The sequence below is a fragment of the Sunxiuqinia dokdonensis genome, assembly GCF_001270965.1.
In the GTDB taxonomy this organism is placed as follows: Bacteria; Bacteroidota; Bacteroidia; order Bacteroidales; family Prolixibacteraceae; genus Sunxiuqinia; species Sunxiuqinia dokdonensis.
Genome location: NZ_LGIA01000149.1, coordinates 1 through 115343, shown reverse-complemented (window position 1 = coordinate 115343; position 115343 = coordinate 1). Strand labels below are relative to the sequence as shown.

Below are 115343 nucleotides of genomic sequence, written 5' to 3'. Positions count from 1 at the left end.
TTGTTTAAGCAACGGCGCATCAAAGTCAACCTGATTCAGCAGTCGGCCATCGATCTTTCATTGTGCATTGACGAGCCCGAAGTTGGGCTTGAATCGCTGATTGTTGAGCTGCGCAAGGAGTTTGATGTGCTGTACAATACCGGTTTGATTTTGGCGACCATCCGGTTTTACAATGACGATGCATTGGGCAAAATGAAAGCAGGCCGACAGCTCTTTTTGGAACAGAAAAGCAGACGGACAGCGCGCTTGGTGCTGAAATAAGCCTGTGCCGGACTTTTATCCGGGATTCAGATGGTTGCTTGGGTCTTGCACGAATGAATTGAATAAAATTGAAAATCAACCGTTTTGCTTGTCATAAGTTATTAAAATAGTGTAATTTTAAGCAACCAAAAATTCGCATCAAAAATCGACCAAACAATTCCATCATGGCGAAATCAAAAAAGAATAAGCTGCTTCCGTATTTACTCATTTTTCTGGTTGTCATCATTATTTTACTAGTTGTTGGTAAAAAACAAGGATGGCTCGGTAAAGATTTTGAGGTGAAAGTGACCACGCAAACGGTTGAAAGTAAGACCATCACCGAGCTGATAACGGCCAACGGAAAGGTGCAGCCTGAAACCGAAGTGAAGATCAGCCCCGATGTTTCGGGCGAAATTATCGACATGGATATTCAGGAAGGTGATGAGGTGAAACAAGGACAGTTGCTGGTGGTCATCAAACCCGATATTTACATTCAGACCCTGAATCGGGCCGAGGCTGCCTTAAATTCATCGAAAGCCCGTTTGGCACAAACCGAGGCACAAATGATTGAGCGTGAGCTGGCATTTAATCGCACCAAAACACTGTATGAACAGCAAGCGGTTCCACAGTCTGACTTCGAAACAGCGCAGGCTAGCTATAAGGTGGCTGCAGCTGAAGTTCGGGCCGCAGAGTTTGCTGTTAAGTCGGCCGAAGCGTCGGTTGCCGAGGCCGAAGAGCAGTTGGTGAAAACCAAGATTTATGCGCCCATGAATGGAATTGTGTCGAAGTTGAATGTGGAGAAAGGCGAGCGTGTGGTTGGAACCAACATGTACGCCGGGACGGAGATGATGGTGGTGGCCAACCTCGATCGTATGGAAGTGAAAGTTGAGGTGAACGAAAATGATATTGTGAAGGTGTCAAAAGGCGATACCACCTTGGTTGAGGTTGATGCTTATTTGAAGCGGAAGTTCAAGGGGATCGTTACTGAAATTGCCAACTCAGCCAATACGGTGGGCACTTCGACAGATCAAGTAACTAATTTCGATGTGAAAGTCTTGTTGCTAAGTGACTCTTATGGCGATCTGATTGACAGTTCGTCCATGAAAATCTACCCTTTCCGCCCGGGTATGTCGGCTACGGTTGATATTCAGACAGAAACCCGCGAAGGCGTCATCGCCGTGCCGATTCAGGCGGTTACCACGAGGCTTGTTGGCGAAAACAGTGAGGCTGGCGATGAAAATTCACAGGCTGAAAAGGAAGAAGTGATTTTTGTACTGGAAAACGGACTGGCCCGAAAACGGCAGGTGCAAACCGGAATTCAGGATAACATGAGCATCGAAATTTTGAAAGGGGTCAACGATAGCGATGAAGTCATTACCGGTCCCTACAACATCGTGAGCCGAACCCTGAAAGACAGCCTGCAAGTGAAAGCCGTGGATGAAAAGGAACTGTTTGACGCCAAAGAATAGAATTCGCCGCCGACCGACACTTGCTGGCGGTTGTGTAAATAAATTGATTGTTCGACCATTCTCCTGTTGTGGCTGTCAATCGTTGTCATTTGGTAGTCATTTCTTGTGTCACGACAAGTTCATGACTGTGAAATGAACATTGAATGACTATTTTCCGATCGATTCTGCCTCGGAGCATCAAGGCTTAAGCGTCGTGTTTCCTTTCGCTCGGGGTTTATTCCGGGCGCTCAAAGCTGTTCCAAAAGCTTTCTACAAAAGCTTCGTCTTCAAAATAATCTTTTCCGCTAATTATTGCTGGACTTGTAGTAAATCCCAGTGCACTAGCCTTTCGGCTGTAGGTGGTTTGCTGGTTGCTGGCATCAACATAGGTTTTGTCGCAATCCAAGTAGCTTAGGAAATATTTGCCGTTTTGTTGCTGATACACGGCGGTATAATGGTAGCTCACCTGGCTTTGGTCTTGACGTTCCGTAGCCAGCGATCGGTTGTGCGGATGATTCCGGCTGGATTCAACCACACATTCATTCCGAAGAATTTCATAATTATTTTGACTGATATAAATCTTCCCATCCAGCTGCGTGGCGTAATAATCGCCCGTATGTGCCAGGTCGGCTTTTATGGTTTTGTAAGAAATGATCCAAACAGAATCGCCGTTAAACGGACTGATATTTTCAAGTTTTAGGTCGAAGTTGTTCAATAATTCTTCATTCAAAATGCCATTCGATAAACGGGCAATGTCCATTTCAAGTAACTCGTCAAATCCGGTTTTTGCGGATGGAATGGAGTAGGATTCAAAGTTTTTCTTCACTTCACTGAACTGATAATTCCGCTTGTTAAATGCGTCCGTAATGGACGGTGAGCCGTAGCCGGTTTCGTCATACAATTCAACAACAGCTTCTCTTCGTTGCCCGGTGGAGTCATTGTTTGGATGGCTCACTTCTTCGTAATAGAATTTCACACCCAGCGGGCCCTGGTGAAAATTGGCCGGAATATTTTTAGCAGCCGTTTTTAAAATTCGGAACAAAACCCGCGATTGCGCGGCAATGTCAACATCCTCAATATTATAAGTTTGTTCGACAAGCGCAATTTTATGAAAATCCTGCTTCAGCAAATCCGAAATGTTAAGCATCTGGTTTTGGTAGCCAACAGCCGAAAAGAAGAGCTGCTCGTTTTTATACTCATCGGGTATTTTTAGCTCGAAAAATCCCTGTGCGTCGCTGGCTGTTCCGTAGAACGTGCCCTCCACGCCAATGTTGGTGTAGGCTATACCGGCTTGCGTTGCCGAGTCAATCACCCGTCCTTTCAGGGTTTGAATTTGTGCCATTGCCGGCAAACTAAACAGAAGGATGAAAGATATTAGTAGATTTCTCATGATGTCGTTTTTTTGGCTCAGAGTTTTTCCTATTTTTAGCTTATAACGTCGGAACAAATTTAAAAGTACAAATTGAATAACATATTTATGCTGTCAGCGTTATTTATCCTGAATGACCAATCAACGAAAAAATTGTTTAAAAAGAAATAAATCTGAAGGTAAATTGGCCTGATTTTACAAACAGTTAGGATTGAATTACTTTGGATTTCTCATCAAATGAAAAAAGATTCAAAAATGAAAACAAGCAGACTTGTTATATGGATTGCCTGTGTGTCCATTTTATTTTCCTCTTGTGTGTCGAAAAAGAAATACCTCGACATGGAATCGTCTAAATTAAGAGCCGAACAACGGGTGCGCGACTTGACCGATGAAACCAATGCCAAATCGGACCGGATTGAGCGCCTGATTGCCGATTACGAGCAAACCAAAACCGAATTGATGGGCAGCAATGCCAAAAAAGATCAGCTAATCAGTGACTTGAAAGGCGAAATCAACGCACTGTCGACTAATGTGCAAGAAAAAGATGCCAACATTGAAGAAAAGATTTACGCCTTCGAGTTCGAAAAGCGGCAGTATAGCCAGCAGATGGAAAGCTACAAGCAGGAAATCGGGTCGTTGCAACAGGAAAAGCAAAGTCTTTCGGCGCAGGTAAAAAAGCTGAATGGCGATTTGACGGAGCTTCGGTTTGACCTGAACCGCCAGCGCGAAGCAAACACCACGCTCGAGTCGCAGCTGGACAAAAAGGATGCAACCATTGAGCAATTATCAGCACAATTAGCGTCGGTAAAAGCGGACGTGCAGAAGTTGAAAGTTGAAATGCAATCGAAAGATGAAACCATTGAACAATTGCGAAACAACGTCAATTTGCTGAAAAGTGAGTTGGGCAAATAGGTGGGTTCAAACACAAAAGCTTTAAAATAATGAAGAAAGTAACGTATTTGTTGGTTTTCCTGTTGTTGGCCGGAACCTTGTCGGCACAAAACGACCTGATTGAGTTGTTTAATGGCAAAAATCTGGATGGCTGGAAAATCCACGGCACGGAGAAATGGTATGTCGAAGATGGAGAATTGATTTGTGAAAGCGGACCCGACAAAGCCTATGGGTACCTGTCAACTGAAAAATGGTACGACGATTTTGAGCTGGAAGTGGAATTCAAGCAGGAAGCCAATGGCAACAGCGGCATTTTCTTCCGCTCAACTTTTGAAGGAACAAAGGTTAGTGGCTGGCAGGTTGAAGTAGCCCCGCCAAACCATGATTCAGGAGGTATTTACGAGTCGTATGGCCGTGGCTGGATCTGCCAGATTCCGGATGAAAAGGAAGGCTTTCTGAAAATGGGAGAATGGAATAAAATGAAGATTCGTCTTGAGGGTGACCATGTAATTACCTGGCTGAACGGACACGAAATGTGCGATATGACTGACGCCAAAATTGCGGAAGGCAAAGGAAGTATTGCCCTGCAAATTCATGATGGCGGCGGCATAAAAGTTCGCTGGCGAAACCTGACGCTTCGCGAGCTTTAGCCAAGCGATGGCAGGTTGATCCCTTTAATTTTTCGGAACAAATCCAAGGCATACAGATCGGTCATGCCCGATACAAAATCGATCACCGACTGAACTTTTTCATAGGTTGTTTGGTGGTCGCCGCGGTATTGGACTGGCATGAGCGAAATGAGCCGTTTGGCATACCCCTGATCGGGCGCCAGAATGGCTTCAATAAGCGATTCGAGCAATGTGCCAATAATTTGGTGGCCCGAGATTTCCACTTCGACAACCGAGCGGTGTTTGTAGATTTTTTCGATTGAAAGGGCTTCAATTTCGTTCATGGCAATTTTTGAAAGGCCCTGCACCTGGCTGATCAATGATTTTTGAAAAGTACCGTTCATAATCTCTTCCCGCTTGTCTTCAAACACCGCCATACATTCATGTACCAATTTGTTTATTACGCCTGCACGCAGATACGCAATGCGCTCATTATGATCCAGAACCTCACGAAAGGTATCTTCAATTCTGGCCAGTAGATCCGCGTCGGCTTTCGGGTCGTAAAAGTTCAGAAAAAGCGCTTTTGTTTGCTCATAAGTCAGAATTCCCAGTTTGTGTGCGTCTTCCAAATCCATGAGCTGGTAGCAAATGTCGTCGGCCGCTTCAACCAAAAAGACCAAGGGATACCTTGCAAATCTCAACGGTTCGCTGTCAAGTTGTTTGATGTTGAGTTCGAGCGCGATTTCCTGGTAGATGTTTTTCTCTGATTGAAAAAAACCAAACTTCGACTTTTTGATTCCTACCGATTCGAACGGGTATTTTACAATGCTGGCCAAAGTGGTGTATGTTAGTGCGAAACCTCCGGCTCGTCGTCCGTTAAACTGGTGACTAAGCAAGCGGAAAGCATTGGCATTGCCATCAAAAAATACAAAATCATTCCATTCTTCAGGCTGTAAAACCAGTTGCAGGTTTTGGCCTTTCCCGTTTCTGAAATAACTTGAAATCGCTTCTTCGCCAGCATGTCCAAAGGGTGGATTGCCCATGTCGTGCGCCAGACAGGCCGCCGAAACGACTGCCCCCAGCTCGGTGATCAGCGGATTGCTTTCGCCCGAATCTTGTAGTTTTTCAGAAAGAATATTTCCGAGCGATCGGCCAACGCTGGCTACTTCAAGACTGTGCGTGAGCCGGTTGTGTACAAAAATGCTTCCCGGAAGCGGAAATACCTGTGTTTTGTTTTGCATGCGCCGAAAAGGAGAGGAGAAGATCATCCGGTCGTAATCGCGCTGAAACTGCGTTCGGTTATATAGTTCTGTTTGTTTTAAGGCAGGTTTGGTGCCCAATCGTCTACTTGAAATTAATTCTGTCCAGTTCATCATTCCTTTTTAATTAAATAAGCAGTTGAGCGGTGATTCTGTTCAAAACACATCAACATGGTAGTTTTTTAGCTCTTTGTCGAGTTTCTTCGAACCCGGGCAAACCAATTCCAGCAAATCCCAGAAGCTTTTGCTGTGATTTTTCTCTTTCGTATGTGCCAGTTCATGCAGGATTACATAGTCGATTAAAGGCTCAGGTAAGCGCATGAGATGCACATTCAGGTTGATATTGTTGGTGTGTGAGCAGCTGCCCCAGCGACTTTTTACATGTTTTACAAATACTTTTTCAAATTGAAACTGGTGCTTGTCGGCCAGCTCTTTTAGGCGGAATGGCAGATATGCCTTCGCTTCGTAGCGCATGACTTCAGTGAGGGTTCTTCGTATAAATTGCTGAATAGATGGATGTTGGTGGTCGTATTTTTCAGGAATGTTGATTTGGATGATTCCATTTCCAATGAGGTTGGATACTTTGGCCTGTTTTACTTTGACGATTTTTAGCTGGTGAAACTTTGTTCGAAAAGCGCTATCTTGTCCAAAAACAGTTAAACCAGTTTTCAACTTCTGTTGTTGTTCTTGTATCCAATCCGTTTTCGATTTCACAAATTCAATCGCTTTGGATTCTGAAGCCAAAACTGGCATGGAAACATGGGCATGTCCATTCGGTTTTACCCGTAACCGAAAATAGCGGGAGCGTTCATTTCTAACTAAAATAACCTGTCCGACAGGTTCAACATCGATCACTTTTTCAGCCTTCATAAACATGGATAATTGCTGACGAAGATAATCAATCCTTCAAAATTTGAACTATGGAACAAAAAAACACGATTGAGGTATTTGGGACGATTAACAAGCGGGAGACCGTTTTTACCATCGACGATAAAGTTGAGCCGGGAACGCTCGTTTTTGAGTCGCTTGAACCGTTTCCGGGGTATTATCACGAAACTCCTTTCGACACCAAGCCGATTTACATGTACATTGCCTTGCAGGAACACTATCCGCTTGAAAGTATTATTCGCGCTACGCAAGAAGTAGAAAAAGTATTTGATGAGAAGTTTGATGCCGGGAAAGGCTTTTTGACGATGTATGACAAAACTTATTATGTGCTTCGGGTGAGACATTTAAACCGGTACGACCTGATTGGAACGCTGCAAAGGGCGTATGAGGATAACGGGATTCACTTTTTGAATAAGCAAAAGAAAAATCTGAAGGAAAAAGCCAATATCAAGGTCGTGAAGTTTTTCACGCTCGAAGAAATTGACGATGGGATTTACCTGGATCGGAAGGAACGTTTCCATGCGTACATTGAACTCCCGGTTCATTGTGGTTGGGAAGCTTTTGATGCCCTGAGCAACCGGGTAAAATACAACTGGCAAGAGAGTAAGTTTGATGCCGCAGTGGGCGCTTTCTATCATGACGGCCGATTGCATGAGTTCGTCAGAATTTACAGCAACAAATTGAGTTTGCCGTACTTGCAGCAGCTTAAAAAGTTATATCTCGAAAAAATGAAATAGCAGCTTATAGCTGATATAAAGAAAAAGCGGAACGACTGGGTTTGTTCCGCTTTTTTTATGTCGAATGGGCTGCGTTCATGTTAAATGCAAAAAGCGACATCAGCAATTTGTTTGTCGCGTAGCTTGAAATAAGGCAATGACTGGGCTATTGAACCGGGAAATACTGTTTGGCGAAGTTCCATCCTTCAATTGAGATTTCCCAGTTGGTATTGTCCGACTGAGGACACTCCAGCTCAATCGTCTTTTCGCTTCCCGGTACCAGCGAATTATAGTTGTCGTTGGCAAACACCGGTAAAACCCGTTCATGGCTTTTGGCATCGACAATCGCCAGCCGGTTAAAGAATGCAACCGGAGCACCGGAAGGATTTTTCAGATGAACCACAACTTTATTCTTGCCTGTTTTTTTGGCCGAAACCTCCAGCTTTGATTTTGAGATTGATTGCAGGCCGCTATAGTTTCCTTCGGCATTAGGAAACCAGTAAAAGTTCTCGGCTACCACTTTCTGTTGATGATTTTGCAGTTGCAACAGGAGAAATGAACCATCTTTCTCCCCACCCATCCGTTTAAGCGCCGAGTTGACCGACAGTATTTTTTTGCTTGTCGTAGGACCAATGTAAACAAATACCTGGGTGATAAGCTGCTCATTTCCTTCCATGTCATAGGCTTTGGCAACCAGCATCAAATCATTCTCTGATTCAAACCCATTATTGACAATCGAAATCATTTTCGTTGCCGGGTTGCAAACGGCCTGAAGACTTTTGCTTCCCGTACGCAGTCCAAACAAACCCGCATTTGGATCGAGGAAATAGTCGTACATCTGTCCGCGCAGTGCCGTCCATGGATTTTGGGTTTTCCAGATGATTGTTCCGGTGTACCAGTCCCACATGTGTGCGCTGAATCCCTCGATCAGTGCCCGATACTGGTTGTAGTTCACGAGCTGGGCTTTCCGGGCAAAGTCTTCCATGTTTGATGCTTCGCCATAAGCCGCAATCGAATTGCCATAGCCAATGTATTTGTGGTAAGTCCATACCGGATCGGAAACAGACTCCGTTCCACGTTTTTCTGTCGGAATCACCTGGTTTTCCTCAGGTAGAAAACGAAGCAGTGATTCGGCATCGCCCACGCCAACGGAGCCCACTTCAGAGTTGAATGGCCAGGTACGGTGCTGCCAAAAGATGGAGTCGGGCTGGATTCCGTAGGGGCCATCACCGTTTCCACCCAAAAAATTATACGACATGCTGTCCGAATTCGAATACTCGATAAACCAACGTGTGCCATCCAGCTTTTTCAAGACTGAATCTCTGAGTGTTTCCAGAATATCAACTGGTGGTTTTATCTCGTTGCCACCGCACCACATGGCCAGCGATGGGTGATTGCGAATAAGCTTGACGGCATCGGCAGCCGATTGAATGAACAAGTGATGATCGTCAGGGTATTGCCGGCGGATCCATTGGTCGTGTTTTTTCTTCGGATCCATCCAGCGCCCATTGCAGTCGCCCGACATCCAGAAGTCCTGAATCACCAGCAAGCCATATTTGTCACAAGCCTCGTAAAACTCTGGGCGTTCGGCCAGAACGCCGCCCCAAATTCGAATCAGATTCAGGTTCATGTCGCGGTGGTAGCGGACTTCGGCATCGTAACGCTCAGGAGAGAAACGAAGCATCGCATCGGAGATAATCCAGTTGCCCCCTTTGATAAACACTTTTTGACCATTGACCAGGATCTCCATGCTGCGGGTTCGGTCATTCCATTGGCGTTGAATTTCGCGGATGCCCACCGTGATCGTTTCCTCATCTGCCACCTGGTCATTTTGCAAAAACTTCATTGACAGTTTGTACAGGTTCTGGGATCCATAACCGTTGGGCCACCAAAGTTTTGGATTTTCGACAAGGAGTTCGGGCAATTTTACCAGTTGAGTTGAATTCGCCGGGAGCGAAACCGCTTGTTCAACTTTTATGCCATCCAGCTCGGCCACCAGCTTTCCGTTTACGGTTTTGTTGGTGGGGTTCACCAGTTCGGCCGATGTTTGGATTTGGGCCGGCTGCTGCTTTTTTCCTGGGAAACGAATACCTGACACACGGGTAATCGCATGCGGATTTTGCAGATTGACAAGTTGGGTAGTCTCCAGGGTAACTTGATCCCATATTCCGGTATTGCGGTCGCGAACAGGTTGAATCCAGTCCCAGCCGGCTACATATTGATGCGAAACATTGCGGGCAATCTCACCGTCGCCTCCCTGCCCGCCATTGGGGTTTCCCACCGGATCGACCGGATACACAATGACTGCCAGTCGGTTGTTGCCATTCGTTGCCAGTAATTTCGTGATGTTGTAGGTTTGGCGCAGGAACATGCCGTAGTGTCTTTCGTCGTTTACCTTTTGGCCATTCAGGAAAACATCGCAGCTGTAGTTGACGCCACGAAAATGCAACCAGACCTGTTCTTCGCCTTTCGCCTTTTTGTTGAAATCATTGACAAACCAATAAGTGTAATGGTCGCGTCCGGTTTCGTAAATGTCTTTGATTTTTTCGTTGTTCATGCCATAAAAAGGGTCGGGTACTTCACCTTGCTCCAGCAGGTTGGTGAGTACGGTTCCCGGAACGATGGCAGTTTGCCACCCGCGCAAGCGATAGCCCACTTGCGAAATTTCTTCACCAGAACTTTTCACTTGCTCCATCGAAGCCATTTTCCAGTCCGAGCTAAGTTCCTGTTCTGAGGCTTTACCGCGAAACGTTGAAGTCATTATTGCCAGCAGGATTGCGATTTCCGCGATTTTAATTTTTATTGTGCACATTGATTTTTTGTTTTTTAGCAGAATGTAAAATAAGGCTAAGCCTAATCGATACTAAATCCAACTTCTTCCTTTACTCCGGTAAAGAAGGCTTCGATCTCTTTCAAGGTGGTGGCTGTTTTTGGAACGTCTTTCACAACTTGGCCTTTCTCCAAAATGACAATCCGGCTGCAAACATCGGTGATGTTATCCAGGTTGTGGCTCGAAATCAGAAAGGTGGTCCCAAAGTCTGCTGTTTGATCTTTAATCAGTTGGCGCAGTTTGAATTGTGAACCCGGATCGAGGTTGGCAAAGGGTTCATCCAGAATCACCACTTCGGGGTTGCCCATCATGGCGGCGGCGATGCCTACTTTTTTCTGGTTTCCTTTCGAAAGGTCACGAATGAATTTCTTTTTCCCCCGAATTTCACCATTGAAAAAATCGGTATATCGGTTCAAGTGCTGATCCAAATCGGCCTGGTTCATTTCCCGAAGTTCAGCAATGAAACCTAAATATTCGTCGGCAGTCAGGTAGCCAATCGTAAAGCTTTCGTCGATAAAAGCGCCGGTAAAGGCTTTCCAGTCTTCCGATTCCTGCACTTTAATTTGGTTGCTCACCACAAAGCCTTTGCTGGGCACAATCAGGTCGAGCAGCAGGTTGAACAGCGTGGTTTTGCCAGCGCCATTGTTGCCCACCAGGCCAAATACTTCGCCTTGGTGAATTGTTAATTCAGGGATGTTCAGGACGACCTCCTTGTTGTATGCTTTTATCAGGCTGTTAATTTCTATCATGATCAGGAGTTTTTATAGTCTTTGATTAAACGGTGTTTTTGTTGCAGATAAGCTTTCGTAAAGTATTTAAACAGTTGTGGTTGAAGCATGATGCCAACCAGGCCGAGTCCGCCCAGCAGCAATAAAGCGCCATGTGCTCCCAACACCTGTTTCGAAAGCAGGTAAATCAGCATGGGCCCCAGCAGCAGCGGAAAGGTGATCAGCCATTGGGCCGCTCCCATTCCCTGGTAGTTGAACATAGACGAGCTGCTTAGGTCAAGCGCACGTTTGCTGTTTTTTCCGAATAAAAAAATCAGGTTCATGTTCACGCCAATGTGATAGAGCAACATGGCCGAATGGTAATAACCAATTCGGGTGTCAATCAGCATATAGGGCAAAGTGAGTAAGTAATATACGAACGAAAAGGCCACATTCATATAATAGAACGATTGCAGAAATTGCTTCATTTTGAAATTTTGGGTCATCAGCATGGCGAAATAGTTGCTGTGCCAGGCCGGGAAAAACTGGCCCAGCGAAATCGAAAACATGGAGATCATGAGCAAACCGCCCAGAATAAACATGAAATCCGGAATGCCGTTGCCGCTGTCTTTATAAATCAACAGGCCATAAAACAGGAAGAGGATGGTCATCAGAAAGGACGTTCGCGGCCGTTTGTTTCGCCAGATCATGCGCACTTCGAGCGAAATGAATTTGCCATATTCACCCAAGCGGCTCATCCACGAAAAGTCGCGGATGGTGCTGTCCTTTTGCTTTTTTTCAACCAAGTTGAGATAAAGGTTGCTGAGCAGATATTTGTAGTTTAATAGAATGGTGCCAATTAGCGGGATAACAGCCACCACCAGCCACATCGGATTGGCCAGTATCAAATCAAAGTAGCTTCCAAAAAGTCCGGTTAACTCAATTATTCTGAAATAATTCAGGCCGTACAGTGATAGAAAAACACACAGGAAAATGTAAAATCCATAGCCACGCTTGTTCATCCACCATTTTAGCCAAATGGTTAGGAAATGGCTGGCGAAAATCATCAGCACAATTCCCACAAACCAGGCGAAGGTGACTGCCGCTGTGTAGTTTGCCGCAACCAGCGAAAAGGTGATTGGGACCAAGAGGAAGTAGGGGAGAAAATTGAAAAAGTGAAACAGCGAACGTAGCAACAGGTAGCGGGCAATCCGGTTTCGCCTGATGTTCAGAATCAACAAGGGCTTCAGGCTGATAGTCGGCAAGCTTTGCATGACTTGTCGAAACAGCAGGTCGAAGGCAAAATACACCAGCAGGTAACTGTTGAAGATTTGCACCGGATTGGCGTCCGGAAAATTTTCAGCAATGATCTTCGGAATCAGGAAGCCGAGCGCCAAAAAATTGATGGCAAAGTAGAGGGCCAGAAAGCCAAGCATGATGGTGGTCGCCACACTTTTCCCAAAAGCCGACGATCGGGTGACTTCCTTCCACGCAATAGAGTTGAGACTGTGATTCATTGAAAATTGGGTTTTAATGATTGGTTGATTTTTGTGGGTTTATATGGAATGGTGGTCGCATTATTCCAGACGGTCGGTGATGCTGCAAGCCTTTTTGTATTGTTTGACTGTTCCATTTTGATCGTGAAGTTCAAGCAGAACGACATAAAGACCCAGGCGGCTTTTTTTGCCATCACTTTGTTCGCCGGTCCAAATCCATTCGCCTTCACTTCCGGCAGGTTCATTTTTCACAAGTTCGCAAACCGGCTGGCCATGTGAGTTGAAAATTTTGAGGTTGGCAACGTAATTTGGATTTTCAAATTGGTAGCTGATGCTCAGGTAGTCGTTGTAGCCATCGTCGTTGGGCGAAAATGATTTCGGCTCCAGGCTGATTTGGTCAGTTGTTTCGTAGTTTTCCCGGCTCATCGAATTTTCGTAGCCCGGCGTAGCAAAACGCACCGACGCACTGGCCGATGCCCAGTTGGAAGGTTCCGTGCCCGCTTCGTCCAGCGAAATCCGCTCCAGCGAAACACCTTCTTCATCAACCAATAAGGAGTGGTGCATTTTGTTGGTGTAATGCATTTCGTCCAGAATTTCCAGCGAATCATTGAGCAAAACAACCTGGCCCAAGTCATTATTAAAGGCAGGCATATCGTCCAGATTCAAAAAACATTCAGGACACCGACTTTCATAAAACACCAACACTTGTTCGTGGTTTTCGCTCAGCACCAAATAGCTTTGAGGCTCGATGAAGCTTTCCTGACTGCTTAGCGGCACCACTTTCTTAAACGAGCCATCATCGTTCCGGCTGGCCAGCAGCAAGTGGTCGAGCCTGATGGCTTTTTCTGAGCGGTTCACCAGTTCCACAAAATCGACACCACCGGGGTACGGATCGAATAATACTTCGTTAATCAGCAGATCGCCAGCTTCGGCCAGTTGATTCGGATCAATCACCTCCGGCTGGTCCGACCACAGCCTGACGGCATCCAGAATCACTTTGTCGTTGGCATAGCTGCTGTTTAAACGCACAACAATACGCAGGGAATCGCCCTCCAGCAGCATTTGGCTGGCTACAGCTTCGCCCCAGTTGCCTTCGTTCAGGCCATTCACTTCAAATAAAACTTCCTCTCGGTCGTCGAGTTGGAAATAAGCTTTCAGGTATTTATTAGCCGAATTGGCACCACTGCCGGTTTCGCGTGCTGTCAGCTCACAATTGACATCCAGGTATTTACTGATGTTGATCCAAGGTGAGTACCAAATGGCCTCGCCATCGCAGTCGAGCGCCTCAAACCGCCCACCCGAAGTGGAAACAGTTTTCACGTAGTCATTTTCGGCGGTTAAACTACAGTCATCATAATTGATGCTCCAGTTTTCTCCTTGATCCAGATTGATATGCAGGCTTTCCCCATCCTCGTCACCCCAGACACCCAGATCGGGCGTGTTGAAATTTTCCTCCCATATGATCGTGCCGCAGCTTTCATTTGTTAATAATATTGAAAGCATCAAAAGAAAAAAAGTATTTATACGCCACATTGTGTGAAAATTTAAAAGCAAACTACTAATTTTGCGGACTTTATACGACGTTTGAACGAACGTAAATGATGAATTGAAATTAACAAAATTTGTTTAATTATGAAAGTTGCAGTTGTTGGTGCAAGTGGTGCTGTAGGGCAGGAATTTTTGGAAGTTCTGGCCGAGCGTAATTTCCCACTCGATGAGTTAGTTTTATTTGGGTCGGCCCGTAGTGCCGGTAAAGTGTATGACTTTAAAGGAAAGAAACTGACCGTGAAGGAATTGAAACACAACGATGACTTCAAGGACATTGATATTGCCTTGACATCGGCTGGCGCTTCCATTTCCAAGGAGTTTGCATCGACTATTACAAAATATGGCGCGGTAATGATTGATAACTCCAGCGCATTCCGCTACGACGACGATGTGCCCTTGGTTGTTCCTGAAGTGAATCCGGAAGATTCGAAAAATCGTCCGCGTAATATTATTGCCAATCCAAACTGTTCGACCATCCAAATGGTGGTTGCCCTGAAACCGATTGAAAACTTGTCGAAAATTACCAAAATTCAGGTGGCGACTTACCAGGCAGCCAGTGGAGCCGGAGCTCAGGGAATTGCCGAACTGGAAGAGCAAACCAAGCAGATTGCCAATGGCGAAGAACCAACCATCGAGAAGTTTCAGTACCAGTTGTCGATGAATATCATTCCTCACATCGATGTTTTCCTTGAAAACGGATACACCAAAGAGGAGATGAAAATGAACTGGGAAACCAAAAAAATTATGCACACCGACGCCGAAGTGAGCGCCACTTGTGTACGTGTGCCGGTTGCCCGTTCGCACTCCGAAGCCATTTGGCTGGAAACGGAAGATGAGCTGAACCTGCAGCAGGTTCGCGAGGCCTTCGATAATTTTAAAGGCCTCACCGTGGTTGACAAACCTGAAGCCAAAGAATACCCCATGCCGCTTTTTGTTGCGGGCAAAGACGATGTATATGTTGGCCGTTTGCGTAAAGACCTGACCAACCCCAAGGGAATTACCTTTTGGTGTGTGGGCGATCAAATTAAAAAAGGTGCCGCGCTTAACGCTGTCCAAATTGCCGAATGGTTAATTGCCAACGGCGAAGTGAAATAAACGATCTACGATCAAAATAAAAAAACCCGGCTGAAATTTCAACCGGGGTTTTTTTACTGATTTGAACAACCTTCTCTGATTCATTTTTGAATTCGACCAGAAAATTTTGAGTTCTACCGGAAGATTTTGAGTTCTGCCACGAAAATTTTGAGTTCTACCACGAAATTTTCAGTTCGATGGTAAAATTCTGAGTTCTACCGGAAATTTCTCATTTCTACGGAATTTTTTTCAGTGTGTACCAATAAATTTTCGACGCTACCAAAAAACAATCAACGCTACCGAAAACTTTTCAGTTCTACCGAAATCTGTGTTCCCAAGCTAGAACTTTCGACTGCCAAGCATCAAGTTTTTGTTTGCAGGGAGAACTTATGGATAGGCTTATTCCTGTGGTTTTGTCCAGTCAATATCGTATAAAAAGTCGTTGTACGGAAAGCGGGTGATGTGTACTTTCTTCACTTCCTCATAAAGCACTTTTTTGAACTCTTCAATGTTTTCCTTTTCGGTTGCCGAAATAAAAAGCGATGGCGTGTTATTTTTACCCATCCAACTGTTTTTCAATTCTTCGAGCGAGAGATTATCCTTGGTTTTTGGACTTAAATCATCGTCGTCTTTTTTGATGTATTCAAAGGCGTCAATTTTATTGAATACGTAGATTGTCGGTTTCTCACCGGTTTTTATTTCTGAAAGGGTTTCATTCACCGTATCAATCTGCTCTTCAAATCCGGTATGCGAAATATCAACCACATGCACCAAAATGTCGGCTTCGCGCACCTCGTCAAGAGTCGATTTAAACGATTCAACCAGTCCGTGGGGCAGCTTGCGAATAAAGCCAACCGTATCGGCCAGCAAAAACGGCAGGTTGCCAATCACCATTTTGCGCACGGTGGTGTCCAGGGTGGCAAACAGTTTATTCTCGGCAAATACTTCCGATTTGGCCAGCATGTTCATAATGGTCGACTTGCCCACGTTGGTGTAGCCTACCAAGGCCACACGAACCAGCTTTCCTCGGTTTTTGCGTTGGGTGGCCTTTTGCTTGTCAATTTTTTCAAGCTGAACTTTCAGGCGGGCTATTTTGTCGAGAATAATCCGGCGGTCGGTTTCAATCTGGGTTTCACCCGGGCCACGCATGCCAATTCCACCGCGCTGACGCTCCAGGTGGGTCCACATGCGGGTCAGGCGTGGCAGCATATATTGGTACTGTGCCAGTTCGACCTGCGTTTTGGCATGGGCTGTTTGTGCCCGCTTGGCAAAAATATCCAGAATCAGGTTGGTTCGGTCCAGCACTTTGCACTCCAGGGTTCGCTCAATATTCCGGAGTTGGGTCGGGCTCAATTCATCGTCAAAAATGACGGTGTCGATCTCATGAATCTTGACGAAATTATTAATCTCCTCCAATTTTCCTGAGCCAACGAAGGTTGCCGAATTGGGGACCTCCAATCGCTGAAAGAATTGCTTTTCAACCCGTGCGCCTGCCGTTTCAGCTAAAAACTCCAACTCATCCAGGTATTCGCGGGCTTGCCTTTCGTCCTGGTCTTGGTTAATTAAGCCAACTAAAACGGCTGTTTCCTGTATTTTGGCGGTCTCTATCATTCAAATTGAAGTTTAATCCATAAAAAATCCTGGTCCCGAAATAACGGAGCCAGGATTTTTCGTTTATCTAAAATCGTTATTGTAAAACAAAGTTGATTGGAACCGTGTAAGATACTTTTACTGGTTTTCCCCTTTGTTGTCCTGGTTTCCATTTTGGAAGTGTGTTTACCACACGAAGTGCTTCTTTATCCAATGAATTGTCAACCCCGCGGGCAATTCGCGCATTGGTAATACTTCCGTCGGTATCAACAACAAAGTTCACGTAAACTTTGCCCTGAATTCCGTTTTCCTGAGCAATTACCGGATACTTAATGGAATTGGCAATAAACTTACGCAAAGCCAATTCTCCACCTGGAAATTCCGGCATGTCTTCAACGATAAAGAACACCTGACCTTCGTCGGCTTCTTCTTCTTCCTGAATAACCGGAGCTACTTCAATTGCTGTTTCTTCGTCAATATCGGTGTCTTCAATCTCAAGTTCGTCTTCGATTTCTGTTTCGTCGTCCACAATATTCAGCACCTCAACAACCTTTGGTGGCGGCGGCGGTGGTGGTGGTTTTACTTCTTCTTGACGGGTAATGGGGATGATCTCGTCTTCAACTTCCTGCTCAGCAACTGATCCTAAGGATGCAGCCTGATCTACTTTTGAGGTCCATTCAAAAGCAAGTAAGCAAAGACCTAGAGCAACCACAAAACCTATCTGAACAAAGATATTTCTTTTGTTCTCAAGATCGGCTTTTGGTGATTTCTTTGGTTCCATAATTCAGTTTTAGAAGTTTATTCTATTTTCAGAAACAATTTTTTTAATTGAGGGCTTAAAGATAAAAAATAATCTTCAAAACCAAGAGTTCAGTTCCTAAATAATTAACAGGACAATTTGGTGTTTTGTTTATTGGAGGACAAAACTAATAGGAACGTGGTAGGCAACCCGGACTGCTTTGCCAGCCTGTTTTCCTGGTCGCCACAAGGGCATGCTGTTCACGACTCGCAGCGCTTCCTTGTCCAGCGATGGATCAACGCCTCGAACAACGGTTGCATCACTCACTTGTCCATTGGTATTAACCACAAAGTTAAGGTAAACTTTCCCTTGAATGCCATTTTCCTTTGCGACCACCGGATAATCAACCGCCTTGGCGATATAACGAAGCAGAGCTTCCATGCCTCCGGGGAATTCGGGCATTTCATCAACAAAGAAGTAGACGGTTTCATCAACAAGTTCCTCCTCGCGATTTTTATCTATAAGGGCATTTACGTCAATTCCCTCGTCGGTCATTTCAGTGTCGAAAATATCAAGTTCCTGATCGTCTATTTCGGTTTCGTTGTCAACAAGCACAAATTCGGTGACGGTTTGAACCGGGGGCGCAAGCTCTTTTTTCTCTGGTTTGGTCAGCGGGATGATGACATCATCCGGAATATCCCATTGAACCTGTCCAAAGTCGTCCATTTCCTTAATCGGGGTTTTCCAGCTGAATGCCAAAAGGGTAAATGATAACGAAATAACCAGGCCAATGCTGAGTAAAAGTGGCCGTTTGTTTTCCAGATCAGCTTTCTTTGTTTTTTTTGTTTCCATAGCGTTTGATTTAATTGTTTAGAAATGAGAGGTTATTTTAAACCAGGGAAAACAAAAATCAAACCAAAATGAAATCGCGTTATGTATTTTGAAAATATTATTATATTTGCGGTGCAAAAAAAATGATGGGGGATTAGCTCAGTTGGCTAGAGCGTTTGACTGGCAGTCAAAAGGTCATCGGTTCGATTCCGATATTCTCCACTGAAAATGAAAGAGTTATAAGCAGTTGTTTGTAACTCTTTTTTATTTGTACTAATCGAAGGACTAACAAAATTCGTTGGAAAATAAAAAGGCAGTCCTCTGACTGCCTTTTCCGCCCCGATCTCTCGGGGAACTAACCTAAACCAACTAAACCTAATAAACCATGAGCAGCTGGAAATTGTGGTGTGCTGTCCCGAAAGACAGCGAATTCCCAGTTTGCTACTAACATACTTGTCACAAGCAAAAGCCTGAACAAGTACATTTCGATTTCGGCTCAAAGATATCAAAAAAAACAAAAGATGTGCAACGATATTATTGAATAATCCAATAAGAATGGTAGTTTTTAACAGCCAGTTAAAACCCGAGCAGTTAGTGGTCAGCCGTTTGGGTTTTGGTGTCCGTTGGTTTTATGGTCAGTTGAATGTGTAATGCTGGAACCCCAAAGAAATAGAAGAATAAATAGCCTGTCGAATTCGTTTAAACGAAGAGAAACGAATAAGGGAGAACCGAATTTTGGCCAGGCTCGTGAAGTTTAATTTGTTCATGAACAGCGTTTTGTGCTTGCATGCTGACAGACTACAGCCGATTGATGACGATTTCAGTATTTTAATTAGCAGAATAGCCCTAATTTTATACCTCAAACTAATCGAATTAAATTTTGACTTATGCGTTCAAAACTAGTTTTGATATTGCTTTTATTTTCGATGAACAGCTTTTCGCAGCAAAGTCCTAAACGAGAATTTAGGGCGGCGTGGGTGGCTACGGTTTCCAACATTGATTGGCCCTCGAAACCTGGGTTGAGTATTGCTAGTCAGCAGCAGGAGGCTCACGTGTTGCTTAACAAACTTCAGCAAATTGGAATGAATGCCGTCATTTTCCAGATGCGGCCTGCATCTGATGCATTTTACCCGTCCGACATAGAGCCGTGGTCCCGCTATCTGACAGGCACGCCCGGGCAGGATCCCGGCTACGATCCCTTGCAGTTCTGGATTGATGAATGTCACAAGCGAAACATGGAGTTTCATGCTTGGTTTAATCCGTTTCGTGTGGCATTGAAGTATGACGAACCTTTGGCTGCCGGACATGTCGCATTTGAGCATGAAGATTGGATCGTGAAATATGGCAATTCGCTTTATTTTGACCCGGGTTTGCCTGAAACACGCCAGTTTATTACCGATGTGGTCGTCGATGTGCTGCGGCGCTATGATATTGATGCCATTCATTTTGATGACTATTTCTACCCTTATCCGATTATTGGAGAAGCTTTTCCTGATACCCTTTCGTTTAAAAAATACCGGCGGAACTTTGCGGAGGAGCAACTGGAAGACTGGCGGCGCGAGAATGTTGATTTAACCATTGAGCAACTCAGTAAGGCGATCAAGTCGGTTAAGCCGTGGGTGAAATTTGGAATCAGCCCCTTTGGTGTTTGGCGCAACATGGCCGATGATGAGCGTGGCTCCTTGACTTCGGCCGGAAATACCAATTACGATCACCTGTACGCCGATGTGATCAAATGGATGGAGAATGGCTGGCTCGATTATTTGGTGCCCCAGCTTTATTGGCACATCGGATTTCCGGCTGCTAACTTTGAAGTCTTATCGCACTGGTGGAAAGAGCATACTTACGATCGGGCCTTGTACGTTGGTCATTCGGTTTATAAGTGTGATCCGGCATCCAGCATTTTGGAATGGCGGCAATGTAACCAGCTGCCAAATCAGGTTCGCCTGACCCGAAAGATCCCCGAGATCAAGGGGAGTGCGTTTTACAGCGCCAAGCATTTTTACCGCGATATTATTGGTTTTCAGGACACCCTGGAAACCAAGTTATATGCTCATCCTGCATTGGTTCCGGAAATGCCATGGATTGACAACCAGCCACCGGCGACACCTCGCAAAGTAAAAAAAGGGTGGGGGAAAGTGTTAAAATGGAAACCGGACAAAACAGAAAATGAGCTTGATAAAGCTGTTCGCTACATTGTTTACAAGAATAAGGTGGGTGAAGTTTTCGATCCGAATGACACCCGGTTCATCAGTCTGATTACGAAGGAAACGAAACTAAATCTGACCAAACGAACGAATAAAATAGCTTATGAATTTCGGGTGTCGGCACTTGATCGGCTTCACAACGAAAGCGAAATTTCAGAACCGGTGATAATCAAACTCTGATTTATGAAACGAGCATGTTTGGTTAACGCAAAAGAAAATGATTCAAGTGTGAGTTCCATCGGATCCATACCAAAACAAATAGTTCCATCTTATGAATCAAAAAATAGACTGCTTCATCACTTTCCACGGAAAGCAGGAAACACAGCATAGCATCAACCAGCTCAAACTTTCAAGGCAAGTGCAATCCGTATTTGTATTTTGCCAAAGCCAAGTTGAGTTGAAGGGAGCCGAAACACTGCTTGTCAGTCACCCGAATGCCACAAAAAGCATGGAGATGGTGGCCGAAAAGAGCACAGCCGGGTTTGTTTTATTGGCTTTGCAGTCAACTGCTTTGGGCCTGGGGCAATTTGCGCTGGAGCGGATGGTGCAACTGGCAGAATGCGGTGAGGCAAGTATGCTGTATGCTGATTATTTTGAATTGAAAGCTGGAGTCCGTTCCAACCATCCGGTGATTGATTACCAGATGGGAAGCCTGCGTGATGATTTTAATTTTGGGCCGGCTCAGCTTTTCCGCAGGGAGGTGCTGGAAAATTTCGTTTCTGAAAAATATCCCAACTACCAACATGCCGGTTTTTATGCATTGCGTTTGCTGGCTTCGCGAATGGGCGACCTATGGCGTGTTCCTGAGTTCTTGTTTAGCATGACGGAGACCGACACGCGCCAATCGGGCGAAAAACAATTTGACTACGTGAGTGGGCATGCCCGCGAAAAGCAGATTGAAATGGAGCAGGCCTGCACGGATCACCTGCGTAAAATTGGTGGGTTCCTGGAGCCGAATTTTCAGGCGGCTGATTTTTCGGGCGATTTCCCGGTGGAAGCGTCGGTGGTGATTCCGGTTCGTAACCGTATGAAAACTATTCGGGATGCGGTGGATTCCGTTCTGTCGCAAAAGACTGATTTTTCCTTCAACCTGATCGTTGTAGATAATTTTTCTACCGATGGAACAACCGAATTGCTGCGTGCATATTCCGACAAGCGGCTGGTTCATGTGATTCCGGAGGCTACCGATTTGGGAATTGGCGGATGCTGGAACGAAGCGGTGTTTCATGAAAAGTGCGGGCGGTTTGCCGTTCAGCTGGACAGTGACGATTTGTATTTTGATGACAGCACGCTGCAACAAATTGTCGATAAATTTTATGAAGAGCAATGCGCCATGGTCATTGGCTCGTACCAAATGTGTAATTTCAATCTGGAAGAAGTTCCACCCGGCTTGATTGACCACCGGGAATGGACACCGGAGAATGGCCCAAACAATGCGCTTCGCATTAATGGATTGGGTGCACCGCGGGCTTTTTATACACCCATCCTTCGCCAGATCCGGATTCCGAATACCAGCTATGGCGAAGATTATGCGGTAGGCTTGGCCATTTCGCGGACCTGGAAAATCGGGCGGATTTACCAGGCTGTTTATCGCTGCCGGCGTTGGGAAGATAATTCGGATGCCTCGCTCGATGTGGCGAAACAGAATGCGCACAATGCCTACAAAGATAGCTTGCGGACGTTTGAGCTGAGGGCGAGAATGAAGAAGAACCAAAGAGGATGAGTAAGAGCAAGCTTGAAATATCGGTCAGAGAAATAATTCAGCAACAAAAGCAAGTGTGGGAGCTCGCCAGAATCAACTATCTCGGGCTGGAAAAAGTGGAGACAAAAGCATTTGAGTTTGACGGATTCAAAATAGTGGCCCAATACAATCCCGAACGAATCCGTTCGTCGGCTGCCAAAACCGATGCCGAATCCATTGCCCGGCGTGCCTGCTTTTTATGTGCCGCCAATCGGCCGGCGCAGCAGCAGGGGGTTACTTTTGGCAAGCAGTACACCGTATTGGTCAATCCGTTTCCCATTTTCACTGAGCACCTGACCATTTCCTTGAATACGCATCTTGCTCAGGAAATTGCTCCCTACTTTGCTGATTTGTTGCAGTTGAGCAAACAATTGACCGATTTCACCCTGTTTTATAACGGTCCCAAATGTGGGGCTTCGGCACCCGACCATTTCCATTTTCAGGCAGGAAGCAAAAACAAGATGCCCCTTGATTCTGAAATTCGGCACGTGATTAACAAATGGGGCCAGTTGCTTTTTCAGGATGAACACACCAGCATAACTGCACTTGGGCGAAAGTACCTGCGCAACTTGATCTGTCTTATTTCTGATTCGGAACAAGAATTAATTCATCATTTTAAAATGATTCTGAATTTCTTGAATGAAGCTGAAACGGCAGACGAACCCATGATGAATATCGTGTCGCGCTTCGAAAATGGACAGTGGATCGTGGTCATTTTCCCACGCCGGCAACAGCGGCCGCAGCAGTTTTACGCCAACGGTAGTGATCAAATCCTGATCAGTCCGGCGTCGGTGGAAATGGGCGGGCTGGTTATTCTTCCGCGAAAGGAAGATTTTGACAAGCTGACACCGGATGATTTAACGGACATTTACAGGCAAGTATCTGTCGGCGACGAAGTTTTTGAGGAATTGAAAGACCAAATAAAAATGAAACGATGAGCAGACAACCAGAGATTCAGGTCGGCATTTTGGCCGAAAAAGTAATCACTTTTGAACTGGATGGACACTACAGTTTAAAAGAAGAAATGAGCGGCTCGCGTTTTCAGGCCGAGCTTTCCGGCGGGGAGATTGTGCTTAGCTCCGGCTCCGGTCAACAAATGAAAGGCAAGGAGTTTATTTTTCAGGCGAGTTCGGCAGCAGATTCTTTTTTGCTCGAGGGTGTGACCATCGGCATCGATTTTCACTGGGAACAAAAGGAGAACCAGCGGTTTCGCGGCGATTTAAAACTGACTGTTGAAGGCGAAAAAGTGCGGGCCATCAACTTGGTTTTGCTCGAAGAATATTTGCGTTCGGTGATTTCATCGGAAATGAGCGCCACCAGTTCGCCCGATTTGCTGAAAGCCCACGCGGTGATTTCGCGAAGCTGGCTGCTGGCACAAATCAAAAAGAGCGAACAACTGAAAGCCGGAACCACCAGCTACGCGTCCGTGCAGCAAATCGAGGGCGAATTGATCCGCTGGTACGATCGCGAAGATCACCAGCATTTTGATGTGTGTTCCGATGATCATTGTCAGCGCTACCAGGGAATCACCAAAATTATCAACGAGAAAGCCAGCCGGGCGATTGACGAAACCTTTGGCGAATTTTTAATGCTGGGCGATGAGACCTGCGATGCCCGTTTTTCGAAATGTTGCGGAGGCGTGTCCGAGAATTTTGAGAACGTTTGGGAGCCGGTTCAACACAGCTACCTTACCGAAGTGGTGGACTCGGAATATGGCGAAACCACCGGCATGGATTTGCGCCGGGAAGAGGAAGCCGAAGAATGGATCCGAAGCAGTCCGTATGCGTTTTGCAATACTACCGATGCGCAAGTTCTGGCGCAGGTGCTGCCGGATTTTGATCAGGCAACCACCGACTTTTATCGTTGGAAGGTCAGTTACACCCAGCAGCAACTTGCAGCCTTGCTCCTGAAGAAATCCGGCATCGACTTTGGCCAAATCATTCGCCTGGAACCTGTGGAACGTGGACATTCCGCACGCCTGATCAAGCTGAGAGTCGTTGGCGTTAAAAAGACGATGGTCATCGGCAAAGAGTTGGAAATCCGCCGGACTTTATCCGAATCACATTTATACAGTTCGGCCTTTGTGGTTGACCATCATGATGTGCAGGACGGAATTCCGCAGCGATTTGAATTGACCGGAGCGGGCTGGGGCCACGGCGTCGGCCTTTGCCAGATTGGGGCCGCGGTGATGGGCGAAAAAGGATACAGCTACGAGCAAATTTTAAAGCACTATTTTAGAGGTGCTGAGTTGAAGAAAATATACTAAACCTGATCAGATGAAAAAACCTGCCACACGCAATGCCTGGGCTTGGATTCCCTCCCTGTATTTTACCGAAGGACTGCCCTATGTGCTGGTGATGACCGTTTCGGTGATCATGTACAAACGGCTTGACATTTCGAATACCGACATTGCACTGTACACCAGTTGGCTGTATTTGCCCTGGGTGATCAAACCCATCTGGAGCCCCATTGTGGATAACCTGCGAACCAAGCGGTTTTGGATTATCAGCATGCAGCTGTTGGTTGGCGTGGCGTTGGCGTGCGTGGCATTTACCCTGCCCATGAACAACTTTTTTCAATATAGCCTGGCCTTTTTTTGGTTAATGGCTTTTAGCTCGGCCACACACGATATTGCTGCCGATGGCTTTTATATGCTTGGACTCAGCAAACACGACCAGGCTTTTTTCGTCGGAATTCGCAACACCTTTTACCGTTTTGCCATGCTGGCCGGGCAGGGTCCGCTGGTGATTCTGGCCGGGCACATGGAAACCATCGCCGAAAGTACCTCCTGGGCGTGGAGCATTACTTTTTTCATCTTTGCCGCACTTTTTGCCGCCTTTAGTTTGTGGCATCTATTTATCCTGCCCTATCCGCCAAGCGATGTGAAGCACGAGCACCAGTCGCTGGAAGAAGCCCTGGCCAAATTTTGGGAGACGTTCACTTCGTTTTTCAAGAAAAAAGGGATTGGTGTGGCACTGGTTTTCATCCTGGTTTTTCGTTTGGGAGAAGCGCAGCTGGTCAAACTGGCTTCGCCATTTTTACTCGACGAAGTTTCAGAAGGCGGGCTGGCTTTGACGACAAGCAATATCGGCTATGTGTACGGAACTGCTGGCATTATTGCGCTCACCCTGGGCGGGATTTTGGGTGGTATCGCAGTTTCGCGTCATGGCATTAAAACCTGGTTGTGGCCCATGGTCTTGGCCATGAACTTGCCCAACCTGGTGTATGTTTTCCTGGCTTTTGTACAAACCCAGCACCTGGGAATTGTAACAGCTGCCGTCGTGGTGGAGCAGTTTGGGTATGGCTTTGGTTTTACAGCCTACGTGCTGTTTATGATTTACCTGTCGGAAGGAAAACACAAGACCGCTCACTATGCGCTGTGCACCGGCTTTATGGCTTTGGGCATGATGCTGCCGGGCATGATCAGCGGCTGGATTCAGGAGCAAATTGGCTACCAGCTCTTTTTTGTTTGGGTGATGATTTGTACGATTCCTGGCTTCGTGATTATCAACTTTCTGAAGATTGATCCAAAATTTGGGGCGAAGGAAATATGATTTTTTTCACCGCAAAGGCGCAAAGACGCCAAGGGATAGTTGAAGGACAAACTTGTTGGCGGAATTTTGTTCTTGGCGACAATTCAATCCACAAAAAAAGCCCCTGAGAAACCAGGAGCTTTTTAATCTTTTATTTTCGTTCAATTAAGGTCACGGACCTATTTAATGTTTTTGGTTTCGCGTCTATCACAAATTGTTAAAGACTCGAAACATGATGCTAAATTATTCGCAGTACTTATTTGGTGTACTTGGCCTCATTTAAAAAGTCGAAGCTCTTTTCAACACTCACCAGCGGCTCGTAGTTGTAGCGTTCCACTTCAACAATGTAGTCTTTCATTCCGGCTTTTTTTGCCATTTTAAAAGCGGGTTCAAAATCCATTTTACCGCTGGCGCCTAGCTCTTCCACATCTTTCACATGGTACAACTCAAAACGACCGGGATATTTTTTGAAATAGTCCAGGGCATTCTTGCCACCTTCAGCAATCCAATACAAGTCCAACTGAAACATCACTTTTTTAGGATCGGTGTTCTGAACCAGGTAGTCGTAGAAAATATTGCCTTCCAACTCCGTCGTAAACTCTTGCGCATGGTTGTGGTACCCGAAACGAATGCCAGCTTTGTTGCACATTTCGCCTACGGTGTTGTAGTAGTCGCAATACTGTTTCAGTACAGCCAGGTCTTCGTATGATTCGCGGCCCATTGAGGGTTTTACAATCCACTTGGCGCCCGCAGCTTTGTGGGCTTCAATACAGGTTTTCCACCACTCCATCGCCTGATCCCATTCGCCCTCTTTTGGTAGGTTCATCCCACTGTGCGAACCTTTCATGGTCATGCCGTGCTTGGCCAGCAAGGCTTTAAATTCGGTGGGTTCCATGCCATAGAATTTGCCGTCGTTGTATCCGGCAGCCTCAACATAGGCGTAGCCAATTTCGCCCAGTTTAGCGATGGTTCCTGCGGCATCTTTGTTCATGTCTTCGCGGACAGACCAAAGCTGAATACCAATTTCCTTCTCTTTTTTAGGCGCTTTATTGCCAGCAAATACCGATGCTAAAAACGTCATGAGAATCAAAGCCAGCAATGTGCTTTTTGCTTTCAAATTAAAATTTGTCATGGTTATTGATTTAATATAAAATAGTTGATAAAAAATTAGTTGTCGAAGGCAAAGGTAACGAAAAGAATTTCCAGTTTGAAAATAAAGTGACAGCTTGCTAAGCATGTGAGAATCGGCCGATCGCTTGTTTTTTTTGTTTACAAACGTTAACAATAAAACACCTGCAAGTCTTTAAACCATCCCGCGGGTTTTCTGTCGTAGAACATGTAACCCACAAACACACGAACATGAATTTTGGAAAGATTCTTCTTTTTCTCTTTTTAATATTGAATCTGTCAGCGGTGGCCCAGCCACCAGAGGCGTTGGAGAATACGCCTGAGGCCAAGGCCATTATTCGAGGCCAGATTGTTGATTCGGAAACCAATCAAAGCATGGAATACGCCAATATTTCCATATTCAACCCTGAAGATTCTTCCCTGGTTTCCGGGGGAATTACTGACAGTAAAGGAGAATTTGTAATCAAGAATATCGACTTTGGGACCTACTATGTTGAGGCCAATTTTATTGGATTCAATAAAACAAGGATCAACAATATCCGCATCAATTCAAGCAATCGCCAGCTTAATTTGGGAACCATTGCCCTGGAGCCATCCACGCAGGAAATTGGGGCGGTCAATGTGGTTGCCGATCGTTCGCGCATCGAGTATAAACTCGACAAGAAAATTGTGAATGTCAGTCAGGACATCAATGCGGCTGGCGGAACGGCAGTTGACGTGCTGGAGAATACGCCGTCGGTTGAGGTGGACATTGAAGGCAACGTGAGCCTGCGCGGTTCAGGAAGTTTTACGGTGTTGATTGACGGAAAACCCAGCGTGATTGAGGGAAGCGATGCCTTGCGTCAGTTGCCGGCAGCGGTCATCGAAAATATCGAAATCATCACCAACCCGTCGGCCAAATACGACCCCGACGGAATGGCCGGGATCATCAACGTGGTCCTGAAAAAGAATGTGACCTCTGGATTCAACGGGATTATCAATGCCATGGTTGGGCGGGGAGACAAGTACCGGACCGACCTCACGTTGAACTATAAAACAAAGAAAACCAACTTGTTTTTTGGAGCTGATTTCAATGACGAAACGTATTATGGATCCGGAGATTTGTACCGCGAGACGTATCTTCAGGATACCACCAGGTACCTCCTTTCGAACGGAACAAGAGATTTTGGGCGGAATGGTCATCGCTTTAAAGGTGGACTCGATATTTATTTGACCGACCTGGCGACGCTGACCGTTTCGGGAACCTACGGGCAGTATGGCCGCACGGGGGGTGGTGAAAGTATGTTGCACGAATACACCGACCCGGCCAGTACCGATGTTTATTCGGTGGAAGTGGAGAACTCAAATCGCGAAGGGACGTATGTGAACACCAACCTCAATTTTCAGCAGAAGTTTAACGAAGAGGGGACGCACAAGCTCGATGCCCTGTTTTATTACTCCAATAGCAAAGGGGACGATTATGAGTTTGAAGATGAATTTTTTGCCAATTCAAACTTTGAACGAACCGGTGGTTACCTGACCCGGGTGCGAACCATTGAGGAAGAAGATGAAGACGAGTACCGCGTTGAGTTGGACTACACCAAGCCTGTTGGCGAAGAAGGCCGCTTCGAGGCTGGTTTTCAAAGCCGGATTGACCGCGAGTTTGAAAACTACTCGTTTAATGACTGGGACAATGAGAACAATCAATACATTGACAATCCCGATTTTTCAAGCTCGCAGCATTTCAAACGCGATATATTTTCCGGTTACAGTACCTTTGCCAGCAATTTCGGAAGTTTCAGTTACCAGCTCGGACTGCGCGGTGAGTACGTCAACCGGAGCATTGCTCATGAAAAAGCCAACGAACCAGCCGAAATCAATCGGTTCGACCTGTTTCCAACCTTGCACTTATCCTACGAGTTTTTGAATAAAACCCAGCTGATGACCAGTTACAGCCGGCGAATCGACCGCCCCGGCGGACGCGATCTGGATCCCTTCCCAAATTACTACAACCGCTACACCATTCGGTATGGTAACCCCGAATTGGATCCGGAATATACCGATTCGTACGAAGTGGGCATCATGAAAAGTTATGGTAAATCTTTTGTTTCGTTAGAAGGATTTTACCGTGTGACCAACAACCTGATTACCCAGGTGACCGAGTTGGGCGACGATGGAATATTCTATATCAACACCGAAAACCTGAACAACGATTATTCGTTGGGTTCCGAAATCATGGGAAACCTCAACATCGACGACTGGCTGGTCTTTAATGCCAGCTTTTCGATCTATCGCTACCGGATTGAAGGCGATATTTTGGGTGAATCCATCGACCGGAAAAGTACAAACTACACCGGACGGCTCAATACAACGGTGAAGTTTAGCCCTTCGTCGCGCTTGCAGCTCACCGGCTATTACCGCGGGCCTTCGGTTTCGGCACAGGGCGAAAGCTCCAGCTTCTTTTTTACCAACCTGGCCTATCGGCAGGACTTGCTGAAAGACAAGCTGACAGCAACCCTGGGCCTGCGCGATGCTTTTGGAACCATGAAATTTGAAAGGACTTCGACAGGAGTTGACTTTTACGACGTGTATAAGCGCGAACGCGAATCGCAGGTGCTGACCTTAACCTTAAGCTACAAAATCAATAACTTCAAAATGGAGCGAAATGATGGCGATGGCACCCGCGAAATGGATTTTGACGATGGTGGATTTTGAGTTTTCACATTTTAGTTAGTGAGTAATTGAATGAAGGAGGTCTGCGGGCCTCCTTTTTTATTCACCACAGATTCTAAGGATTGAAACCCCATGGCCTTGTAGCGTCATTCCGTCCGTCAGCCGCCGGATCGGAATCTCCCAGCGACTGGCTCCGTGCCCAATTCCTGGCTTGGCGGATTTCAGCCTGCTGTTTCGTGACCCACCCCGGCCCTCCCTTTGAAAAGGGAGGGAGTTTGGCCACCTACCAACGAACAAAGCGTCATTCATCGACAACGACTAACGCGTCATTCCGTCCGTCAGCCGCCGGATCGGAATCTGCCAGCGACTGGCTCCGTGCCCAATTCCTGGCTTGGCGGATTTCAACCTGCTGTTTCATGACCCACCCCGGCCCTCCCTTTGAAAAGGGAGGGAGTTCAACCACCAACCAACAGATAGCGCGTCATTCGTTGCCAACGGCTAAAGCGTCATTCATCGCCAACGACTAATGCGTCATTCATCGACAACGACTAAAGCGTCATTCCGTCCGTCAGCCGCCGGATCGGAATCTGCCGGCGACTGGCTCCGTGCCCAATTCCTGGCATAGCGGATTTCAGCCTGCTGTTTCGTGACCCACCCCGGCCCTCCCTTTGAAAAGGGAGGGAGTTCAACCACCAACCAACAGATAGCGCGTCATTCGTTGCCAACGACTAAAGCGTCATTCATCACCAACGACTAAAGCGTCATTCATCGCCAACGACTAAAGCGTCATTCCGTCCGTCAGCCGCCGGATCGGAATCTCCCAGCGAATTGCTCAATACCGATACCCGACGAAACAGATACTTGCGACTGCTCACTTTTTTCTGCTGCAGTTTCCGAAACGCGGATTATACCTGGCTTCCAAGCGGGAATCACACCGAATACATCATGTTGATTCTGTTTATTAGTTTAAATTGATTCTAAACAATGATTATCGTAACTTGATCTGATCAAATCTAAACAATAATTAAAATGAGTATTAATTACAAAGTGATCGCACGGCAAAATCCGTCCGATCGGGAAGCACCAGCCAAGTACTACGCTTCCATTAATTAGAAAGGGCTGCGTAATCATCGGTTTATCGCTCACTAAATTGCAGAACGTTCTTCGCTGAACGAAATGGATATCCTCTCGGTCATTGAAGGATTCCTCCAAATCGTACCCGAAACCCTCAACGACGGCTATACGGTCGATCTGGGAGATTTGGGTTCGATGGGCGTAATTGCCAAGAGTGAGCCAACCGAGACCGAAGAAGAGTTTAACGAAAGCCACATTGAAGGCGCTAAAGTCGTCTTTCGGCCCGGCAAACTGCTGAAAACCGCCATGAAAACTGCTGATTTTGTCAGAATAAGCGAAAACGGACATTAGGCAACCACGGAAAACATCAGGGCCATTTTAAAAAAGGTCCTGATGTTTTCAAAAAAAGTCTAGATGTTTTTCAAAAAGTCCAGATGTTTTCAAAAAAGTCTAGACTATTTTAAATTCTCTCCAGACCTTTTTTAAAAATGTCTGGATGTTTTTTTGATCGCATCCCGCTACAGCACGAATAGCTATAGCTGGACGAACTCGAGATTAACCAAGCCACCTTCATCTGACTTTGTTTGGAATGAAGACAGACCCTGAAAAACGTGAAAAATCCGCTTGATGATCTTAATTGATAAGATAAAGAATTTACATCTAACAAGCCAAATAAGGAAAAATGAAAGATAGCTTTGTTACACAGACAACAGAGTTACCACACATTTTGAAAAACCATGACAGAGCCAACAGGACAAAAATCTAACGCAGAATTCTTACAAGGAGACAAACTGTATATCCAAAGAGCAAGAATAGCATTGCCAATCTTGGTTAGACAAGCAAAAGCAAGAGAATCAATTTACTATTCAGACCTTGCTGCAGAAATGGAAATGCCAAATCCGCGGAATTTGAATTTTGTTCTTGGAGCAATTGGAAACGCATTAAGAAGTTTGGAAGAATTAAATAAAACGGGAAAAATTCCTTTAATAAACAGTATTGTAGTTAATAAATCAAATCATTTGCCAGGAGAAGGAATCGGTTGGTTCTTGGAAGCAAAAAACTTTGAGAAATTAAGTAAAAATCAAAAAAAGGAACTTGTAAACCAATTACTATCAGAGATATACTCTTATCAAAAGTGGGACTGGGTTTTAAGGCAACTTGGACTTAAACCATTAAAATCAAAAATTTCAAATGAAGTTAATTCCCTAAAAAAGTATGAGAAAAGTGGAGAAAGTGAATACCATTTGAGATTCAAAAACTATCTCGCTATGAATCCTCAGATTTTTGGATTAAAAGAAAATCAAAATGGGAAAACAGAATATCAGTTTCCTTCTGCCGACACAATTGATGTAATATTTGAATATAAATCGGAGATTATTGGAGTTGAAGCCAAATCAATAATATCCGACGAAAAAGACATTTTAAGGGGACTTTTTCAGTGCGTAAAGTACAAAGCTTTAGTAGAGGCTGAACAAAAAGTAAATGACCAGATTCCAAATTGCAGGATAGTTTTAGCTATTGAGAAAAAATTCCCTAAAAATCTATTGAGTGTAAAAAATCTATTAGGAATAGAAGTTATTGACGATATAAAAATGAATAAAAATTAAAAAACGTGTGGTAATAAATTGCAAATTGCATTGCGGGTGCAGTAGTATGCGTTGTCTCTGCTCCTTTCTTGACCGTCATGTCCTCCCGGACACCGACGCTCTTCGGAATCCGCAACGACAACTTGCAAGTGACCGTTATGGGGCATAATAAAAAACACGATAATATGGAAAAAATTAGAATTGAAAGCTTACTATTTCAGACCAATAAAGAAATAGAACATTTAGAAAATAATGAACTAAGAGCAAAAGAACTACTTAGGGTTTTAGAACTTGCATTTCAAAACAATAAAAATTTGGATTTATTAGCTTCTGCGCAGAAGGGATTGACTGAAATGATGAACGAAATGAATAAATCGGAAATGTTGACAGAAATCGAATATTCCAAAAGTCTAATCCATCATTTTTTAGACACTGGTAAATTTGATTTAATTAGTATCCCTCAGAATTCATTCAGTATAGGTTTTGCTGAAAAAATGGAAAAAATAAAGGATTTGCTAATAAGAATTATCAATAAAGCAACACAAAACTAAAAGACTATGTCAAATTTAGATTTTTTCTTTTTGACCCTCTACACTTCTGGTGTAACAATCATTTCATATAAAAACTATGCTATCCAAAGAGGGTGGCCAATGGGTTCAATGTTTGCTTCAGACAGTAGCATTTTAAAAATAATTGGATTATTGTCAATTTTTGGAAGTGCAATCACTGCTTTCTTCTTTATCAAATGGTATTTTGTTTTAGCAGGCTTAGTGGGAGGCTGGTTAATTAGTGGTCTAATCAGTGCTCTATTTACAAAAAACACACAGTATTTGTGTTTATTATTATTCTTGGTTTCTTGGATTTTTCTATTTATTAAATTCTAGAAGTCTATGAAATGGATAATTATTATACTTTTTGCTTTATTAGCAATTTACTTTTTAGTTAAAAGTGGAAACAATAAGTTCTCGCTATTAGTCAACAAAAACCAATTAGTGGCTTATGATTTCTGTATCAATAATGATTGTTGGTTTGTCATTCATCCTGGTGAAATACCTCGCTCATCTAGACCTAGCTTGTCCGAATATGTCTAAAGCTAGCTGCGGCTGGATCAATCTTGAAGCTGCCACTGAGCGGGTGACTTCGAGTCACCCGCTCAGTAAAGCCAACAAGCTGCAATTTCCCTGGCCCCGCTTCCGCGCAAATCCTGTCGTGTGGTGGGATAAAAAACAAGTACAGGCAATATCTTATATCTGGCACAAATAAGAAAAATAAATGAAAATAATACTGACGACGACCTATTTCCTGATCCTAACGGTTTCGATCTATGCACAAGCGAATGATGAGGAACTGATACGAACCTGTTTTGATCGTTATCGTCACTTTCTGCTAGCGGAGAATGGTGAGGAAGCCATTAAATTTGTTGACAGTCATTCAATCGACTACTACGGAGACTTACAGGAATTAGCGAAAAATGCTGATTCATTGACGATCGAATCCCTTCCGATTTTCGACAGAGTCATGGTATTGACAGTAAGGGTTATGGTTCCTAAAGAGGATATTCTGGAATTTGACGGTCAATCCTTGTTAACTTACGCCATAAATAATGGTATGATTGGTAAACAAAACCAAGGAAGTTTGATGATCGGGCAAGTGAATGTCGATCAAAATTCTGCGCAAGGAAAGCTGTTGCTTGACCAAATTGAATCACCCTATTCCGTGCATTTTAATAAAGAAAATGGCGAATGGAAATATGACTTGACGTCTTTGTTTCCGTTGGCGGATTCTTATATCCGGAAAATGACTGACGAATTTGGAGAAAAATGGATGATTAATGCCATCGTGAGTGCAATGGCGAAGGAAAACAATAAGAATAACCTATGGAATCCAATAAAATGAAAAGTCGATTAACCGTATTCCTTCTCGCCGTAGCAGTGTTTTGTCTGGCGAACATGACTTTGCAAGCCCAGGAAACAGCAGAAACACGTACTGTTTCGGGCATCGTAACCAACGACTCGGGCGAGCCCTTGATTGGTGTTACCGTGATGATTAAAGGCACAAGCACCGGCGTTGTGTCGGATATGGATGGGAAGTATGCCATCGACGTTCCCGAAAATGCAACTTTGCGGTTTCAGTATTTGGGTTTTGAGGATCAGGAAATGGCGGTTGAGGGCCCGCAGCTCAACTGTGTGATGGTGGAAGATGAGCTGACGAAGGGGCTTCAGCCGGCGCAGGCCATTAAGCTGACCAGCCAACAGCAAGAGAAAGCGAAGGCCGACAACCGTTTGGCCTTTCAATTCTTTCGGGAAGTGGCCAGGCAGGAGGGCGACAATGCGTTTTTCTCTCCTTTCAGCCTGAATCTGGTGCTTGGCATGCTTTACAACGGCGCGTCGGGCAGTACCCGTAACGATATGATTCAGGCACTTGGGCTGGCCGATTATTCCGAGGCGGAAATCAATGAATATTACCAGAAGATAGCCGGGGCTTTGTTGAAGGTTGACCCGACAACCGAGCTTGCCGTAGCCAATTCGATTTGGTATCGGGATCGCTTTTCGGTTAAAAAAGATTTTGTCGAGATCGGCAAAGCCTATTTTGACGCGGAGGTGCAGGCGCTTGACTTTAATGATCCCAAGGCCGCTGGCACCATTAACAACTGGGTGGCCGATCAAACGAACAATCGGATCACGCAAATCGTTGGCGCTTCCATGCCCGACGATCTGATGATGTACTTGGTCAATGCCGTCTATTTCAAAAGCAAATGGCAGCAAGACGTCAAGTTTGACGAGAAGAAAACAAAACCGGACACCTTTACCAAAACCAAGGGCCAAAAGAAAAAGGTGCATATGATGGAGCAGACTTCGTTCCTGTCTTATTTCAGCGATGAACACTTGCAACTGGTTGAACTGGATTATGGAAACCGGGCGTTCAGCATGGTGGCGGTTCTCCCTTCAAACGGCAAGGATCTCAATCAACTCATCAACGATCTGGATCAGGAAAAATGGGAGTATGCCTTGAGCCATACGCAGCGGCAGAAAGTCTGGTTGAAATTGCCACGCTTCAAACTGGAAAACGATTTCTTGCTCGATGAACCGACAAGAAAATCGGGTTTAGGGAAGATATTTTCAGGAGGCTTCAACAAGATCTCCGATGATGATTTGTTTGTTTCCAGCATCAGGCAAAAAACCTTTGTTGAAGTGAATGAAGAAGGAACCGAGGCGGCTGCCGCAACATCTGTCATCCTAATTGGATCTGCCCGCCATGCTAAGCCTGTTGAGCCGGTTCGTTTCTTTGCCAACCGCCCGTTCTTATTCCTGATTCGGGAAAAAAGCACCGGCGCCATCTTGTTTATGGGCCGCGTGGACGATCCGCTGTCCGTGAACGGAATCTGACAAACTCCCCCTCGTCTTAGCGAAGCGGCGACGAGGGGGAAGCTGTGGGTCGTTTGTAACGACGATATACGGACGTATTGCATTGAAAAACATTTGTTAATATCTTTCAATTAAAAATGTCTGCCGATAACTATTTTGTCACTGATCAAAATGCCATTTACTTTTTAACTTTTACCGTTGAAGATTGGATTGATGTGTTTACACGAAAAGAGTACAAAGTTGTTATGGCTGATTCATTAAACTACTGCATAGAAAATAAAGGGCTTGAGCTATTTGCATGGTGTCTGATGTCGAATCATATCCATCTCGTATGTCGGGCAGAAGAAAATTGCAGAATCAGTGATATCGTTCGGGATTTAAAAAAGTTTACGGCAAAAGCCATTCTGAAAATGATTGAAAGAGAGCCGGAAAGCCGAAAAGAGTGGATGTTGTACCGTTTCCGGTATGCGGGCAAGTTTGATAACCGGATCAAAACCTATAAGTTCTGGCAGGAAACAAACCACGCCATTTTGCTGGATAATACAAGGTTGATTGAGCAGAGGATTAACTATACACATGAAAATCCTGTTCGGGCGCTGATTGTTTTCAAGGCGGAAGATTATCTCTACAGTTCGGCTAGGGATTATGCCGGCGAAAAAGGAATTGTGAATGTACAGATGATGTTATGAAGATGAGTTACAAACTCAGGACAACTCACCCCTTGTTACCGCTTCGCTCAAACAAGGGGCAGGCCGGAATTGAGAATAAAGAAAATGTTGCTGCCCTGCGGATGCTGAAGCGGATCAATTTACTGGCGACTTCCACCATGATTGTATCAATATTATTCCTGCTTTGGGCGATTATGGGGCTAGCAAAAGTGAAAAGACGAATAGGAAGGGGATTACGAAGTGCAGTTTAATAATTAGTGATTATGGATTTAAAACCGATTAAAACGGAAACCGATTACCGGACAGCATTGAAAAGGTTAGAAGATATTTTTGATGCAAAACCCGGCACCATGGAAGGCGATGAACTTGAAATACTGGGGTTGATGGTTGATGATTACGAAAACCAACATTATCCAGTTGAAGCTCCCGATCCGATTGAAGCCATTAAAATCAGGATGGAAGAACTGCATCTTAAACAGGTGGATTTGATTCCCGAAATTGGAGGGAAAAGCAGGGTTTCGGAGATCCTGAATCGCAAGCGAAGATTGACGGTGGATATGGTTCGAAAATTGGCGAAACGACTGAATCTGTCGGCTAATCTTTTGATTAAAGATTATCAACTGATCCAGTAGGCGGATGCTGATAAGTCACAACGATAATAAGCAGACCGCCGAAAAATCCCCTTCGTCTACTTAAATCTGCTCCCAGCCCTGGCGGTAGTTGTGGCGAATCCATTCGTCGGCCATTTGTTTGGCGGGCAGGGTCACAAAGTCTTTGTTGAAACGCGGATCGCCGTTCACCACTTCAAACGAATCTTTGGCCAACACCCGCAGCTGGTCGTTTTGCCCAATGTTGGTAAAGCGCATGTTGGGGCCATCCCACAGTAATTTGCGTTGCAGGCTTTGCAGCCTGACGGCCAGCACGCCCATCACCACCATCTCGTTCAGAGGGCCCGAATAATCAAAGTCGGACGAAGGTTTCACCCGGTTCTGCGGCGTTTCCTTGCAGGCCCTAATCCAGTCTTGTTCGTGTCCGCCGTCCATCGCGTTTGGAATGCGCCGGATGCTTTTGGCCGGTTCTTCAAAATGCGCCATTTCGCGGGTGGGCAACAGCGTTGGGTTAGCCGAGGAGGCGCCGCACATGATTTTTCCTTTGGTGCCATAAAAAATACAGCCGCCACTTTCGTTGCCCATGGGTTCACCTTCCATCAGCTCGTCGGGGCGCGGTGGCATCAGTCCGCCATCGTACCAGGTCACGGTTACCGGTGGCATGGCCACTTTGGGTAGGTTGTCGCGTGCCGGAAACTCGTAAACCACCATTTCGGCATTGGGGCACGATTCGGTGTTGGCCGGGGTCGAACTTCCCTGTACCGAGCTTGGATATTCCAACTTGAGCGCTTTAAATACCGGGTCGAGGATATGGCAGGCCATGTCGCCCAGGGCACCGGTGCCAAAGTCCCACCACCCACGCCAGTTCCAAGGGGTATAAATTTCGTTGTAGGGGCGGTAGGCTGCCGGTCCTATAAATAAATCCCAGTCCAGCGTTTTGGGAATGCGCATGTCCTTTTCGGGTCGCTCCAGACCTTGCGGCCAGATGGGGCGGTTGGTCCAGGCATCCACTCGGGTGATGTCGCCGATTTTTCCGGCCCAGATCCATTCACAAATCTGGCGGATGCCTTCATTCGAATTGCCTTGGTTACCCATTTGGGTGGCCACGCCATAGCGGCGGGCAGTCTCGGTGAGCACCCGGCTTTCGTACACCGAATGGGTTAGCGGTTTCTGAACGTACACATGAATGCCTTTTCGCATGGCGATCAAAGCAGGCAGCGCGTGCGAGTGGTCGGGGGTCGCAATCATGACCGCGTCGATGTCGTTTTGCTTGTCGAACATTTCCCGGTAGTCTTTGTACTGCGGAGCCGTGGGCCACTCACGGAAGGAGTTCCGGTTGGCATATTTCCAGTCCACATCGCACAAGGCCACGATGTTTTCCGTTTCCATGTTTTTCAGGTTGCGGTAACCCATACCGCCCACGCCAATACCGGCAATGTTGAGTTTGTCGCTGGGGGCCTTGTGCCCCAGTCCGGCAATAACTGAACTGGGAAGGATGCTTAGCCCGGCGGCTACACTGGCGGTTGATCCTAAGAAATGGCGTCTGCTGATTGTTGTTTGCTTCGCTGTCATGGTATCAGGTTTCATTTAAAAACTGCGCGAAGCAATGTAGTAAGAAATGATTCAAAAATAAAACGGGGTAAGAAAAAAATCTTACCCCGTTGATATCATGATCCATTCGATGAATGGAAGCTTCTTTATGCCGGCATATCAGGCAAGCTCCATGGTGCACGGTAGGTGTGCTTGATCAGTTCAGCTGCAAATTCTTTGGCAGGAACCGGATCAGTCCATGTTTTCTTGAAGGTTGGGTGACCATCGTGGATGGCAAAACCGTCTTTGATCACGGTTCTGATTTCCTCGCTGTCGTTCAGGTTGGTAAACTGCATGTTTGTTCCATCCCATTCCAACTCTTTGTTCAAGCCTTGCAAACGAACAGCCAATACGCCCATCACAACCATTTCGTTGAATGGTCCGGCTTCGGCAAAGTCAGATGCAGTAGGAACGCGGTTTTCAGGCGATTCCTTACATGCACGTACCCAGTCCATTTCGTGGCTTGTTTCTACACGACGACGGAATTTGGGAGCGTTGGGCTCCCGGCCTGACAACAACCAGGGGTTCACACCGTAACATCCACAGATCAGTTTGTCTTTGGTTCCGTGGAAAATCACACCACCGCCTGAGTCATTCGGGTTTTTACCGGCTGGCCATCCGTCTGGAAGCATAGGTTTAATACCACCGTCATACCAATTCACTTCAACTTCAGGAAGTTTAATTTTCATTTTCTTCTTGGCTTTCCTTTCGGGGAAAGTCAGTTTCACCGATTGTGCCGTTGGAGCACAGTCTTGGAGCAACAAGGTTGAGTTACCCTGCGCTTTGGTTGGGTAGCCTAATTCAAGACCAACAAATACCGGGTGCAAAATGTGGCAAGCCATGTCGCCAAGAGCACCTGTACCGTAGTCCCACCAGCCACGCCAGTTCCATGGGTGATAAATTTCGTTGTATGGACGCATTTGTGCTGGTCCGACGAACAAATCCCAATCCAAACCATCAGGAACCCACTGTCCGTTTTCAGGTGTGTTCAGTCCTTGAGGCCAGATCGGACGGTCAGTAAATGCTTCTACTTTGGTGATTTCACCAATTTCGCCGTTGGCGATCCATTCGGTCGTTAGGTTAACGCCTTCACCCGATGAGCCTTGGTTACCCATCGATGTGGCTACTTTGTACTTGTCGGCCAGTTTGGTTAGCAAGCGCGATTCGTAAACCGTGTGCGTCAAAGGCTTTTGTACATAAACGTGTTTGCCCATGGTAATGGCATGAGCTGCTGTAATGGCGTGGGTGTGGTCAGCTGTTGCAATCATAACGGCGTCGAAATCGTCGCCCATTTCGTCATACATTTTACGCCAGTCTTTGTACTTTTTAGCTTTTGGAAAACGGTCGAAAACCCCGTTGCCACCTGTGTAGCGCCAGTCAACATCACAAAGTCCGATGATATTTTCCGATTCCAGGTTCTTCAAGTTAGCAAAACCCATACCGCCGACACCGACACCAACGATATTCAGTTTATCACTAGGGGCTTTGTGCCCAAGACCTGCAATAACATTGCTTGGAAGAATGGTAATTCCAGCTGCCGCAGTGGCTGCGGTGCCCAAAAATGCCCTTCTTGAAACATGCTTTGATTCTTTTGAAAGCTTTTTCATAGTCTATTATTTGAAATTGATTCAGGTAAAAAATCTTGTCTTTGGAAGCTCAAATGCTCCGAAAAAACAGTTAAAGATATAATTCTTCGGGCTTTTGCCCAAACATTTTATTTCAGGAATGAAAAGGTCAAAGAGGAATTCCCATTTTTCAGTTGAAAGGCTTAGCAGCTGGCGGATTGATAACTATTGGATTTTGACAGGCTTGCGAATAGTTTTTGTCTATTCCGAATAAAAAAAATCAATTTGATTGGTCCGCTGGCTGCCTCTATATTTGCGGCATAATTTTTTGAACAAGCAACTAAAAACAAAAAAATCATGTTAACAATAGGACAAAAATTCCCTGATTTTAAAAAGACAGCGGTCGTATCACTCGAAATGGGCAAAGAGTTTGAAACCATCACCAACGAAGATTTGAAAGGCAAATGGAGTGTGATGTTTTGGTGGCCCAAGGATTTCACCTTTGTGTGTCCAACCGAGATCACCGGATTTAACGATCATTACGAATCATTTAAAAATTTAGATGCCAACCTGATTGGTGCTTCCACCGACTCAGAGTTTGTTCACCTGGCCTGGAGAAATGACCACCCGGGACTTCGCCAACTTAAATTCCCCATGCTGGCCGATACGTCCAAGTCGTTGGCTGAAGACCTTGGAATTTTGGAAGCTGGAGAAAAAATTGCTTACCGCGCTACCTTTATTCTTGATGAAGAAGGCGTGATCCGTTGGGTAAGCGTGAACGACCTGGCCATTGGACGCAATGTGCCGGAAGTGTTGCGCGTGCTGGAAGCCCTGAAAACCGGGAAGCTCACTCCATGCGACTGGGAGCCGGGACAAGCAACTTTGGCCTAAAAAGATACGCCATAACAAGTTCAAGTTAGATCAGATTAGTAAATCAGAAAAGGATGTCGTGAGGCATCCTTTTTTTGGTTTTGGAAGGTTTGAATCGTGAATAAATGGCTTATTTATTTTCAGGAAACTGGCAGTTTTTTCCACATCGCCACAAACAGAAGAATCCATCCGGCAATGAAGCTGAGGCCGCCCAAAGGTGTAATAGCGCCCAGCCATTTGATTCCGGTAACGGACAGCACGTAAAGACTTCCGGAGAAAATAACAATGCCGGCAGTCAGGCAAATAGCCGACCAACTGATTAGGGATGATGGCATGTGGATGGACAGCACGCCAATGAGCAGCAAGCCCAAGGCATGATAAAAATGATATTCCACGCCAGTTTTATATACTTGCATCAGGTCATCGCTTAATTTCGCTTTCAGTCCGTGTGCGCCGAAAGCGCCCAACATGACGGCCAGGGCAAGCAGGGCAGCAGCAGTCAGCAATATGGTTTTACTCATGATTCGGGTTTTTAAATGAATTGATGTAAAAGTAACAGCTTTGTATCGGTTTTGTTAACGGCAATGCCCAGCCATGTTGGAAATCGTATTGTAACCCACGCACGAATTGAGAGGCTCAACAAAACGAACCGGCACCTGTTGTTTTAGTGGTTGCTTGCTTCGGTCTTCAGTTGAATTGGGACTATTATAGCATGAACCTCTTACCAAAAAAGAAAAGGCATGAGAAGAAAAATTGATCTTTTCGTATGGAAATACTTGGTGCCGGCGCTTCGGCAAGATTCGTTCCGGTACAGGATTATTCAGTTGATGGCGATGTGCTATGTGAGCTGTTTCGCTTTGCCGCGTCAATTTTTACGGCATTATTTCAATGGAAATGGTTCGGCTTTTTGGATTGACGGTGCCGAACTGATCCGTGACAATCCGCAGTTGTTGGCCCTGATCCGCGATGAAACCGGGCAGAAGCAAAAGGGGAGCATCCGGCTGTCGCAAGTGGCGCTTACTGATCCCAAGTGGAAATATTCGCTTGGCTCTTCTGTGTTGAATTTCGAAAGGCGGCCGGATGGCTTTGAACTCCGTTTGAAGAGCTGGTACCAATATCAGCAGGAAACGTCGCGACTGACCAAACATTTGCATCAATGGTTGGCTGGGCGCAAGAACGCGCAAGCTTTTCCGGTTTTCAGCAAACCTTTTTATATTGGGCATGAGCAAATGGTCCAGCCTTTTGCCTGGGCCGAAATTAGCAAGTCGGCTCCGTTCGCCTATTACCTTTTGGTTTGAAACGAAGGGGCTGAATCCGGTTCGCTTACCTTTTCATTTTGTAGAAAAGCTTTCCGGTTACCAGCAGTCCGGCGAAAACGAACACTGCAAAAACCAGGCTGCTGACAGCCAGTTGCATGCCGCCCGAAACCACATGGCCGCTTGTGCAGCCACCCGCCATGCGGGCTCCAAAAATCATCACAAAACCACCGGCAAATGCCCATATGATTCGTTTGGGTGCAGAAGTGCCTTTGTGCTTTTTCCAGTTTTCATGAATCAAGGTGAGTTTGAAATCTTTCCGCAGCAGCGAAAGAACAAGGCCGGACAGGACGGCACCGGCCAGAAAAATCAACTCCCAGCTTCCCGAACCTTGTATTTTTTCGAAATAAGCATTGGCCGTGCTTCTGGTTAACAGGTCGGCCAGGTAGGGGTAGGTGGTTGATGCTCCGATTGGCCGGTTGAAAGTCATTCCTGAAAATACGATGGCATTCAGCACCGCCAAGGCAATACCTGCCACGATCCATCTTTTGTCTGTTGTCTTCTCCAGTTTGTGAACGCCAAAGGCAGCACCAATAAAGGCGGCTCCCACAGTAAAAAGCAGTACGTAAAAGAGGACGGGTTGGTGGCCCGCCAGGGAGAACAAAGAGATGGATCCCATGTTGGGCCCTAAAATTGGTTCGATGGAAGGTACCATCAAGGTGTAAACCAATCCGCCAAGCAAACCACCGATGATCCCTGTCAAGGCGTCGAGCGATCCTTCGCCCAACGAAATCGCCAGCGTGCCAGGGCAATAACCCAAAATGGCCATGCCTGTTCCAAAGATTAATCCGCCCAGCACGATCCCGCCGAGCAAAAATGGCTTCACATGGTAGGCGGCCAGTCCAAGGCCAATTTCAAGATTGATCAAAATGACACCGACCCCGATGGCCATCGCAATGGCTTTGGCAACGGTTAAATTTTCGAGCGTGGCCATGCCACTGATCACGTTATATCGATTGAGGCTGGCGTATTGCAGCGCGGCGCCAAAAAGAAATCCCAGAATGAGAATCAGGATGGTCATGATGAAAAAATTGATTTGATTTAAGGGTGGGCAAGATAGAATTTTTCAGCCCGTGAGTAGGTGATTTATGTCACACAAAAAAAGCCCTGAAGCAGATTATTTTTCGGCTTCAGGGCAATATTGAGAACTGAGCTGCCCAATCAGTTTGTCGTTTCATCTGCTTCCTGGGCATCCACCACGGCGATGGCCACCAGGTTTACAATTTCACGAACCGAGCTTTCCATTTGCAACACGTGAACCGACTTTTTCATGCCCAGCAAAATGGGGCCAATGGCTTTTGCCGTGCCCAGTTCCTGCAACACTTTGTACAGAATGTTGCCTGAGCTCAGGTTGGGACAAATCAATACGTTGGCATCCTGATCACCTAGTTTGGTAAAAGGAAACTTGCGGTTTCGCAGGGCCCCGTTTAAGGCGTAGTTGGCTTGCATTTCGCCATCAACCAGCAAGTTGGGATAATCACGATGCAGGATTTTCACCGCTTCGCTGGCCCGCACCGGGCTGCCTTTTCCTTTAAACGCGCCAAAGTTGGAGTAACTCAGGATGGCAATTCGCGGTTCAATTTTAAACCGCCTCACTTCGTTGGCCACCAGCACGGTGGTGTCGGCAATGACTTGTGGTGCCGGATCGGAATTGACGGTCGTATCGGCCAGAAAGAGGGGGCCTTTTTGCGTGAGCAGGATGTACATGCCGGCAATGTGATTAAAATCTTCCTTGGTTCCAATCACGTGCAGGGCCGGTCGGATCGTGTCGGCATATTTTCGCGAAAAGCCCGAGATAAAGGCATCTGCTTCACCGGTTTCGACCATGATACAGCCAAAATAGTCGTTGTTGTACATTTTCTCCAGCGCCTCTTCGAAGCTCATGCCTTTGCGTTTTCTCTTTTCGTAAAGCACCTGGGCCAGTTCGTGTCGTCGCTTGTCTGAAATATCCCTGAAGATATCAATGATGGGGACATCGGACAGTTCGAGTTTATTGTCAGATAAAATTTGCTCAATGGATTTCCGGCTGCCCAGCAGAATGGGTTTGGCAATTCCCTGGTCAACCACAAAGCGTGCTGCTTTCAGCATTCTCAGGTTGTTGGCATCGCCAAAAACCACCCGTTTGGGGTCTTTTCTGGCTTTGTTGCAGATGGTCATCACCAGTTTGTTCTCCAATCCTAAGCGTGCACCCAGTTCCCGCTCGTAGGCTTCCCAGTCGGTGATAGGCTTGCCGGCAACACCCGAGTCCATGGCGGCGCGGGCTACAGCTGGCGAAACCGTAGTGATCAGTCGCGGGTCGAGTGGTTTGGGAATGATGTAGTCGCGGCCAAACACAATATTTTCCATGTTGTAAGCTTTGGTGACCAGTTCCGGCACATACTTTTTGGCCAGATCGGCTAGTGCCTTGACAGCGGCAATTTTCATTTCCTCATTGATGGTTCGGGCCCGTACATCCAAAGCGCCCCGAAAGATGAACGGAAAGCCCAGCACGTTGTTAATTTGATTGGGATAGTCGCTCCGGCCTGTGGCCATGATCACATCTTTTCGGGCGCTGGTGGCCTCTTCATAGCTGATTTCGGGCGTGGGATTGGCCATCGCAAAAACAATCGGATCTTTGGCCATCGATTGGATCATCTCAACCGACACCACTTTGCCAACCGACAAGCCTAAAAAAACATCGGCGCCTGCCAGCGATTCTTTCAGGGTGTTGAGTTTTTTTGAGGTGACAAACTGCTGTTTGGCAGCGTTCAGATCGGTGCGATTTTTATTGAGCACGCCTTTGCTATCGAGCATGACCACATGCTCCTTTCTTACGCCCAAACTGATATACAATTTGGCGCAGGAGATGGCGGCAGCTCCGGCGCCGTTGATGACCACCTTGATTTCGTCGATCTTTTTTCCGCTCATTTCCAGCGCGTTGAGCAAGCCTGCCGCCGAGATAATGGCGGTTCCATGCTGATCGTCATGAAAAACAGGAATGTTGAGTACTTCTTTCAGCTTTTCTTCAATTTCGAAACATTCGGGCGCCTTGATGTCTTCGAGGTTGATGCCGCCAAAGGTTGGGGCAATGGCTTTCACCACTTCAATCAGTTTTTGCGGGTCTTTTTCATTCACTTCAATATCAAATACATCCACATCGGCAAAAATTTTGAAGAGCATGCTTTTGCCTTCCATCACGGGTTTGCCGGCCAGTGCCCCGATGTCGCCCAAGCCCAGAACAGCGGTGCCGTTCGACACCACGGCCACCAAGTTGCCTTTGGAGGTGTACTTGTAAACGTCTTCAGGATTTTGCTCAATCTCGTGGCAGGGTTGGGCCACACCAGGCGTGTAGGCCAGCGACAAATCGTATTGCGTGTCGTGGGGTTTGGTCGGAATCACTTCGATTTTTCCGGGGCGGCCTTTTTGGTGATACCAAAGAGCATCTTCGTAAACTGAGTTTTTCATGGTCAGATGATTTTTATCTAATCAAATTACGAAAAATATAGTTGAGCATCAATAGGTTAATTTCGCACTGTTGTTGTTTTTCGATCACTCAAAAACAGGCATCAGGAGCTGGTGAGCTTGCCAATTTTACGGGCACTATTGCTTCGAACCACCGCCCTTTTTTTTACTTTGTTACTGTTAGGTTTAAACTAGCTTTTTACTACTGAGCTAACAGAAACCTAGGAGAAACCTAGGAGAAAGTACGGACTTGGTCTGAACAAAACCGAGAGGGAAATGGCTGGTGTGTCAATTTCTGCTCTTGAAATGGCTGAATCGGGTTCGGAATCTCCCCGCTGGTTCGATTTTTAAAATGGGGCATTGCCCATCGGAGTTTTTTTTGTTGTCTGAAGGAAATTCGCCGATAAAAGACCCGGCCGGCAAACGAGGGGCCACGAATCCCGGAGAGAGGTTCTGGATTTGGAGTCGAAATTCGTGCGTTTGTGATTAGAGCAACTTCTCCCAGAAATACATGCGCTCGTAGCAATCGTCGTAGCCAGCTTTTCGGTAGAGCTTTTGGGCGTTCAAGTTGTCGTGTCGCACTTCGAGGTTGATTCGACAAAAGCCTTGTTCTTTTACAAATTCGGCAATGGCATCCAGCAGAAATTTGCCGACACCTTGGCCTCGAAAGTTGGGATGAACCACAAAGTCGTGGATGTTGAGCAAGGGTTTGGCCTGAAAGGTCGAAAAGTTCTTGTTGCAATTGGCCAGGGCGGCAAACTGCCCATCGGCCAGTGCGAAGAAGCCCAGGTAGCCCGGGTAATTTTGCAACCCTTGCAGAATTTCTGGCGCGAGTTCTGTCGGCATGGGGGCGCCGTTGCCCATTTCATCCTGCATGTAAATATCCAGTAAACGGAGTAACTCACGTTGGTGCACGGCGTCGGACAAATCAATTGGAACAAATGTGTAAGTCATTTTTTTTTTCGGCTAAAATAAGGAAAATGCCCGAATTGAAATTGGGGTTCTGAAAGGTTAAAATTCTCCATTCTGAAAAAATAGGAACAGAGACTGGCTTAAAATCGCTATTTTCGCTGCAACAACTAATCTTGATGGAATAGATGAATAACCTGGTCATTATACCAACCTATAATGAAAAGGAGAATGTTGAGGAAATGATCCGCACGGTGTTTTCGCTTCAAACGCCTTTTCAGATTTTGATTATTGAAGATGGCTCGCCCGACGGAACGGCGGGAATTGTCAAACGCCTCCAAGCCGAATACCCCGAGCGCTTGCACATGATTGAGCGGCAAGGCAAACTGGGGTTGGGAACGGCTTACCTGACCGGTTTTAAATGGGCTTTGGAACGTGGCTACGATTTCATTTTTGAAATGGATTGTGACTTTTCGCATCCGCCCAAGGACCTTGAAAATCTGTATCGGGCTTGTACCGAGGGTGGTGCCGACATGGCCATTGGGTCGCGCTATATCACAGGAATCAACGTGATCAATTGGCCGTTGGGGCGGGTGCTGATGTCGTATTTCGCTTCGGTTTATGTGCGGCTGGTTACCCGCATGAAAATCATGGACACCACGGCCGGTTTTAAGTGTTACGCACGGAAAGTCCTGGAAACCATTGATCTGGATGATATTCGGTTGAAAGGCTACGGGTTTCAGATTGAAATGAAATTTACAGCCTGGAAACACGGGTTTAAACTGGTGGAAGTGCCCATTATTTTTACGGAACGGCAAGAAGGTACCTCAAAAATGAGCGGTGGTATTTTTAACGAGGCGCTGTGGGGGATTCTGAAAATGAAGATCCGCAGCTGGTTTAAAAAATATCCGGCTTATTCTCCCAGTAGCCAGTCGTAAGTGTTTGCCGCATGTTTGCCTGGCGCAACTGGCGGACGGAGGGTTTTAAGAAGGCCCTGTTTAAAGGCTTGGTGCATGTAGCCTTTTCTGTTTTTGTTTCGTAATTTAAAGTCGCAGACTTGCAACAATCCGTTCAGGACTGGGTTGATAACAGGAAGGCAACGAAGCGCGAGCAACTGTTGATTAGTGTAGCAAATTAGACAATACCAAAACCTAAGTATCATGAAAACGCTCATCCATAATGCCACCATCATCAACGAGGGCATTCAGTTTCAGGGAAGTGTGCTGATTGAAGGCGAGTTTATCAAACGAATTTTCAAGGAAGAAGTGGTTCCAGAATCACTGTTAAAGCAAGCTACCGTAATCGACGGCAGTGGAAAATTGCTTATTCCCGGCGTGATTGACGATCAGGTTCATTTTCGGGAGCCCGGCCTGACCCATAAAGGCGAAATTGCCACCGAATCGCGGGCAGCCTTGGCTGGTGGGGTGACTTCGTACATGGAAATGCCCAATACCAAACCGCAGGCTACCACGCAAGTTGAGTTGGAAAAGAAATATGCCCGTGCTGCTGAGGTGTCGGCGGTGAACTATTCGTTTTTTATGGGAGCGACCAACGACAACCTGGATGAAGTGCTGAAAACTGATCCTTCGCGGGTATGCGGCATTAAAATTTTCATGGGCTCGTCAACCGGCAATATGCTGGTGGATGATGAAGAAACTTTGTCAGAAATTTTCCGGCAGGCGCCCACTTTGGTAGCCACACATTGCGAAGATGAAGAAATCATCCGGCAGAATACCGAGATTTATCGTCAGAAGTACGGCGAGATCGTTCCCATTTCACGCCATCCCCGCATTCGGAGCGCCGAGGCTTGCTATAAATCATCGTCAAAAGCAGTGGCGCTCGCCCGGAAATATGACACCCGCCTGCACGTGCTTCACATTTCAACAGCCCGAGAAATGGAGCTTTTTGATGCCGGGCCGGTAAAAGACAAAAAGGTGACCGCCGAGGTGTGTGTGCATCATCTTTGGTTTGAAGAAAAGGACTACATCGATTATGGCACACGCATCAAGTGGAATCCGGCCGTGAAGTCGGCTGGCGACAGGGCGGCCCTTTGGGAGGCTTTGCTGGCCGACAAAATTGATGTGATTGCCACCGATCATGCACCTCACACGCTGGATGAAAAGTCACATTCCTATTTCCAGGCACCTTCCGGCGGACCACTGGTCCAGCACTCGCTGACGGCCATGCTAGAGTTTGTCAGGCAAGGAAAGCTGACCACTGAAAAGTTGGTTGAAAAGATGTGCCACGCCCCGGCTGACCTGTTCCGAATCGACCGGCGCGGCTACATTCGCGAAGGCTACTACGCCGACTTGGTGCTGGTCAATCCCAACAAAAAATGGACGGTTTGCCCGGAGAATATTTTTTATAAGTGTGGCTGGTCACCGTTTGAAGGAACCGAGTTCAGCCACCAGGTGTCTAAAACTTTTGTCAATGGACAACTGGCCTATGACCGCGGCCAAATTAAGGCAGAAGTGCGGGGAAAACGTTTGGAATTTTTGGTTTAGAATAGGAGGCCTTATTCAAAAAAATAAACACGAAGCCACAAAGATTTTTATTCTTTGTGGCTTCGTGTTTAATCGGTATTTCCTGAGTTGAAAATAGTTTCTTTTGCCATGTGTTAATTCACCACAATCACCAAATATCGGTTGGTTTCCCAAAACCGGTCAGGATTGGTAATCACCAGCTTTTCAACCAATTCGTCGCCAATCAGTTCGTAGCTGTCGGCCGGATGGGTGGTGACCACCTTGGCTTTTTTCGAGTTCAGGTTAATTTCGTCCACCGTACGAATATCGACTTTTGTAAACAGGTCGGGGTTAAAATCTTTGCGGAATCTCAGGCTACGCCCGATGCCCAAAAAGCCACCTTCTTTTTCAACAATTCCATTTTCAACCAACTCTTTGGCGGTTCCAAAAACGTAGTAGGCTGTGTTCATGGCCGAAGTTTGCTGATCAATGGTGGTCGTTTTTTCTTCCAGCAAGCGGGCTTGCTCCGCGGTTCGTTCCTGAGCAGCCATCAAATCCTGGTTCAAATCGGTAATGTTGAGTTGCAGCCGTTGAAGCTCCTCCTGTAACGCCACAATTTCAGCATCCTTGGTTTCCATTTGGGTGCTCATCATGTTCAGCATTTGCTGCATTTCTTTCATCTTGTGCGAAGAGAAATCCATTTTCTTTTGCTGCGACGCGATCAGTTCGCGGTTTATCTTAAGCAATTCGTTGATCATGGCAATGTCGCGAAGAACTTTTTGGCGAGTGGTTGATTGTGGTTCTGAATTGCTTTGCGATTCGATATCGACGATCTCCTCCAGTTTTTTGATCGAATCGAGGTTGGCCTGGATTTGATTCATCGTGCCAAGAAAATCGGTGATGGCCGAATCTTTCGTGGTTGCTACTTGCTGCAAACTATCTTGTACTTCCTGCATCCGGTCGAGTTTTTTCTGCTGACAGGAAACGACAAGTACCGTGGCTAAAATAAATAGTAGTTTTTTCATGGTCAGATTATTTTACTCAAAGTTAAAGCGTTTCATGTTCATTTTCATCATATCCTTTTTATAATACGGCTTTGCTCGGACAATTATTTTTCTTGTTGGCGTTTTTTCTTTTCTGCAATCAACTGTTCCAGGTCAATTAAATTTGAAAATTGCAGGATTCGGTTTTCTGTTTCCGTGAAACCAATGTCATAAATTTCGTCGGCTTTCGAAAAGTCAAACACGCTGAATCGCTGCATGGCGGGCGGGTCGATGACCAGGTTGCAGCGGGCAAATTTATCGTCCACATCTTTCGAGATGGCCAGTCGGAAGCTGCGTTCGGCAATGGCTTTAATGCCTGAAATCTCCTTCAACTCTTCATTGTGGTTCACATGTACTCCGATAATTACCGATGCTTGGTCAAGCAGCGGTTCGATTGGCAGGTTATTCAGTATTCCGCCGTCAACATAGGATTGGCCATCAATAATACGTGGTTCAAAAACAATGGGAATCGATGCGGAAGCCAGCACGTAATCAATCAGTTTTCCACTCGAAATCAGTTCCGATTTACCGGTGTTTAAATTGGTGACGGCACAGTAGAACCGTTTCTTCAAGGCCGAAAAATCATCTTCGGGAATATGACTGCGCAGGAGTTTTTCAATTTTAGCCAGATCGAGCAGGCCACGCGTGGGGCGACTCAGGCTGATGACCTTGTGCAGTTTACTGGCTTTAATCAGCTTGAGAATGGCTTCGGGCTGGTAGCCTGAAGCATACAACACCCCAACCAACGCACCAATGCTGGTTCCTGAAATGATTTCGGGGTAAATGCCATATTTCTCCAGCGCTGCCAAAACGCCAATGTGCGCAATGCCCCGGGCTCCGCCGCCACTCAATGCTAAACCAATTGTTAGTTTCATATAAATTTATTTTTCTTTTTCTTTCAATATGTGTAATTTGGGTGACGAAACAAAAGTTCAATAAAACGTTTCAAATACTGAATTCTTTTTCAAACTTAAACTTTAATTTATGATCGAGTGGTATCTAAGCGTACTAAAAAAGTACGCAGAATTTTCGGGACGTGCCCGACGCAGTGAGTACTGGTATTTTGTTTTGGCAAATTTTATTGTTGCCGTTGTGTTGAATTTAATTGACCTCGGTATTTTTGGTACCGGTGTACTTTCGGTGATCTACGGCCTGGGAGTACTCATCCCCGGGTTGGCTGTTGGGGTTAGACGATTACACGATACCAACCGAAGTGGCTGGTGGTTGCTATTGGCATTCATTCCTCTGATTGGAGCGATTGTGCTGATCGTGTTTCTCGTGCAGGAAGGAACAGATGGAGAGAATCAATACGGAGCAAACCCGAAATTAGGCGTCGCATAAAAAACATGTGATTTTTTTGTTGGAGAAAGTCGCAAGTGTTTTGCGACTTTTTTTTGGCTTTGTAAACAGCCGAATCTTCCTTTAGACTCAAACTAATCCCTATCTTTACGCGAAATTTTTCAGAAGTTTGGAATTGCAAAATTTTAAAAAGGTATTTGAAAAGCAAGCGGTTATTCAACCCTTGCTTAAAGACATGAATACCCCGGGTGAAAAGATTCACCTTTCGGGGCTTGTTGGTTCGTCTCAAACGGTGTTGGCTTCTCTATTGGCTGAAAAGCATAATCAGCCGCTGGTATTTGTTTTAAACGACAAGGAAGAAGCGGCCTACTTTTATGATGATTTGGTGAACCTGAAAACCGCTTCGTCCATGTTTTTTTTTCCGGGATCGTACAAAAGGGCTGGCCAGTTCGACGCGGTTGAACAGGAAAACATCATTCTTCGGACCGAAGTGTTGAATCAGCTTCATGAAAACAAGCAGATCAGCATTGTTACCTACCCCGAAGCCTTGGTTGAAAAGGTCATTTCGGGCCAGGGGCTGGAGTCGAACAGCTTTCCGGTGCATAAAAACGACAAGTTGTCGATTCAGTTTTTGAATGACGTGTTGTTTGAATACGGTTTTGAGCGGGTTGACTTTGTGGTGGAACCGGGACAATATTCCATTCGCGGAAGCCTGGTCGATATTTATTCTTTTTCGCATGAAGACCCTTACCGGCTCGACTTTTTTGGCGATGTGGTCGACAGCATTCGTAGTTTCGATATCGAAACACAGATCTCGAAAGTTCAGCTCGAAAAGGTTGTCATTATCCCTAACATTCAGGAAGGCCTGGCAGAGGAGGCGCGCGACAATTTTCTGAATTTTCTATCTCCCCAAAGCAGTATTTATATTCGGGATGTTGCCCTGGTTTCCGATATGATTGACCGCATTTACCAGCAAGCGGTCAGCGATGAGACACTGACTGAAGATATGCTCAATCGACTGATTTCGGGAGCCGATTTTTTAAACGCGATGCGTCCGTTCACCTGCCTGGAGTCAGGAAGCAGCAATTATTTTCAAACTGAGAAGCGCTTCGAATTTACCACTTCGGCCCAACCGGTTTTCAACAAAAATTTTGAGTTGCTGGCAAAAAATCTACAGGAAAATTCGGCCAAGGGTTATACCAATTTTATTTTATCATCGAACCAAAAGCAGATTGAGCGGCTGCATGCCATTTTTAAGGATCAAAATCTGGCCGTGGAATTTACGGATTTGAATTTCACCTTACACGAAGGATTTATTGATCATACGCTTCAGCTTTGTTGTTACACCGACCACCAGATTTTTGAGCGTTACCACCGCTTTCAACTGAAAACCCGAAAACCCCAAAAGGAAAGCATCACACTAAAGGAGCTAAACAAGTTGCACCAGGGTGATTATGTGGTGCATATTGATCACGGGATTGGGAAATTTGCGGGGCTGGTGAAAACCGAGGTCAACGGAAAAATGCAGGAGGCGGTTCGCTTGGTTTACCGCGATAGTGACGTGTTGTTTGTGAGCATCCAGTCGCTGCATCGCATTTCGAAATACAAAGGCAAAGAGGGCGTTGAGCCCAAGATAAACAAGCTGGGAACGGGTGCCTGGCAGAAGATGAAAGAGCGCACCAAGAAAAAGGTGAAGGATATTGCCAAAGATTTGATTGCGCTTTATGCCGAGCGCAAAAAAGAACGCGGCTTTGCTTTTTCGCCCGATTCTTACCTGCAAACCGAGCTTGAAGCCTCATTTATTTATGAAGATACACCCGACCAGGTGACCGCCACACAAGCTGTGAAAGAAGACATGGAGCGCGAAATGCCAATGGACCGCCTGGTTTGTGGCGATGTCGGTTTTGGAAAAACGGAGATTGCCATCCGCGGTGCTTTCAAAGCCGTGGCCGACAGCAAGCAAGTGGCTGTTTTGGTACCCACCACCATCTTGGCGCTTCAGCACTATAAAACGTTTTCGGAGCGGCTCAAAGATTTTCCGGTACGGATTGAGTACATCAGCCGTTTGCGGCCTGCCGGCGAGGTGAAAAAGATACTGAAGGAAGCGGAAGCAGGCACCATCGATATTCTGATTGGCACCCACCGCTTGGTTGGCAAGGATGTCAAGTTTAAAGATTTGGGTTTGCTCATTGTGGATGAAGAGCAGAAATTTGGTGTTTCGGTGAAGGAAAAACTGAAGCAGTTTAAGGTGAATGTCGATACCATGACGCTGACGGCCACACCCATTCCGCGAACCTTGCAGTTTTCGCTGATGGGTGCCCGCGATTTGTCGATTATTCAAACCCCACCACCCAATCGCTATCCCATCATTACTGAGCTGCATGGTTTTAACGAGGATATGATCCGTGAGGCCATCAATTACGAAGTTGCCCGAAACGGACAGGTTTTCTTTATTCACAACCGGGTGCAGAATATTCATGAAGTGGAGGCGGCGATCAAACGAATCGTTCCGGGTGTGAAGACTGTTGTTGGTCACGGACAGATGGATGGGCCAAAGCTTGAAAAAATCATGCTCGACTTTATTAATGGTGAACACGATGTGTTGATAGCAACCACCATTATTGAGTCGGGACTGGATATTCCGAATGCCAATACCATCATTATCAACAATGCGCAAAATTTTGGACTGAGTGATTTGCACCAGCTGCGCGGACGCGTGGGCAGGTCGAACAAAAAGGCCTTTTGTTATTTGATAGCGCCACCATTGGCCAGTCTGACGGCGGAAGCGCGGCAGCGCTTGCGTGCCATTGAGGAGTTTGCGGAGCTGGGCAGCGGGTTCAACATTGCCATGCGCGATTTGGATATACGCGGGGCCGGCAACTTGCTGGGGGCCGAACAAAGTGGTTTTATTGCCGATATCGGTTACGAAACCTATCATCGGATTCTGAATGAAGCCATGCAGGAACTGAAACAGGGCGAATACAAGGAGCTGTTTCGGGAAGAGCAGGAAGCCGCTGGAAAAGCATTTCTGCAAACCCAATTTGTCAACGATTGTCAAATTGATACCGACATGGAGTTGTTGTTCCCGGACACCTACATTCAAAGTATTTCGGAGCGGATGCTGCTTTACCGCCAACTCGACAATCTGGAAGACGAAGCGGCTTTGCAGCAGTTTGAACTCGAGTTGATTGACCGGTTTGGAAAGCTACCCCAAGCCAGCAAGGAACTGCTCGAGGTGGTTCGGCTGCGGTGGACAGCGATCGAATTGGGCATTGAGCGAATCATCCTGAATGACAAAAAAATGATTTGCTTTTTCGTGGCCGACCAGCAATCGCCTTTTTACCAAAGTGCCACTTTTACCAAGGTTCTTCACTATTTACAGCAAAATCCGGACAAGTGCCGGATGAAGGAAAAGAAGGATAAACTCAGCCTGACGTTTTCATTTGTTCCCAATGTAGAGACAGCAGGTCATATTCTGAATGAGGTTGGCTCAGGTGATTGATTGTTACATTCATTGATTTATAAAGGAACCGCCAGCTTTTGATTGCGATAAGTCAGAAACTGGCGGTTTTTAGTTTTAGTCGAGGACAACCAGATCAACCCAAAAGGGCAAATGATCTGATGCGACTTGTGAAAGTGGCGTCATCATCACTTCTTCATCCTGCAGTTTAAACAGGTTGCCCGGGTGATATAGAATATGATCAATTCTCCGATTAGGATTTTCGGTTGGGATCGTTGGTGCAAACTCCTTGCTGGCATCGGTAAATACCTGCCTTAATAAGTTCATCGGCTTTGAATCGGTCTTTGCATTAAAATCGCCACCAATAATTATCGGACCATCAAGTTGACGCACTGCTTCATTGGTCGCCTTTGCCTGCAGCTCTCTGTTTTCTTGGTGAGAAACATCCCAATGCGTGGTGCCAAAATAGATGTTTTTTTCGCTTGGCAGCTTGATCTTAAGAATTCCCAAAATGCGGTCTTCGGCATTCTTATCTGTCGCTTCGGGCAACGCAATTTTTTGAGGTTCACTTATCGGAAAGCGAGATAGAATACCCACACCGTAGGCTCCTCCCTGAAAGGGAATAGCACTGAAAAAGTGAAAGTTCATATCCAATTCGTCGGCCAGACTTTTGAGTTGAAAATTTCGCTGGCTGCGTTCAGTGACGCTATCTAGTTCTTGTATGGCCACCAAGTCAGCTTTTGACTCGCGAATTACTTCTGCAATAGATTTCAAATCAATCGTTCCTTCTTTTTCTGGCGGATTGGCGTGGTGAATGTTGTAGGTCAGTACACGGATGGTTTCAGCTGTTGGTTCCGTTTTGTTGGATGCTGATTGCTGAGACGCTTTATTTTGCCCACAGGAGGAAATTCCGATGGAAAGTATAACAGCCGAAACTAGCGAGATGTATGGAATTTTCATTGTTTATGTCGTTTGTTATTGTTTTATATTGAATGATTTGGTCATTTGAACTACAACTTACGGCAATTAAAAAATTGACTGTTTTGCAATAAAAGCAGGAGCATCGGAGTATCCAAAATGAATGCTCCGGTGCTCGCTCTTTTTATTATGGGTAAGGTATAATTGAAACGGGATTGTACTGGCTTCGGTAATCAGGGCTCGGATATTTGATGTCGAACTTAACATGTCCGATGCCATCAATCAAGCTTACTTCTTTTACAAATATGATAGCAAATTGCTCATTTTGAGCGGTACCATCCTGATAGCTTCCCCATCCGACAACCAAGCCCCGGTTAGCCTCGAGGTTACCACTGGTTCTGCGGTTGGTACCCGCTACATTGTAATTCTCGCCGCCTTCCGAGGTAGGAGCCATGATTTTTTCAAGAATAAATTTTTCCAGATCTTCATCGTACTCCAACGCAGCCAGTGATTCCGTTGTGACGCTACTCCGATTACTGGTGACCACGGAATAGGTGGCCTGAGTGAATCCTTCCATGTAAGGAGCAACTGTTGGAAGGTATGAACTTGCTTCGTAAACAGCTGCGGAATGAAAACGAAGGGCGGTACCATGAACAGTAAACACAAAATCCATCATTTCTTGGTTGGTTCGTGCTGTTTCCTGATCGAAAACATGAGGTTCGAGGTAGGCTGCAAACCAGTTTGGCTTACCGGCACCGATTTCAGTTGTAAGAACAACGTCCTGTTTATAAACCAGCGGTAGAAGTACCCTTTCAATTGGCAGTTCAAGCACCAGGGTGTTGCCATTCAGGTTCTCACCGCTCAATCGGATGGCTTGCATACTTTCAGCACCTTCAATAGTGATGGAGAAACCAAACTCATCGAGCGGAGTGCCAAGTGGAATAGCAATCTCGTCGCCGTAGGCACCATCTTGCTTGATTGCATAGCTGAAAGAGGCTACGTCAGATCCTGACGCGATCATGCCGTTAAATGTGTTTGTCTTTTCAGCATATAACCTGTCGATTTCGGTTATTCCGTTTTGCATGGTAATGGCCACAGCATCGTCAACGATGGATCCAATTCGGAAGGTATCAACAACCATTCCCTCGTAAATGTTGGTAGCCTCGATGATGATGGCCTCCAGCCCTTTAATTACTCTAACATCTGCAGAGAAAGCAATGTTGGTGGCATTGGAAAAAGGAATATTCATTTCCGAACTGTTTTCGCCGTTCACCACGGTTTTATAACTCAAAGCAGCGATGTCGTGTTCCGAAGTCACTGTCCCAGTTACCGAAATCATTTTATTCTCAAAAACAGTTTCCCGATAATCAACATTGTCAGTAAATGACATTTGTGGCAGCGAGCGAATATTGTCGAAGGAGATGTGAATTTCAGAACTGACATTTCGACTGTCGAAAGCCACGATGACCATTTCAAGCATGTTTGGAATGGCTTCAAATTGAAGATCCTTTTGTATGGATACCGGTGTGGCTGAATCGTCGAAATGGATGGCTTCGCTGGTTTCAGTTCCGTTGTCCGAGCTCATCACAAAGAAGTAAGAAATTCGTTTTACGCCATTGTCGGAATTTACTTGAACGGGAATGGTGATGGTTTCGCCGACATTTAGCCCATCAAAAGACAGGTTTTCGTCTGAAATCTGTATGTCAGGTCCATTTGCCGGACGCATGTCGTCATCTTCGCAGCTGGTAAATCCAAGGCTTAGTGCAAAGAAGAACGCGATTATACTAGTTGTTTTCATAAATTATCAAATTAAGTTGTATTATCTTTTAATTTTAAAAGTTGCCATCACAGGAAAATGATCCGAAGCGTAGTTTTCGTACCATATTTCATGTCTGGTCGTTTCAAAAGCAGCCTCCGGTTTGAAGGCCAGGTAATCAATTGTTGCGTATGGATTGGTTGTGCTGAAAGTTTTCGGGCAGTCGTTGCCTATACAGGAACGAGTAAAATTCTCGTCGAAAACCGAGAAAAACTGATCAGCACTTGGTTGTTCATTGAAGTCGCCTCCGATGATAACCGGAACTTGCGATGGTGAGAGGAGTTGAACAACATCTTGGATTTGATTAAGTCGGTTGTTCGCATCGTTGTGTTGAAGATGCGTGCAAGCGACCATAATCGAATCAATACCAGGCAAATCGACTATTGCTGTTCCCAATACTCTTTGTTCCAGTGCAGGTTCTTTAGCCAATAGGTGTTTTTTTGCATTGAGCAAGGGATACTTACTCAAGATAGCGACACCATAGTAGCCACTTAAATAGATTCTGGCAGAAAAGAACTGGTAGTTCATTTGAGTTAGTTTACCCAGTTCTTTACTTTGGTCACCACGGAAGTCATTTCTTCCGGTATTTTTGTCTACTTCCTGAAGCAAAACGATGTCGGGATTGGCTTGAACAATCGCTTCGGCAACAGCATTCAGGTCGCATATTCCCGGTTTCGACGGGGGATTTCCAGCATGAATGTTGTAAGTCATCACTTTGATTTCGGAAAGTTTGGATTTACTATCGTTGTCCAATCCGTATGTATTTTCATCTTCCTGGGTCCTGTCTTCGGCGCTATCAGGTATTGAAGGCGATTCGTTACACGAGATGAAAAGGAAAATGATCAGAATATTTGTCAGCAGACTTCGCATGGTGTTTTGATTTAGACTAGGGTTGCCCCCAGCCGGGGTTTTGTGTCAGATTTGGGTTTAAGGTTAGGTCCTCGATTGGAAGAGGCCATAAATAGTCTTTCGACTCGTCGAAAACTTTGTTCACGCCTTTGTTGGGAAGCAAGTTACCCTTGTTTTCACCAGATAAGTCAGATACCGGAATGAGATAAGCGCCAGTTGATGGAGGTTTTTCTCCCGAATAAATTTCAACATCAACTTTACCATCATTATCTACGTCGTATTCGCCAACACCCGGGAAATAGACACCTTCGAAAGGTGTTGCAATTAGGTGCCCCTCTTTCCAGCGCATAATATCATCCCAACGAAAATCCAGCTCCATGACTAATTCAATGCGTCTTTCGCGCCTGATTTCAAGGATGACACCTTGATTGGCTCCTGTCAGGTTTTTATATAGGTCGGCCTGATAGGGATCTGGATTTGCATTGGCATCGGCCAGAACCAAGTGGGGCATACTTACGCGATCTCTTAATTGATTGATTGACATGTCTAAATCGGCTTGGGTAAGGCTGCCTAGTTCCGCTTTTGCTTCAGCATAATTGAGTAACACTTCGGCATATCGAAATAGCGGGAGATCTTGAGCTGACTGACCACTAAGATCCATACTGGGATCGTTGAGGTATTTAATGGGCTGGTATCCGGTTGTCGTGTTCTCATAGTTTGGTGACACCAACTGATCAGAGCCAAGTCTTTTAAATCCCGGTGTAACAATGGTTTGCGCCAAGCGAGGATCCCGGTTCTGGATTTCATCAAAAAATTGCAAAGTATCGTAACCAGCAATATCTGTAAATCGACTTCCGTCGCTCATTAGGTAGCTGTTGACCAGTTTTTTCTCCAAGCCAGGTTTTCCTTGGGTGCGTGAGGTCAGATAGAACTGAACGCCGTGTTTTAAAGATAAGTCAGCGTCATAGCGACGAGTCAGAATAATTTCCTCACTCACATCGTCTGCCTTGAGGTGTCCGAAAACATCTTGATAAGGTTTCCCGGAGGGGCCGGAAGTTTTGTTGTAAATTGTGTATTGCCCATTATTCATCAATTCAAGTGCAGCTTCGGCAGCTTCGGCCAGAAATTTCTCTGAACCAGCAACTCCAAATTCAGGATGGTATTTTCTGAAAGTTCCTTCGTAAAGACAAATCCGCGACTTAAGCGCCAAAGCGGTCCATTTGGTTACTCGCTCAACGCTTTTTGTTTCGTCGAGGTTGGCAATGGCAAAGTCAATGTCAGCTAAGACCGAATCCATGACCAGGCTTCGTGGGTCACGCGCTTTTTTCAACAGCTCCTCATCATTTGATTGAATAACGGTGCTGTACCAAGGGACATCGCCGTAGTAACGTACTTTTTCGAAGTAGAAAAATGCGCGAAAGAATCGTGATAAGCCAACGTAATGATCTCTTACGGAAGGATCGTGAAAATTGATCACGTTTTCATTATTCAGGAAAAAATTGATGTTGCGTAATCCGCTCCATCCCCATTTCGAATCGGTGGTAGGAACCAAACGTGTTCCCATGATTTCTCGTCCAATCGAACTTTTAACAATGTTGTCGGCCGCTTCTCCATAAATTCCAGATCCTCCCTGAAACAGCGAATAATAGCTGTTGGTGTACGTTTTTAGATCATTTTCTGATGAAAAGGCTGTCTGAGGAGAAAGTTCGTCGGTGGGAAATCGCTCCAGAAAATCATCGTTGCAACTGCAGATAAGCACAGTAGCAAGAATAAGCAGGATTATATTAATATTTTTCATAGGTCAAATATTTATCGTTAGAATGTAATGTCAAATCCAAATGAATAAGTTGTGCTGAATGGATATACGCGCGCATCTCCGTTGGCCATTGCTTGTTCCGGATCAATATAATCGGAGTCCAGTTTGGTCCAGGTCAACAGGTTTTCACCGGTAGCAAAAATCCTGAACTTCTTAATTTTGAATCGATTGATCAATGAGTTTGGCAAGCTGTAGCCGATGGTCAGGCTTTTTAATCGCAAGTAAGCCAAATCTTGTAGGTACCGATTGTTGGTGGCTCTCAGTTCGTTGTTTGCGTTAAGCGCTGTGTAGGCTAGAAGATTTGGGAAATAGGCATTCGGGTTGTCTGGGCTCCAAATGAGTGACTCAAAATCTTTGGGTAAAAAGGAAAAATAAGGCCTGGAGTAAGGACCCCAGAATCGGTCGGCATTGTTACCCGGATACCAGTCTCGTTGGCCTATTCCCTGGAAGAAAATTGAGAAATCAATATTATTCCAGTTTGCAGTGGCACTCATTCCGTAGGCATATCGAGGTGTTGTGTTTCCAATTACTCTTTGATCACCCGGGTTGTCAACAGTATTCTCTCCGGAGTCGATGATGTCGTCTCCGTTTAAGTCAACCCAACGTAAATCGCCTGCACGCAGCGGGATGTTGTATTCATTGCGAATCCTGTTCAACCATTCCTGGTTTACGGGATAGGTTTTTGCCTCGGCATCAGTTAAAAAGAATCCATCAGTCACATACCCCCAAATTTCGCCTATTCGCTTCCCTTCGTAGTTTGAATAGGTCAGCTTTGTTGGGTTGTTAATCTTGGTAATGTGGGCGTAGTTATCGCTAAGAATGAACCGCGTGGAGTAGCGAAATGGTTTGTTGGCCAGATTGAATCGATTTCTCCATTCTACGGAAAGTTCAAATCCTTCGGTTTTTAAGCTTGCTATGTTTTCAAGCGGTTGGCTTGCCCCAAATACATTGGGCAGTTTTTCGCCGGCGCTTAACATCCCGGAGGTATTTCGGGTATAGCGGTCGAAGCTGGTATTGAGTCGGTTATCAAGCAAGCTGACATCAAGCCCAACGTTGAACGAAGTTACTTTCTCCCAGGTTAAATTTCCTGCAACGGGCGAAGGACTGTTCATGTAGCGTGCCTGATCGCCATCAAAAATATACGACATGGATCCGGGATTAAGCGTTGAGATATAGGGGTAAGGTGCGCTCACCGCCTGGTTTCCCAAACTGCCATATGATGCGCGCAGTTTCAGGTTGTCAACGGTATTTTTTATTGGAGAGAAAAATCCTTCTTCGCTAACTCGCCATCCGGCAGACACCGAAGGAAAAAATCCGTATCGGTCGCCTTTGGGGAAACGCGACGTTCCATCGTACCGCCCATTGGTTTCCAGTAAGTATTTTCCTTTATAGTCATAATTTACACGGTAGAAAATACCTCGCAATGCATACGCACTGGAACCCCCACCAACATAGGGATCGCCGGTAGCCAGATTTAAATCATTCAGTGTGGGTGACAAAAGGTCGTAACGGCCTGCACTGATCTTTTTTGCCTGATGTAGTTCTTGGTTGAATCCAGCTACTCCTTTGATGGAGTGGTTGTTAGCGATAATTTTGCTATAGTTGGCGTAAACGTTCATCACGTGTACCTGATTAAACTGCTGTGATTCGCTCAATCGGTCAATACTGTATTTTGTGGCAATTTCCACTTCTCCCGGATACAGCGAATAAGTGGCTGGAACCTGACGGTAATAGGTTGGATCGGTGTACAGGCTGTACGAATAGTTGGCAACAATATTCAAATCTTTCAAAGGAATAAAAGTTGCTTCCGACGTTGTTGTCAGCTCATATTTTTGTTTGGCACCTTTGGTATTTCGGCTTTGTAACATGGCAAAAATTCCATCACCAATGTCATAACGATTCAGGCCCGACACGTAGGTGGCCGTTCCATCTGGGTTTACGGGCGCATAAGCCGGCGAAGCATGCACATTAATGTGTATGAAGTTGGAGTTTCCACCGCCTTCACGCCCATAGTAATCGTAGTTGGAGTTATAAAAATTGGTGTTGTTTGATACTTTCAGCCAGGGATAAAGTTCAGCGCTTATTTTCGATCTCAACGCGTACGATTTATACTTGTCAGTAGCCACACGCATAATTCCATCCTGAAGCTTCATATTTCCGTTCAACATGAATTGAATCTTATCGGTTCCACGGCTAATATTAATGTTGTGGTTCTGCGAAGGTTGCCATTTTGTAAACATGAAGTTCCACCAGTCGAAATTGCCGTAGTAGACGTATTGGTCTTTCCCGTTTCTATTTTGAACAGTAATCCACGGTCTGTCAGGATGTTCTGTTTTGTCATTTCTGCGATCATACAATTCTTGATAATCCGCTTCGGTGTAGCCTGAATAGCCGCCGACGTGTGCTAAAGCGTCGTCGTTCAGTTTCATCCAGTCGTAGCCCGAAGTAATAAAATCAGTACTCACCGTCGGGGTTGAAAAGCCGAACGAGTTATTGTATCGAATGCTTGTTTTCCCAGATTCACCGCTTTTGGTGGTGATCAGAATTACACCATACGCTCCTCGTGCTCCATAAATGGCTGCCGAAGACGCATCTTTCAGCACCGTAATGTTCTGGACTTCTTCCGGAGTCAGACGATCCAGTGTTCCCGGGATTCCATCGATTAAAACCAGCGGTGAACCGCCGTTGAGAGAGGTCATGCCACGGATATTCAAACTGCCCATTTGCCCGGGAGCTCCACCAGCAAATGATATGTTGAGATTTGGCATGGTACCCTGAATAGCCGACGAAATGGTTGTAATGGGGCGATCTTCCAGATCTTCAGAGCTGATCTGGTTGATGGCACCTGTCAGGTTTACTTTTTTGATTGTGCCATAGCCAACTGCAACCACTTCTTCTATGCCAATGGCATCTTCCAGCATGGTTACGTCAATCATCGATTGCCCGTTAGTGGTTATTTCCTGGGTTCCCATGCCGACAAACGAATAGACCAAAACAGCGTTTTCGGGAACCGAGGCAACACTGTAATTGCCGTCGAAATCGCTTACGGTTCCTTTGGTGGTTCCTTTGATCATGATGGTGACGCCGGGCAATGGAGCTCCGGTCGAGTCAGTAACTCTGCCAACAATGGTTCTGGCCTCCGGCTGAATCGATAAGCTTCCGTTGGTGTCAGGACTGATAACAATATACTTATCCACGATTTTATACTTCAAGCCTGTATTTTTCAAGAGGCTGGATAGAATTTTGTCAATTGTTGCCTCATGGAATTGAGCATCGACTTTTTTAACGCTGTTTATTTCTTCATTCTTGAAGAAAAAGTAGAAACTGCTTTGTTGTTCGATTTCACTCAGAACATCAACTAGCTGAGCGCCTTTCATATCCAGATTAAGGCGCTGTGTTTGGGAATAGGTTGAAGATGCAATAGCTATTAACCCAGTCAACATGAAAAATAATGTTAGTTTCATTACTCGAATAAATTTAGTGCATCCACCAGCCCGGATGCCATTCCTAAGTCTTTTTTTCATAAATTTGAACTTTATTTGTTAATAATGACCTTGTTAAAGGTTGTTATGTAGTTCCTGTGAAGGGTCGAAGTTTCATAGGAACTAAAAATGTTTCGGTATTAGTTCGTAGCTAATACCGATTCTTTTTTCTGCTAGGTTCTGGTTGCTGCTTTCATTGGTATTTAGTTTAATTTCGAAAGTATGATTTCATTTTTTCCTTCGGGGTTAATTTTTGTTTCAGAGTTCACCTGAGAGGATAGTTTTATAATTTCCAGAATCTGATCTAAGGGTTTGTATTTCAGAAATGTGCCGGAAAATCGTTCTGTTTTTATTTCTTCATCCTTAAAGACGAATTCGACATTGTACCAGCGCTCCAGTTTAACCGCTATGTTTTCAAGCGTTTCGTTAAAGAATGTCATCTTCCCTTCTTTCCATGAGGAGTAAAACCGGGTATCAACCTCATGGAGAAGAATTTTCTGACTGATCGGGTCATGTTCGGCCAGCTGTCCAGGTTTAATTTCAGCAATTCTGGATCCTTGTTTATTCAATAGTTCTATTTTGCCTTCCACCAAGGTCGTTTTGGTCACGGGTGTTTCATTGTAAGCGTCAACATTGAAACTAGTGCCCAGTACTTTGATATTTAGTGTTTTGGTATTGACAATGAACGGCACTTCCCCACTTTTGTTAACCTCAAAAAATGCTTCTCCGCTTAGATGAACGGTTCGTTGATTTTTGTTGAACTGTGTGGGGTAGGAGAGCGTAGAGCCAGCGTTCAGCCAAATTTTCGTGCCGTCAGCAAGAATGACTTCAGAGATTTGACCGGCCGGGCAAATAATTTTGTTAGTTTGTTGATTTTCAGACACCATCCAATTTTGAAGCTGGTCTTTTGAAAGCCAGCTTACTCCAAAAGTGATGAGTATAATGGCAGCATATTTGACAAATTGCCGAGTGAATTTGTCGTAGCGATTGCCTGTTTTTGACTGAAATTTAAAAAATTCAAGCTCGGTATCTGTTTTTCCACTACTCTTTCGGCTTAACGCATAGGTGTTTTTGTAGGCGATGAACTCTTGTCGGTTGGCAGGGCTTGCGTTAATCCAATCGAAAATTTCTTTTTTTTCTTCATGATTGGTGATTGATCCGCTAACGTAAGCAATGAGTTTTTCTTTGTCCATAATTTGAGTGTTCTATTTCTAAAACAACCAAGTCTGTTTTTACCCTAGTTCCGAATTTGAAAAAGTTGATTTTTTTTATGGTTAGCTATGGGCCGTTCTGACAGGATAAAGAAGATCATGCTGGCGGGATAGTGTGGTTTGAGTTTGCTCTTCAGTGTTTTTAAAGCTTTTGAGATGTGACTTTCGACAGCCTTGATCGAAATATTCAGGTGGTCGGCAATTTCTTTGTTTTTCATTCCATCGAAGCGGCTCAGCTCAAATACCTCTCTGCATTTGGGCGGAAGTTCTGAGATAGCTTCAGATAAGCTATTTACTAGCTCTTGATACGACAACTCGTCGAAGTTAAGCTGACTTAGTGCTTCATGGTTTAATAGTAAATCCTGGTAGTTGTCACGCGCTCGTTTTTCGTATTTGCTTCGAATCTTTAATCGTTTCAGGTAATTCAGGCAGTTGTTTCTGGTGGCTTGGTAGAGATAAGATTTCAGGTTAATTTGTGGAGGTAATGAAGTTTTTTTTGCCCATAAATTCGCAAACACTTCTTGTGTTATATCCTTGGCAACCTCTTCATCTGCGACATATGCTTTAGCAAATACTTCCAAAGATTCAAAATAGGTCATGAAAACTACGCGAAAGTTTTTTTCTTTTGCCAAGAAGGATGACTTGGTCAGATCCATATTTAATTCCTTATTTCTCAAATTGAAAAAAGTAAAGGTTAACCCAGTGTTCGCATGCGGTGATTGAGATGTGCATACGATCTTATCAATTTCGTAAACTTATGAAATATTCTCAGATTAAGTCAGAAACAATTTAAAAACAAGATCAGATGTTTCCGCCAGTCATTTATAAACGGAAATAGCGATTGGGTTTTTATCATTCATCTGTTTCAATTGTACGACTGTGGCATCAAAGAAGGGAAAACTCTATTACAACGAGGTTAAGGTTTTGCTAAGTTAGGATTAAAATTGGTCAAGAGGAAGCAGCCTCGAATTGCTCGGCTCCGCCAGGTAAACGACCGCAAAGACTTATCGCGGCGTTCAAGAAAAGAAATTCTTAGTAACTTGCGCCGTTCGTTCAGGAATTCATGTGTTGTGGTCGAACTGCAATTGATTATTAGGTGCTGAATCGCAGATGCTAAAGGGGAATATTGGATATTAGATTCTTATTAACGAACGTTTAATATTTCGCCTTAATATTTGTCATCAGCTGCTTTAACCTTTTGATATTTTTGTAGTCAAAACAACTCAAATTAACCTAAAGTACTAGCGATTATAGCCATGGCAAACAATTCAAAACAGATCATCAGGATCTCAATTTCTATTGTATTAATAATTGTGCTTGTTGGGATTGTAATGTATCCTAAAATCAAGCCTTTGTTCAGCCCGAATGAGGGCCCCGGACCCAGAGGAATGAGCGGTGGCGGACAACAGCCGCTGTTTGCAAGTGGTTATGTTTTGGTTCCGACAAAAATGAGCGAAATGATTTACAGCACAGCCTCCCTACTGCCGGACGAGGAAGTGGATTTGGCCTTTGAAACTTCGGGCAAAGTGGTTGGTATCTTTTTTAGCGAAGGGCGAAGGGTGAAGAAAGGCGAATTGCTGGCAAAAATTAACGACCTGCCGCTACAGGCACAACTACAAAAGTTGCAAGCACAACGCAAACTGGTTGAGGAACGGGAGTACAGGCAGCGGCAGTTGTTGGACCGCGATGCCATCAGCCGCGAAAGCTACGACCAGGTGGCGACAGAGCTGGAAACACTGGAAGCTGACATCAAGCTGGTTGAGGCGCGGATTGCCGAAACCGAGTTGCGGGCGCCGTTCGACGGCATTGTGGGACTGCGAATGATTAGCGAAGGCGCTTATGCGTCGACCCAAACCAAAATCGTTCAACTGGTGAAAATCAGTCCGCTTAAGATCGAGTTTTCCATTCCTGAGCGCTATGCCGGAGAAGTGGTTGCGGGCTTTCCAATTACTTTCCAGCTTGACGGTTACCAGGATACTTTTGAAGCCGAGGTTTATGCCATTGAACCGAAAGTGGATGTCAATACGCGCACCATTGTTGCCCGGGCGCTTTATCCCAACACTAACGAAGAACTGAAACCCGGCCGTTTTGCCAGCGTGCGGGCCCGGCTGTCGCAAATTGAGAATGCCGTTTCCATACCCACCCAGGCTTTGATTCCTGAGATGGAAGGAGAAAAAGTATTCATTCTGAAAAATGGCCGTGCCAAACAAGTGCGTGTGGAAACAGGTTTGCGTACTGAATCACATATTCAAATTCAGTCAGGCCTGAATTTTGGCGACACCCTGCTGACCACGGCAACGCTTCAGCTTCGCGAAGATCTTCCGATTCAGTTGGATACCTTGGTGACCAATCAACATTTACTAAACGAGTAACATGAGTCTTTCATCTATCAGCATAAAACGGCCGGTTCTGGCCACTGTTTTTTCACTGGTGATCCTGCTTTTTGGGGCCATTGGAATGACTTACCTTGGAATCCGCGAGTTTCCCAGCGTCGACCCACCCATTATTTCGGTGAGCACATCCTATCCTGGCGCGAACTCCGATGTGATTGAAACCCAGATTACAGAACCCTTGGAGCAATCGATCAACGGAATTCCCGGGATTCGGACCCTGACCAGTAGCAGTAGCCAGGGAAGCAGCCGGATTTCAGTCGAGTTTGAATTGTCGGTTGATCTGGAAACCGCCGCTAACGACGTACGCGATAAAGTGTCGCAAGCTCAGCGGTACCTTCCGCGCGACTGCGATCCGCCGACCGTTTCGAAGGCCGATGCCGATGCCAGTCCCATTTTGATGATTGCCGTAAAAAGCCCCAAGCGGTCTTTGCTGGAGCTTTCCGAAATTGCGGAGCTGACATTTAAAGAACAGTTGCAAACTGTTTCGGGCGTTAGCTCCGTTGGAATTTGGGGCGAGAAAAGATTTGCCATGCGTATTTGGCTCGATCCGGCTAAACTTGCTGGCTATCAGATGACTCCACTCGATGTTCGGAATGCCATTTTGCGTGAGAATGTCGAACTTCCGGCAGGTAGCATTGAGGGAAATACCACTGAGCTGACCATCCGAACACTTGGGCTGATGACGACACCGGAGGAATTTAATAGTTTGATTTTGAAACAGTCCGGTGATCAGCTGATCCGGGTTCGGGATATTGGTCGGGCCGAATTGGGGCCCGAAGACCTGCGCGGAATCATGAAAATGAACGGGATTCCGATGGTGGCCACCGTAATCATTCCGCAGCCGGGTGCCAACCACATTGACATTGTGGATGCCGTTTACGAGCGGCTGGAATTCATGAAGAAAGATTTACCCGACGATGTCGAGGTTGACATTGGTTTTGACAACACCCAATACATCCGGTCATCGATTGATGAGGTGAAAACAACCATTTACGTCGCTTTTTTTCTGGTGGTCATTATCATTTTTACCTTTTTGCGCGACTGGCGAACCACCATTATCCCCATCCTGGTGATTCCCGTCTCGTTGATCGGCTCTTTTTTCATCATGTACCTGGCGGGCTTTACCATCAATGTACTGACGCTGTTGGCCATTGTGCTGTCCATTGGTTTGGTGGTTGACGATGCCATTGTGATGATGGAAAACATCTATGTAAAAATTGAAAAAGGCATGAGTCCGCGGCAAGCGGGGCTGGAGGGTGCCAATGAAATTTTCTTTGCCATCATCGCAACCACCATCACCTTGGTGGCGGTGTTCTTTCCCATCGTATTTTTGGAAGGGATGACCGGACGACTTTTCAGGGAGTTCAGCATTGTGATTGCTGGCGCTGTAGCTATTTCATCGTTCGTCGCCCTCACGTTCACCCCAATGCTTTCAACCAAATTGCTAAAAACAAGACACAAACGAAGTAAGGCCTATAATTACACCGAGAAGTTTTTTGTCAGGCTGAACGAGGCTTACCGGCGTTCACTCGAAAATTTTATCAGTCGGAAATGGATTTCGCTTGGCATTCTGGTTTTGTCCTTCGTCCTTATTTTTATTTTTTGGAAAGTGATTCCTGCGGAGATGGCTCCTTTGGAAGACCGCTCACAAATGAACGTGAATGTCTCGTCGCCCGAAGGTGCTACTTATGAGTTTAACTACGAATATGTAGAGGATATTGCGAAATTGGTTGAAGATGTGATTCCGGAGCGGGAGAAGGTGACCACTTTGGTGCGCGGAAGTTGGGCTTTTGTTCGGGTGGTACTCAATCACCCGTCAGAGCGCGAACGTTCGCAGCAAGAGATAGCCAGCGAGCTGACCGGCGAGCTCAGGAAGAAAACCAAGGCCCGTGCCAATGTCATTCAGCAATCGACCTTTGGCGGAAGGCGCGCCCGGCAGCCCATTCAATATGTGCTTCAGGCGCCAACCATCGATAAATTGCGCGAGGTTTTGCCGGAATTTATGGCCGAAGTGCAAGACAATCCGACATTTGTAATGGCCGATGTCAACCTGAAGTTTACAAAGCCGGAGTTGCAAATCGAAATTAACCGCGACAAAGCCAACCTGTTGGGCGTTTCAACACAAAATATTGGGCAAACCTTGCAACTGGCGCTTAGCGGACAGCGTTTTGGATATTTTATTATGAATGGCAAGCAGTACCAGATTTTGGGCGAACTTGACCGGCAGGACCGGAACAAACCCTTGGATCTGAAATCGCTGTATGTTCGAAATGACAAAGGGCACATGGTGCAGCTGGATAATTTCGTTAGCCTTAAAGAAGCTACGGCACCGCCACAGCTCTACCGTTACAACCGGTTTGTATCGGCGACGATTTCGTCGAGTTTGGCTGATGGAAGAACCATTAGCCAGGGCATTGAGGAAATGGATAACATTGCCGACCGGGTGCTCGACGATACGTTTCGTACCGCACTCGACGGCGACTCGAAAGATTTCATGGAAAGCTCGTCGAGTTTGATGTTTGCCTTTTTGCTGGCCATCGTTTTAATTTTCCTCGTGCTTTCGGCCCAGTTCGAAAGTTTCAAAGATCCGATCATTGTGATGATGACCGTTCCTTTGGCGCTAACCGGCGCGTTGTTATTCATGTGGTATTTTGGCATCACCATGAATATCTTCAGCCAAATTGGGATTATCATGCTGATCGGGCTGGTGTCGAAAAACGGCATCCTGATTGTGGAATTTGCCAACCAACGCAAAGAAGCCGGCATGAACAAGCTCGACGCCATTAAGTTTGCCTCGGCAGCACGTTTCCGGCCCATTCTCATGACGAGTTTATCAACCATATTGGGGATTTTACCACTGGCCCTGGGTTTTGGCGAAGGTGCTCAAAGCCGCGTCGCAATGGGGGTTGCCGTTGTTGGTGGCCTAACGATTGCTACCGTCCTGACCCTGTATGTTGTGCCCGGCATCTACCTGTTAATTTCAAGTGAATCAAAAAATATAAACAATGAAGCGACCAGCCTCAAAACTAATTAGAACCCGAATTACCAAAAGCCTTTTGCCTGCTTTTTTCCTGTTTTTTCTTTCCGGAATGTTGCAGGCTCAGGAAGTTTACGATTTGAGTCGCTGTGTACTGACGGGATTGGAGCAAAATTTCGCCATCAAGGTGGCACGTAACCAGGAGGAAATCTCGGCCAACAATTTTTCGCGCGGCAATGCGGGTTTCCTGCCCACCGTGACAACGACCAATCGGTTTGGTGGCAATGTTACTTCCACGACCCAGAATATGAACAACGACACAAAAAATACGTCAACGGGCATTCACAACACCACCGGGTCGGCGGCAATAAACCTGGATATGACCTTGTTTCGTGGATTCAACGTGCAAACCACCTGGCAAAAGCTGAATGAACTGAACCAGGTGGGCGAGATCAATACCCAAATGGCCATGGAAAACCTGGTAGCCCAAATCGTTGCTGAGTACTATTACTACATTCAGCAATTGAATTATTTCAACAACATGGAGTATGCAGTTTCGCTGTCAAAAGAAAGGGCACGGATTGATGAAGAACGTTATTTGCTGGGAGCTTCTTCGAAGTTGGAACTGCTACAGTCCATTGTTTATCTGAATGAAGACAGCTCGCGGCTGGCACGTCAGCATGAGCAAATTCTGGAATCGCAAGTGCGGCTAAAAAAGCTGATGGCCTTTGAAGACCTGGCAGCCCAAATTGAGTTGGAAGACACGTCGATTCTATTCAATCCGGATTTGGAATATGAAGATTTGCACGAAGCGACTTTGGAACTGAATACCAGCCTGCAAATTGCCCGGAAGAATCAGCTGATTTCTGAACTCGACTACAAAATCATCGCGTCGCGCTCGTATCCTTATTTAAATCTGACCTCGGGATACAATTATGCTTACCGCGGATATGGCAGCGGTACCATTAGCGACTATGGGGCGTTAACAATCAACAACCAGCAGAGCAAAACCTTTAATTACGGTATCGTTTTGGGCATGGATATTTTTGACGGTAACAATCGTCGTAGAGAAAAATCGAATGCGCTGATTGAAATTGAAAACCGGAGCTATCGGTTGCAGGAAGTGGAGCAGGACATTAAAGCAGAATTGCTGACGGTGTATTATGCCTACGAAAATAACCTGCGGCTGGTGAAAATGGAAGAGCAAAACCTGGAAGTTGCCCGAGAAAACCTGGAAATTGCACTGGAACGCTACCGGCTCGGTGCATTGTCTGGTTTGGAACTGCGTGAAGTGCAAAAAAGCTTGCTTGATGCCGAAGAACGCCTGATCTCCGTCAAGTTTCAAACCAAATTGGCCGAAATTTCCTTGCTCCAAATCTCCGGAAAAATCATGGATTACGTCTAGTTACAGTACCTGGATGGTGCTGTTATTGTGGAGAGAAGTAGGCTTATTCAGTGAACTTCTTTCACTTAAACGAACTGTGTTTTGACTTAATTAATACATATTCAGTTTGTTGTGATTTTATTTACTATTCTTGTAGAAATATTACTATAAAAATAGTTTGTTTTTGATTTTGTGTTACTATATTTGTAGTAGTAAAATATAAAAAGGAATCTGATGAATCTGATGCAACTGACAAAAGCCGAAGAGCAAGTGATGCATTTTGTATGGAAACTAAATGAAGCCGTGGTAAAAGATGTGGTGGAGCAGTTTGACGAGCCCAAGCCGGCTTACACCACCGTTGCCACCGTCCTGTCGGTATTGGAGAAGAAAGGGTTCGTCAATCGGAAGAAGATTGGCAATACGAATCTGTTTTCGCCGGTGGTTAGCAAAAAGGACTACACCAAGTTTCAATTCTCATCTTTGTTGAAAAACTACTTCAATGGATCGTTCCCCAAAATGGCTACTTTTTTTGCCAAAGAAAACAACCTCAGTATCGACGAACTCGAAGAGATGCTGAAAATTACGGAAAGTGAGCTCAATAAAACGGATAACAAGCTTTAAACGATGGAAACGCTGTTTACTTTTTTGATGCATGCGTCGCTGGGAATCATTCTTTTCTATGCGGTCTATTGGATATTTTTGCGCCATGAGACCTTTTACCCGGCCAATCGGTGGTATCTTTTAGCAGCCTTGATTTTGGCGGTATGCCTCCCGCTTTTTCCGCTTCGCTATACCGTTTTGGTTGAAACGGCCAATGATAGCAACCTATTTCATGCTTTGGCTGACACATTCAAAAATGGGCAGGTTAATCCCGAAATCGCAACCACAAACCAGGCTGTTGGTTGGGCGCAGATCGTATTGATTGCGTATTTTACAGGAGCGCTTCTGTTTTTAATCCGGCTACTCATTCAAACACTTACACTTGTCGTTTTGGTTTTCCGCAACGGTGTTCAATCGCGTGGAGAACATCGGCTTGTTGAGAATGACAAGTATGGGCTGCCGTTTTCTTTTCTCCACCTAATTTTTATCAATCCGAAATTTCACAAACAGGCCGACCTGCCCGAAATTCTGGCTCACGAACAAGTGCACATTCGCGAGAAACACTGGTTCGACCTGCTTTTCATAGAACTGTTAACAGTCATCTTTTGGTTCAACCCATTTATTTGGTTCTTTGAACGATCTATTAAACAAAACCATGAGTACCTGGCCGATCGGGGTGTGCTTAAGCAAGGACATAGCGTTGGCCGGTACCAGGCGATTCTCTTAAACCAGTTAATGGGCATGCAGATTATTGGAATGACAAATAATTTGAACTTCGCCCTTAACACAAACCGATTAAAAATGATGACAAAAAGAAAGACTCCGAAGATTAAGAAGTACAAATTGATGTGGGCCGTGCCAATCGTGGCTTTACTGCTGTTTGCTTTTGCCAGACCAGACTATCAGGTGAAGGAACAGTCGCCAGATAAGGAAATAAAAATTTATGGCTTTGATGCGATGAAAGTAGATCAGAATAAAACGATTTCGGGCATTGTGGTTGACGAAAATGGGGATCCTCTGCCCGGCACATCAATTGTGATTAAAGGAACCACCACCGGAACAGTTGCTGATCAGGAAGGTAAATTTCAGCTGGAAGTTCCGGCGGGCGTCGAATTTGCCTTGGTGGCTTCGTTTGTGGGCTATCAAACCAAAGTAAACGAAGTGAATATCGATGAACAGGATGATACGGCAACCTACAAATTTGTGATGGAAAAAGCCTTGTTTGGCATTGATCTTAGCGAAGAGCTTGCGCCACCTCTACCACCACCTCCCACACCTTCGGTGAGCAGCGATGAAAAGAAAGAAGTATTTTTTGTGGTGGAAGAATTGCCTCATTACCCCGATGGCAATTATGGATTGAGGCAGTATGTGAAAGGGAAACAGGCCGAGTTGAAGGCACTTTCGTTTTTCGAGGGTGAGAAATTGACAGGGGAAGCGACAATTGGTTTTACAGTGAATGCTGCAGGCAAAGTAACGAATGTGCAGGTATTGAAAAAAACAACGGACGTTGCGGCGAAAGCGGGAACAGCCATTGTTGCCGGCATGAAAGATTGGTCGCCCGGGAAACAGCGTGGAAAAGCAGTGCCCGTGAATTACGCGATTGAGTTGGATTTTTAACGGAAAGATTATATGTTTGGCTGTGGTTTGCAGGGCGGTTTCCACTCCGCACACGAAAAAATCGGGCGGGCTAAAAAACTAAAATTAGCGCTGAAACCACAGCCAGACATAAATGTTAGCAGGACGTACTTGTCTAATTTTTATCTCTTTTGCCAAAATTAATCGGATGTGTCCACAAACTGAATACTTTCCCATGTCGATAAATAACGGGCCAATCTGGAATTGATTTCACAACTCTAATTGCTTCTCTGTCATATGATGTATTCACACCTTTTACAATCCTAACGCTATCAATTTTCCCAAGACTGTCAGCAGACAGAACCTGAACATAAACCTTCCTTTTTATGGAATCAGATTTTGGCAGATTCTCCCAATTAATATTATTTTGAATGAGTACTTGTAAATGCCTGTCATCTTTTAAAGGTTTAGTTTTTGTATTGTCACATTTCTCAACTGAAAGAACTTCTCCTTTGGAAATTTTAAATGCTAATTCATATTCAAATGTGGATTCAAAAAGTGAAACACCCCAACTACAAAGCATTTTTCCATAAGGTGCATAAAGTATAGTGTCTATCCAATCGGCAAGTACCAGCCCATTATCAAAATTTTCTGAAAATATAGCTTGTAGGTCTACCGCTGCGTTTTTGCCACGAATTGATTGAAGGTATAAGTGATTATTTTGAACGATCCAAGTACAGTTATATGGCACTGCATCAAACGCGGCAAACACTTTATCATTTGCATCTTCACCAAAAATCGGTTTGATCTTCCATCCTGTAAATCTTGAATTAAATTGTAGCGGGTACCCATACAGTTCGTACGTGACGCCATTGTGTATAATCTTGTCAGCTCGAGAAGTGTTGCCCAAACCGAATAATAAAATCATCAATATTAAAAGGGTACGTATTTTCATTTTGATGTCGTCTTTTATAATGTTCGCTAAAATCCTTTTCTACTGACAAAAGGTATTCCAATTCTAGCTTGGATTGACAGATTTGCGGTCGATTTTCCCATTGAGCGTGCGCGGAAGCTTCGAAATGAACCTGATCTTCCGGGGACGCTCGAACTTGTCGAGTTGCTGCTGAAAAATATGCTGAAGCTGTTGATTTGTTTCTGCTGATTGATTTCCTTCAACAAGCAAAATCAGCTGCTGCCCCAGCATTTCGTGTGGAAGCCACGATATCATAAACGGCTGTTTGATGTAGGGTTCCAGCTTTTTCTCCAACTGTTCAGGCGAAAATTTGATTCCTCCGGAAATAATGACATTGTCGGCGCGGCCAAGGACTTGAAAGGTTTTTTTATCTTGAAGTTCAGCCAGATCATTGGTTTGAAGCGGTTTTTCCAGGCCAGGCACCTTGATTCGCAGGCAGCCTGCTTTCGAAAGCTCCACCTCAATGTCGTCCAGGCAATGGTAAAACTCGCTGGCACCGGGTCCGTTCAGTTTGCGCAAAGCAATGTGGGTCGCGGTTTCGGTCATCGCGTAGCTCGAATAGCAAGCGGTTGAAATGGCCTGTAATTTTTTGACTAAGTTTTGCGGAATGGCAGAGCCGCCCAGTAGCAGAAATTCCAAGCGACCGAAGGGAGTCCCGGCAAAGTCGGGATTCCAATCTGCCGGTTGGCGGACAAATTCCAACAATTTCCCGACTTGGTTGGGAACCATCGCTGCAAATTTGAATGATTCCTGCGTAAGAAAGGAAAAATCGGTGGAGGGATCGACTACATGCAGATCCAGTTTTCCGATCAACGCCCGGACAATCATTAATTTACCTGCGATGTAGTTTGAAGGCAGGCAATGCAGTACACGATCATTTTCTTTCAAGTTAAAAAAGCGAATGGTTCGCCGGGCACTGGCTGCCACAAACGTCTTGTTCAGGCGAATGGTTTTTGGCGCTCCGGTGCTTCCCGATGTTTGCACTTCAATAAAATCCTGAACGTTGTACCATTCCGCTAAGAAATCGAGCCAGGATTTTTCCCAATCGTATGATCCGGATGTTTTCCGAAGCAAAGTTTCGACTTCAATGTGCTTGCCGTCCAAGGTGATATGTGTCGGATGAAGTGCCAATTTTTAGATTGAATTTTCGGGATTGCGATTGATCAGATCTTCAGGAAAAGCAAACTTTTTTTCAGGACTGAACCACAATTGTTCTCCACGGATTTCCAATGGCGAATCGAAATTGTTGGTGAAAAGCTGGCCGGTTCCCAATCCCTGGTGCATGCTCACATTTTTGGTGAATGCCCACTGTGCAATGGCATTGAGCCCAATATTCGATTCAAGATACGAAGTGATCCACCAGCCAATTTTTCGACTGTTTGCCAATTCAATCCATTCGTCGCATCCCGAAAGGCCCCCGTGCAAGCTGGGTTTCAGAATGAGAAACTGCGGCTGAATCATCTCAATAAGTTGCTCTTTTTCAATCCTGCTGTTGATTCCGATCAGCTCTTCGTCCAGCGCGATGGACAGCGGTGTTTGGGTGCATAGTCCGGCCATTTCATCCAATTGGCCGGCAGCGATGGGTTGCTCAATGGAGTGGATGTCCAGCTTGGCGAGCTCTTGTAATTTTTCCAGGGCCTCGTCTGGTCGAAAAGCGCCGTTGGCATCAACCCGCAGGGTGATTTCACGGGCAGCATATTTTTCACGAATGGCCTGCAACAATTCCAACTCTTTTTCAAAATTGAGGGCGCCGATTTTCAGTTTGAGGCAATGGTAGCCAGCTTCCAACTTTTCATCAATCTGGCTTTTCATAAAGTCAGGCTCGCCCATCCAAATCAGCCCGTTTATGGGGATGCCGCTTTTTCCTTCAGTAAATGCGGACGGAAATAGTTCCTGCTTTCCGCCGTTTTGAAAATCCAACCAAGCGGTTTCCAGTCCAAACTGAACGGAGGGAGTATCTTTTAGCCTCGACCAATCATCTACAAACGATTCCGGATTGGCACAAATTTCGGTTAAAGCTTGTTCCACCTGCGCGGGAGTTTCTGTACTCAGCCCGGGTAGCGGTGCACATTCGCCAATACCAGTCCGCCCATTTTCTGTCAAAAATAAAAACCAAACAGGGCGAGTGTTGTACACGCCACGCGATGTTCCGGCTGGCCGCTTAAAGTGAAGCTCGTATTTCTGAAAGCGGGCTTTCATGAAATCGCAAGAATTAATCCCAGACAAAATAACAAGGTAAAGGCCAGGGTTGACAGGGATAAGCGTTTCAGGAATGGATCGAGCGAGCGGGCATCTTTTGTTCGCTGAATTTTTTTCAGGTCAATCAGAAAGAGCGGAAGCGTCAGCATAAACAACCATTGCCAGGCCGATTCCTGTTGGTGAAAGGTGAAAAGCACGGTGGCAACCCAACCCCACAGAATCATGGCGGTGTGATAAATCCGGCTGTTACGTGCGCCCATTCGTACCGGCAGGGTAATCTTTCCCGACTGTTGGTCATTTTCAATGTCGCGCATATTGTTGAGGTTCAGCACGCCGGTGCTGAAAAAACCCACGCTGATGGCTGGTAGAATCACGGCGGTTTCCCAATAGTTGGCATTCAAATAGAAAACGCCAATCACCGGCAGCAAGCCAAAAAACAGGAAAACGGCCAGATCGCCGAGGCCAACATAGCCATAGGACTTTTTGCCGGCTGTATAAAAAAACGCCGCCAGCAGCGACAAAATACCGAGCGCAACAAAACCAAAAAAGGCGGAATGGGAAAAGTGCCAGGTTCCGGCGTACACCAGGCCAATGCCAAAAATGAAGCTCAAACCACCAACGATGGTCATCCCTTTTTTCATTTCTGAATGGCTGATTTCGCCGCTCTGCATGGTGCGGGTTGGCCCCAGCCGGAATTCATTGTCGGTGCCTTTTTGGCTGTCGCCATAGTCGTTGGCAAAGTTGGAAAACACCTGAATCAGGGTTGCCGTGATGATGGCCAAAACGCTCACCAGCGCATCAATTGCCCCGTAAAACCAGGCCAGTCCGCATCCCATAATAATACCCGACAAGGCCAGTGGCAGGGTGCGTGGCCGGGCTGCTTTAATCCAACTTTTTGTTGTCGCCATACGTTTTTCGATACTTGATTCTCGATCGTTAGATGCTTGATGTTTGTTGAACTGATTTACGGAAATTTTGGAAATTTCTTAAAGTCCGGCTTCCGTTTTTCGAGAAAAGCATGTTTCCCTTCTTGTGCTTCTTCGGTTAAATAGTAAAGCAGTGTGGCATTTCCGGCGAATTCCTGAATTCCGATTTGTCCATCGAGTTCGGCGTTGAGGCCGAGTTTCAGCATGCGAAGTGCCAGCGGACTGTGTTCCTGCATTTTTTGCGCCCAGGCCACGGTTTCGTCTTCCAGTTGGTCGAATGGCACCACTTTATTGACCAAGCCCATTTCCAGTGCTTCGGCGGCCGAATACTGTCGGCACATGAACCAGATTTCGCGGGCTTTCTTTTGCCCCACAATGCTGGCCAAATAGGATGAACCCAGCCCGGCATCGAAGCTACCCACTTTGGGGCCGGTTTGTCCGAAGATGGCATTTTCGCTGGCAATGCTGATGTCGCAAACCACGTGCAGCACGTGCCCGCCACCAATGGCAAAACCATTGACCATGGCAATTACCGGTTTGGGCATGCTGCGAATTTGTTTCTGAACTTCCAGAATGTTGAGGCGTGGAATACCATCTTTGTCGATGTAGCCGCCTTTACCTTTCACGGTTTGGTCGCCACCGGCACAAAAAGCTTTGTCACCGGCTCCGGTCAGCACCACCACATTGATATCCTGATGCTCGCGGCAGATGCGCAGGGCTTCGCTGATTTCGTTCACTGTGGTTGGGCGAAACGCATTGCGGTAGCGCTCGCGGTTGATGGTAATTTTTCCAATTCCGTCGAAATAGTCGAAGAAAATATCTTCGTATTCTTTAATGGTTTCCCAGTTTCGTGTTGTGTTCATCGTATCCTATTTTTTTTGTTTGACTTTACCTGTTTAAACAACTCCCGAAACACCTTCGTGTTCACCTCGGCGTTGGTAAAAACTTCCAATATTGCCGCTTGCTGTTGTTTGGGTGAAGAAAAATCGGCTAAGGCTGATTCCAGTTCTTGTCCATTTTCAGCTTTGAAATAGTCCAGCTCAAAAGCCCGGGCCAGCGCTTCGGCTTTGAATCTATTTTCGGTGAAAAAGTGTTCGTGAAAAGCGGGTGACTCCCTTGGGCCCTTGATCAAGCTAAATATATTGCCGCCCCGGTTGTTGATGACAATAATACGCAGGTTGCTGCCAATGTATTTGTTCCACAGGGCGTTGGAGTCGTAAAAAAACGACAGGTCGCCCAAAATGATGGTGTTGAGCTTTTCCGATTCGGACGCAAAGCCCACGGCTGTTGACAGGCAGCCATCAATACCGGCAGTGCCCCGGTTCCCGAAGTAGTGCGTGTTGTTTACCGCATCGCAAATGAGTGCATACCTCACGGGGGAGCTGTTTCCCAAATGAACGACCGAGTTTTGTGGCATCGCTTTTCGGATGGCATCGAATACCGTCAAGTCTGAAAATTCTGTCTGCGCAATAAATTGATCACGCTGCTGGTTCACTTGTTGTTCTTTGTCTTTCCAGCGTTTGAGGAAGTTTTTTTCTTTTGTTTCGAGTCTGGGTGTTAGTTGCTCGAAAAAGTCGCCTGCTTCCTGTCGAATAACGTTGGTCAGCGACTGGTAGGTGTCGAAATGTTGGCCTGACAAACTCAGGTGCCAGTGGTTGGCGGGTTTGTGTTTCCGCAGAAATTGTTTCAGCGATTTCGATACAAATTGTCCTCCAAAACTGATCAGCAAATCCGGTTGAAAGTCATCCATCTGATCTTCGAGCAGGGCAGCCATCAGCGTATCGATGCTGCTGCAAAAGCCGGGATCGTAAAGGTTGGCCAGGTGTTCTTTTAAAATCACGGCCCCTGTTCTTTCAACCAGTTCGCTCAACAGGTTTTCCAGGCCCGGATTAGGGATTTGCTGACCAGCCAGTATCAATACTTTTTCAGCTTCGTTGAACATCGAAGACAGTTGCGTCAACTCTGATTCAGCCAGATTCATTTGTGGTTGTGCTTGCTGAATCACTTTTACAGCGGACAGCTTTTCATCCAGCAATTCATGCAGGGGTTCCTCCAACGGAACGTTGATGTGCACCGGTGCCGGCGTTTCGGACACGGCCAGGTTCAGGCAGGTGTTGATTTCGCGGGCGGCAAACCACAGTTCGTTTTCGGACTCGCCCAAAGGCAGGCTGATTTCTTTCCGGATGAAGTTCGTGTAAATATTTTCCTGGCGGATGCACTGGCTTTCGGCTTGGTCAATCCAATAATCGGGACGATCGGCGGTGAGCACGATCAGTGGGATGTTGAGGTAAAACGCTTCGGCTACTGCGGGCGCGTAATTTAGCGTGGCCGTGCCTGAGCTGCAAACGATGGCCACCGGCTTTTGTTTGGCTTGCGCCAGGCCCAGCGCAAAATAGGCAGCGCTGCGCTCATCGACAATGCTCCGGCAGTTGAACAAACCGCTGCCGGCAAAGGTGTGGGTGAGCGGGCCATTGCGCGATCCCGGCGAAATGATGATGTCGTCAATGCCTTTGGCCAGTAAAATGCTCGCCAGTTGCTGGATGTGTTTTTTTGTTGAAATCATGTGTTTTGAACAGCTTCAATGGCCGATAACAAGGTACCTGCTTTTTTGTTGGTTTCTTCCCATTCTTCTTCCGGTACTGAACGAGCCGTAATGCCGCCGCCCGAATAAAGAATGTATTGGTCGGGCATAATTTCCATGCAGCGTAAATTTACAAATAAACTTATGGAATCATTCATTCGCCAAGGGCCTAAATATCCGGTGTAATATCGGCGGTCGTGCTTTTCGATTTTAGTGATAAATTTGGCAGCTTTCGACTTTGGATATCCACAAACTGCCGGTGTCGGATGTAATTCGGCCAAAAAATCGCCCAGCTTGTGTGCCAGTTTTTTTGTCGAGAAGCGGAAGCTGGTCATCAGGTGTGCCACTTTGCCACTTTCAAGCGTTTCGGGCCCTTGTGTGGTGTAAGGATGAATATTGAAGTGATAAAAGACATCAAGCAGGTAGCGTGACACAAATGCTTGTTCCTCAATTTCCTTGGTGTGCCAGCTGTAATCCGAATCGGTTCGGCGTGTTTGGGTGCCGGCCAGCGACACGGTTTCGAGCGTTTTGCCTTCCGATTTGAGCAATACCTCGGGGGTTGCGCCCATCCATAAGCCTGCTTTGGGCAAATTCACCAGGTAGACAAACGCATTGGGCGTTTGTTGAAACAGTTGCAGGTAGAGTTTGCCGATTGACTCGGATTTTCGGGCCTGCGGGATTAATCGCGAAACAATGACTTTCGAAAGCTTGCTTGTTTTAATCTCGGTAATGGTTTTCTCAACATCCGATAAATAGGCTTCTTTTTCTATGATCAGGCGTTGCGTTTCCGACGGTCTGCGCTGTTGGCTGTGTTCAATTTCATTCAGGTCGATTTGGAGGATTTCTTCGAAGCCTTTTTTTACGATGCCGGGTTTGAGTAACACCAGCGGAGTTTCTGCATGAATTTGGTAAGGCGCAAAAACAAAACCTTCCTGTCCATTCAGTTTGTTGAATTGATCAGGGTAGATCAAATCTTTCTTATCGGTGATTAGTATTTCCGGCGTTTGGCTTCCGGGCATGGACCATACCGCAAACGAACAATTTTTTTCGATCAGCTTATCCAGAAATAAGGCAAGGTTTTCAGTCTCTGTCATTCCGTTTCACAATCATATTGGTTACCCGAATGGTTGAAATCAGGCGTCCATCTTCATTTCTAACATCAACATTCCAAATGTGGGTCTGGTTTCCGGGATGCAAAATTTTTGCAACCGCCAGGGCCTTCCCGCTCCTGAGCACACCGGTGTGGCTTCCGTTTACCTGGATTCCCAGAACGTCAAATTCGTTCATGTCGACCATCAGCATGCTGCCCAGTCCGGCAAGGCTTTCGGCCAGAGCCAGGTTGGCCCCGCCATGCAAAATGCCATCGGGGCGGCAATTCTTTTCCGACAGTTCCATACTGCCTTCAACGGTTCCGTCACCAATTTTAGTGATTTCGATTCCGAGACTTCCAATTAATCCGGCTTGGGTGGCTTGGTTAATAATTTCAAGCGGTGTGTTGATATTCAGTTTGCTAAGATCCATAATTGTTCATTCAAAAATAAGCCTCTAAAATAAGGTTTAGTTTCGAATAAAAACAGGTTCTTTTCCCATGAAAGGTTCCGGGCGTCAGCATCATTTTCCTGATCGCTTTTGACTCAGCCGGTTAAAATTATCCGGCTTGGAAGCTGGAAATTGTCTTAACGGTAAACTTTTTTCAGTCGAAGCCCGCTAATCGTTAAATCTTCGGATGGGGCATCGTTCCCGTTGGTCAGATAAAACAATTTTGATTCGTGTTTCTGAAGGGTCAAAGTAATTTGACTGAGGTTGCCCAAATCAACGCTTTCGCCCAGTTTCCATTCATAAACCCAGTTGTTGTTCTCTTCGTTGATTTCTGAAAAAACAAAGGTTTCCGTTACCGTTTGCTCGGTATCGTTTAAAATCAGCAGTCCCCAACCACGTGGCGACCGGTAACGCCGAAGCACAAGCTTGCACTGGTGATTGTCGCCCCACAGCGGGAGTGTGGCGCTTTGCGGACGCTCCTGTGGTATTAGCAATCGCCAGAGGTCCAGTTGCTCGTCGGTGAGGGTCGAAAAACGATCCGAGGTGCTCACTACGCCCCCCATGATACCAATCCAGTTGGCCAAGCTGGTTTTTTCGGTCGCGGTCAGTTGGCAATTTTCGTTGCGTAACGAGATAACATCCAGGTCATTTTGCCAAAATACATTGTTGAAATATTGGGTGTTGTAACTTTCCTGCAGCATGTTACCGACACCTTGTTCGGTCCATTGGCAGTTGAGGCTATTGGCTACACGCATGGCGTCAACATAGCCAATCATATGAGCATACGGTGCAGTTCCGGTGATCCAGAAACTTCCGGCGCCAATCTCTTCGCGGATAATGTTGAGCACTTCGGTAAATATCTGAACTGATGATTTTGTTTTGTCATATCGGTCGATGCCGACGGTGGGTTTTAAGCCCCAATCCATAAAGTCGGTTTTGTAGAAAGTGAACCCCATTTTTCGGTAGGCCCGAAATACTTTTTGAATATAGCGCTGAACGTCGGGGTGACTGCCGTCCAAAGCGTAGTGTTTTCCCTCCGGAAACTCCCACTCTAGAATGGGTTCGCCATTCAGATCGCGTATCAGCCAGTTTTTGTGTCGTTTGAAGATTTTACTTTCCTCGCTGACCATAAACGGGGCTATCCAAACGCCGGCCCGGTACTGCCGCTGAAAGATGTCGCGTGCAGCGGGTTCCAGTCCTCTGGGCCAGTTGTCGGTATAATCGAGCCAGTCGCCGTGAACGCAATAGCCGTCGTTGATCAGAATGGTATCCAGCATGATGGGTGGGTCAATGGTGTCCAGGGTGGTCAACAGTTCGGTCAACTTCTCGTGGCTGAAATCGTGTTCAAATTCGTTAAATGAGTCCCAGTGATAGCTGGTCTTCGTATCTTTTCGTGCACCCATTTGCTCCGAAATATTCCAGGCCAGGTGTTGCAGGGTTTCGTAAGGTTTATTTCCAAAGAAAATATAAATATCCGGAAGCTTGATGAAGTCGTCTTTTAACGGAATATTTTCGGTGACAAAGCCGGTTTCAAACAAAATCTGCTCAACATCGGGGTAGCGGTCCGACAGTCCCCGGCGATGTGGGCGGTTGTAGAAGGTGCTTTTCTGAATAAAATCGCTGTGTTCGTATGTTCCAATGGCCAGCGTTTCTTGTTCGGCCGAGATGAGGCCGGTTACCAAATAGGAATCGTACGCCCAGGCCTGTTCGCCGGGTTGATTGCCAAACTCCTGAGCCGATGGCTCTTGAAACTCGTATAAGCCGGATGGGCCTCCAAAACCTTGACCTTGTTTGAAATACTGTTTTACTCCGTTGACAACTGCTTCGCCCAACGGACAAAACCAATAAGGCGCCCGCGACATGCCACTGAGTTCGGCACCGATGGAAATGGAGCCGGAGTTTATTTTCAGGTCCAGCATCACAAAACCACGGTCGAGCTCATAAATAATACGCTTGCCTTTTGGCGAATCGCCCATGAACGTGTTGCGAACAAAAATGCTTTGTCCGTCAATGGTGGGGCGGCAGTTTCTTAGGTGCATACTTCCGGCAATCAAATCAAATGTGCCGTCATTGTGCAGGATCCATTGGGGTTTTCCTATTTTAAACCGATTACGATTTACTGTGCTGGTTTCCCCCAATGCGCTTGAGTAATAGGGGAGGGTTAATAATGAGCCAATTCCAGTACCTACCAATTTTAGAAAATTTCTTCTTTCAATGGTGTTCTTGGTCATACACGTCGTTCTTGATTCGTTAGATTGGATGTAAATTTAACAACTTTTAACAGTACTCCTACACATTACACCAAAACTTCAATCGCTTTGAATCTCTTTGCATACGAGCGATTTATATGGAAAGATGTTGTATAAAATGTTTCGAAATTCCTGTATACGATGTTTTGATTTCCTAGTAAAGCGTTTGTGAAATCATTTTGTTGTGAGTTTGAGTGGTTTTTTTTGTGCGAATGTAAAGAAACCATTAAGTCTTCTTGTTGTTATTTAGAATGATTTCAAATAATCAAGAACAAAAAGATATGTTTGTCCGAAACTAGTTCTGCCGCATTTTAACAGCGGTATTTGAGGAAAGGAAAGTGGATATGAAGAATTTATTTTGCCCCATTTCAAACGAGCGAATCAACGAACAAGTGCCAAGGATTACAGCCCTGCTGGTGATTGTTGCGGTGGTCTTGGCTTTTGCATTGGATTCGTTAGTGGTGATGGCTTTTGTGGCCGCCGATTTTTTTATCCGGGCCTTCACCAAAATCAAATTTAGTCCGCTGAGCTGTGTGGCCTATTGGATGACCCAGATGCTCAACTTGCCTGCAAAACCAATTGATAAGGCGCCAAAGATTTTTGCAGCGCGGATGGGATTTGTCATGTCGCTGGCTTTTGCGGTTTTATTTGCTGCCCAGCTGAACACCGCCGCTGTGGTAATCGCTGGGGTTCTTGTGTTTTTCGCAGGATTGGAATTTGCGTTTGCCTTTTGTGCAGGCTGTACCATCTACAGTTATTTGGTGCTTCCATTCTATAAGAATTAATATTCAACCCAACATTGAATAGTTTTATCTCGGAAACCGGCTTATGCCGGTTTTTTTTTTGCTCATATATCCAATAGATGTTAAATAATATTAAACTGGCTGGAGAATTATGAAGCTTTCGTCTAAATGTCATAAATTGTTTCAAAATTGAATTTTTGTAAACCATTATCAACCTTTAAAACATTTTTGATGAAACGAATCTTCCTCCTGGCCTTTTCCCTGGTCATGGGTGTTTTTACTTTCGCCCAAACTATTGTCGAGAATCCCAAAATCGGGATGAGCACTGCTTCCAATGTAAAACTTAATAAAGTTGAAGTCCTTGATAGCGAGACGATACTCTGGTTTCATGTTCGCTACACTCCAGGAAACTGGATTTCTATCCCTGACCAATCTTTTATTCAGCCGGTTGGATCAAAAGAAAAATTGTTTATCGTTTCTGCCGATGGCATTCCGGTGAACGAGCAGTTCACCATGCCCGAATCGGGCGAAGTGAGCTACAAACTGGTGTTTCCCAAGATTGATGAGTCAGTTGCCAAAATCGACTATGGTGAGGGAAACGAAGGCGGTACCTGGTTTATCTATGACATCCAGCTCAAGCCCGAATTATTCCAGTCTATTCTTCCCGAAAAGCTGAGTGGAAGCTGGTTTCGGAGCGAAAATGCGCAGTGGGAAATCAGCCTGTTTGACTCGGTTGCCATTTACAATAGCCAGGTGTGGAAGTATGGTTCTTATTCAGAAAAAGATGGAATAGCTAAAATTGAGCTGAAAAGAGACGCAATGAAGAAGGATGTTTACGCCCGGCTGGTTAGCGACTCAATTTGCATGATCGGTGAATCGCCGTCTTCAATGACAGCTTATTCAAACCGGCCGGATGAATCAGCCATTCCGGCTGATGAGGACTTGTTTGAATCATCAGTTTTTCAAGTGGATACAGTCACTTATCGTGGTTACATTCGGAACTTTAGCCCTCGGTATGCACAGCGCACCGGTATGGTTTATGTGAATAATGCGGTTGTGGGCCAACAGATTTCCCACCTAATCAGGATTGCGGATGACGGTAGTTTTGAGGCGAAATTCCCAAATTGCAATGCACAGAATGTCCTGGTTCGCTTGCCATTTTTTTATGGTACCATTTTTCTTGAGCCGGGTAAAACAACTTTTCAGCTTTTTGACAACAACTCGCAAAATCCAGTCTTGTTTATGGGCGATTGTGCCCGGATCAATACGGATTTACATCGGCTGAAGGACATCCGAAGTTTTAATTACGATGAAATGCGGGCAAGAATACTGGATTTTTCACCCCAAGAATATAAGGCGTGGTGTGACGATCTGCAACAACGCGACTATGAAGAGTTGGCCAAACACGGAAAAGAATATCCGTTGAGTGCCAGAGCAAAACAGGTTAAAAGTCTGGAGTTCGACTACCGGAATGCGGAAAGACTTTTAAGCTATACGATGCAGAAGGTTTCAGCCTGGAGGCAGGAAAACAAGATCCCAAACGATCAATGGCAAATTGACTTTAAACCCGAAAAGCCGGATAGTAGTTACTACGACTTTTTAACCAACGATTTTGCCAATAATCCATTGGGGGTGATGACTGCGGAGTACTATTTTTTCATCAACCGGCTGATGTATTCAGATGTTTTGAGAGACGATGGATCAAACGTTGGGTTGACGACACTCGATATTATTAAGGAGTTGAGAAAGACAGGTTATCAGTTTACCGCCGACGAGGAAAAATTAGCCTTGCTACAGGAAGAAGTCAGTTCCACAGAATATGATGAACTTCAAAAAGAGTTCCAGGAAAAATACAAGGAGCAAGCTCAAGCTTTCCGGGAAAATCATGAGGACACGCTGAAGCATTTCTATCAGGAGAATCGTGGCAAACGGGTAACTCCAGAGATGATGGAAGCCTATTTGGCAGAACAGCATATTGAGTTGACTGAGGAGGATCAGGCCTATCTTGTTGCATTAAAAGCCTTCAACAAAGAACCATTGATGGCTAAGGTGCATCGACTACAATCGGAAGTCGGCGGTTCAGTAAGGACCTTTCACGATGATCATCGTGCTTTTGTCAATGAGCTCTTCGCAAAAAGAAGGATTGAAACCCGCAATAAACAGATCCAAACTGTTTTGGGTATTCAGCCGGGCTTAGCAACCGATATCATGCTTTCTCAGGATTACTGCCGTCCGATCGTTTCTGAAATGACGCCTGTTTCTGATGAAAAGTTAAAAGAAATGCAAGCGCAAATCAACACACCGTTTATTGCCAGTTATATTGCTTTGATGAATGATGCTACGAAGGCGAAAATTGAGGAGAACAAGAAGCTAGCAGTAGCACAAATCAATGACGTTCCTGAAAACGAGGGTGACGATATTTTTGAGTCCATCATGAAGAAATACAAAGGAAAAGTGGTTTATGTTGATTTTTGGGCAACCTGGTGTGGTCCCTGCCGGTCGGGTATCGAACGAATTAAGCCGCTGAAAGAGGAGATGAAAGATGAAAATGTGGCTTTTGTTTACATTACCAATCAAAGTTCGCCAAAAGGAACGTACGATAACATGATTCCAAGTATCAGTGGCGAACATTACCGGGTGTCGGAAGATGAATGGAATATTTTGAGTGACAAATTCAAAATATCCGGGATTCCGCATTATACCTTGGTCGGCAAAAACGGGAATGTGATCAATCCACATTTGCCTCACCTTCAAAATTCGGAATTGAAGGCGATGCTGATGAAGCATGTGAATGAATAGCTTTTGATCTATATAATTAAGGAACCGGCTTTGGCCGGTTTTTTTATGCCTATGTGTTTTCCGGATAAGCTGAAGAACTAGCCGTTTCTACTCTTGCTTCGATATGGCGATGGAGTCATCAGAAAAAAAAAGCGCCCCCGGCCTAATGCCGGAGACGCTTGATTTATTAGTTGTTCGTTGGTTGTCTGTTGTTACAATTCCTTTACACGGATGTTGCGGAATTTCAAGTCTGATCCGTGCCCCAGAAAGCCGATTCGGCCGGTATTCCGATCCAGGCCCGGGTGGTCTTTTTTATCGGCTGTTCCATTCTTGCTGGCTTCTTTCATGTTCCCTTCCAGAATGACTTCGCCGTTCAACGTAATTTTAATGTCATCGCCGTTGACCATCACTTCCTGTGAGTTCCATTCGCCAACGGGCTTCAGGAATCCACGTTTGGCGGCAATAATACCGTAAACCGAACCATGATATTGGTAGGGCTTCAGATTGGCATAAATGGGCGCGGTATTATCCAGAATTTGCAACTCTTTTCCGACATAGGCGGCGTCACCTTCCAGCGGCGCGTGAATCCCCAGCCCGTTGTTGGCGCCTGGTGTCAGTTGAAATTCAAAGCGGAAAATAAAGTTCGAATAGTCTTTTTCGGTGTAGAGGTTTCCGTGGCCTCCTTCAGCCGGACGAACAACCAATACACCATCTTCGGCCCGGTAGTCGGTTTTATTGCCGACCCAGTTGTCCAGGTTTTTGCCGTTGAACAGCGACACAAATCCTTCGGCTTTTTCGGCCTCGCTCAGGCTTGGAACTTCGACATTCAACTCCCGGACGTACAGGTTGCGGAAGGCCAAATCGTTGCCGTGCGCCTGCAATTCGATGGCTTCTTTCGGGAAAATGGGCATGGAGCGGTCCCAATAATTTTCCATGGTCACATGATCCACAACCAAAACGCCATTCAGGTGAACGGTTACCTTGTCACCCACCATTTTAATACGGAAGGTGTTCCATTCGCCAACAGGATTATCGGCGACCACCAGCGGTTTGCTTTCGTGTTTCTGATTGTTGTACAAACCACCTGAGCCGACTTGTGCACCCACCTGAACCAGGGACGTGTCCCAGATTTGAACTTGCGGCGTTCCGCGAAGGTAAATTCCGGAGTCACCTTCTTTGGTGATTCGCCAGTCAACCAGCATCTCAAAATCGCCGTACATTTTCTTTGTGCATAGGTTGTCGCCTTTTCCATCAAAAACAATCATTCCATTTTGTACCGACCAGTTTTCGTGCATTTTTTTGTCAGCTTTGGCTTGTTCGGCAGCCAGCTTTTTGTCCGACATTTTTGCACGGGCAATCGGGTTTTGCACCAGCCCTTGCCAGCCGGTCAGGTCTTTTCCGTTGAACATAGAAACATAACCTGCTTCCTGCGGCATGTTGTCCAGGTATTCCTGAATATCAATTTTGAAATACTGGCTGTCGGCACCCGAAATTTTGGCTTTCACCTGGTGCAGGGTTTCGCGGACAAAAGTTCCGGTCAATCCATCCTGCTCACCAGGAGTCGGCAGCGCAATTTTCATGGCCGATTGAGCTGCAACGGCGCTTAAGGCTTCCTCGTTTAAGTAGTTGGCAACAAATACCAGCGACAGGAAGGTCTTCACGTTTCCTGCTGCACGAATGACTTGTTGCTTTTCGCTGTCGGTGGTGCATTCACTCATGATCTTATCAAGCCACAGCAATTTTTGGTCGGCCGGGGCATTCGCCTGCTGGCTTAACTTCAGGTAGGCAGCCAGGGCTTTTTGTTTGAATTCGGATTTCGACGGGGCGCTGTAAACTTCGAACAAAGCGGGCAGTGCCGATGCGTCAGACCAGTTGGTCAGGGCCGTAAAAGCGGCTTGCTGCTCCGATGGGTTCCCGTCATTCAGCAGTAAAACTACGCTTTCCAGGGCATCCTGATCGTTGAGGTAGGGCAGAATCGGAACCAGTTTTTCGGTCTGATCGCCTTTTTTCATTGCTGTCAAAACCAAGCTAGCTGCCGGAGCATCTGCCTGGCGATACAGTTCGATGAGTGCTTGTTGAACGGCTTGTGTTTCGTTTGCTGATGAGCTCTTTTGCAACAATTCCAGCAGAGCCGCGGTGTTTTCGGTTTGGGCCACACGCGAAAGCGCTTGATAGGCCGCCTGGCTGACCTGATTGCTGGAACTGGAGCAAAGCGCTTCAATTTGGCTAAAGTAAGTCTGAGCGCGGCGAGCAGCCAGGATTTCGATCAGAACCACTTGTACTTCGGATTCGGCACCATCCAGTTGCGCTGCCACTTGGTCGCGAGCATCCTGAGATGTTGCGGTGAGCAGGGCTTGTTTAACTACGGACAGATCGGTTTCGCTGGTGGCTTCTTTCAATTGTTCGAGCAATCCGGGGATGGCTTTTTCCTGTTGATTGATGGCCAGCGCGCGGATGGCTTCCTGACGAACGGCAGGATTGGCCGATTTCAGTGCGGGCTGAATCACCTGGGTGTACACGGCTGCCTCGGGGCGGTGCGCCAAAAAGTAAAGCAATTCGGCTTGTTGTTCTGCCGAATACTTGGGGAATTGTTTCACCCAGTGATTGACTTCTTGTTCATTCAGTCCATTTTTTGCCAAACGAAGGACAGCCATGCGGTAGGTTTTATCGGCATGGTCAAATTCTTTCGACAGGAGTTTCAGTGCATCTTGGCCTTGGTTGGCCCGCAAAATTTGCAGTGCTGCCGAGCGGTAATGCAGTTGGTCACTGCTGGTGAATTTCTTCAGCGCAGTAGCTGCCAGTTTGTTGCTTAACTTGCTGTTTCCGTTTTGTCCCAGGTTTTCGGCGTATGCCAGGTACGAAAGCATGGTTTCGGCTTCATCGGCAGCAAAGGAAACCTGCTTGGCAGCCTTGCTGAATGTTTTGGCGGAAGCTTCGCCACCGATGCGCGCCAAAGCAGCATAAGTCTGCTTGAGCGCTTCTCCGTCAGCAGATTCGGCCAACGAAAGCAAATAGGACTCAGCGGGCTGGTAGCTTAATGTGCCCAAGGCTTTGATGAACGCAACTTGCTGGTTGCCAGTTTTTGTTTTTGCAGCCTGAAGGATGGCTTCGGCGGCTTCGTTGGAGCCGATGCTCGTCAGCGTGGCGATGGCCGGAGTAGCCAGTGTTTCGTCGTCCAGATAGCTGGCCGCGGCTTGAACGGTGGCTGTTTGTCCGAAGTAAGCGAGTTGCCGCAGGAAAAAAGCTTTTACTTCGCTGTCCGAAGCTTTGTCAAGCGCCTTGATCAGGCTTTGCTCGATCAAGGCCTTATCGTTCGAGCCCGGCCATTTAGCCAGACTGGTGATGGCATAACGCGCCTGGGTGTCGTCACCCGCTCCGGGAGGTACAATCAGGTCGCAAAAGTTGGCGATTCCCTCGGCTCCCAGCTCAATGATTTGCTGACTTAATTTGGTTGTTTCCTGGCTGTTTTCGGCCGGGAAGCGCGCCAAAATATCGGCGACTTTGGTTTCCAGCGTCCGCCTGTCCTGCGCAAAAGCAGGAAGAAGCAACAAGCTGATCAGAAGCGTTGTCAGTATATTCTTGAAGTGATTCATTTCTTTTTGAAATTTCGTTTGAAAACTAAATGATTGCTATTGAATTGACTTTGGTATGATTTGCTTTTCCACTCAAATCTGCCATTCACCACGCATGGGCTGGTTGATTAAGCGGTTGGCTTCATCATCGTTAATAAATACCTGATTGACCGGATCAAATTCGAGGGTTCGGCCCAGGCGAAGCGCGACGATACCCATGTTGACAATGGTTGCTGAGCGGTGCCCGTTTTCTTCGTTTAGCGCGAATTTTTTGCGTGTACGAACCGACTCGCTGAAGGTGGTGATTTGTGGTTCCGGATCGGGCATGGTGTCAATCAGTGCCTGCAAGTTTGGAATATCAGATTTGAATCCGTTGAAGATTTTTCCGTTGGGACCTTCAATGTAGGCGGCGTTTTTATCCTTGTTCTCACCATCCAAAATGATTTGGCAACCATCGTCGTAGGTGTAGGTAATTTTGCGCCAGGTGCCAATGGCATCGTCGTGTTGCTGTGGTGCGTCCACTTCTACTTTCACCGGGCTGGTGTTGTCTTTCCCCAGAAAATATTGAACCGGGTCAATGTAGTGCTGTCCCATGTCGCCCAGGCCGCCGCCATCGTAATCCCAGTATCCGCGGAAGGTTTGATGTACCCGGTGCGCGTTGTAAGGTTTTTCGGGTGCTGGTCCCAACCACAGATCGTAGTCCAGTTGTTCCGGCACAGGCTGCGGTTGCAGGTTTGTTTTCCCTACCCAATAGAATTTCCAGTTGAAGCCGGTGACTCCGCTGATGGTGACTTTCAAGGGCCAACCCAATACGCCACTTTCAACAGCCTTCTTCAACGGTTTTACAGGTGTTCCCAATCCGTAGAAATTGTCTTTGAAACGGAACCAGGTGTTTAGGCGGAACATTTTTCCGGTGGCGTTGATGGCCTCTACCACCCGCTTACCTTCTCCAATGGTACGGGTCATGGGTTTTTCGCACCAAACATCTTTGCCAGCCTGCGCTGCCATGACCGACATGATGCCGTGCCAATGGGGTGGTGTGGCAATGTGTACGATGTCGATGTCGGGACGTTGCAGCACTTCACGAAAATCGTGGTAACCCTGCACTTCAGAATTGACCATGCTGAGCGTGTCTTTCAAGTGATTTTTGTCGACATCACAAACGGCGAGCAATCGGGTGCCTTCGTAGTTGATGTGTCCTTTACCCATTCCTCCAACCCCAATAATGGCTTTGGTCAGTTGGTCACTTGGCGCAAGAAAACCGTTTCCGCCCATCACATGCCTCGGGATAATCGTAACCCCGGCAGCCGCAATCAATGATTTTTTCAGGAAGTCGCGGCGTGGATTCATTTTGTTGTTCATTGTATCAATTGATTTAAGTCGTGCGAATTATTTAGTGTCATGTTTCGAGTCTTTAACAATTTGTGATAGAAGCGAAACCGAAAATATCAAACAGGTCCGTGACCTTAGTCGTGTTCAATTTACTCAATTGTTTAGACAAAGAAACAACTTGCGGTATAATAGCAGGGGTAATAAAGGGGGTAATAGGGGAAAAAAATACAGATGCATCAGGTTTAAATTGTATTTGATCTTGCTTTTTCTCAGGCAGCTGCAGCTTGATCCCAGAGAAAACGTTTCGATTCTTTGCCGTCTGATCCCATTCCGTTCGCGACGGCCCGGGATTGAAACTTCGATATGGAATGATCTGCTTCGCTCGTTTGACTGTTGCGAGCCTGTTCCGGAATAGGAGAAAACCACTCAGAAATGGAAGAAACTCGGTCTTCTCGTAAATCCGGGCGGTAGCTTCCAATTCCTGATGGTCTTGTTCCAAATCTGGGCGGTAGCTTCCAATTCCGGGTGGTCTTGTTGCAATTCCAGGCGGTAGCTTGCGATTCTGGATGGTCTTGTTGCAAAACCAGGTGGTAGCTTCCAGTTCTGGACGGTATGGAGCAATTCCAGGCGGAAGCTTCCAATTCCGGATGGTATGGAGCAATTCCAGGCGGTAGCTTGCAATTCTGGATGGTATGGAGCAGTTCCAGGCGGTAGCTTCCAATTCTTAGTGGTATGGAGCAGTTCCAGGCGGTAGCTGGTTCTTCCTCTTGTTTTCCAAAACCAAAACTTCGTAGGCCTACTAAGCTCGCTAACAGACGAGTCTTCCTGAACTTGTTTCAGGATCTGCCAGAGCGTTTCGCGGTTTTGGAGTGCGAACCGCAAATCCCAAAGTTCGTTTCAACTATTGCTCCGCCGTCAGGCTTTTAAAGTCATGGGGATAGCTTTCCTGGTACATTTCGCGGTACACTTTGGCAAACTGGTCGTAAACGGTGTGGGCCAGGCTCAGTTTTCCCTGGAGGGTGAGCAGTTGTAGCTTCTTGCGCAGGGCGGGTTCATTCAGCGGATCATGCAGGCTGACCACTTCGGCCAGCTTGAAGAGCTGATGGGCATGTTTGGTTTCATCCAGGCTTTCAAAAAGCTTCATGCCCATTTCAATGATCCGGTCGCTCATTTTGCTGATGTACGGGTCGAGCCACGATTCGGACATGTTGGGGAAAAGCGTTCCGCGGCTCAGGATGTCCAGCAGCTTGTGCAGTCCCTCTTCGGAAGGGATTCCGGCTGACTTTTCCAGCTCGTTCAGTTGGCTTTCCACTTGCACGTAATCGAAGTAGCAGTGCTCGCTCAGTTCCATAAACCAGAGTTTTTCGCGGTACAACAGCTTGATGCCCGGGCAGGACGCCAAGGCTGCTTTCAGGTTTTGAATGTTTGTTCCACGCGTGTTTTTGGCGTTCTGGGTGCTCATGCCGGGCCAAAGAATGCCCGACAGCTTACTGGTGGAAATCCCTTTTTGGCCATTCACGCTATTCAGAAGAATCAAAATAAACAGTTGTTTGATCTTGGGCGAAAACTTCTGACTGACCTCCACCCCTTCAGGATTGATGACCTTGAGTCCGCCAAAGCAGTAGATTTTTTCCTGATGTTGAGCTGGCTTAGTGAGCTTTTCAGCGGGTTTGGCTTGTTTGGGAGGTGCTTTGGCTTTTCTTCTTCGGAGGTAGAAATAGGACCCAATCAGCAGAAACACTGCCAGCAGAATCGCGCCCCAAAATGTCCCCAGTTGGTTCGCTTGCTGGTCGCTGTTTTCCTGAAACTGTAGCCGGATTTCGTCGTCGTTCAGTTCGCGGTTCCAGATTTTGATGTCATCCATATACCCAACAAAAAACTCTTCCCACAAATTGCTGCCAATGAGTAAAGTGTAGTCCGATTCGCTGTAGGGCGTAATCAGGTCGATTTGATCGGTTAGCTTGCCATTCAGGTAAAATCGAATCTGGTTTTCATAGGCCGAATGCACCAGCGAAACAAAGGTCCATTCGTTGATGGGCACCTGCGATGTAACTGACCGGTAATCTTTAATACCCTGCATGGTGTAGGTGAGCTGCCCGTTGTGCAGTTTCAGCACAAAGTCGCGGCCTTTGCCCAGGATGCTGTTGTTGGCGTCCGTTTGTGTTGGTTTGATCCAGGCGGTCACGCTGAAGTTGGGTTGCAAGCTTTCCTTGCTCTGGATACCGGCGTCGAGGTAGGCCCGGCCCGGAAACCAGGCGCAATCGCCACGCAGCGGATCGTTGGTCATTTCAACAGCGTTGTTGATCATTTCCTGTTCGTTGTTTCTTCGGATGTTACGCGCTTTTTTGTCGAACACAAAATGATCGGTCAGACCAAAGTCGGGACTCAGGCCGACGGCTTTGAATTCCTTTAAATAGCTCCGGTTCGCAGGCGAATCGTGCATAATATCGGGCGAAAATCGATAGCCTGCTTTGTAGGGGATGAATGGTTCGGGATTTCCGGTGAGCAACGGAAAGCAGAAGTAACCGTTGCTGGTGCGCCGCGGATAGGATTTCCACGACACCGCAGCCAGCAAGGCATTGTTTGACAGGGTGACGCCATAGAACTTGTCTCTGGCGTTGAGCTGTGCCACCAGGCTGGCCGATTGGTGAAGCGTAGATTCGTTTGCCGAAATGAAATTGGGCAGTTTTCCGCACTGGCTCCAGAGGGTCAGGTAGAGGTCGGCGTTGGTTGGGGTGGGGGCCGTGTTCACCCAAAGCAGCTCTTTGGTGCTAAATAGAGTTTTGCTGAAGAGGCTGTCGCCGGATCGCTGTTCGAGCGTCACCTGGTCGAACGCATCGGGGGTGATCAGCACCAGCTTGTTGTTTTCGAACGCGAACTGTTCCTGATCCGCGCTGCTGATGACCGGAATGAGGTTCTGCCGCCTGGAGAGCAGGTCGAACGTCGTGTTTGGGCCCGACGGGTCCAGTTCTTCGGCAAAGAAGGCAAACGGAATGTTCGCCTGCTGAAGGCTCTCGACCGCTGATGCGCTGAGCTCATCCAAGTGAATTAGCAGGTGCGTCTTCAACCGGATGGTGGTTCGCAGACTGTCCGGCAAGTCCTGATACCATGCCGATTTTGCCTGAACTAAACCGCATGCCAGGATTAGCCAAACAAACAAGATCAGAGCATATGGACGGGCGTTTGTTTTCAAAAAAATACTGGATTGATTGGTCGTTCCTGCAAATCTATAAAAAGCTGACTGATGTTTCCTTGGAAAATAAGGAAAACCGCTTCGGAATGAAAAAAAGTGGTGCTGTTTTGCACCCACCCCGTCCCTCCCTACACGTAGGGAGGGAGGAGCAGAACTTCGTTCTGCGGAGGGAGGGTCAAGGTTTTTGTCTCCACCAACCCTCACTCCGAAGGAGTAAAATGTTCATCACCCCGTGCGAAGCTCGGGGTCTGCGGACACGCAAGGACTAACAACCCCGTAGTGGGTTGAATTTATTTTCAGTAAGCATTTCTGGGTGTTCAACCCGCTACTGGGTTGGGCCGATGTTCGTTAGCTTTTAACCCCCAAATTCATTGGGGGTGATGAATATTAAACCCTTCGGGTTTCTGATTTCCTCTTGATAATCCGGCTCCTCCGGTTTTCGTGTACCCACCCCGTCCCTCCCTACGTGTAGGGCGGGAGGAGCAGAACTTCGTTCTGCGGAGGGAGGGTTTGGAGCTTATCGAATCGATCCAGTACAATCTACTATTCTTTGCAGAACATTTTGCATGTTTTCCAGCTCTTCATTTCTGATTCGTAAAACGTGCAAGCCCAGGCTTTCCATAATCTCATCACGGGCGGTATCTTCTTGTTTTTGAAAATCATGGATTTTCCCATCCAATTCGATCACCAGTTTTTTTTCGGCACAATAAAAATCAGCAATAAAATAAAGAGGTCGGTTGTTGTGGACTTGATAAATGATCGGATGTTGACGTAAAAATTTAAACCCGTCTAACTTTCTTTTTCGAATATTGGCCCAGAGAATTTTCTCGCAAGGAGTCATGTTTTTGCGGAGCAGACGTGCCCGGTTAATTGGCGTAGGATCGCTCATTCGATTGGTATTTTCATGCAAGTTATAAAAAAGAAGGCAATTGAGCTGCTCTGTTCTCCGGCTCTCTCGCACCCACCCCGGCCCTCCCTACACGTAGGGAAGGAGGAGCAGAACTTCGTTCTGCGGAGGGAGGGTCAAGGTTTTTGCCTCCACCAACCCTCACTCCGAAGGAGTGAAAAGTTCATCACCCCGTGCGCAGCTCGGGGGTCAGCGGAAACGCCAGGACTAACAACCCCTATAGAGGGTTGAATTTACGTGTAGCAAGTCTTTCGGAGATGTTCAACCCACTTCGGGCTTGGGCCGGTGTTCGGACCTTTTTAACCCCCAAATTCGTTGGGGGTGATGAATATTGAACCCTGCGGGTTCTGTTTTTGTCCGGCTTTCGGAGAGGAAATTTTATTCAGCCTGCGTAGCCTTGCCAAATCCCGATGAGCGGGATATACTTTCTGTTCTTTAAATGCCCCAGATTCTACAAATCTTGAATTTCACGCTTCAAAGCACGTTTTACCAACTGGTTCAACGTAATCCCTTTTGCCGTTGCGGTTTGTACCGCTTGTTTATGCAATTCCTGGCTGACCCTGACATTAAAACTGCCTTTATATGATTTTTCAACCGGCTTTCCTTCACGTTGACAATCTTCGATATGAAGGCTTACCATTTCTTTAAATGCGTTTTCGAGTTCATCAACCGATGTGCCCTCAAAAGTAACCAGATCGTTTATTCCTTCAATTTTACCAAAGAAAAGACGGTCATCAGCACTATAATTTACCGAGCCGATAAAGCCTTTGTAGGTTAAAACATTTTTCATAATGCCTCCATGTTTTTTAATTCTTGTTCAATCAAATCAAGCTGATAACGTTTTAGGATATTCCCCGGATGAGGTTTATGCAGTTTTATTTTGTGGGTTGATTTTTCGTCGGTAAAAACTACCCTTGATCCGGAGCCTTGGGTTTGCCTGTAGCCAAAACCAGCTAACAAGGTAACCAGTTCATTGTAACTGAAATCTTTTGGTTTGGTTTTAAACCTGGCAATCAGCTTTTCGGTTTTGCTCATGATGCAAATATATAAAAAGTGCAACTAAAGAACAGTTGCCTGTGTGTGAATCTTTCCAAATTGCTACTGCCTGATGCAATAATATCTGATCCAGCCTATGCCAGCCTTGGCAACCTTCAAGAAGCAGGGTTTTCTGGGTGTTCAACCCACTTCGGGGTTGGGCCGGTGTTCGGACCTTTTTAACCCCCCAAATTCTTTGGGGGTGATGAATGTTGAACCCTGCGGGTTCCTGGTTTCCATTAGCGTATCTGGCTCCTCCGGCTTTCTTGCACCCACCCCGGCCCTCCCTACGCATGTAGGGAGGGAAGTCGCGGCTTGCCGCGGCAGGGAGGGTCAAGGTTTTTGCCTGCACCAACCGCAGCTTAGCCGCAAACGTGAGACCGCTGGCCCCTTTCCGATCTTCATCGGAACAGGTAGTTTTCGTTGCGCCTAAAAAAAGAGGAGACCGGGGCATGCAGTGTGGACAGAAATACAGATGTTCTAATATCTTGGAAGCGATGGATAATAAGAATTGTTGTAGTCTTCTTTCAAAATGGCAGGTCATCTTCATCGTCATCCCTTTCACTAATCGTATTTTTTATTGCTTGAGATAACTTAATATCTACTCCTATTTGGAGTAATAGCTTTTCACGATATAGACCTTTAGATTTAATTTTCGCTTCACTATAATCCCAAACTTTAGTCTTTAAAATATCAGGAATTTCTTTGAATCTTTGTTTATACTTATCTTCTTCGAAGTAAACTGAAATAATTATGGCTAAATAAAAGCAGCATCCAACTGGATTTTTAATAATCTGCTCTTCTGAAAATCTCACGACAATCCAGTTACAAGAGAGAAAAAAAACATCTCTACGAGTATCTGAAGTGAAATTGTCCTTAGTTCTAAAATGGATTGGCTCCCTGGACTCAAATGAATAAGGCTCATCTATTTCAATATCAATTAAATAATTTCTATCCGTGTCAAAAAAAATGAAATCGGGGATATACGGACTCACAAAGGAATCTTCTAAAATCACTCCTCGATCACAAAATATCTCGTCCGGGAAATATTTCTGGAGGAATTGCAAAAAATATTTTTCTGAAACTCCTTTTTTTACTTGAACAGTACAATTTGGTTTTTTTACTTTTTCAAAAAAATCTTCGCGCTGTTCGAACAAATAAAGATGATTCAGTACTAAATCATTTTTTATGTGCAGAATTTTGGTAAACTCTTCTATTTGCTCATTATATGAAGACATGCTTTTGTTGTATTCAACTAACTTTTCATTGTATTCTTTTCGATTTTTTTTATTATTAGAAGACTCAATCCATCTCCAAACTAGACCGAAAAGGAGTAAGATTAAACCATATTGAATTGTCCCATCTGAATTATTAGAGCTCCCAATTACTATGACGAGAAACGAAAAAAAAACGAACCACCAACTTGTATAGTAACTCGGAGTTTCTACTGGTTTCTCGGGTTTTGGCAGCACAAAGGGTAATTCAATGTGCTTGTTTCTAATATTCATTAATCCTTGCGGGATTTTCGCTATAGGGAATTCCATTTGTTATATGATCAACAAATAATACCAAGACTATCTTCAAGGTTGAAGATATCAGAAAAACAAAAGACTGCATTTTCCTCTATCATGAATTTATTTAAAATAACACCAACACTTACATCATGATCTTTGAAATTGCCGTCAATACTTTGGTGGTCGTCATTCATTAAGAATTGCTTTTTAAATTCTTCATATAGTACAGAATCCGTGGGATAGATAACGATCTGGTCAATTATGCCGACATCACTCTTTTTCCCAATGAGATGTTCATTTTTGCTTGCTAATTCAACTGCTTCTTTAAATTTCATAATGTAATAATTAAAGTATTTGTCTTGGCATTTCTCACTGAATAGACCTCCGAAAGCTAATATAAGGTCAAATGATTTCATTCTTTTTGTTTCGTTTTCTACATCTTCCAGTAAGAAAATGGCTTATCAAAACTGCCTTCCGAATAGCACAGCAAGCCTTTCACTCCTGTTAATGTTTAAAAAGTATTTCTATACTTCGCGATATTCCCCTAATTTACAAACTCTTCTTCATTCGTTTACTAAGTATTGAGAATTTCAGTTGTCAGCCTCTGTTATATTCTGGGTCTTTACAAAAAAAACCTCTCAGGTTTCAAGAACCCGAAAGGTTTATAACAGCCATTCCAGTTTCGAAGGCGGGAATATTTTATCGGTCTACAACCACCCGGGCGGCCAGGTAGCCGTTGTAAAATTCGGGGTCGCGGCGTTTAAAGATTTTCATCACCTTGTCGAGCTTGGTGGTTAAAATGTCGTGGGCTTCGCTGAACAGCTCGGCCAGGCTTTTGGTGGCCTGTGTCGATGCAATTTGGTAGGCGCGTGGTTCACCGTTCATTTCCAGGAAACGGTTCAGGTCGGCTTTCAGGTCTTCAATTTGCTCTTCGGTTACGCCGTACTCTGCCACAAGTACTTCCTTGTGTGTTTCCACTTCAGTAATTACTTCCTTAATTTTCGGGATAAAGTCGCCATTGCGCATCTCGTTCAGATCAGAATACGAAGCGGCCATTTTACTTTCCAGCGCCGCGTCGTCGGTAACCACGGCAAAAGCTTCTACCGAGTCGTTCAGTACGTCGCCTTTCAGGGCGATTGTTTTTTTCAACTGCTGTTTACTTTCGCCAACAAAAACCTGTGCAGCCAGTTGCGATTCCTGCGATTGTTCAATCGCCAGATTTACGGTACTCAATTCGGTTTTAAAAACGACAATTTTGGGGATGGAGCTCCATTTCTCGGGTTTGCCATCCAGAAAAGCGATGACGGCGTCATGCATTGCCTTTCGGTTAGATTGATTTTTGTTCATAGGTTAATAATGTAAATTAATTTGCTATGCTAGTTAGTACTTTTCAGAACAAAATCCAATCAATTGTTCAATTATTTTTATGGGTAGTTGATTTTTTATTTTTCACTTAGGCCTATTGGTCAGTTTGTTCTGTGTGTAGTCGATTGGTTATTTGATCGGATTAAAGTTGTCAAATCCCTTGTGTTATCTGTTGTTTCGGTCTTTTTTATTGGGCGGATTGCGTAAATGTTATGATGCATCAAGCGGTTATTCGGATACATCGAGCAGGCATTCGGATACATCGAGGGGATGTTCGGACGCATCGAGCAGATATTCGGATGCGTGGAGCGCATATTCGGATGCATAGAGCACACATTCGGATGCGTTGAGTGCAAATTCGGACGCGTAGAGCACATATTCGTATGTATGAAACGCAAATTCGTGTGCGTGGAGTGCAAATTCGTGTGCATAGAGCACACATTCGGAAATATCGAGCAGCGATTCGTTGCTTTTAGTTTCCAGCCAGGGTGCCGGCTGTCTTTTCCACTTCCCTGAAAACACGCAGCAGGTTGCCACCCCAGATTTTTCTGATGTCTTTTTCGGAGTAGCCGCGCTTCAGCAATTCGTAGGTGATGTTCGGAAATTCGCTCACATCGGCACAATCGGCTAGTCCGCCACCGCCGTCAAAATCACTGCCAATGCCCACATAGTCCACGCCCACCAGATTCACCACATGATCGATGTGGTCAACCAAATCGCTGACGGTCGGCAGTTCTTTCGGGTAGTTTTTCTTCATGTCCTGCCATTCCTGGTTGAAAGCAGTCTTTTCGGTTTCGTTCATTTGATTGTATTCCGTCCGGTACCGGTGCATCAGCTGGCTTTCAACGGCGTAGCGCCGGGTGGTGGTATCGGGCTCCTTGATGTAGTCGTCGAGCAAACAGATTTGAATGACGCCGTCGTTTTCGGCCAGCTTTTCGATCATCTCGTCGCTCATGTTGCGGTCGTGCTTGCACACGGCACGCACACTGCTGTGCGAAGCGATGACCGGTGCCTGGCTCATGTTCATCACATCAAAAAAAGCTTCATCCGAAATGTGCGACACATCGACCATCATGCCCAGCCGGTTCATTTCGTGGATGACCATGCGCCCAAAATCACTGACCCCATGGTGTTCCGGATCAGCCAAATCGCTTGACGAATCGCAGATATCGTTGTGAAAAGAATGCGAAAGGGTGATGTAACGAACGCCACGCCTGTAAAATTCCTGCACCCGTTCGAGGTTTTTAGCCAGGGGGAATCCATTTTCCAGTCCGATATAAATTGCCCGTTTACCAGAACTTTCAATGTTCAAAGCCTGATCGGCGGTGAGTGCCAGGCTGGCCGTCGCCTGATGTTTGATAGCCGCCGAATGAATGGAATCGAGCATCTGGTGGGCCAGTTGGTAGCTTTTCAGGTAGTTTTCGTCCGTTCGTGGCTTCTGGCCCACCCACACGGCAAAGAACATCGCATCGAGCCCACCGGCTTTCATGCGTGGCAAATCCACCCGGCTGTCGGGACTTTGGTGTTCATCGCCAATATCAAAATCACTTCTGATCATTTCCATTGGGGTGTCGCAATGGGTGTCGATCGTTAACACACGCTCGTGAATACGCAGGGCTTTTTTCCACAGGCGCTGGTCTTTTTCTTCAGCTTGGGCAAACAGGACTCCCAAGCTCAGCAGAAGTAGTAAAATCAGTTGTTTCATTCGCTTGATGGTTTTAGCTCATCATCCCATCCGGATGTTGCAGCCAGTTGTCTTTTCGTTGGAACCGGACGGGATTGCCGATGATTTCTTTGGAAAACGCTTTCAAATCCTGACCGGAGAAATTGCCCGAAGTCATAATCAGCAGGTTTTTGTCGCTCCAGGCTTTTGCGCGGAGTTGTTCGAATAAGGCTTCCGGGTCGGTAAAAACCTGTAAATTCTTGCTTCCAAAAGCCTCGGCTACTTCTTCCTTGGTTATTGGGCTCAGGCGTTTGTGTTCAATCGTTTTTGGGTTGAAGAAGACGAACGCTTCGTCGGCTTCGTCCATGCAGTTTTTGTATTGAGGCAGAAAATCTTTTTTCAATGAACTGTAGGTGTGCAGTTCCATCACCGCAATTAGCTTTCGGTTAGCGAATTGTTTTTTCACCGCGGCAGTTGTGGCTTTTAGTTTCGAAGGAGAATGGGCGAAATCGTAAAAGACCGTGCAGCTTTTATTTTCGGAAAGTACTTCGAGGCGACGGTCAGCTCCTTTAAACGAGATCATGGCGCGGTAAAATTGCTCATCGCTGATGCCCAGTTGGTCGCAGACTAATTTGGCTCCGGCTATGTTTTGCAGGTTGTGGTCGCCAAAAACCTGCAAGCGGATGTTCCGTTGCCCGTGGTTGAGGTAAGTTACGCCGTCGTCAACCGTTGAATCATGGGCCTGGTAGGCCTGCTTCTGAATATCGGTGCGTGATCCGTCAGCAATTTCCTTCAGAATTTCATCGCCTTCAAAATAAATCAACGAACCGTTTTTTTCGATTTTATCCGCGAAGATCCGGAATTGCTCCACGTAGTTTTCAAAGGTTGGAAATACATTGATGTGGTCCCAGGCAACGCCGCTCAGCAGCGCGATGTGTGGGTGGTACAAATGAAACTTCGGGCGGCGGTCAATGGGCGATGACAAATACTCATCGCCTTCAAATACCGCGATTTTGGTGTTTTCCTTCAGCGAAACCATGGTTTCAAAGCCTTCCAGTTTGGCACCAACCATGTAGTCAAAGTCAATGTGGTTGGTTTTCAGCACATGCATAATCATCGAGGTGATGCTGGTTTTTCCGTGCGAACCGCCAATCACCACACGGGTTTTGTCTTTGGTTTGCTCGTATAGGTATTCGGGGTACGAATAGATTTTCAGCCCAAGTTCCTGTGCCTTTTTCAACTCCGGATTGTCGGGATGGGCGTGCATGCCCAAAATGATGGCATCAATGTCTTTGGTCATCAATTCGGGCTGCCAACCTTGCTGCTTGGGTAACAGGCCCTGTTGTTCGAGGCGGCTCTTCGAAGGTTCAAAAATCTCGTCATCGCTGCCGGTTATCTGGTAGCCTTTTTTGTGTAGCGCAATGGCCAGGTTGTGCATGGCGCTTCCGCCAATGGCTATAAAATGAATGTGCATGAAGTCTGAATTAACGTTGAGCGTTTAAAAATAGCGAAAGTAGTTTAAGTATTCCTTTTCAGGAAAGAAAATTGAGGCATTTCGGGGTTCGGTCGATTTCGTGTATTTTTGGATTTCTTCGAAATTGAATGAGATTAGAACAAGTGAACGCAAAGGAACGATTGAAACGAATTTTCGGGAAACGATGGATTGCCCTTTGGCTGGCGTTTTTCACATTTGTACTGACTGAATTGCTGGCCGCTTTCCCGGCCTTGACGGAGTCGGTGTATTCACGTGGAATTTACCCGTCAATCGCAACGGTTTTGTCGTCGGTCAGTCGTTGGTTTCCTTTTTCGCTCGATGACTTGTTTTACGTGGGTTTGATTGTGCTTGGGCTGGTGAGCATCCTGGCTCTTGCGCTTCGGCGCATGCGCTGGCGTTCGTTTTTTGTGCTTTGGATGAACGTGCTGGCCTTTTCGTATGTGCTTTTTTACTGGCTGTGGGGCTTCAATTATTATCGGCAGGATTTGAATAAACGGCTGACAATTGCTGAGAGCGAACCGGATACGGAGGTTTTCATCTCGGTGTTGTCCGGGCTAATTGAGTCAGCTAATGCGGCCTATGTTAAGGTTGATACGCTGGATGTGGCGCAGGTGGATTCGTTGGTTGAAGCTTCGTACCAACAGCTTGCTCCTTTTCTCGGTATTGACTATCCGGCCGGCGTGCGGCGGGCCAAACCCATTACTTTCAGTGGTTTTTTTGCCAAAGCAACCATTTTGGGTTATTACGGGCCGTTTTTCAATGAAGTCCAACTCAATAAACACTTGATGCCCATTCAGTATTCTTTGGTGTTGGCGCATGAAAAAGCGCACCAATTGGGAATAACCAGCGAGGCCGAAGCCAATTTTTATGCCTGGTTGGTTTGCTCCAATAGCCCGGATCGGGTGCTTCAGTACAGCGCAAGCCTCTATTTGCTTCGCTATTTTCTGAATGAAGCCTATCCGCTCGAAGCCTATCCGGAGCTGGTCAAACAGATTTCGGAGCCGGTGAAAGGCGATTTTCAGCGAATCCGCGAACATTGGCTGGCTTTGCGCGATGAAAAAATTGACGACTATGCCTCAAAAGTGAACGACGCTTATTTGAAAACAAACAAGGTTGAACAGGGCATTGATGATTACTCCGGCGTGGTGAAGTTTGTGATGGACTTTTCTGGCGATTCAGTCGCAAACAAGCGCCTTCAAAAATTGTTAAACCCATAGAAAGTAAAAGATGAATCGATTAATTCCCATACATGCCGGCCATTTTTCGTGCGATGGCGGTGCCCTTTTCAGCGTCATTCCAAAGCCGCTGTGGTCGAAAGTTTATCCGGCCGACGAAAATAACGTGACCCGCCTGACCATGCGCTGTTTGCTGGTTGATCAGGGTGAACGCAGAATTTTGATTGAAGCGGGTGTCGGCAATCACTATCCGGAGAAGGTGCGGCAAAACAACGGACATGAACAAACTGACGCCTTGTCAAAATCGCTGGCTGCACAGGGTTATGCTGTCGGCGACATTACCGATGTGCTGTTCACCCATTTGCATTGGGATCACTGTAACGGTGCAGTTTTGAATGAAGCTGGCCAGCTGAAATTGCTTTTCCCGAATGCCACGCATTGGTGCAGTAAACGCCAATGGGAGCACTTCCCAACAGCCAGCATTCGGGAGCAGGCGGCTTTCTTTCCGAGTATTTTGAATTTTTTGAAGTCGGAAGGAGACATGCAGTTGGTTGAAAACGAAGGAGAGCTTTTCCCCGGAATTAGCGTCCGGTTTTTCGATGGTCACACGCCCGGGCAAATGATTCCGCTGATTGAAAGCGAAGGAAAAACCTATGTGTACACTTCCGACCTAATCCCAACCGCGGCGCATATTCCCATTGTTTGGCTGGCCTCATACGATTTGTACCCGGTAAGCGCGATGGAGGAGAAGGAAGCTTTTTTGAAAGAAGCGGCTGAAAAGAACTATGTTCTGTTTTTCAAGCACGATTATTACACCCAGTGCGCCAACCTGAAGTGGACCGAGAAAGGAGCCAAGCTGAACGAAACGTTTTCCATATAGGATCATTTGATCGTTAGATTGGGCGAATGTTTGTGTGTGCTTTGTTGCTGAATGTCAGTGTGTTTCTGAGTGTGTTTTGAGAAACAGTTTTTGAAATACCCGAAAACTCGGTAAAAGTTTTTATTTTTGCCTCCCCTGCTTTAAGGAAATAGTTTTCTGTTTTAGCAGGAAAATCTGAACTGAAAACTTCAGAAACCGAACCTGAAACGAAGATAACCAATTGAATTAAAGTCTGGTCAATGGAAGGTCAAGTCAAGTATCTCAAGGCAAAATCATTCGTTCTGGATAAGATTGATTTTTTTTATCCGCTATTTCGTCCTTTTCTGGATTTGCAAACCTTTCGTTATCTGGCTGTTGGTGGTTCCAATACTTTGCTTGATATTTTCCTGTACTTTGTTTCTTACAATTTTGTGCTTGATAAGCAGGTGGTTCACTTTTCATCAGGAATTGCGATTAGTCCGCATATTGGTGCTTTCATCCTCGCTTTTTTAGTCACTTTTCCTTTGGGTTTTATGCTGATGCGGGGGCTGGTTTTTACCGAATCCATTCTTCGGGGGCGGATTCAACTGGTTCGGTATTTTTCGGTTGCCATGCTGAATATCCTCCTCAATTACGTGTTGCTGAGATTGTTGGTCGAGTACTTTCGTTTTTATCCAACGCCATCCAAGGTCATTACTACCGGTGTGGTGATTATTGTCAGCTACCTGCTACAGCGATTTTTCACCTTCAAGTCGTAGATTAAAGGAAGTTTTTGAGATGGTGAATTGATCCCCAACTCATCTCAAACTTGCCAAATTTAGCTAAATACGGAAACTTAACTTGCCAAATTTAGGTTTTCAATTTATTTCAAAAGACAACTTTTTGGAATTTTTGCTTTGAAGTTTCTCATTTCCTCAAATACCCATGCTCTGCAAACCATGCCAGCGCATCGCTGATCGCCGTTTCCACCGGGGTTTGTGGCAGTTGCAATTCACTAAGCGCTTTTGCCGGTGAATAGTAGTTGTCGGCCTGGAGCAAGCGCGCGTTAATGGCGTTGAGCTTGGCTGGATTTCCGCTCAGTTTTTCATACCAGGTTCCGGCTTGTCCGGCAAAGTTTAGCAGGGGCTTGGGTAATGGCAACAACTGTTTGGGCCAGCCACACACGGATTGCATTTTGCCAAAAAACTCCCGATAGCTCAGGTTTTCGTTGGCCAGCAAGTAACATTGGCCATTCCTCCCATTTTCGATGGCGCTGACAATACCGCTCGCCACATCTTCAACATGAATGAAATTTTTTCCTCCGGCAGGACAGGGCATCAACCTTTTTCCGTGCGCCATCAGCAGCATTTGTCCCGAGCTGGGCTTGGCATCGTACTTTCCGAGCATAAATGTGGGGTTGACAATGGTAGCCGGGAATTGGTGTTTGCGGTGAAAGTCGAGTACCAACTGCTGTGCTTCGTGCTTGCTACGCATGTAGCCCGATTGGTGTTGCAGGTCGGTAAAAGGAGACGATTCATCTCCGGGATTTTCTTGACTTCCCGGCCCAAATGCGTTGGCCGATCCCACGAAAATAAACCGCTCAATTCCGGCTTTTTTACTTGCTTCGAGCACCAGCCGCGTGCCGTCAATATTGGCCTTTTTGTAATGCTCGTAGCCTGATGGCCACTGCGACGTATTGGCCGCCACATGCACCACCGCTTGGCAGCCAGCAAGCGCTTTTCTTAAATCATCCGCATGCAAAAAGCTTCCTTTAAACAATTCCAGGTCCGTGTTTTTCAGTGATAGCAGGTTACTGCTTTCCCTCACCATCCCTCTGACATCATAGTTTGCCAGCAACAGTTTTCTGGTCAGGTTGCTTCCAAGCAGGCTGTTTGCTCCGGTTATCAATACTTTCATGGGTTCTTTTTTTACCATTTTCGCGTTTGAAAATACAGGTTCCGACAAAAATCCGGAAATTTTCAGGAACCAGGCGGATAAAGAAAGCGTTGAGGCGATTCATAAATCCGGGGATAATCACCGACTTTCCACTCATCATTTTCCGGATGGCGATTTGCGCAACCTGCTCCGGGGTCATAATGGACAGTTTTACATACGCACTTTGGCCGTTTATCCGCTTGGTCACATCCGAATTGGTCATGATGGGGCCGGGGTTCAACACGCTTACCTGTACATTGCTATCTTGCAGTTCCGCTTCGAGGCCGCGCGTAAAATGATGGACAAATGCTTTTGTCGCCGGGTATATGGTTTTATAAGGAACGGGCGAAAAAGCGGCGAGGCTGGAAACATTCAGGATGTTCGCCGTTGAATGTCGTTTTAACTCAGGCAAAATAAGTCTTGTCAGCAAGGTCATTGCCCGTATGTTGAGCTGGATCATGTCGTCAAGGTAGTCCGTTTCAGAGTTCACAAATGATTGAGTCCCGCCAATTCCTGCATTATTGATCAGGATATTTACATGGAAGTTTTCAAGTACCCAGTTGCTAAAATCAAGTACTGCCTGGCGGCTGGTTAAATTGGTTTCCTTGCAAAACACATTCACTTGATAAGTTTGCCTGAGTTCTTCACACAAGCCAGTGAGATTTTCATTGGGAAGCGAAACCAGAATCAGATTCATGTTTCGTTGAGCACATTCCTTCGCAAACGCTTTCCCAAGTCCGGTGCTTGCTCCGGTAATTAAGGTGTATAATTTGTTCGGATCTTTCATAAGTAAATAATTTGTTTCTTAATGGTCTGATGGAACTCACATGTTGCTGAAAATTATTTTCATTCGTGTTTGTGTGTGGAGCAACATGTTCGTTTCATTTTTTTGATTTCATTATTTTCTATCGTTTTCAACCCTTGAATTGTTGGTTGTTCATCGTGAGCTCCTGTTTTTTAGTTGACGGAAACACGTTTCCCGGCGTGTGTTTCTTTTTCACAGAAAAACAGATGATTAACCAGGGGATAGACACAAAAAGCAGGCTAGATCATTTCATTGGAGGGGATTGAAATATTTATGCATTCTAATGATCTGAGTACAATGACAGTTAAAAACTGTTCAGTTCAGATTTCTGCTCGGCGAATAGTCCGCAATTATGGGTCAACTTTTCTACATTGTAGCCTCGATTACACGGCTGATTTCTGTAAAGGTATTGTAATTACAGGGGATTTCATCTTTTTCAGTAGAAATTCCAATTATCAAAGCAGGGAAATAATGTTTTGATCCTGTTGAAAAGAATGAATCCTGATCGCCCTTCCAAAACCGACTGTTATTTATAGTGTTTATAAATAAGGCAGGTGATTGGCTTTGTGAATCATTTTAAGATGTAATAGTCTGAAAATCAAAACCTGATATTTGTTACCTAAAGGTTAAAAACTTAGCACTTTTTGAACATTCCTTATGTAAAAAGACTAATTTTGCAGCCTGATTTTCTTAATAGTTACATTATGGCAGAAAAATATATCAAACTATTTCAAGAGTTCCCTCCTGTCAGTACCGAAGCGTGGAAAGAAAAGGTAGTTGCCGATTTGAAAGGCGCTGACTTTGACCGCAAGCTGGTTTGGAGGACAAACGAAGGTTTTTCCGTACAGCCCTACTACCGGCAGGAAGACCTGGAAAAGCTGGGCTATCTGGATGCACTTCCAGGTGAGTTTCCTTATGTACGAGGTACCAAAACGAACAACAACGACTGGTATGTTCGTCAAAACATCCTCGTAAAGGATTTGGAGGAAGCCAACAAGAAAGCACTCAACGTTTTGATGAAGGGAGTGACTTCGCTGGGCTTTGTCTTTAATGAGTGTGCAGATGTCACCAAGGAGGATATGGCCGTCTTACTCGACAACATTTGTCTGGAATCGGTTGAAGTAAACTTTGTGGCCAAGTGCTTTACCAACAAAATTGCGCTGGCTTTTGCCGAATACGTTGCCGGAGGCAAATGGAACCTAAAAAACATTGTTGCTTCTGTGGCTTGCGACCCCTTCGGAAACTACCTGCTTTATGGCCGGATGAAAAACGGGTTTGAAGGTTCGGTGGAACAGGTGAAAGGATTGGTTGAGAAAACCAGCCAGCTGCCTGCCTTCCGCGTGATTGGCATCAATGCCAAAAATTACGGTAACGCCGGGGCCTCAGCAGTACAAGAACTTGGGTTCGCGCTGGCGCAGGGAGCAGGATACCTGACGTCTCTGACTGAAGCGGGTACTGCTGTTGACGAGGTGGCGAACAACATCAAATTCAACTTGAGCGTAAGCTCCAATTACTTTATGGAAATTGCCAAGTTGCGCGCCGGACGCCTGCTGTGGGCACAAATTGTAAAAGCTTACGACCCCAAAGATGAGGCAGCTTGCCAAATGAAAGTACATGCCGAAACCGGGAGCTGGAACAAAACGTTCTACGATCCATACGTGAACATGCTGCGCACCCAAACCGAAGCCATGAGCGCGGCTTTGGGTGGAGCCGATTCCATCACGGTGCTTCCGTTCAACGCGATTTATGAAGACCCAACGACTTTCTCTGACCGCATTGCCCGCAACCAGCAGTTGTTGTTGAAGGAAGAATCGCACTTCGACAAGATTGTGGATGCTGGTGCCGGTTCCTATTATATTGAAGAATTGACGGCATCGATTGCTGATGAAGCCTGGAAGCTGTTCCTGGAGATTCAGGATCAAGGTGGCTTTTTAGCTGCGGCCAAAGCCGGTTTTATTCAGGCTGAAGTGAAAGCCATGGCTGCCAAACGCGATCTGAATGTAGCCACCCGTCGCGAAAACCTGTTGGGTGTGAATCAATTCCCGAACTTTACAGAGCGTTTGGAAAAAGCGGAAGCCGTGGAAGATGCATTGAAGCCAACGGATTTGACAGCCGATGATGCTGAAATTGAAACCATCAAGCCCTATCGTGGGGCACAGGCGTTTGAATCCATTCGCGTAGCCACCGACAAGTATGCCAAGACCAACAAACGTCCGCTGGCTTTCATGCTCACGGTCGGTAACCTGAACTTCCGCAAAGCACGGGCCCAATTTGCCTGCAACTTCTTTGCCGTTGCCGGTTACGAAGTGAGGGACAACAATGGTTTTGCCACGGTTGAAGAAGGTGTTGCCGCAGCCAAACAGGCCGGTGCCGACATCGTCGTGATTTGTAGCTCTGATGATGAATATGCTGAAATGGCTCCTGCTGCTTTCGAAGCCATCAATGGTGAAGCAATCTTTGTTGTTGCCGGCGCTCCCGCTTGCACCGACGAGCTCAAAGCCAAAGGCATTGAAAACTTCATCCATGTGAAAAGCAACTTACTGGAAGAACTTCGGGAATACCAATCAAAGCTGGGAATTGTTTAAAAACAGATGCTGGATGCAGGATGCTAGATTCTGGTTCGCAAGAATCCAGTATCAAGAATCCAGAATCAAAAATCATCATTATGAAACCGAATTTTAATAACATAAACATCAAAGAAGCACAGACAAAGGCGGATGCCAAAGTGTGGGCTGCTCAAAATAAAATTGAGAAAGACTGGGTGACTCCGGAGCAGATTCCGGTGAAGCCGGTGTACACCAAAGAAGATTTGGAAGGCATGGAGCATTTGAATTATGCTGCCGGTTTGCCGCCATTCCTTCGCGGGCCATACTCGGCCATGTACGCCATGCGTCCGTGGACCATTCGTCAGTATGCCGGATTTTCTACAGCCGAGGAGTCGAACGCCTTTTACCGCCGCAACCTGGCTGCGGGACAAAAAGGGCTTTCAGTTGCTTTTGACCTGGCCACACACCGCGGCTACGACTCTGACCACCCGCGTGTTGTGGGCGATGTGGGTAAAGCCGGTGTAGCCATCGACTCGATCCTGGATATGAAAATCCTGTTCGACCAGATTCCCCTGGATAAAATGTCTGTATCAATGACCATGAACGGAGCTGTGCTACCGGTAATGGCTTTCTATATTGTTACCGCATTGGAGCAGGGCGCCACCTTGGATCAACTTTCAGGAACCATTCAAAACGATATTCTGAAAGAATTCATGGTGCGGAACACCTACATCTACCCGCCGGAATTCTCGATGAAGGCGATTGCCGACATCTTCGAATTCACTTCGCAAAAGATGCCGAAGTTCAACTCCATCTCCATTTCGGGTTACCATATGCAGGAAGCCGGTGCCACAGCCGACATTGAAATGGCTTACACCCTGGCCGATGGTTTGGAGTACCTGCGTACAGGTATTAAAGCCGGATTGGATGTGGATGCCTTTGCGCCACGTCTGTCTTTCTTCTGGGCAGTTGGAATGAACCACTTCATGGAGATTGCCAAAATGCGTGCTGCTCGTATGATTTGGGCTAAATTGGTGAAACAATTCAATCCTAAAAACCCCAAATCGATGGCTTTGCGCACGCACTCGCAAACATCGGGTTGGTCGTTGACTGAGCAGGATCCTTTCAATAACGTAGGTCGTACGGCTATTGAAGCGATGGCGGCTACTTTGGGGCACACGCAGTCGTTGCACACCAACGCGCTGGACGAAGCAATTGCTTTGCCAACCGATTTCTCTGCACGTATTGCGCGGAACACGCAGCTGTACATCCAGCAGGAAACTGAAATTTGCCGTGGAGCCGATCCATGGGCCGGTTCTTACTATGTCGAATCATTGACTCAGGAGTTGTACAACAAAGCCTGGGCGCTGATTGAAGAGGTTGAAAAACTGGGTGGCATGTCGAAAGCCGTTGAAACCGGTGTTCCAAAGATGCGGATTGAAGAGGCTGCAGCGCGTGCGCAAGGCCGCATCGACAGTGGCGCGCAAACCATTGTTGGGGTAAATAAGTACCGTTTGGAGAAAGAAGATCCAATTGATATTTTGGACATCGACAACACCGCCGTTCGCCTGTCGCAAATTGAGCGCTTGAAAAAGCTGCGCGAAGGACGGAACGAGGACGAGGTACAACAAGCGCTGGCGGCCATTACCAAATGCGCCGAAACCGGCGAAGGCAACCTGCTCGATCTCTCGATTAAAGCTGCGCAAAAGCGTGCTTCATTGGGTGAAATATCAGATGCCTGCGAAAAAGTCGTGGGACGTTATAAAGCTGTAATCAGAACAATTTCAGGCGTGTATTCATCAGAAAGTAAACAAGACAAGACCTTTGCCGAAGCCCAGGAGCTGGCGAAGAAATTTGCCGAACTGGAAGGCCGTCAGCCTCGGATCATGATTGCCAAAATGGGGCAAGATGGTCACGACCGCGGCGCCAAAGTAGTCGCTACCGGTTATGCCGACCTCGGTTTCGACGTGGACATGGGACCGCTGTTCCAAACGCCGGAAGAAGCCGCCAAACAAGCCGTTGAAAACGACGTGCATGTGATGGGCGTTTCGTCGCTGGCTGCCGGACACAAAACCCTGGTGCCTGCCGTGATTGCCGAGTTGAAAAAGCTGGGCCGCGAAGACATCATGGTCATTGCCGGGGGTGTGATTCCCGCACAGGACTACCAATACCTGTACGATGCCGGTGTGGTGGCCATCTTTGGCCCCGGAACCAGCGTATCGGTTGCCGGTAAAAAGATCCTGGAGATCTTAATCTCGGCACACGAAGAATAAGAACTGACTGCAATTGATCGGATGACTCCGAGTCATCCGATCAATCAACAACACCAAAAGCCATTTTCCGTCAGCTGACGGAAAATGGCTTTTTTATTGGGTGAAGACCTTTTCAGGAAGCGGCACTCCAGGTCCAGAAGGTAGCGTCATCCCGAATTCATTTCGGGATCTGCCAGCCGTTACCTGCCAACCTTTCCATGTTCGACACAGATGCCGAAACAAGTTCGGCATGACGCTTAATTGTATGGTTGGTATCCTAAGAGAAAAGCGTCACCCTGAACTTGTTTCAGGGCCTGCCAGCCGTTACTTGCTAGCCTTTCCATGTTTGATACAGATGCCGAAACAAGTTCGGCATGACGCTTAATTTTATGGTTGCTGCCCTAATTGAAGAGAGTCATCCTGAACTTGTTTCAGGATCTGACTTCGAATTTCGATTGAGCTTTTCAAAATACGCTTTCGCCCTTGCCCGGTCTGCAATCACTAACTCCCCATCTTGTATGATGAACCATTCAGCGGACAAATCTTTCATTTCAGGATTGCCTTCCCGGATCAGATTGATTTTCCAGTCGCGATGCCAATTTTTAAGTTGTTTTTCCCGGTTAATGCACTCATCCATGCCTTCGATTTTCTCATAATACATTAAATCAGTCAGATTATATTTGAGTGTAAAAGCCGATCCTTTTCCAGTTTTGTGTTCGAGTACCCGTCTTTTAATGTCTGAAGTCACCCCAATATAGAAGGTCGTGCGGTTCCTATTGGACAAGATGTAAACGAAGCCTTTATGCATGTGTGGAGGTTTGTTGCCTAAAGGTATGAATTTCGATGGAGAACTAGCAGACGGATGCCGAAACAAGTTCGGGATGACGCTTCTCGCTACTCCAAATCCAGAAGATAGCGTCACCCTGAACTTGCTTCAGGGTCTGTTGGTAAATAACTGCCTTTCTTCTCTTGTTCTATGCAGAAACGGAGTAGAGATTAAAAGAGAAATGTCATTTAAGCGTTGGTGTCGGATTTACTTTTATTTTAATGATGATCCCATACGGATCCCAATAGCTTAATTTAATTGGTATCGGTTCAAGTTTCATATCCTCTCCTTGAAACATCCACCATACTTCAGATTTGGTGTTATCCGTTAAATGCTTTAATATCCTATAATTAATAAGGTCTAGTTCTTTTGTTGGATTGTATATAAAGGCTTGTGTTGTACCCTTAATAGGTTCTCGGTTTTTCCCAAAGAAATTTAATCCCAACGTCACTTTGTTTATTGATTCCTGCTTATAGTATTTTTTTCTCGAGCTTGAATTTTTATAGTCAATATCAAAGAAAATGTACCTCCATTCATTTTCTGGTTTCCAAATTAATTTTTTCTGGGAAACCCATGACCTAACAGTGCATCTGAATTCATCCTGATTATCAGACAATCCAAACCTTTCTAATTCATCATCTCTTTTATAGTTTACTTTTTCAGGTGTAGTTCTATTGAGATCTTTTGATAAGATTTCTAAATTGAAAGATATTGAAAAGCCACTGTGATTTGAATAGTATCCCCATATTATATCCTCAAACTCTTTCTCATTATTATTAAGACAAATAATGCCTAATTTAGATAGTAATACTTCAATCACCTGATCTCTGTTAGAAATTGGAAAGCTTTTTTCAGAAAAATTTGGAATGTGTTTCTTTACGATATCTTCTCTAAAAGTTTGTTCTTCCCATGCCTTTATTGAGCAATCACAAGGATCATTGAATTGTAAAGGATTTGAGGCCCATAGATAATTATTCTTCAAAGCATCATAGCTAAATTCATTACATGCATAATACTTGGTCAATTCTTTTGGTGGTTTTTCTTCAGCCATTTTTCCTTTAAAACTACAAAACATTACGATAATCGAACGAGAGGCTGCAGTAATTTTTATTGATGAGGCTGTCTAAAAA

The 115343-nt window shown here is 45.9% G+C and carries 91 protein-coding genes and 1 tRNA gene (1 of these 92 running past the window's edge); 41 read left to right on the top strand and 51 right to left on the bottom strand.

What is annotated here, in order from left to right:
• Together NC99_RS10035 and NC99_RS10030 are read left to right on the top strand one after the other, a co-directional pair.
• Nucleotides 1-261 carry the 3' end of an aspartate kinase gene (locus NC99_RS10035; protein ID WP_053183168.1) on the top strand. 987 nt of this gene lie to the left of the window's left edge, so the window shows 261 of its 1248 coding nt (coding positions 988-1248); the start codon falls outside the window, past its left edge; the stop codon is at nt 259-261.
• 164 nt (nt 262-425) lie between these two features.
• A complete protein-coding gene (locus NC99_RS10030) occupies nt 426-1709 on the top strand; it encodes an efflux RND transporter periplasmic adaptor subunit (RefSeq protein ID WP_053183165.1) in 1284 nt (427 codons plus the stop codon).
• A gap of 214 nt (nt 1710-1923) precedes the next feature.
• Here NC99_RS10030 and NC99_RS10025 read toward each other — a convergent pair whose 3' ends face one another.
• A complete protein-coding gene (locus NC99_RS10025; RefSeq protein WP_157624759.1) occupies nt 1924-3078 on the bottom strand; it encodes a carboxypeptidase-like regulatory domain-containing protein in 1155 nt (384 codons plus the stop codon).
• A gap of 234 nt (nt 3079-3312) precedes the next feature.
• Between NC99_RS10025 and NC99_RS10020 the strand changes: the two genes are divergently transcribed.
• Nucleotides 3313-3969 carry a hypothetical protein gene (locus NC99_RS10020; RefSeq protein ID WP_157624758.1) on the top strand — a complete coding sequence of 219 codons (657 nt, stop codon included), beginning with the start codon at nt 3313-3315 and terminating at the stop codon, nt 3967-3969.
• Nucleotides 3970-3998: 29 nt separating this feature from the next.
• Entirely contained in the window at nt 3999-4598 is a 600-nt protein-coding gene (locus tag NC99_RS10015; protein WP_082326413.1) for a 3-keto-disaccharide hydrolase, read from the top strand.
• On the opposite strand, the gene dgt is transcribed toward NC99_RS10015, so the two are convergent.
• Nucleotides 4595-5932: a dGTP triphosphohydrolase gene (gene dgt / locus NC99_RS10010; RefSeq protein ID WP_239684431.1), complete on the bottom strand. Its 1338-nt coding sequence runs from the start codon at nt 5930-5932 to the stop codon at nt 4595-4597. The genes NC99_RS10015 and dgt overlap by 4 nt on opposite strands.
• Nucleotides 5933-5971: 39 nt before the next feature.
• Entirely contained in the window at nt 5972-6685 is a 714-nt protein-coding gene (locus NC99_RS10005) for a M48 family metallopeptidase (protein WP_162231195.1), read from the bottom strand.
• A gap of 50 nt (nt 6686-6735) precedes the next feature.
• On the opposite strand from NC99_RS10005, the gene NC99_RS10000 reads away from it, so the two are divergent.
• Nucleotides 6736-7440: a hypothetical protein gene (locus NC99_RS10000; protein ID WP_053183150.1), complete on the top strand. Its 705-nt coding sequence runs from the start codon at nt 6736-6738 to the stop codon at nt 7438-7440.
• Between the two features lie 145 nt (nt 7441-7585).
• Here the strand turns inward: NC99_RS10000 and NC99_RS09995 are convergent, their stop codons facing one another.
• Genes NC99_RS09995 through NC99_RS09980 form a run of 4 tightly spaced genes read right to left on the bottom strand, consistent with a single transcriptional unit; the run spans nt 7586 to nt 13955 of the window.
• Nucleotides 7586-10231: a glycoside hydrolase family 2 protein gene (locus tag NC99_RS09995; RefSeq protein WP_053183148.1), complete on the bottom strand. Its 2646-nt coding sequence runs from the start codon at nt 10229-10231 to the stop codon at nt 7586-7588.
• Between the two features lie 41 nt (nt 10232-10272).
• Complete coding sequence (locus tag NC99_RS09990; protein ID WP_053183145.1) at nt 10273-10998, bottom strand: ABC transporter ATP-binding protein; 726 nt, start codon at nt 10996-10998, stop codon at nt 10273-10275.
• 2 nt (nt 10999-11000) lie between these two features.
• Nucleotides 11001-12473: a DUF5687 family protein gene (locus NC99_RS09985; protein WP_053183143.1), complete on the bottom strand. Its 1473-nt coding sequence runs from the start codon at nt 12471-12473 to the stop codon at nt 11001-11003.
• Nucleotides 12474-12533: 60 nt separating this feature from the next.
• Entirely contained in the window at nt 12534-13955 is a 1422-nt protein-coding gene (locus NC99_RS09980) for a T9SS type B sorting domain-containing protein (RefSeq protein ID WP_162231194.1), read from the bottom strand.
• Between the two features lie 129 nt (nt 13956-14084).
• On the opposite strand from NC99_RS09980, the gene NC99_RS09975 reads away from it, so the two are divergent.
• Nucleotides 14085-15095: an aspartate-semialdehyde dehydrogenase gene (locus tag NC99_RS09975; protein ID WP_053183137.1), complete on the top strand. Its 1011-nt coding sequence runs from the start codon at nt 14085-14087 to the stop codon at nt 15093-15095.
• A gap of 378 nt (nt 15096-15473) precedes the next feature.
• Here the strand turns inward: NC99_RS09975 and hflX are convergent, their stop codons facing one another.
• The 3 genes from hflX to NC99_RS09960 all read right to left on the bottom strand — a co-directional run bounded on the left by hflX (nt 15474) and on the right by NC99_RS09960 (nt 18255).
• Nucleotides 15474-16685 (bottom strand): GTPase HflX, encoded by a 1212-nt coding sequence (gene hflX, locus NC99_RS09970; RefSeq protein WP_053183134.1) that lies wholly within the window; start codon nt 16683-16685, stop codon nt 15474-15476.
• Between the two features lie 76 nt (nt 16686-16761).
• Entirely contained in the window at nt 16762-17445 is a 684-nt protein-coding gene (locus NC99_RS09965; RefSeq protein WP_053183130.1) for an energy transducer TonB, read from the bottom strand.
• 129 nt (nt 17446-17574) lie between these two features.
• Nucleotides 17575-18255, bottom strand: a complete 681-nt coding sequence (locus NC99_RS09960; RefSeq protein WP_053183128.1) for an energy transducer TonB — start codon at nt 18253-18255, stop codon at nt 17575-17577.
• Between the two features lie 127 nt (nt 18256-18382).
• Between NC99_RS09960 and NC99_RS09955 the strand changes: the two genes are divergently transcribed.
• From NC99_RS09955 to NC99_RS09930, 6 genes are all read left to right on the top strand, one after another.
• Nucleotides 18383-18456: transfer RNA gene (locus tag NC99_RS09955), tRNA-Ala, on the top strand.
• A 665-nt stretch (nt 18457-19121) separates the two neighbouring features.
• The gene (locus tag NC99_RS09950) at nt 19122-20621 is read left to right on the top strand and encodes a glycoside hydrolase family 10 protein (protein WP_082326412.1); all 1500 of its coding nucleotides are present in this window, start codon (nt 19122-19124) and stop codon (nt 20619-20621) included.
• Between the two features lie 91 nt (nt 20622-20712).
• Complete coding sequence (locus tag NC99_RS09945; protein WP_053183122.1) at nt 20713-22164, top strand: glycosyltransferase family 2 protein; 1452 nt, start codon at nt 20713-20715, stop codon at nt 22162-22164.
• A complete protein-coding gene (locus tag NC99_RS09940; protein WP_053183119.1) occupies nt 22161-23120 on the top strand; it encodes a DUF4922 domain-containing protein in 960 nt (319 codons plus the stop codon). The genes NC99_RS09945 and NC99_RS09940 overlap by 4 nt, the downstream gene beginning before the upstream one ends.
• Nucleotides 23117-24448, top strand: coding sequence for a SpoIID/LytB domain-containing protein (locus tag NC99_RS09935; protein ID WP_053183117.1), 1332 nt, complete (start codon nt 23117-23119; stop codon nt 24446-24448). Before NC99_RS09940 ends, NC99_RS09935 begins: the two co-directional genes overlap by 4 nt.
• 10 nt (nt 24449-24458) lie before the next feature.
• Nucleotides 24459-25736 (top strand): AmpG family muropeptide MFS transporter, encoded by a 1278-nt coding sequence (locus NC99_RS09930; RefSeq protein WP_053183114.1) that lies wholly within the window; start codon nt 24459-24461, stop codon nt 25734-25736.
• 235 nt (nt 25737-25971) lie between these two features.
• On the opposite strand, the gene NC99_RS09925 is transcribed toward NC99_RS09930, so the two are convergent.
• Nucleotides 25972-26847 carry a sugar phosphate isomerase/epimerase family protein gene (locus NC99_RS09925; RefSeq protein WP_082326411.1) on the bottom strand — a complete coding sequence of 292 codons (876 nt, stop codon included), beginning with the start codon at nt 26845-26847 and terminating at the stop codon, nt 25972-25974.
• Between the two features lie 227 nt (nt 26848-27074).
• Here NC99_RS09925 and NC99_RS09920 point away from each other — a divergent pair, with 227 nt between their 5' ends.
• From NC99_RS09920 to NC99_RS09870, 11 genes are all read left to right on the top strand, one after another.
• Nucleotides 27075-29537 (top strand): outer membrane beta-barrel family protein, encoded by a 2463-nt coding sequence (locus tag NC99_RS09920; protein ID WP_053183111.1) that lies wholly within the window; start codon nt 27075-27077, stop codon nt 29535-29537.
• 80 nt (nt 29538-29617) lie between these two features.
• The gene (locus tag NC99_RS21875; protein WP_157624756.1) at nt 29618-30022 is read left to right on the top strand and encodes a hypothetical protein; all 405 of its coding nucleotides are present in this window, start codon (nt 29618-29620) and stop codon (nt 30020-30022) included.
• Between the two features lie 622 nt (nt 30023-30644).
• Nucleotides 30645-30920 carry an HU family DNA-binding protein gene (locus NC99_RS09915; protein WP_316930794.1) on the top strand — a complete coding sequence of 92 codons (276 nt, stop codon included), beginning with the start codon at nt 30645-30647 and terminating at the stop codon, nt 30918-30920.
• Between the two features lie 386 nt (nt 30921-31306).
• Nucleotides 31307-32176 carry a hypothetical protein gene (locus NC99_RS09910; protein WP_053183105.1) on the top strand — a complete coding sequence of 290 codons (870 nt, stop codon included), beginning with the start codon at nt 31307-31309 and terminating at the stop codon, nt 32174-32176.
• A gap of 164 nt (nt 32177-32340) precedes the next feature.
• On the top strand, nt 32341-32706 hold the full coding sequence (locus NC99_RS09905) for a hypothetical protein (protein WP_157624754.1): 366 nt from the start codon (nt 32341-32343) through the stop codon (nt 32704-32706).
• 6 nt (nt 32707-32712) lie between these two features.
• A complete protein-coding gene (locus tag NC99_RS09900) occupies nt 32713-33039 on the top strand; it encodes a hypothetical protein (RefSeq protein WP_053183099.1) in 327 nt (108 codons plus the stop codon).
• Nucleotides 33040-33427: 388 nt separating this feature from the next.
• Nucleotides 33428-34051, top strand: coding sequence for a hypothetical protein (locus NC99_RS09890; RefSeq protein WP_053183092.1), 624 nt, complete (start codon nt 33428-33430; stop codon nt 34049-34051).
• Nucleotides 34048-35541 (top strand): serpin family protein, encoded by a 1494-nt coding sequence (locus NC99_RS09885; RefSeq protein WP_162231193.1) that lies wholly within the window; start codon nt 34048-34050, stop codon nt 35539-35541. The genes NC99_RS09890 and NC99_RS09885 overlap by 4 nt, the downstream gene beginning before the upstream one ends.
• Before the next feature lie 116 nt (nt 35542-35657).
• Entirely contained in the window at nt 35658-36209 is a 552-nt protein-coding gene (locus NC99_RS09880; RefSeq protein ID WP_053183085.1) for an REP-associated tyrosine transposase, read from the top strand.
• Between the two features lie 2 nt (nt 36210-36211).
• Complete coding sequence (locus tag NC99_RS09875) at nt 36212-36439, top strand: hypothetical protein (protein WP_157624752.1); 228 nt, start codon at nt 36212-36214, stop codon at nt 36437-36439.
• A gap of 12 nt (nt 36440-36451) precedes the next feature.
• Entirely contained in the window at nt 36452-36820 is a 369-nt protein-coding gene (locus NC99_RS09870; RefSeq protein ID WP_053183076.1) for a helix-turn-helix domain-containing protein, read from the top strand.
• Between the two features lie 60 nt (nt 36821-36880).
• Here NC99_RS09870 and NC99_RS09865 read toward each other — a convergent pair whose 3' ends face one another.
• Both NC99_RS09865 and NC99_RS09860 read right to left on the bottom strand, forming a co-directional pair.
• Nucleotides 36881-38368, bottom strand: coding sequence for a Gfo/Idh/MocA family protein (locus tag NC99_RS09865; RefSeq protein WP_053183240.1), 1488 nt, complete (start codon nt 38366-38368; stop codon nt 36881-36883).
• A gap of 125 nt (nt 38369-38493) precedes the next feature.
• The gene (locus NC99_RS09860) at nt 38494-39993 is read right to left on the bottom strand and encodes a Gfo/Idh/MocA family protein (protein WP_053183073.1); all 1500 of its coding nucleotides are present in this window, start codon (nt 39991-39993) and stop codon (nt 38494-38496) included.
• Nucleotides 39994-40308: 315 nt separating this feature from the next.
• Here NC99_RS09860 and NC99_RS09855 point away from each other — a divergent pair, with 315 nt between their 5' ends.
• Entirely contained in the window at nt 40309-40842 is a 534-nt protein-coding gene (locus NC99_RS09855; protein WP_053183070.1) for a peroxiredoxin, read from the top strand.
• 119 nt (nt 40843-40961) lie between these two features.
• Here NC99_RS09855 and NC99_RS09850 read toward each other — a convergent pair whose 3' ends face one another.
• Nucleotides 40962-41342, bottom strand: coding sequence for a DUF423 domain-containing protein (locus NC99_RS09850; RefSeq protein ID WP_053183067.1), 381 nt, complete (start codon nt 41340-41342; stop codon nt 40962-40964).
• A 219-nt stretch (nt 41343-41561) separates the two neighbouring features.
• Here NC99_RS09850 and NC99_RS09845 point away from each other — a divergent pair, with 219 nt between their 5' ends.
• The gene (locus NC99_RS09845; RefSeq protein WP_053183063.1) at nt 41562-42119 is read left to right on the top strand and encodes a hypothetical protein; all 558 of its coding nucleotides are present in this window, start codon (nt 41562-41564) and stop codon (nt 42117-42119) included.
• Between the two features lie 25 nt (nt 42120-42144).
• Here NC99_RS09845 and NC99_RS09840 read toward each other — a convergent pair whose 3' ends face one another.
• The 3 genes from NC99_RS09840 to NC99_RS09830 form a co-directional block, all read right to left on the bottom strand.
• The gene (locus NC99_RS09840) at nt 42145-43158 is read right to left on the bottom strand and encodes a YeeE/YedE thiosulfate transporter family protein (protein WP_053183060.1); all 1014 of its coding nucleotides are present in this window, start codon (nt 43156-43158) and stop codon (nt 42145-42147) included.
• 140 nt (nt 43159-43298) lie between these two features.
• Nucleotides 43299-45581, bottom strand: coding sequence for an NADP-dependent malic enzyme (locus tag NC99_RS22760; RefSeq protein ID WP_053183057.1), 2283 nt, complete (start codon nt 45579-45581; stop codon nt 43299-43301).
• 483 nt (nt 45582-46064) lie between these two features.
• Nucleotides 46065-46532, bottom strand: a complete 468-nt coding sequence (locus tag NC99_RS09830) for a GNAT family N-acetyltransferase (protein ID WP_053183055.1) — start codon at nt 46530-46532, stop codon at nt 46065-46067.
• 143 nt (nt 46533-46675) lie between these two features.
• Between NC99_RS09830 and NC99_RS09825 the strand changes: the two genes are divergently transcribed.
• Together NC99_RS09825 and NC99_RS09820 are read left to right on the top strand one after the other, a co-directional pair.
• The gene (locus NC99_RS09825) at nt 46676-47425 is read left to right on the top strand and encodes a polyprenol monophosphomannose synthase (RefSeq protein ID WP_053183051.1); all 750 of its coding nucleotides are present in this window, start codon (nt 46676-46678) and stop codon (nt 47423-47425) included.
• 222 nt (nt 47426-47647) lie between these two features.
• Nucleotides 47648-48991, top strand: coding sequence for a dihydroorotase (locus NC99_RS09820; RefSeq protein ID WP_193391999.1), 1344 nt, complete (start codon nt 47648-47650; stop codon nt 48989-48991).
• Nucleotides 48992-49104: 113 nt separating this feature from the next.
• Here NC99_RS09820 and NC99_RS09815 read toward each other — a convergent pair whose 3' ends face one another.
• Complete coding sequence (locus NC99_RS09815; RefSeq protein ID WP_053183044.1) at nt 49105-49974, bottom strand: Cbp1 family collagen-binding glycoprotein adhesin; 870 nt, start codon at nt 49972-49974, stop codon at nt 49105-49107.
• Nucleotides 49975-50057: 83 nt separating this feature from the next.
• A complete protein-coding gene (locus NC99_RS09810) occupies nt 50058-50867 on the bottom strand; it encodes a patatin-like phospholipase family protein (RefSeq protein WP_053183041.1) in 810 nt (269 codons plus the stop codon).
• Between the two features lie 109 nt (nt 50868-50976).
• On the opposite strand from NC99_RS09810, the gene NC99_RS09805 reads away from it, so the two are divergent.
• The gene (locus NC99_RS09805) at nt 50977-51333 is read left to right on the top strand and encodes a DUF805 domain-containing protein (protein WP_262509307.1); all 357 of its coding nucleotides are present in this window, start codon (nt 50977-50979) and stop codon (nt 51331-51333) included.
• 133 nt (nt 51334-51466) lie between these two features.
• Entirely contained in the window at nt 51467-54793 is a 3327-nt protein-coding gene (mfd, locus tag NC99_RS09800; RefSeq protein ID WP_204374958.1) for a transcription-repair coupling factor, read from the top strand.
• Between the two features lie 75 nt (nt 54794-54868).
• Here the strand turns inward: mfd and NC99_RS09795 are convergent, their stop codons facing one another.
• From NC99_RS09795 to NC99_RS09765, 7 genes are all read right to left on the bottom strand, one after another.
• Nucleotides 54869-55711, bottom strand: a complete 843-nt coding sequence (locus NC99_RS09795; RefSeq protein WP_053183034.1) for an endonuclease/exonuclease/phosphatase family protein — start codon at nt 55709-55711, stop codon at nt 54869-54871.
• A gap of 145 nt (nt 55712-55856) precedes the next feature.
• Entirely contained in the window at nt 55857-57467 is a 1611-nt protein-coding gene (locus NC99_RS09790) for a hypothetical protein (RefSeq protein ID WP_053183031.1), read from the bottom strand.
• 21 nt (nt 57468-57488) lie between these two features.
• Nucleotides 57489-58355, bottom strand: a complete 867-nt coding sequence (locus NC99_RS09785; protein ID WP_053183027.1) for an endonuclease/exonuclease/phosphatase family protein — start codon at nt 58353-58355, stop codon at nt 57489-57491.
• 16 nt (nt 58356-58371) lie between these two features.
• Complete coding sequence (locus NC99_RS09780) at nt 58372-60132, bottom strand: RagB/SusD family nutrient uptake outer membrane protein (RefSeq protein WP_053183024.1); 1761 nt, start codon at nt 60130-60132, stop codon at nt 58372-58374.
• A gap of 17 nt (nt 60133-60149) precedes the next feature.
• A complete protein-coding gene (locus NC99_RS09775) occupies nt 60150-63614 on the bottom strand; it encodes a TonB-dependent receptor (RefSeq protein WP_162231192.1) in 3465 nt (1154 codons plus the stop codon).
• A 221-nt stretch (nt 63615-63835) separates the two neighbouring features.
• Complete coding sequence (locus tag NC99_RS09770) at nt 63836-64825, bottom strand: FecR family protein (RefSeq protein ID WP_053183019.1); 990 nt, start codon at nt 64823-64825, stop codon at nt 63836-63838.
• Between the two features lie 44 nt (nt 64826-64869).
• Nucleotides 64870-65499 (bottom strand): RNA polymerase sigma-70 factor, encoded by a 630-nt coding sequence (locus NC99_RS09765; protein WP_053183016.1) that lies wholly within the window; start codon nt 65497-65499, stop codon nt 64870-64872.
• A gap of 696 nt (nt 65500-66195) precedes the next feature.
• On the opposite strand from NC99_RS09765, the gene NC99_RS09760 reads away from it, so the two are divergent.
• The 5 genes from NC99_RS09760 to NC99_RS09740 all read left to right on the top strand — a co-directional run bounded on the left by NC99_RS09760 (nt 66196) and on the right by NC99_RS09740 (nt 73814).
• Nucleotides 66196-67215: an efflux RND transporter periplasmic adaptor subunit gene (locus NC99_RS09760; protein WP_204374957.1), complete on the top strand. Its 1020-nt coding sequence runs from the start codon at nt 66196-66198 to the stop codon at nt 67213-67215.
• A gap of 1 nt (nt 67216) precedes the next feature.
• Nucleotides 67217-70270: an efflux RND transporter permease subunit gene (locus NC99_RS09755; protein ID WP_053183011.1), complete on the top strand. Its 3054-nt coding sequence runs from the start codon at nt 67217-67219 to the stop codon at nt 70268-70270.
• Nucleotides 70242-71618 (top strand): TolC family protein, encoded by a 1377-nt coding sequence (locus NC99_RS09750; RefSeq protein ID WP_082326407.1) that lies wholly within the window; start codon nt 70242-70244, stop codon nt 71616-71618. The genes NC99_RS09755 and NC99_RS09750 overlap by 29 nt, the downstream gene beginning before the upstream one ends.
• A 213-nt stretch (nt 71619-71831) precedes the next feature.
• Nucleotides 71832-72218, top strand: coding sequence for a BlaI/MecI/CopY family transcriptional regulator (locus NC99_RS09745; protein WP_239684430.1), 387 nt, complete (start codon nt 71832-71834; stop codon nt 72216-72218).
• A gap of 3 nt (nt 72219-72221) precedes the next feature.
• Entirely contained in the window at nt 72222-73814 is a 1593-nt protein-coding gene (locus NC99_RS09740) for a M56 family metallopeptidase (RefSeq protein ID WP_053183008.1), read from the top strand.
• Nucleotides 73815-73947: 133 nt separating this feature from the next.
• Here NC99_RS09740 and NC99_RS09735 read toward each other — a convergent pair whose 3' ends face one another.
• The 9 genes from NC99_RS09735 to NC99_RS09695 form a co-directional block, all read right to left on the bottom strand.
• Complete coding sequence (locus NC99_RS09735) at nt 73948-74727, bottom strand: energy transducer TonB (RefSeq protein ID WP_053183006.1); 780 nt, start codon at nt 74725-74727, stop codon at nt 73948-73950.
• 63 nt (nt 74728-74790) lie between these two features.
• Nucleotides 74791-75876 (bottom strand): AMP-binding protein, encoded by a 1086-nt coding sequence (locus NC99_RS09730; protein WP_082326406.1) that lies wholly within the window; start codon nt 75874-75876, stop codon nt 74791-74793.
• Between the two features lie 3 nt (nt 75877-75879).
• Entirely contained in the window at nt 75880-76944 is a 1065-nt protein-coding gene (menC, locus tag NC99_RS09725; protein WP_053183002.1) for an o-succinylbenzoate synthase, read from the bottom strand.
• Nucleotides 76941-77852: a 1,4-dihydroxy-2-naphthoate polyprenyltransferase gene (locus NC99_RS09720; RefSeq protein ID WP_053182999.1), complete on the bottom strand. Its 912-nt coding sequence runs from the start codon at nt 77850-77852 to the stop codon at nt 76941-76943. The genes menC and NC99_RS09720 overlap by 4 nt, the downstream gene beginning before the upstream one ends.
• Nucleotides 77853-77908: 56 nt before the next feature.
• Nucleotides 77909-78733, bottom strand: a complete 825-nt coding sequence (gene menB, locus NC99_RS09715) for a 1,4-dihydroxy-2-naphthoyl-CoA synthase (protein WP_053182996.1) — start codon at nt 78731-78733, stop codon at nt 77909-77911.
• Complete coding sequence (gene menD / locus NC99_RS09710) at nt 78730-80433, bottom strand: 2-succinyl-5-enolpyruvyl-6-hydroxy-3-cyclohexene-1-carboxylic-acid synthase (protein WP_053182993.1); 1704 nt, start codon at nt 80431-80433, stop codon at nt 78730-78732. The genes menB and menD overlap by 4 nt, the downstream gene beginning before the upstream one ends.
• Nucleotides 80430-81545, bottom strand: coding sequence for an isochorismate synthase (locus NC99_RS09705; RefSeq protein ID WP_053182989.1), 1116 nt, complete (start codon nt 81543-81545; stop codon nt 80430-80432). The genes menD and NC99_RS09705 overlap by 4 nt, the downstream gene beginning before the upstream one ends.
• Nucleotides 81532-81972, bottom strand: coding sequence for a PaaI family thioesterase (locus NC99_RS09700; protein ID WP_053182987.1), 441 nt, complete (start codon nt 81970-81972; stop codon nt 81532-81534). Before NC99_RS09700 ends, NC99_RS09705 begins: the two co-directional genes overlap by 14 nt.
• Before the next feature lie 155 nt (nt 81973-82127).
• Nucleotides 82128-84221, bottom strand: a complete 2094-nt coding sequence (locus NC99_RS09695) for an alpha-galactosidase (protein ID WP_053182984.1) — start codon at nt 84219-84221, stop codon at nt 82128-82130.
• Between the two features lie 362 nt (nt 84222-84583).
• Between NC99_RS09695 and NC99_RS09690 the strand changes: the two genes are divergently transcribed.
• Together NC99_RS09690 and NC99_RS22450 are read left to right on the top strand one after the other, a co-directional pair.
• On the top strand, nt 84584-85024 hold the full coding sequence (locus tag NC99_RS09690; RefSeq protein ID WP_053182980.1) for a DUF4395 domain-containing protein: 441 nt from the start codon (nt 84584-84586) through the stop codon (nt 85022-85024).
• A 189-nt stretch (nt 85025-85213) separates the two neighbouring features.
• Entirely contained in the window at nt 85214-87781 is a 2568-nt protein-coding gene (locus tag NC99_RS22450) for a TlpA family protein disulfide reductase (protein WP_053182977.1), read from the top strand.
• A 191-nt stretch (nt 87782-87972) separates the two neighbouring features.
• Here NC99_RS22450 and NC99_RS22445 read toward each other — a convergent pair whose 3' ends face one another.
• The 12 genes from NC99_RS22445 to NC99_RS09610 form a co-directional block, all read right to left on the bottom strand.
• Nucleotides 87973-91353 carry a DUF1080 domain-containing protein gene (locus NC99_RS22445; RefSeq protein WP_053182973.1) on the bottom strand — a complete coding sequence of 1127 codons (3381 nt, stop codon included), beginning with the start codon at nt 91351-91353 and terminating at the stop codon, nt 87973-87975.
• Between the two features lie 72 nt (nt 91354-91425).
• The gene (locus NC99_RS09675; RefSeq protein WP_053182970.1) at nt 91426-92694 is read right to left on the bottom strand and encodes a Gfo/Idh/MocA family oxidoreductase; all 1269 of its coding nucleotides are present in this window, start codon (nt 92692-92694) and stop codon (nt 91426-91428) included.
• Nucleotides 92695-92746: 52 nt separating this feature from the next.
• Nucleotides 92747-93385, bottom strand: a complete 639-nt coding sequence (locus tag NC99_RS09670; protein WP_157624750.1) for a hypothetical protein — start codon at nt 93383-93385, stop codon at nt 92747-92749.
• Nucleotides 93386-93565: 180 nt separating this feature from the next.
• The gene (locus NC99_RS09665) at nt 93566-95857 is read right to left on the bottom strand and encodes a LamG-like jellyroll fold domain-containing protein (RefSeq protein WP_157624748.1); all 2292 of its coding nucleotides are present in this window, start codon (nt 95855-95857) and stop codon (nt 93566-93568) included.
• 517 nt (nt 95858-96374) lie between these two features.
• Nucleotides 96375-96746, bottom strand: a complete 372-nt coding sequence (locus NC99_RS09655) for an endonuclease domain-containing protein (protein WP_053182958.1) — start codon at nt 96744-96746, stop codon at nt 96375-96377.
• Nucleotides 96747-97215: 469 nt separating this feature from the next.
• Nucleotides 97216-97554, bottom strand: coding sequence for a type II toxin-antitoxin system HicB family antitoxin (locus NC99_RS09645; protein ID WP_053182953.1), 339 nt, complete (start codon nt 97552-97554; stop codon nt 97216-97218).
• Entirely contained in the window at nt 97551-97799 is a 249-nt protein-coding gene (locus NC99_RS09640) for a type II toxin-antitoxin system HicA family toxin (RefSeq protein WP_053182949.1), read from the bottom strand. Before NC99_RS09640 ends, NC99_RS09645 begins: the two co-directional genes overlap by 4 nt.
• A gap of 527 nt (nt 97800-98326) precedes the next feature.
• Complete coding sequence (locus NC99_RS09630) at nt 98327-99343, bottom strand: hypothetical protein (RefSeq protein WP_053182943.1); 1017 nt, start codon at nt 99341-99343, stop codon at nt 98327-98329.
• 11 nt (nt 99344-99354) lie between these two features.
• On the bottom strand, nt 99355-99648 hold the full coding sequence (locus NC99_RS09625) for a hypothetical protein (RefSeq protein ID WP_157624747.1): 294 nt from the start codon (nt 99646-99648) through the stop codon (nt 99355-99357).
• 364 nt (nt 99649-100012) lie between these two features.
• A complete protein-coding gene (locus NC99_RS09620; RefSeq protein ID WP_053182938.1) occupies nt 100013-100660 on the bottom strand; it encodes a hypothetical protein in 648 nt (215 codons plus the stop codon).
• A 490-nt stretch (nt 100661-101150) separates the two neighbouring features.
• Nucleotides 101151-102383, bottom strand: coding sequence for a dipeptidase (locus tag NC99_RS09615; RefSeq protein WP_082326405.1), 1233 nt, complete (start codon nt 102381-102383; stop codon nt 101151-101153).
• A gap of 13 nt (nt 102384-102396) precedes the next feature.
• A complete protein-coding gene (locus NC99_RS09610; RefSeq protein ID WP_053182932.1) occupies nt 102397-103815 on the bottom strand; it encodes a UDP-N-acetylmuramate--L-alanine ligase in 1419 nt (472 codons plus the stop codon).
• Nucleotides 103816-103943: 128 nt separating this feature from the next.
• Here NC99_RS09610 and NC99_RS09605 point away from each other — a divergent pair, with 128 nt between their 5' ends.
• The 3 genes from NC99_RS09605 to NC99_RS09590 all read left to right on the top strand — a co-directional run bounded on the left by NC99_RS09605 (nt 103944) and on the right by NC99_RS09590 (nt 106628).
• Entirely contained in the window at nt 103944-105053 is a 1110-nt protein-coding gene (locus tag NC99_RS09605; RefSeq protein ID WP_053182929.1) for a DUF3810 domain-containing protein, read from the top strand.
• Between the two features lie 10 nt (nt 105054-105063).
• Complete coding sequence (locus NC99_RS09600; protein ID WP_053182926.1) at nt 105064-105891, top strand: MBL fold metallo-hydrolase; 828 nt, start codon at nt 105064-105066, stop codon at nt 105889-105891.
• 239 nt (nt 105892-106130) lie between these two features.
• Nucleotides 106131-106628 carry a GtrA family protein gene (locus tag NC99_RS09590; RefSeq protein WP_053182920.1) on the top strand — a complete coding sequence of 166 codons (498 nt, stop codon included), beginning with the start codon at nt 106131-106133 and terminating at the stop codon, nt 106626-106628.
• Between the two features lie 148 nt (nt 106629-106776).
• On the opposite strand, the gene NC99_RS09585 is transcribed toward NC99_RS09590, so the two are convergent.
• The gene (locus NC99_RS09585) at nt 106777-107766 is read right to left on the bottom strand and encodes an NAD-dependent epimerase/dehydratase family protein (protein WP_053182917.1); all 990 of its coding nucleotides are present in this window, start codon (nt 107764-107766) and stop codon (nt 106777-106779) included.
• Nucleotides 107690-108571: an SDR family NAD(P)-dependent oxidoreductase gene (locus NC99_RS09580; protein WP_053182912.1), complete on the bottom strand. Its 882-nt coding sequence runs from the start codon at nt 108569-108571 to the stop codon at nt 107690-107692. The genes NC99_RS09585 and NC99_RS09580 overlap by 77 nt, the downstream gene beginning before the upstream one ends.
• Before the next feature lie 722 nt (nt 108572-109293).
• Between NC99_RS09580 and NC99_RS09575 the strand changes: the two genes are divergently transcribed.
• Nucleotides 109294-111174, top strand: coding sequence for a methylmalonyl-CoA mutase family protein (locus NC99_RS09575; RefSeq protein ID WP_053182910.1), 1881 nt, complete (start codon nt 109294-109296; stop codon nt 111172-111174).
• A gap of 80 nt (nt 111175-111254) precedes the next feature.
• The gene (gene scpA, locus NC99_RS09570) at nt 111255-113408 is read left to right on the top strand and encodes a methylmalonyl-CoA mutase (protein ID WP_053183229.1); all 2154 of its coding nucleotides are present in this window, start codon (nt 111255-111257) and stop codon (nt 113406-113408) included.
• A gap of 394 nt (nt 113409-113802) precedes the next feature.
• Here scpA and NC99_RS09565 read toward each other — a convergent pair whose 3' ends face one another.
• Together NC99_RS09565 and NC99_RS09560 are read right to left on the bottom strand one after the other, a co-directional pair.
• Nucleotides 113803-114195, bottom strand: coding sequence for a GIY-YIG nuclease family protein (locus tag NC99_RS09565; protein ID WP_082326403.1), 393 nt, complete (start codon nt 114193-114195; stop codon nt 113803-113805).
• Between the two features lie 202 nt (nt 114196-114397).
• On the bottom strand, nt 114398-115264 hold the full coding sequence (locus tag NC99_RS09560; RefSeq protein ID WP_053182908.1) for a DUF2971 domain-containing protein: 867 nt from the start codon (nt 115262-115264) through the stop codon (nt 114398-114400).
• Nucleotides 115265-115343 lie beyond the last annotated feature (79 nt).

Coding starts and splice junctions, on each gene's coding strand:
- NC99_RS10030 (WP_053183165.1), top strand. CDS start 426: ATGGCGAAATCAAAAAAGAATAAGCTGCTTCCGTATTTACTCATTTTT.
- NC99_RS10025 (WP_157624759.1), bottom strand. CDS start 3,078: ATGAGAAATCTACTAATATCTTTCATCCTTCTGTTTAGTTTGCCGGCA.
- NC99_RS10020 (WP_157624758.1), top strand. CDS start 3,313: ATGAAAACAAGCAGACTTGTTATATGGATTGCCTGTGTGTCCATTTTA.
- NC99_RS10015 (WP_082326413.1), top strand. CDS start 3,999: ATGAAGAAAGTAACGTATTTGTTGGTTTTCCTGTTGTTGGCCGGAACC.
- dgt (WP_239684431.1), bottom strand. CDS start 5,932: ATGATGAACTGGACAGAATTAATTTCAAGTAGACGATTGGGCACCAAA.
- NC99_RS10005 (WP_162231195.1), bottom strand. CDS start 6,685: ATGAAGGCTGAAAAAGTGATCGATGTTGAACCTGTCGGACAGGTTATT.
- NC99_RS10000 (WP_053183150.1), top strand. CDS start 6,736: ATGGAACAAAAAAACACGATTGAGGTATTTGGGACGATTAACAAGCGG.
- NC99_RS09995 (WP_053183148.1), bottom strand. CDS start 10,231: ATGTGCACAATAAAAATTAAAATCGCGGAAATCGCAATCCTGCTGGCA.
- NC99_RS09990 (WP_053183145.1), bottom strand. CDS start 10,998: ATGATAGAAATTAACAGCCTGATAAAAGCATACAACAAGGAGGTCGTC.
- NC99_RS09985 (WP_053183143.1), bottom strand. CDS start 12,473: ATGAATCACAGTCTCAACTCTATTGCGTGGAAGGAAGTCACCCGATCG.
- NC99_RS09980 (WP_162231194.1), bottom strand. CDS start 13,955: ATGCTTTCAATATTATTAACAAATGAAAGCTGCGGCACGATCATATGG.
- NC99_RS09975 (WP_053183137.1), top strand. CDS start 14,085: ATGAAAGTTGCAGTTGTTGGTGCAAGTGGTGCTGTAGGGCAGGAATTT.
- hflX (WP_053183134.1), bottom strand. CDS start 16,685: ATGATAGAGACCGCCAAAATACAGGAAACAGCCGTTTTAGTTGGCTTA.
- NC99_RS09965 (WP_053183130.1), bottom strand. CDS start 17,445: ATGGAACCAAAGAAATCACCAAAAGCCGATCTTGAGAACAAAAGAAAT.
- NC99_RS09960 (WP_053183128.1), bottom strand. CDS start 18,255: ATGGAAACAAAAAAAACAAAGAAAGCTGATCTGGAAAACAAACGGCCA.
- NC99_RS09950 (WP_082326412.1), top strand. CDS start 19,122: ATGCGTTCAAAACTAGTTTTGATATTGCTTTTATTTTCGATGAACAGC.
- NC99_RS09945 (WP_053183122.1), top strand. CDS start 20,713: ATGAATCAAAAAATAGACTGCTTCATCACTTTCCACGGAAAGCAGGAA.
- NC99_RS09940 (WP_053183119.1), top strand. CDS start 22,161: ATGAGTAAGAGCAAGCTTGAAATATCGGTCAGAGAAATAATTCAGCAA.
- NC99_RS09935 (WP_053183117.1), top strand. CDS start 23,117: ATGAGCAGACAACCAGAGATTCAGGTCGGCATTTTGGCCGAAAAAGTA.
- NC99_RS09930 (WP_053183114.1), top strand. CDS start 24,459: ATGAAAAAACCTGCCACACGCAATGCCTGGGCTTGGATTCCCTCCCTG.
- NC99_RS09925 (WP_082326411.1), bottom strand. CDS start 26,847: ATGACAAATTTTAATTTGAAAGCAAAAAGCACATTGCTGGCTTTGATT.
- NC99_RS09920 (WP_053183111.1), top strand. CDS start 27,075: ATGAATTTTGGAAAGATTCTTCTTTTTCTCTTTTTAATATTGAATCTG.
- NC99_RS09910 (WP_053183105.1), top strand. CDS start 31,307: ATGACAGAGCCAACAGGACAAAAATCTAACGCAGAATTCTTACAAGGA.
- NC99_RS09905 (WP_157624754.1), top strand. CDS start 32,341: ATGGAAAAAATTAGAATTGAAAGCTTACTATTTCAGACCAATAAAGAA.
- NC99_RS09900 (WP_053183099.1), top strand. CDS start 32,713: ATGTCAAATTTAGATTTTTTCTTTTTGACCCTCTACACTTCTGGTGTA.
- NC99_RS09890 (WP_053183092.1), top strand. CDS start 33,428: ATGAAAATAATACTGACGACGACCTATTTCCTGATCCTAACGGTTTCG.
- NC99_RS09885 (WP_162231193.1), top strand. CDS start 34,048: ATGAAAAGTCGATTAACCGTATTCCTTCTCGCCGTAGCAGTGTTTTGT.
- NC99_RS09880 (WP_053183085.1), top strand. CDS start 35,658: ATGTCTGCCGATAACTATTTTGTCACTGATCAAAATGCCATTTACTTT.
- NC99_RS09875 (WP_157624752.1), top strand. CDS start 36,212: ATGAGTTACAAACTCAGGACAACTCACCCCTTGTTACCGCTTCGCTCA.
- NC99_RS09870 (WP_053183076.1), top strand. CDS start 36,452: ATGGATTTAAAACCGATTAAAACGGAAACCGATTACCGGACAGCATTG.
- NC99_RS09865 (WP_053183240.1), bottom strand. CDS start 38,368: ATGACAGCGAAGCAAACAACAATCAGCAGACGCCATTTCTTAGGATCA.
- NC99_RS09860 (WP_053183073.1), bottom strand. CDS start 39,993: ATGAAAAAGCTTTCAAAAGAATCAAAGCATGTTTCAAGAAGGGCATTT.
- NC99_RS09855 (WP_053183070.1), top strand. CDS start 40,309: ATGTTAACAATAGGACAAAAATTCCCTGATTTTAAAAAGACAGCGGTC.
- NC99_RS09850 (WP_053183067.1), bottom strand. CDS start 41,342: ATGAGTAAAACCATATTGCTGACTGCTGCTGCCCTGCTTGCCCTGGCC.
- NC99_RS09845 (WP_053183063.1), top strand. CDS start 41,562: ATGAGAAGAAAAATTGATCTTTTCGTATGGAAATACTTGGTGCCGGCG.
- NC99_RS09840 (WP_053183060.1), bottom strand. CDS start 43,158: ATGACCATCCTGATTCTCATTCTGGGATTTCTTTTTGGCGCCGCGCTG.
- NC99_RS22760 (WP_053183057.1), bottom strand. CDS start 45,581: ATGAAAAACTCAGTTTACGAAGATGCTCTTTGGTATCACCAAAAAGGC.
- NC99_RS09830 (WP_053183055.1), bottom strand. CDS start 46,532: ATGACTTACACATTTGTTCCAATTGATTTGTCCGACGCCGTGCACCAA.
- NC99_RS09825 (WP_053183051.1), top strand. CDS start 46,676: ATGAATAACCTGGTCATTATACCAACCTATAATGAAAAGGAGAATGTT.
- NC99_RS09820 (WP_193391999.1), top strand. CDS start 47,648: ATGAAAACGCTCATCCATAATGCCACCATCATCAACGAGGGCATTCAG.
- NC99_RS09815 (WP_053183044.1), bottom strand. CDS start 49,974: ATGAAAAAACTACTATTTATTTTAGCCACGGTACTTGTCGTTTCCTGT.
- NC99_RS09810 (WP_053183041.1), bottom strand. CDS start 50,867: ATGAAACTAACAATTGGTTTAGCATTGAGTGGCGGCGGAGCCCGGGGC.
- NC99_RS09805 (WP_262509307.1), top strand. CDS start 50,977: ATGATCGAGTGGTATCTAAGCGTACTAAAAAAGTACGCAGAATTTTCG.
- NC99_RS09795 (WP_053183034.1), bottom strand. CDS start 55,711: ATGAAAATTCCATACATCTCGCTAGTTTCGGCTGTTATACTTTCCATC.
- NC99_RS09790 (WP_053183031.1), bottom strand. CDS start 57,467: ATGAAAACAACTAGTATAATCGCGTTCTTCTTTGCACTAAGCCTTGGA.
- NC99_RS09785 (WP_053183027.1), bottom strand. CDS start 58,355: ATGCGAAGTCTGCTGACAAATATTCTGATCATTTTCCTTTTCATCTCG.
- NC99_RS09780 (WP_053183024.1), bottom strand. CDS start 60,132: ATGAAAAATATTAATATAATCCTGCTTATTCTTGCTACTGTGCTTATC.
- NC99_RS09775 (WP_162231192.1), bottom strand. CDS start 63,614: ATGAAACTAACATTATTTTTCATGTTGACTGGGTTAATAGCTATTGCA.
- NC99_RS09770 (WP_053183019.1), bottom strand. CDS start 64,825: ATGGACAAAGAAAAACTCATTGCTTACGTTAGCGGATCAATCACCAAT.
- NC99_RS09765 (WP_053183016.1), bottom strand. CDS start 65,499: ATGGATCTGACCAAGTCATCCTTCTTGGCAAAAGAAAAAAACTTTCGC.
- NC99_RS09755 (WP_053183011.1), top strand. CDS start 67,217: ATGAGTCTTTCATCTATCAGCATAAAACGGCCGGTTCTGGCCACTGTT.
- NC99_RS09750 (WP_082326407.1), top strand. CDS start 70,242: ATGAAGCGACCAGCCTCAAAACTAATTAGAACCCGAATTACCAAAAGC.
- NC99_RS09745 (WP_239684430.1), top strand. CDS start 71,832: ATGAATCTGATGCAACTGACAAAAGCCGAAGAGCAAGTGATGCATTTT.
- NC99_RS09740 (WP_053183008.1), top strand. CDS start 72,222: ATGGAAACGCTGTTTACTTTTTTGATGCATGCGTCGCTGGGAATCATT.
- NC99_RS09735 (WP_053183006.1), bottom strand. CDS start 74,727: ATGAAAATACGTACCCTTTTAATATTGATGATTTTATTATTCGGTTTG.
- menC (WP_053183002.1), bottom strand. CDS start 76,944: ATGAAAGCCCGCTTTCAGAAATACGAGCTTCACTTTAAGCGGCCAGCC.
- NC99_RS09720 (WP_053182999.1), bottom strand. CDS start 77,852: ATGGCGACAACAAAAAGTTGGATTAAAGCAGCCCGGCCACGCACCCTG.
- menB (WP_053182996.1), bottom strand. CDS start 78,733: ATGAACACAACACGAAACTGGGAAACCATTAAAGAATACGAAGATATT.
- menD (WP_053182993.1), bottom strand. CDS start 80,433: ATGATTTCAACAAAAAAACACATCCAGCAACTGGCGAGCATTTTACTG.
- NC99_RS09705 (WP_053182989.1), bottom strand. CDS start 81,545: ATGACAGAGACTGAAAACCTTGCCTTATTTCTGGATAAGCTGATCGAA.
- NC99_RS09700 (WP_053182987.1), bottom strand. CDS start 81,972: ATGGATCTTAGCAAACTGAATATCAACACACCGCTTGAAATTATTAAC.
- NC99_RS09695 (WP_053182984.1), bottom strand. CDS start 84,221: ATGACCAAGAACACCATTGAAAGAAGAAATTTTCTAAAATTGGTAGGT.
- NC99_RS09690 (WP_053182980.1), top strand. CDS start 84,584: ATGAAGAATTTATTTTGCCCCATTTCAAACGAGCGAATCAACGAACAA.
- NC99_RS22450 (WP_053182977.1), top strand. CDS start 85,214: ATGAAACGAATCTTCCTCCTGGCCTTTTCCCTGGTCATGGGTGTTTTT.
- NC99_RS22445 (WP_053182973.1), bottom strand. CDS start 91,353: ATGAATCACTTCAAGAATATACTGACAACGCTTCTGATCAGCTTGTTG.
- NC99_RS09675 (WP_053182970.1), bottom strand. CDS start 92,694: ATGAACAACAAAATGAATCCACGCCGCGACTTCCTGAAAAAATCATTG.
- NC99_RS09655 (WP_053182958.1), bottom strand. CDS start 96,746: ATGAGCGATCCTACGCCAATTAACCGGGCACGTCTGCTCCGCAAAAAC.
- NC99_RS09645 (WP_053182953.1), bottom strand. CDS start 97,554: ATGAAAAATGTTTTAACCTACAAAGGCTTTATCGGCTCGGTAAATTAT.
- NC99_RS09640 (WP_053182949.1), bottom strand. CDS start 97,799: ATGAGCAAAACCGAAAAGCTGATTGCCAGGTTTAAAACCAAACCAAAA.
- NC99_RS09630 (WP_053182943.1), bottom strand. CDS start 99,343: ATGGAATTCCCTATAGCGAAAATCCCGCAAGGATTAATGAATATTAGA.
- NC99_RS09625 (WP_157624747.1), bottom strand. CDS start 99,648: ATGAAATTTAAAGAAGCAGTTGAATTAGCAAGCAAAAATGAACATCTC.
- NC99_RS09620 (WP_053182938.1), bottom strand. CDS start 100,660: ATGAACAAAAATCAATCTAACCGAAAGGCAATGCATGACGCCGTCATC.
- NC99_RS09615 (WP_082326405.1), bottom strand. CDS start 102,383: ATGAAACAACTGATTTTACTACTTCTGCTGAGCTTGGGAGTCCTGTTT.
- NC99_RS09610 (WP_053182932.1), bottom strand. CDS start 103,815: ATGCACATTCATTTTATAGCCATTGGCGGAAGCGCCATGCACAACCTG.
- NC99_RS09605 (WP_053182929.1), top strand. CDS start 103,944: ATGAGATTAGAACAAGTGAACGCAAAGGAACGATTGAAACGAATTTTC.
- NC99_RS09600 (WP_053182926.1), top strand. CDS start 105,064: ATGAATCGATTAATTCCCATACATGCCGGCCATTTTTCGTGCGATGGC.
- NC99_RS09590 (WP_053182920.1), top strand. CDS start 106,131: ATGGAAGGTCAAGTCAAGTATCTCAAGGCAAAATCATTCGTTCTGGAT.
- NC99_RS09585 (WP_053182917.1), bottom strand. CDS start 107,766: ATGAAAGTATTGATAACCGGAGCAAACAGCCTGCTTGGAAGCAACCTG.
- NC99_RS09580 (WP_053182912.1), bottom strand. CDS start 108,571: ATGAAAGATCCGAACAAATTATACACCTTAATTACCGGAGCAAGCACC.
- NC99_RS09575 (WP_053182910.1), top strand. CDS start 109,294: ATGGCAGAAAAATATATCAAACTATTTCAAGAGTTCCCTCCTGTCAGT.
- scpA (WP_053183229.1), top strand. CDS start 111,255: ATGAAACCGAATTTTAATAACATAAACATCAAAGAAGCACAGACAAAG.
- NC99_RS09565 (WP_082326403.1), bottom strand. CDS start 114,195: ATGCATAAAGGCTTCGTTTACATCTTGTCCAATAGGAACCGCACGACC.
- NC99_RS09560 (WP_053182908.1), bottom strand. CDS start 115,264: ATGGCTGAAGAAAAACCACCAAAAGAATTGACCAAGTATTATGCATGT.